Raw genomic sequence first — 115343 nt, forward strand, 5'->3', positions numbered from 1 at the left:
CCCCCCCCCCCCCGACCCACACCCCACCCGCAAGCGCTACGCACGCCCCCACCGAACCCGCACAGGCGCCGCAGGCATCAGCGCGAACCCCCACCGAACCGCCCGGCCGCCCTACTCCTGCAACACCGACAGGTCCTCGTCCGCCTCAGGCACAGCCACCATCCCCCGGTCATCCGGCAGCGTCTGCACGGTGAACCCAGGCACTCCCCCCGCCGCCACCGCCAGCATCCGAGCCGCGTACACCGGCCCGCCCGACACCGACTCCACCGTCAGCGCGTACGTGCCCTTCAGACCGCTCGGCACCGGCACCTCCACATCCCGCGTGGTCCCGGACTTGATCGTGTACGTCTTGGAGGAAGCCGTACCGCCACCCCCGCTCCCGGCCGACGCCGTCACCTTGACCTCCGCCGACCCGAAGGGCGCAGCCACGGACAGCGTCGTGCCCTTGGTCCGGTTGTCCACCACCGTCGCGCGCGTGCCCACGGCCCGGCTGGCCGGAATGAACCCGGTCTCCTGCTTGGCACCCTCGCCCCGAACGACCCGCAGCGCGGCCACCACCGGCACGGACCGCTCCGTGGGCGTCAGCACCAGCGACCCCGCCTCCCCCCGCATCACGTCACCGAGGTCCACCGCACTGGTCATCCCAGCTTTGACGTGCAGCGTCTCGTGCCCCGCCGGAGTGATCGCGCCGGAAGGCGACGCGAGCCGCACCTTCAGGTCCGCGTCCGAGTCCCCCGGCGTGAAGGCGACCAGCCGCACGGCCTTGGCGTCCTTCGGTATGCCCGGCATCACCAGGCTCCCCGCGGGATCGGCGGACGCCGCCAGCCAGTCCCCGCCGAGCTTGTCGTCCAGCGCCTGCACCGAGGCCCCCACGCGACCGCTGCGCACACTCACATGCACGGTCATGTTGTCCTGCTTCTCACTGGTCAGCGTGGACAGCAGGATCGGCTCACCGGAGCGCGGCTGCACCGTGATCCCCTCCCCCACCGTGGTCTCGAGGGCACCGTCCTTGCCGTACAGCTCGATGTCGACGACGGCGGCGGAGCCGTCGGGGTTGGTCAGGTGCACGTAGTCCGTGCGGTCGGCAGCCGTGCTGGCGCCGGGGAACCAGAACTCGGTGTCCGGCGCGGTGCAGTTGACGCCCTGGAGGCCCCGCCCGGCTCCCACCGAGACCTCCGTGGTCTCCTGCACGGTCCAACCCGGCGCGAACTTCCCGTCCGCGGTCCCGACGAGCGGCGGCGAATCGGCCCCGGAAGCCTCCTCGGTGACCGGCGCCCCCGGCTCCTTGGCCGCGAGGACAGGCTTGTCGGCCTTGCTCCCCTTGCCCGCCTTGTCACCGGCCTCGCCGGCCTTCTCACCCTTGCCGTCCTTGCCCCCCGCCCCGGCCCCCGACTCCTGCGCCGCGGACCGCAGTTCGGCCTTCCCGTCGCTCCCCGTCCCCTTCGTGACGGGCGTGAACGACGTGTACGTCGTCTCGGCGAGGTCGGAGTCGCTGGGCGCCGGGCACACCAGGCTGGTGCGCTCCACGGGCAGCTCGGCGGCAGCCTTGGCGGTGTCCGTGCCGGAGGTGTCCGGCGTGGTGAGCGCGGCGAACCCGGTGACGGCGGCGAGGGCTGAGGCACCGGCGATCAGGGACAGGGTCGTGCGGTTCACTGCTGGCTCCCGTCGGAACGCTCACTGCCGTGCTGGTGCTGCTGCGCAGGGTCGTACGGGGCGTCGTAACCCTGCTGGTACGCCTGGTCGTACGACCCCTCGTACGACGCGTCGTACACACCCCCGGCGGTCTGCCCGCCGTAGGCGTACGGGTCGTACTGACCACCCTGATACGGATCCGCCTGGTACGTCTGGTCGTAGGCCCCGCCCGCGGGGTACTGCCGCTCGCCGCTGTCGTACCGCTCGCCGCTGCCGTAGGCGCTGTACTCCCCGCCCGCGTAACTGGGCGCGTCGGACACCCCTGCGCCATAGGACTGCTGCTGCGGAATCGCCGGGGACGGCGAGGCCGGCGGCTGCGCAGGAGGAGCGGGGAACTCGCCGCCCGGGCCACCCTGCCCGGCCCCCTCGGCCTCGGCTTCGGCTTCGGCCTGGGCGCGCAGCCGGCGGGCCCGTCGGCCCTCGCCCGCCACGGCCTCGGCGGGAACGGCCGGCTCCTCGGGCAGGTCGTCGTCGACGTCACGGCGGCGTCCGGGAAGGGCCATGATGACGAGCACCACGGCAAGGAACCCCTGTACCCACAGCCAGGCGGTGTGGCCGATCGGGTCGTCGTAGGTGACGTCCAGCCTGCCGCCGGCCGCGGGCAGTTCGAAGCCCTGGGCCCAGCCGTCGACCGTGGTCGGGGTGAGCGGCTTGCCGTCCAGCGTGGCCGTCCAGCCGTCGTCGGCGCTGTCGGCCAGGCGCAGGACCCGCCCCTCGGAGCCGCTCGGGATCGTGCTGTGGATCTCGACGGGTCCGGCGGCGACGGCCTGCGGCTCACCGGAACCGGAACCGGCCCCCGCCTCGGTGTCGGAGCCGGGCACGATCGCCGCGCGCGACACCTGCCGGTCGACCCGCCACAGCGCGCTGCCGTGCTGCTCGCTCAGCCGAGACAGCCCTGGCGTGGCGTCCAGCACGCGCGCGACCTCGCGCGGCGCGCCCTTGTGGACGAGGACGTAGCGCACCGCGAACGCGCCCAGCTGGTCGGCCTGGTCGGCGCCGGAGCCGGCGACGAGGTTGGCGACGATCTTGTCGAGCTTGGTGTTCTCCCCGTCGGCGGCGGCGAGTTCCGCGTCGCCGAGGCGGGCGCCGGAGCCGCGGACGAGCATGTAGCCGACGTGGGCCGCGGAGTCGCTGTCGAGGACGAGGGTGCGGGCCTGGTCGCGGGTGCCGCTCTCCTCGGCGACGAACGCGGGCACCTGCACGGGGTCGCGCCGCTCCAGGGGGCTGTCGGCGCCGCGGATCATCCAGCCGGCGGCGACGAGCAGCGGGCCCGCGGCGGCGGCGAAGGCGATCAGCGCGGCGACCGGCTGGCGCCAGCCGAAGCTCTGCTCGGCGACACGCGAGCGTGCCCCGTCGGCGCCGAGCAGGGCGGCGGCCAGCAGCGCGATGCCGTAGACGAGGGTGGCCGGCCCGGCCCAGGTGGAGGTGTTGGACAGGACGGCGAAGACGAGACCCACCAGGGCGACCGCCCAGGCCGTCCGGATTCCCAACTGACGCTCGGAGCGCAGCAGGGCGGCCAGCGCGGCCAGCACGACCCCGATGAGCATGAGCCCGCTGACGGTGCCGGGCCCGCCGGGGCCGGCACCGAGCAGGTCCACGGCGGACGCGGTCGAGGCGCCGTACTCCAGGCCGGCTTCCCGGAAGAACCCGAACGGCAGCAGCGACAGCGACCAGGGGGCGAGGACCAGCAGGGGCACGCCGAGCTGGGCGAGGAAGCGCAGAGCGTAGGCGGTGATGTCGGTGCGTCGCACGGCCAGGAGCCCGAGCCCGAGGAGCAGCGCGATGGGCCACACGATCGGTGTGAAGGCCGTGGTGATCGTCAGCAGCAGCGCGTACGCCCATGTCGCGCGCCAACTGCCGCGCACCCCGGCGCCATGGGTGAGGCCGCTCGCCGCGATGCCCGCGCGCGCGATGAGCGGCAGCAGGACGGCGAGTACGGCGGTGCCGATGCGTCCGCCGGCGAGGGCTCCGGTCACGGCGGGCAGGAAGGCGTAGCCGATGGCCGCCCACGCGCGCAGCAGGCGGGACTCGACGAGCGAGCGGGAGGCGAAGTAGGCGGTGAAGCCGGCCAGTGGCACCGAGCAGACCAGCAGGACGGTGACCGCGAGGCCGGTGGAGCCCAGCAGCGTGGAGGCGAGCATCGCCACGAGCGCGAGGTACGGCGGTGCGGACGGGGTGCCGCCGGCGCCCACCGGGTGCCAGGCGTCCAGGTACCGGGACCACAGTTCGCCGGAGTCGGCCGGGGCGGGCAGCAGGGCGCCGCCCGCGAGGGCACCGCCGCCCAGGAGGCCGCGGCATGCGATCAGCGAGGCGAGCAGCAGCACCAGGAACAGCACCGGACCGGGCTTGCGGGCGATGCGCTTGACGCGGGCGAACTGCTCTATCTCGAGGAAGTCGGCGTCGTCGCCGCCGGGTCCGGACTCGATGGCGCTGCCGTGCCGTCCCGCGCCGGCGGAGACCTCGGGGTCGGAGCTGCCGACGAGGCTGCCGGCGGCCTGTTCGACGGTGGCCCGCACGGTCGCGCCGGGCGGCGGGAACAGGGCCCGCAGCTCACCCTTGTCGATCACGGGGGCGCCGCGCCTGCGCCGCCCGGCGATGATCCGCTCGGGGCGCAGCAGGGTGCCCACGAGGCCACGGATCTCGTCGAGGGCCTGTCCGGGCACCTTGCCGACGAGGTAGGCCAGGGTCCGCAGGATCGTGCCGAGCACCAGGCGCAGCAGGACCCAGGGCAGCACGGCCGTACGGGTGTTGACGAGCAGGGTGTAGGCGGCGCCCGCCTTGTCGACCTTGTGCGGGGATGCCGACGTACGGCCCACGCAGTCGACGGCGCGGCGCTCCCGGGAGGCCGCCTCGGCGTGTCGGACGACTGCTTCGGGGGCGACGAGGACGCGGTGTCCGGCAGCCGTGGCGCGCCAGCACAGGTCGACGTCGTCGCGCATCAGCGGCAGCCGCCGGTCGAAGCCGCCGAGTTGTTCGAAGATGTCGCGCCGGATCAGCATGCCGGCGGTGGACACGGACAGTACGGACCGCACGTGGTCGTGCTGGCCCTGGTCCTGTTCTCGGCGGTCCAGGCCGGTCCAGCGGCGGCCGGAGTTGGCGATGGTGACGCCGACCTCGAGGAGCTGCCGGCGGTCGTACCAGCCGCGCAGTTTGGGGCCGACGACGGCGACGTCGGTACGGCCGAGCTCGTATTCGTTCTCCACGACGCGCAGCAGCTGGGCCAGGGCGTCGGGTTCGGGGGCGCAGTCGTCGTGCAGGAGCCAGAGCCACTGCACCGGCTCTCCGTGGGGGAGTTCGGGCAGGTCGTAGGCGTCGTCGCGCCAGGTGCGCGTGACGGGGTCCCAGCCGCTCGGCCGTTTCAGATACGTCAGCTCGTCCGGGGTGAGGACGGGGGCGGAGCGGTTGGCCTCCTCGACGGCCTGACCGAATCCGGTGCGCCGGGCGAGGTGCAGGACGCGGTCGGCCCCGAGGGCGTCGGTGACCAGCTGCGCGGAGTGGTCCGCGCTGCCGGTGTCGGCCGCCACGGCGAACTGGACGGGGCGCTCCTGACCGAGCAGCCCGGCGAGCGCGTCGGGCAGCCAGCGGGCGCCGTCGTGGGAGACGAGCACCGCCGTCACCACATGACGCGGAAACTCTGGTGTGGCAGCGGCGTCGGGCAGGGCTGCCGGGTGGCTGTGCACGGACATCGAGGTACGGGCCCCGGTTCGATGGACTGCGGTGGACGCCTGTGCCCGTGGGGGACAGCGGGGCGTCTCGGACGAGCGACCACACTATCGGCTGGGCATGACGGCGGCCCGCCGCCTGTGGATAACCCACCTGCGACGGGCCGTACGTGACGTATGTACGTGCGGATGTGAGCCGTTTCGTCAGACGGCGGCCTTCTTCAGCCGCCGACGCTCGCGTTCGGACAGGCCGCCCCAGATGCCGAACCGTTCGTCGTTGGCGAGGGCGTACTCGAGGCACTCGGAGCGGACTTCACAGGCGAGGCAGACCTTTTTGGCCTCGCGGGTCGAGCCGCCCTTCTCGGGGAAGAAGGACTCGGGGTCGGTCTGGGCGCACAGCGCGCGCTCCTGCCAGCCGAGTTCCTCGTCCGCGTCGTCGACCAGCAGTTGCTGCACCAGCTCGGTCATGTGCGCCCCTCGTCTGTCTTTCGCGTCCCCGTGATGTTGCCGTTACCGATTTCGGCTGAACGACACGAGTGAAATTACAAGTGTGCTGCTCCGGGCGAGTCAAGCCGAGATCTGCTATTGAGCCCCTTATTCACTCTGCGGAACCAAGGCCTAGCGGAAAGTGTTCAAATCGGCCTAAACCTTGACAAGCAGACAGAGCCTCGAGGGCGTCCGACCCCTACACAGAGCCTGTACGGAAAAAGACGCCCAGAAGTTCGATCGCGTTGCACGCGCGTACAGAAGCGAACCGGATCACAGTCGGATCACAGGATCGCAACGACGCCCATGCGCTCCCGGTTGTGCGCCATGTGTCCCGGCAACCCCGTGCACAAACCTTTCATCACCCAGATGGACCGGATGAGGTGAAACATGTGCCACATCACTGGGCGTCGAGTTGACACCGAAGGCACGAACCGATGTCCTTATGGGCATGCTCGCGAACTTGGCACTCACCTCGACCCGCACCGCCGGGTCCCACGGTGCTGCCCGCGCTCGCTGTAGCTGTTGCTGTCCCAGCTGTTGAGCCACACCTGCTCCAGCTGTAGGCCGAGCCACCCTTTCCTCGGCTCTCGTTCCCTCTGACCTTTCTTTCACTGAGGAACCACCGCACCCCATGAACAGCGACAGCGACCTCCAGATCGCCGGCGACATCCTCGAAGTCCCGCACCTCCTCCAGACCCCGCGCGAGCACCCGGCCACCGTCGCCGAGTTCGTCGGCCTCGCCCGCTCCATCGCCGCCGAGCGGTCCCAGTGGGAGCACCTCGTCCAGTACGACGCCACCACGCGCTGGTACCACCGGCTGCGCACGGGCCCCGGCTACGAGGTGTGGCTGCTGTCCTGGGTCCCCGGCCAGGGCAGCGGACTGCACGACCACGGCCGTTCCTCCGGCGTCCTGACCGTGCTGGACGGCACGCTGACCGAGCGCACCGAGCGCGACACACGCGTACTTGCGGCGGGTGCGCAGCGCGTGTTCGCCCCCGGGTATCTGCACGAGGTGGTCAACGACGCGCTGGAGCCGGCGGTGAGCCTGCACGTGTACTACCCGGGCCTGACCGAGATGCCGATGCACACGCCCCGGGCCTGCGAGGCCCACGGCGAGCCGCGTCCGGTGACTGCCTGACGCGTTGTCGTACCCGCCTGCAAGACTTACGTCCATGCGCATTGTGGTTCTGGCAGGCGGCATCGGCGGTGCCCGGTTCCTGCGTGGTCTGAAGCGTGCCGTGCCGGACGCGGACATCACGGTCGTCGGCAACACCGGGGACGACATCCATCTCTTCGGCCTGAAGGTCTGCCCGGACCTCGACACGGTGATGTACACGCTCGGCGGCGGCATCAACGAGGAGCAGGGCTGGGGCCGGGCCGACGAGACCTTCCACCTCAAGGAGGAGCTCGCGGCCTACGGCGTGGGTCCGGAGTGGTTCGGGCTCGGCGACCGGGACTTCGCCACGCACATCGTGCGGACCCAGATGATCGGCGCCGGATATCCGCTGAGCGCGGTGACCGAGGCGCTGTGCGACCGCTGGAAGCCCGGCGTCCGGCTCATCCCCATGACCGACGACCGGGTCGAGACGCATGTCGCGGTCGAGGTGGACGGCGAGCGCAAGGCCGTCCACTTCCAGGAGTACTGGGTACGGCTGCGGGCCTCGGTGCCCGCCGAGGCGATCGTGCCCGTGGGCGCCGAGCAGGCCAAGCCGGCGCCGGGTGTCCTGGAGGCGATCGCCGAGGCCGACGTCATCCTCTTCCCACCGTCGAACCCGGTCGTCTCGGTCGGCACGATCCTCGCCGTGCCCGGCATCCGCGAGGCGATCGCCGACGCGGGCGTGCCGGTCGTGGGCCTCTCCCCGATCGTCGGTGACGCGCCCGTGCGCGGTATGGCCGACAAGGTGCTCGCGGCGGTCGGCGTGGAGTCGACGGCCGCGGCGGTCGCCGAGCACTACGGCTCGGGGCTGCTGGACGGCTGGCTCGTGGACACCGTGGACGCGGGATCCGTCGAGCGGGTGGAGGAGGCCGGGATCCGCTGCCGGGCCGTGCCGCTGATGATGACCGACGTCGACACGACCGCGCAGATGGCCCGTGAGGCGCTGACGCTGGCGGAGGAGGTGCGGGGCGCTTGAACGATGTGTCCAGCGACGTGTCCGGCGACGGGTCGCCGCAGGCCGGTGAGTCGCCGCAGGCCGGTGAGGTTTCCGCCGAGGTGCCGGGCGACGGCTACCGGGTCTGGGCCGTCTCCGGCATCCCCGAGGTCCAGCCGGGCGACGACCTCGCGAAACTGATCGCCGCTGCCGAGCCCGGCCTCGCCGACGGGGACGTGCTCCTGGTCACCTCGAAGATCGTCTCCAAGGCCGAGGGGCGGATCGTCGAGGCGGACGACCGGGAGGCGGCGATCGACGCGGAGACGGTACGGGTCGTGGCGCGCCGCGGCCCCGTCCGCATCGTCGAGAACCGGCAGGGCCTCGTGATGGCCGCCGCCGGGGTCGACGCCTCCAACACCCCTGCCGGAACCGTCCTGTTGCTGCCCGAGGACCCCGACGCCTCCGCGCGGGCCATCCGCGACGGCCTGCGGGACGCCCTCGGCGTCGACGTCGGGATCGTCGTCACCGACACCTTCGGCCGGCCCTGGCGCTCCGGTCTCACGGACGTGGCGATCGGTGCCGCCGGCGTGCGGGTCCTCGACGATCTGCGCGGGGACACGGACGCGTACGGCAATCCGCTCAGCGCGACCGTCGTGGCGACGGCGGACGAACTCGCCGCCGCCGGTGACCTGGTGAAGGGCAAGGCCGCCGGCCTGCCCGTCGCCGTGGTGCGCGGCCTCGCGCACGTGGTGGCCGAGGAGCAGGGGGAGGGGGCGCGTGCCCTGGTGCGCGCCGCCCGTGACGACATGTTCCGGCTCGGGACGTCGGAGGCGATCAGGGAGGCGGTCACCCAGCGCCGTACCGTACGGGCGTTCACCGACGAGCCCGTCGACCCCGGGGCCGTACGAAGAGCCGTCGCGGCGGCGGTGACGGCACCGGCGCCGCATCACACGACGCCCTGGCGCTTCGTACTGCTGGAATCGCAGGAGTCGCGGACCCGGCTGCTGGACGCGATGCGGGACGCGTGGATCGCCGATCTGCGACGGGACGGCAAGAGCGAGGACTCCATCGCCAAGCGGGTGCGCCGCGGGGACGTCCTGCGCAACGCGCCGTATCTGGTGATCCCCTGCCTGGTCATGGACGGTTCGCACACCTATGGCGACCCGCGGCGGGACGGGGCCGAGCGGGAGATGTTCGTCGTCGCCACCGGCGCCGGGGTGCAGAACCTCCTGGTCGCCCTGGCCGGGGAGCGGCTGGGTTCGGCCTGGGTGTCGTCGACGATGTTCTGCCGCGATGTGGTGCGCAGGGTGCTCGGGCTGCCGGAGGACTGGGACCCGATGGGCGCGGTTGCGGTCGGCCATCCTGCGGAGGAGCCACGGCCGCGTCCGGAGCGGGGGGCGGAGGCGTTCATCGAGGTGCGGTGACGGTGGGGCGGGTGGCCGGGATCAGCGCCAGGACGAGGGGCAGGGCAAGCGCATAGGCTCGTGTTCTCGTAGGTCGTGGTTGTCGTAGGTCGTAGTTGTCGTAGGTCGTAGTTCTTGTCGGTATCCGATTGCTCCCCGGGGTTCCTCGTGGCGGGACGCTTCACTCCTCGGCCCACGCGTACGACGGTGCGCGGTGGGCATGTCGGTGTGCCCGCGGGGATACCGCGACAGGCTCCGGCGCCCGCGCGAGTGCGGACCTGGGTGCCGGACGAACCGGTCGACCTCGGGCTGGTGCTGGGGCCGCTGCGGCGGGGGCCGGGGGATCCGACGTTCCGGGCGATGCCGGACGGGGCCGTGTGGCGGACCACCCTCACCCCCGTCGGGCCGGGCACCTTGCGGATCACCGCGCGCGGTGGCGGGGTCCGGGGTGAGGCGTGGGGGCCGGGGGCCGAGTGGCTGCTGGAGCAGCTGCCCGAGCTGCTCGGGGCCGCCGACGATCCGTCCGTCTTCGTGCCGCGGCACCGGCTGGTGGCACTCGCTCGGCACCGGCGGCCGGGGTTGCGGCTGACGCGGACCGGGCTGGTGCTGGAGTCGTTGATTCCGTCGGTTCTGGAGCAGAAGGTCACAACCGATGAGGCGTACCGGGCGTGGCGGTTGCTGGTACGGAAGTTCGGGGAGCCGGCGCCCGGTCCCGCGCCCGAGCGGATGTGTGTGATGCCGGACGCGCAGACCTGGCGGATGATCCCGTCCTGGGAGTGGCATCGGGCCGGGGTCGACAACAAGCGGGCGTCCACGATTCTGCGGGCCGTACGGGTTGCCGCGCGGCTCGAGGAAGCGGTGCGGATGCCTCCGGCCGAGGCGCAGGCTCGGTTGGAGATCGTGCCGGGGATCGGGCCGTGGACGTCGGCGGAGGTCGTGCAGCGAAGTCATGGGGCGCCGGATTCCGTGACCGTGGGGGATCTGCATCTGCCCGGGATCGTGGGGTGGGCGCTTGCCGGGGATCGGGATGCGGATGACTCGGTGATGCTGGAGTTGCTGGAGCCGTATGCGGGGCAGCGGCATCGGGCGGCTCGGTTGATTCTGTTGAGCGGGCGGGTGCCGGGGCGGCGGGCGCCGAAGATGCCGCGGGTGGATATCGGGCAGTGGTGACGGGTGCGGCGCGGGGCTTGTCGCCGTGTGGTTTCGCCCCCGCCGCCCCTACCGGTCCCGTCCTCCAGGGGCTGCTGCCCCTTCGACCCCGGCTCCTGGGGGCCTGCGGCCCGCCAGACCCCCGCTTTCGGCCCTGGACGGACCTCGTCCTCAAACGCCGGACGGGCTGAAATGCCTGGACCGGCGCCAACATGACGGGCCGCCGCACCACCCCTAAAGATCGGGCGAGAACCGCACCGCCCCCGCCGGTATCCGGGCGTCGCACCACACTCGGGCGCCGTCCTTCAGTTCGTTGTCGGCGCCGATGATCGCGCCGTCGCCGATGACCGTGCCGGTGAGGACGGAGCGCCTGCCTACTCGGGCGCGGGTGCCGATGAGGGAGTCGGTGATGACGGCGCCGGGTTCGATGACGGCGCCGGGGAGGATCGTGCTGCCGAAGACGCGGGCGCCCTCGGCCACGAAGGCGCCCTCGCCCACCACCGTGCCGCCGGTCAGCTTGGCGTCGGGGGCCACCGTGGCCGTGGGGAGGATCAGGCGGTCGCCGCAGCGGCCGGGGACCGCGGGGGAAGGGGCGCGGCCGAGGACGAGGTCGGCCGAACCGCGGACGAATGCCGCGGGGGTGCCCAGGTCCAGCCAGTACGTCGAGTCGACCATGCCCTGGAGGTGTGCTCCGGCGGCGAGGAGGTCGGGGAACGTCTCGCGTTCCACCGACACCGGCCGGCCCGTCGGGATCGTGTCGATGAGGGAGCGGCGGAAGACGTACGCCCCCGCGTTGATCTGGTCGGTGACGATCTCCTCGGGTGTCTGGGGCTTCTCCAGGAATGCCGTGACCCGGCCCGTGTCGTCCGTGGGGACCAGGCCGTACGCCCTCGGGTCCGTCACCTTCGTCAGGTGCAGGGAGACGTCCGCGCCCGAGGTCTCGTGCGTGCGGACCAGCGCGCCGATGTCCAGCCCGGTCAGGATGTCGCCGTTGAAGATCAGGACGGGCTCGTCCGGCCCGGAGTGCAGTCGCGAGGCCACGTTGCGGATCGCGCCGCCCGTGCCGAGGGGCTCCTCCTCCGTCACGTACTCCAGGTGGAGGCCGAGCGCCGAGCCGTCGCCGAAGTAGGGCTCGAAGACCTCGGCCAGATACGACGTGGCGAGGACGATGTGCTCGACCCCCGCCGCTCTCGCTCTCGCCAACTGGTGGGTGAGGAACGGGACGCCGGCCGCCGGCACCATGGGCTTCGGCGTGTGCACGGTGAGCGGACGCAGCCGTGTGCCCTTGCCGCCGACCAGGAGGATCGCTTCTGTCACCTGTCGTCTCTGCTTCCTGCCGGGACCGGCCGAACTGTCTTTCGGCCGGCCAGTGTATGCAGACCGTTGTACGGCGCCTTCGACGGCAGTGCGGTGCGGCAGTGCGGTCCTCCCGCGCCCCCCTTGTTCCCCCGACGGCGATGAATGCGCCCCAGCCCCCACCCCAGCCCCCCCCCCCCCCCCCCCGGGGGCGAACTCGGCTCCCTCAGCGCCCCTGGTAGCGGGCCGCGGTGGTGCGGGCCGTACCGAGCTTGAGGTAGAGCTGCCATCCGGGGCACTCCGTGGAGTAGCCGTCCCGATGGCCGGAAATCGCATTCAGTCGTACGTTCGTTCCCTTTCGGTAGAGATTGCCACCACCGGACTTCAGGTAAGTCTTTCCTCGCGGATTGACGCCGAAGAGTCCCAGTTTCCATGCGGTGAGCCGGGCGACGGCCTTCACCGCGGCACCGGACGGCTTGGTGGTGCCGTAGCTGCCGAGGACGGCGATGCCCATGCTGTTGGAGTTGAAACCGAGGGTGTGGGCGCCCAGAACCGGCTTCACCACTCCCCCGGCGCGACCCTCGTAGATGTTTCCGCACTTGTCGACGAGGAAGTTGTAGCCGATGTCACGCCAGCCCATGCTCTTGACGTGGTAGCGGTAGATACCGCGAATGAGCGAGGGCGCCTGCGAGCACCGGTACCCGCTCCCGGTCGCCGTGTGGTGCACGAAGGCTGCCTTCACCTTCCTCGTGTAGGCGAACTGCCGCTCCCGCAGCCCCTCGTTCGCACCCCATCCGCGCCGCGTCACGATGCGCGGCCGGGGCCCGATGTACGGCTTCGCCCGCTGTTCCTTCGTCAACTCGCTGCCACGCAGGGCGAGCAGCTCCCGTTCCGTCTCCGCCCGGTCGAGCGCGGGGATCTCGGCGGCGCCCAGGGGCGCGAGTCCGACGTTGGCCGCGGAGGCGGCGGCGTCGACGGCGGAGGACGCGCCGAGGGTCTCTGCGGTCTCGCCGGTCTCGGCCGTGAGGGATCCGGGGCGGGGGGCGCCCGCGGGGTCACCCGGCGCGGGGGCGGCCTCGCCGGGATCGACGAGTTCGAGGCGGAGGCCGGCGGGCAGCGGGGAGGCGACCTCGGAGCCGCCGCTCGCGCCGGCAGTGGGGTCGGCACTCGGGGTCGGGCTCGGCCCCTGGCCGTCCGTCCCCGTATCGGCCGCCCGTACCGGTACGACTTCCGCGGTCACCCGCACCTCCACGCCGTCCGACTCCCCGACCCACAGCGGTGCCGTGGAGCCGCGCACCCGGCCCGAGGTGCGTTCGGCGCTGCCCGGGTCGGCCGCGTGGTCGGCGTTGTGCGTCTCGACGTCCTGCCAGCCGGACCAGGCACCGGTGGCGACGGCGCGGGTACGGACCTGGACCCGGCCGTGCAGCTCGATGTCCGGGTCGTCCCAGATGACGCCGACGAGGGAGAAGTGCGGTACGTCCTGGCGGGTCAGCCCCTGTCCGGCGGGGCCACCGGCGACGCGGTCACTGTCGCTGGGGACGAGTGGCAGTGACTGAGTGCTGCCCGGGACGGCGGGCTCGGCGCCCCTCTGGCGGGTCACGGGCCCGGACGTACGGCGCTGCACACCGGCGTCGAGGCTCGCCGCGGCCACCGTCGCCCCGCGCGTGACCGCTTCAGCGCCGGAGGCCGGGCTCGCGGTCGCCGCGAGGGCTGGTGGGGTGAGCGGGAGAGCCAGAGCCGCCGCACACGTGACACCGATCGAAGAAGCAAGAAATCCACGCATGTTCACGATATTGGACATAGCCAGACAAACCTGTCCATCGGTGAATTGACGAGGCGTCGGCCCACCCTTCGCCCGAACCGGTGGCCGGAGGGTGCCCCCAACCGGGGGTCGGCACCCCCGCGTCGGCGTACTCTTGCGCGCGTGAACGCCACCGATCGCACCCCTGCCGACCTGCTGCGTTCCGCGCTCGCCGCGGATCCCGGACGCCCCCTGGTGACTTTCTACGACGACGCCACCGGAGAACGCGTCGAATTGTCCGTCGCCACCTTCGCCAATTGGGTGGCCAAGACCGCGAATCTGCTCCAGGGCGATCTCGGGGCGGGCCCCGGGGACCGGGTCACCCTGCTGCTGCCCGCGCACTGGCAGACGGCGGTCTGGCTGCTGGCCTGCTCGTCGGTGGGCGCGATCGCGGACGTGGGCGGCGATCCGGCGACGGCCGACGTGGTCGTGAGCGGACCGGACACCCTGGAGGCCGCGCGGGCTTGCCGGGGGGAGCGCGTCGCCCTGGCGCTGCGACCGCTGGGTGGCCGCTTCCCCCAGCCGCCGGCCGGTTTCGCCGACTACGCGGTGGAGGTACCGAGCCAGGGGGACCGTTTCGTCCCCTACGCGCCGGTCGACCCGGAGGATCCCGCGCTGATCGTGGCCGGGCGGGAGTTCAGCGGCGCCGAGGTCGTCGAACGCGCCCGCGCGGAGGCGACGGGGCTGGGCCTGACGGGCCCGGGCTCCCGCATCCTCTCGGCGCTGCCGTACGACACCTGGGAGGGTCTGGACGCCGGCTTGTACGCGGCGCTGGCCACCGACGGCTCGGTCGTCCTGTGCCGCCACCTCGACAGGCTGGACGAGGAGGCCCTGGCCAAGCGCATCGAGAGCGAGCGGGTGACGGCGACGGCGAGGTGACGTCGAGGTGACGTCTACGCCGAGCCCGTGTGCGGACGGGGGGGCGACTGCGGGGCCGTAGGGACTGGTCGCGCAGTTCCCCCCGCTCCTGGGGTGTTGCCCCCTCCCGGCACCCCCATCCCCACCCCCCATCCCCGTCCCCGCCGTCACCCGTTCGGCCCACCACCACCCGCCCCCGGCCCCCGACCCGAGCCATCGTCGTAACAGCAGCCCACACCACGCGCAGTACGCCCTGAGGAGTGGAGCCCGACGTGACCGGCACCGTACGACCGCGCCCCGAAGGCTCCGGTGGACTCGGCAGCGGTCCGTCGGGGCGGCGGGAGCGGCGGTGGCGGTGGGTCCGGCGGGGCGCCCTCGGCGTGGGACTCGTCGTCCTGGCCGCCGGCGGGGCCGGATGGGCCATCTACGCCAAGCTCGACAGCAACATCACCCCCGACGAGGCAGCGGCGGCCGAGCTGGCCCGGTACGACAAGGAACGCCCCACCTCGCTCGTGAACGGCGCCCAGAACATCCTGCTCATCGGCTCGGACTCCAGAGCCGGCAGCGGAAACCGCCGCTATGGCCGGGACTCCGGCACGGAACGCTCCGACACCACGATCCTGCTGCACCTGTCGGCAGAACGCCGCAGCGCCACCGCCGTATCGATACCCCGCGACCTCATGGTCGACGTCCCCGGCTGCCGCCGCCGCGACGGCACCCGCAGCGCCCCCATGTTCGCGATGTTCAACTACGCCTTCCAGGTCGGCGGTTCGGCCTGCACCATCCGCACCGTGGAACGGCTCACCAACATCCGCATGGACCACCATGTGGTCGTCGACTTCCAGGGCTTCAAGAAGATGGTCGACGCCCTCGACGGCGTCGAGATCTGCCTCACCGAACCCATCGACGACAAAGCCGCCAAGCTCAGACTCCCCGCCGGCAAGGTGACCCTCGACGGCGAACAGGCCCTCGGCTACGTCCGCGCCCGCAAGTCCCTCGGCAACGGCAGCGACACCGACCGCATGGACCGCCAGCAGCGTTTCCTCGCCGCGCTGACCCACAAGGTGCAGAGCAACGACGTACTGCTGAACCCGGTGCGGCTCTATCCCGTCCTCGACGCGGCCACGTCCTCCCTCACCACCGACCCCGCCCTGGCCAGCTTGCGCGGTTTGTACGAACTCGTGCGCGGCGTGCGCGACATCCCCACTGAACGCGTGCAATTCCTCACCGTTCCTCGGGAGTCGTACATCCACAACGCCAATCGCGACCAACTCGTGGAGCCCGAGGCCAAGCGCCTCTTCGAGCGGCTGCGCACCGACACGCCGGTGAAAGTTGTGGATTCGCCCGGTTTGCGCGGCCCCGAAGACCCCGCCGTCCCCACTCCCCCGCCTCCCACCTTCCGCGGCAACACCGCCGCCGAGAACCCTTGCGGGTAAAGCGCTCACCAAGCCGACGAACACCGATTCAAAGAAATGGGGCGGATTGCCCAGTTGTAGGGACGTGGAATTTGTCACCGTCGTGGCTCCACGCTGAACTGGGCGGATAGTGTGAGCGATCCGGTGCGCCCGGCCGTAGTTAGGCTTACGCACTGTTTGACCGAGACCCGAGCGCCTTGGAGGGGTAGGCGCCGCGTGGCCCCGACGGAGGATTCAGACAACCGTGGACGCGCAAGGCCGTGGGCGGGCGGACGACATCGATCCCGCAGACCAGTGGGTGCTCAATCCGAACACCGGCGAATACGAACTGCGACTGACTCCTTCCGCTGCGCAGTCATCTGTCCCCGGACCCCGTAGATCCGCCTCCCGAGCCGGCGCCGCCCGCGCCGCCGGTTCGAGGTCCGCCGGTGCGAACGCCGCCGCCGCTCCCGGCACCAAGAGCCAGACCGGGCCGGGCGGACCCGGCGGACCCGGTGGCCAGGCGCGCAGCCGCACGGCGGCGCCGGCACAGGGTCGCGATGCCCGGCCGGTGCCGGGCCGTGAGGTCCCGTCGCAGCGCAGGCGCCGCAGCGCGCCCGAGGAGCCGTTGCCGGGGCGCCGCGGTCGCCGGCCGGTGAAGCAGAAGAGCAAGGCGAAGAAGGCCCTGCTGTGGACCGGCGGTGTGATGGCGTTCGTGCTGGTCGCCGCCGCGACCGGCGCCTACCTCTACATCGAGCACCTCAACGACAACATCCAGTCCCTCTCGGACGACGGCGCGAGCACCGGTGGCTTCCAGAAGGACAAGGCCATCAACATCCTGCTCATCGGCACGGACAAGCGCACGGGCGCGGGCAACGGCAGCTACGGCGACAAGGGCAGCGCCGGACACGCCGACACCACGATCCTGCTCCACGTCTCCAAGGACCGCTCGAACGCGACCGCGCTCAGCATCCCGCGCGACCTGATCGTCGACATCCCCGACTGCCAGACCACACAGGAGGACGGCAGCAGCAAGGTCATCCCGGGCTCCGCGGACGTCCGCTTCAACACCAGCCTCGGCCAGGAGGGACGTACGCCGTCCTGCACGATGCGCACGGTCACCGAGCTGACCGGGATCAAGCCGGACAACTTCATGGTGGCGGACTTCAACGCGGTCAAGACGCTCACGTCGGCCGTCGGCGGTGTCGAGGTGTGCCTCGCCAAGGACATCAAGGACCCCGACTCCCATCTCGACCTCCCCAAGGGCGAGCATGTGATCGAGGGTGAGCAGGCGCTGGCCTTCGTCCGCACCCGGCACGCCGTCGGCACCGGCGGCGACCTGAGCCGGATCGGCCTCCAGCAGCAGTTCCTCAGCGCGCTGATGCGCAAGCTGAAGTCGAACGACACGCTCACCGACCCATCGAAGATGATCAAGCTGGCCGAGGCGGGTACGAAGGCGCTGACCGTCGACTCCAACCTGGACAGCATCGGCAAGCTCAAGGACCTCGGTCTGGAACTGGGCAAGCTCAACACCAAGAATCTGACCTTCACCACCGTGCCGGTGATCGACAACCCGACGGAGAAGGTCAGGGCGACGGTCGTCCCCGACCCGTCCAAGGCTCCCGAGGTCTTCCAGGCGATCCAGAACGACGTCTCCTTCACCGCGGTCAAGCAGCAGAAGAAGAAAGAGGCCGCCGCCGTCGCCGCCCGGCTGAAGGGCGCCAAGGCCGATGCCTCCGAGGTGCGGGTGCAGGTGCTCAACGGCGGCGCAGCCGCGGGAAGCGCCTCGCAGACGCTCACCTGGCTGCAGACCGAGGAGGGCGTGACCAAGTCCGAGAACGCGGGCAACGCCCCGGCGTCGCTGGCCAGGACGACGCTGGAATACGCCCCGGACCAGGCCGACCAGGCACGCCGGCTCGCCGCGATCATGGGCCTCTCGGGGGCCGCGATGAAGCCCGGCAAGAGCGTGACCAACACGCAGGGCCTGCCCACGATGACGCTGACGCTGGGCAAGGACTTCAAGGGCGCCGGAGTGCCGCTCACGACTCCGACCAAGGCGCCCGACGTGGAGAAGTCGACGGCCGACAAGGTCGAGTGCGCCAAGTAGTGGCCCAACGGGCCCGCTCGGACCGCGACTTGCGGCGGGGGCGGGCCCGGCCTCGGCGGCCCCCGGCAGGTTCCGGCAGGCCCCGGCGTGAAAACTCCGGCCGGGAACGCAACTGTGCCGGGCGTTCGTTTGTCTGACACAGGACATGGGTGTGTCAGGCGCCATCGCCCCGACACACCACACGGCCGTGCCAAGGCTGGATTTTGCCGACACGTGGCCAACCGGGTTCGGACTCACGGGGGTCTGACAGGTTGCGAACCGGTGTCGGACAGGCTGGCCCGACATGGTTCGCTCCGTACCGGACAGGGAGGTCCGGCGCGGAGCGAAGCCGTGCCGGGCAAAGGGTGGGGAAGGGCAGAGAGTTGGCGCAGAGCAGTGTGCGAGGGACGGCCCCCGCGGTGGAGGACACCATGTCCCTCACCCCGCAGGCCGACCAGGACACGCCGGCCGACCTGGGCGGCCGGCACGGTGGCGGGGGACGCGGGGGCGGCTCGGGGACAGGCGGCGGCAGACCCCGCAAACGGCGGGTGCTGCGCTGGTCGGCGACCGTTCTGGCGGTGGTGATACTGGGCACCGCGGGTGCCGGCTATCTCTACTACCAGCACCTGAACGGCAATCTGAAGAAGGACGACCTCAACATCGGCGACGCCAAGGACCGCGCCGCCAGGACCGAGGCGAACGCGGCCGGCCAGACGCCGCTGAACATCCTGCTGATCGGCTCGGACGCGCGCGACAGCAAGGAGAACCAGAAGCTGGGCGGCGCCAAGGAGACGTTCGGCGGCACCCCGCTCGCCGACGTCCAGATGCTGCTGCACGTCTCCGCGGACCGCACCAACATGTCGGTCGTGAGCATGCCCCGCGACACCCTGGTCGACATCCCCAAGTGCACGGACCCCGACAGCGGGGACGTATACCCGGCCCTCCGGCGCGCCATGACGAACCGTTCGCTCGGCCGCGGCGGCCCGGGGTGCTCGGTGGCGACGTGGGAGAAGCTGACCGACATCCACATCGACCACTTCATGATGATCGACTTCTCGGGCGTGGTGTCGATGGCGGACGCGATCGGCGGCGTCCCGGTCTGCGTGAACGCCAACATCCACTCCAAGGACAGCGAGGGCCACGGCTCCGGGCTGAAGCTGGAGAAGGGCACCACGTACATCAAGGGCGAGCAGGCCCTTCAGTGGCTGCGCACCCGGTACGGCTTCGAGGACGGCAGCGACCTGGCCCGCGCCAAGGCGCAGCACATGTACATGAACTCGATGGTCCGCGAACTGCGCAAGAACGCGAAGCTCAGCAACCCGGGCAAGCTGCGCGCCCTCGCCGAGGCGGCCACCGAGGCGCTCACCGTGGACCCGGGCCTGGGCACGGTGGCCAAGCTCTACGACCTGGCGGGCGAGCTCAAGAAGGTGCCGACGTCACGCATCACGATGACGACGATGCCCAACGAGTACGACACGATCCAGACCGGCCGGGTGGTGCCCACCGAGGACGCGACCCAGTTGTTCCGGCTGGTGCGTGAGGACATCTCCCTCGACGGCAAGGGCAAGAAGAAGCCCGCGAAGGAGAAGACGTCCTCCGACCCGGCCGCGGCGGACGACGAGATCGCCGTCCAGGTGCGCAACGGCACCGGAACGGACACCCTCGCCCCGGTCCGCGGTCGCGCGACCACCGTCGCCGGGCTGCTGGCCGACAAGGGGTTCACGCAGTCCGTGGCGGACGCGTCGGGCACGGCGGCCGAGAAGACGACGGTCGTCCGCTATCCCAGCGCCGACCTGGAGGGCGATGCCCAGCGGGTCGCCAAGGCCCTCGGCATCCCCCTGAGCGCGGTGAAGAAGTCCACGGACGTCTCAGGTGTCACCCTCGTCGTCGGCGCCGACTGGCGGGACGACGCGGCGTACAAGGCACCGAAGCAGAACGACAGGACGCCGGACACGGCGGAGGCGCTGAACGGCTCGGACACCAAGGCGTGCATGAAGGTCGACCCGGACTTCACCTGGTGACCGGCTGACGGGCTCCCCTGCCCGGCGGGCTCAGTCGACGCTGAGCACGGCCGGGCGGCGGGAGGCGATGACCTTCCGCGCCAGCGAGCGCGGGCTGGTCAGGAAGCCGTAGCCCCAGGACATGTGCATGGTGGCGAGGGCGACCGGGATCTGGAGACGGGCCTTCAGCGGGAGGCCCTTGCCGGCCGGGACGGAACCGGCGGTGATGGCCGCGAGATAGCCGCCGGGGACCAGGAAGCCCCAGGGGGTCAGGGCGGCGCCGACCACGATGCCTGCCGCCATCGCGCACACCGCCGTGGGCGGGGCGAGGTAACGCAGGTTGATGGAGCCGGAGTGGTAGCGGGCGACGACGTGCCGCCAGCGGCCGTAGTCCTTGTACTGCTTGGCCAGCGCCTTCACGCTCGGCCTCGGGCGGTACGAGACCTTCAGCTCGGGCGAGAACCAGATCAGCCCGCCCGCTTCCCGGATACGGAAGTTGAGCTCCCAGTCCTGGGCGCGGATGAACTCCTCGTTGTAGCCGCCCTGTTGTTCCAGGGCCTCGCGCCGGAAGACTCCGAGGTAGACGGTCTCGGCCGCCTGCGCGTCGCCGCCGGTGTGGAAGGCGGCGTTGCCGACCCCGATCTTCGAGGTCATCGCGGCGGCGACGGCGTGCTCCCAGTCGTTCTCGCCCTCGGCGTGCATGATGCCGCCGACGTTCTGCGCGCCGGTCTCCTCCAGGAGCCGCACCGCGGTGGCGATGTAGTTCGGCGACAGGATGCCGTGGCCGTCGACGCGGACGACGATCGGGTGGCGGGAAGCCTTGATCGCGGCGTTGAGGGCGGCCGGTGTGCGGCCCGTCGGGTTCGGGACGGTGTGGACGCGAAGGTCTTCGGCCACGAGCTCGGCGGCGATCTCGTCCGTGCGGTCCGTGGACGGACCGAGGGCGATCACGACCTCCATCTCGCCGGCGTACTCCTGCGCGAGGATCGCTTGGACGGCTCCGCGCAGATGCCGCTCCTCGTTGAGGACGGGCATGATGACGGACACGGCGGGGAGCTGCACGTCGGGCTTGGCGTTCATAGGGGGCTCACGTTACCGCGAACGGGGGACAGCGGTGCGCGCCGCGGGGGCCGCTGCACCGGGCAGCAGATCGTATGGGCCTACGGTGCTAACGGATCCAGTACGGCCCCCAGGGCAAGCCCCAGCGGAGGTATCTCCCCCATGCCCACGCCGCCCCGCCAGTCTCCCCGTCCTGCGCAGCGCCGCACGCAGCCGTCCCGCCGCGGGGCGCGGCCGGTCGCGCCCGTACGGCGCAAGAGGCCGCGCTGGGCCATGCGGGCGGTGACCACGCTGTCCGTCGTGGTCCTCGCCTCCGCGGGGATCGGGCACGCGGTGGTCACCAGCCTGGACGCGAAGATCGCGCGCGTGGATCCCTTCAAGGACATGAAGAACCGGCCGCAGGCCGGGCACGGGATGAACGTGCTGCTCGTCGGCACCGACGGGCGCGACCGCATCAGCGCCGAGCAGCGCCGCAAGTACCGCCTGGGCGGGGCGCCCTGTCACTGCACCGACACGATGATGATCGTGCACATCTCGGCGGACCGGGAGCGGGCGAGCGTGGTGAGCCTGCCGCGCGACTCCTACGCCGAGGTGCCCGAGGGCGACGGCCACAAGGCACATCCCATCAAGATCAACGCGGCGTACGCGGAGGGCGGCCCGAACCTCACCGTGCGCACGGTCGAGCACATGACCCGTGTGAAGATCGACCACTATCTGGAGGTGGACTTCACCAGCTTCATGAAGACGGTGGATGTGCTCGGCGGCGTGGAGATCTGCACCGCCGCGCCGCTGAAGGACTCCTACACCGGGCTCGATCTGCCGGCCGGCACCCACCGGCTGATGGGCGGCGAGGCCCTTCAGTTCGTCCGCGCCCGGCACATCGACACCGACTCCGACCTGGGCCGGATGCAGCGCCAGCAGCGGTTCATGGCGGCGCTGATCGACCGGGCGACGTCGTCGGGGATCCTGCTGAACCCGATGCGCTTCAGGGATGTGACGCGGGCGGTGCTGGGCTCGGTGCGGGCCGACAAGGGGTTCGGGACGGGTGAGCTGCTCGACCTCGGGCGGGCGATGCGGAACTTCTCGCCGTCGTCGTCGGAGTTCACGACCGTGCCGATCGGGCAGATGGGATACGCCGTGAAGGGCGTCGGTTCCACCGTGAAGTGGGACACCGCGAAGGCGGAGCGCCTCTTCAGGGCCCTGCGTGAGGACAGGCCGCTGGCCGCGCACCGGCCCGAGCGCAAGGCGGTCCGGGTGGAGGTGGCCCCACAGGAGATCCGCGTCCAGGTGGAGAACGGCACGAAGACGGAGGGCCTCGGCAAGCGCGTCGACACGGCGCTGGCCGCCACCGGATTCCGTACGTCGGGCAAGCTGGCGGTCGCGGCGGACCGCGCCACGAAGCGGACGGTCGTCGCCCACGACCCCGGCTGGGACCGCTCGGCCAAGTCCCTGGCCGCCGCGCTGCCCGGGAGCGAACTGCGGCCGGTGAAGGGGCTGGGGCCGACCCTGAAGGTGATCGTCGGGGAGGACTTCAAGCAGGTCAGGAAGGTGAAGGCGGAGGATCCGACGCAGGGTGAGGCCGTGGTGCTGCGGGGGGACGAGGCAGGGTGCTCGTAGCGCCCGTCGCGTCCGCCACGCTCGGTCACGTACGTTCCCCATCGGTGGCAGTGCGTAACTCCAATGGAGCTGTGGGGTGGCCTTCCGTACGGTGTCGGGCGCCTTGCACCGTGCGGCATTCGGTGGGAAATGTCGCGTCCCCCCGATGGCGCAGCGCGGTGGGCGGGCGTAGGACGGAAGGGCACGGGGCCCGCCCCGGGCTCCCGCACCCCCAGGAGGAGCCATGACCCAGCCCGGAATGATGAGCGCCATGAGCCCGGAGATGCAGGCCTGCGTCGACGCGTGCATGTCCTGCCACGCCATGTGCGAGGAGACGATGAGCTCCTGCATGCAGGCGGGCGGTCAGCCGCAGATGCAGATCATGCGGGCGCTCATGGACTGCGCCGAGACCACTCGTATGTGCGCGGACATGATGATGCGCCGCTCGCCCATGTCGGCCGAGATGTGCGCGATGTGCGCCAAGGCCTGTGAGATGTGCGCCGAGGCGTGTATGTCCATGCCGGACGATCCCCAGATGATGCGCTGTGCCGAGGCGTGTCGCCGCTGCGCCGAGAGCTGCCGCACGATGGCCGGCGCCACCATGTGACGACCGCCGGACGCCCGCGAGGGCACCCCGTCGGGGTGCCCTCGGTGTGTGCGGGCCGGTACCGGCGGCGCTCACTTGCCGGAGACGGTCACCTTCTCGTCGTTCTTCAACTGCTCCACCAGCGTCTTCACCTTCGCGGTGTCCCACTGGAGGTTGCCGTTGGCGGCGTTGCCCGAGATCGGCATGTTCATGGACTTGCCCTCGCCGCCGCTGACGCTCTTCATCGCCCAGAACATGGACGCCAGGTCCCACAGGCTCATGTCCTTGTCGACGATCAGGGAGTCCAGACCGGCGCCCATGGTCGGGTACAGCTTGAACGGGTTCAGCACGGTGCCCGGGGTCGCCACCTGGTTGGCCAGCGCCGAGAGGAACTTCTGCTGGTTCTTCGTGCGGTCCAGGTCGGAGCCGGCCAGGGCGTACCGGGTGCGGACGAAGGCGAGCGACTCCTCGCCGTTCAGGGTCTGCTTGCCCTTCTTGAAGTCCGCGCCGGACTTGGAGTCCTTGATGTCCTGCGGGATGTCGATCTCGACGCCGCCGACGGAGTCCACGATGTTGGCGAAGCCCGCGAAGCCGATCTCGACATAGTGGTCGATGCGCAGGTTCGTGTTGGCCTCGACGGTACGGACCAGCAGTTCGGGGCCGTCCTCGGAGTACGCCGCGTTCAGCTTGGTCTGGCGGCCGGTGCCCTCGTAGAACTTGCCGGAGTCCGAGCCCTTGTAGGACGGGATCGTGACGTTCGAGTCGCGCGGCAGCGAGATCAGCGTGTCGCCGTTGCTGCCGACGTGCAGGATCATCATCGAGTCCGTGCGCTTGCCCTCGGCGGAGCCGGTGCGCAGCCTCTTCTTCTCCTCGGCCGACATGCCCGCACGGCTGTCGGAGCCGACGATCAGGTAGTTCGTGCCCTCGCCCGCCTCGGGCCGCTCGATGACCTTGGACAGGTCCACCTCGCGGTTGAGCTTGGAGTCGGCCCAGAAGTAGGTGGCGACGCTCGTCACGAGCAGCAGCGTCACAAGGGTGATGGCGGTCACCTTGATACGGCGCCGCCAGTTCGGCGCGGGCCGCGGCTCACGCATCCCGCCCCGGTCACGGCCGCCCCCGCCGCCGCCGTAGACCTGGCCGGTGTTGTAGCCGCTGTCGTACCCGTCGTCGTAGCCGCTGTCCTGGTAACCGCCGTGGCCCTGGCCGTCGACGTACGACTGCTGGCGCGGCACCCCGCCGTATCCCTGGCCGGGCGGCGCCGCCTGGCCGCGGCGGACCTGCCGCATCACGCGCGCGCCCTCGGGCTGTGCGCTCGCGCTGCCGCGTCCGTAGCGGTTGCCGCGGTTGTCGTCGGACCATGCCTGGGGCCAGTCATTCATGCGCCCCAGTGTGCAGGGCACGGCCAGGTGACTTACAAGGTTCGGCGGAAAATAGGGTCACTGCTGTTGCGAACCCAACACAAAGTCCGCGAATGTCGACGCGGCATAAGGTGGAGGCCATGACAGACCAGGTCACCGCCCCGGAGTCGGGCACACCGGAGATCCCGGGCAAGCCGACGTCGGCCTCCCGCACCACGCTCAGCCACATCATGACCCACAACGACACCAACCTTCTGGGCACGGTGCACGGCGGTGTGATCATGAAACTCGTCGACGACGCGGCGGGCGCCGTGGCCGGACGGCACAGCGGCGGCCCCGCCGTCACCGCGTCCATGGACGAGATGGCCTTCCTGGAGCCGGTGCGCGTCGGCGACCTCGTCCATGTGAAGGCGCAGGTCAACTGGACCGGGCGGACCTCGATGGAGGTCGGCGTACGCGTCCTGGCCGAGCGTTGGAACGAGTCGGCGCCGCCCACCCAGGTCGGCTCGGCGTATCTGGTGTTCGCGGCGGTGGACGCGGACGGCAAGCCGCGCCGGGTGCCGCAGGTGATACCGGAGACCGAGCGCGACAAGCGGCGCTGCCAGGAGGCACAGATCCGCCGCACCCACCGGCTGGCCCGCCGCCGCGCGATCAAGGAACTGCGGGAGCGGCGGCTGGCGGAGGGGTTCGAGGACTGAGGCCGCCCGCCGCCCGGGCGGAGCACGGAACGACTGAGGGGCGCCGGTGTTCCGGCGCCCCTCAGCTATGCACTGGCTGTTACGGAAGGTTCCTGGCCATGACGATGCGCTGGACCTGGTTCGTGCCCTCGTATATCTGCGTGATCTTGGCGTCGCGCATCATGCGCTCCACCGGGTAGTCACGGGTGTAGCCGTACCCGCCGAGGAGCTGGACGGCGTCCGTGGTGGCCTCCATGGCTATGTCGGAGGCGAAGCACTTGGCGGCGGCGCCGAGGTAGGTCAGGTCGGCGTCGCCCCGCTCGGAGGCGGCGGCGGCCTGGTAGGTCAGGGCGCGGGCGGCCGAGATCTTCATCGCCATGTCGGCGAGCATGAACTGGATGCCCTGGAAGTCGGCGATCGGCTTGCCGAACTGCTTGCGCTCCTGGACATAGCCCTTGGCGTAGTCGAGGGCGCCCTGCGCGATGCCGAGGGCCTGGGCGGCGATGGTGATGCGGGTGTGGTCCAGCGTCTTCATCGCGGTGGCGAAGCCGGTGCCCTCCTCGCCGATCATGCGGTCCGCAGGGATGCGCACGTTGTCGAGGTAGACCTCGCGGGTCGGGGAGCCCTTGATGCCGAGCTTCTTCTCCGGGGCGCCGAAGGAGACGCCCTCGTCGGACTTCTCGACGACGAAGGCGCTGATGCCCTTGGAGCGCTTCGTCGGGTCGGTGACCGCCATCACCGTGTAGTACTCGGAGACGCCGGCGTTGGTGATCCAGCGCTTGACGCCGTTGAGGATCCAGTGGTCTCCGTCGCGGACGGCCTTGGTCTTCATGCCGGCCGCGTCCGAACCGGCGTCGGGCTCGGAGAGGCAGTACGAGAACATGCCCTCGCCCTTGGCGAGCGGGGTCATGTACTTCTTCTTGAGGTCCTCGGAGCCGGAGAGGATCACCGGGAGCGAGCCCAGCTTGTTCACGGCCGGGATGAGGGAGGAGGACGCGCAGACGCGGGCCACCTCCTCGATCACGATCACCGTGGCGAGCGCGTCGGCGCCCGCGCCGCCGAACTCCTCGGGGACGTGCACCGCGTGCAGGTCGCCGGCGACCAGGGCGTCCAGCGCCTCCTGCGGGAAGCGGGCCTCCTCGTCGACCGCGGCGGCGTGCGGCGCGATCTTCGCCTCGGCCAGCGAGCGGATCGCGTCACGGAGCATGTCGTGCTCCTCGGACGGGCGGTACAGGTCGAAGTCAGCCGATCCGGCCAAGGTCTCTCACGCTCCAAGGACGCTGTGTGTCTAAGTGCGATGCTGGCGCTAATTACCGTTAAGTAACTCAAATTTTAAGGGTCGGCCCACCGGACGGGTACGTGAGCTTGGCGACAGCTGGGAAGTTGCCCGTCAGGGGCTCCGACTATGCTCGGCTCCGCATCGACGCCGTCCCTGTCTGGAGTACCCCATGCCCCTCAAGATCACCGTGATCGGCGCCGGCGGCTACCTGGGCACCACACACGCCGCCGCCATGGCCGAGCTCGGCTTCGAGGTCCTGGGCATCGATGTCGTACCCGAGAAGATCAAGGGGCTCGAAGAGGGCCGGGCCCCGATGTTCGAGCCGGGTCTTGACGAACTGCTGAGCAGGCATGTCGCCGGGATCGAGGGTTCCACCGGCCGGCTTCGCTTCACCATGGACTGGGAAGAGATCGCCGACTTCGGCGATGTCCATTTCATCTGCGTCAACACACCCCAGCGCCACGGCGAGTACGCCTGCGACATGTCTTACGTGGACAACGCGGTGAGCTGGCTCGCCCCGCACCTGAAGCGGCCCGCGCTCGTCGTCGGCAAGTCGACGGTGCCCGTGGGGTCGGCGGAGCGGCTGGCCAAGGTGCTGGCCGAGCTGGCACCCGTCGGTGCGGAGGCAGAGCTCGCCTGGAACCCGGAGTTCCTGCGCGAGGGCTTCGCCGTCCAGGACACGCTGCACCCGGACCGGATCGTGGTCGGCGTGCGCAGCGAGCGGGCCGAGAAGCTGCTGCGCGAGGTGTACGCGACGCCGATCGCGGACGGCTCCCCCTTCGTCGTCACCGACTTCCCCACCTCCGAGCTGGTGAAGACCTCCGCCAACTCCTTCCTGGCCACCAAGATCTCGTTCATCAACGCGATGGCGGAGGTGTGCGAGGCCGCCGGCGGCGATGTCGCCAAGCTGGCGGAGGCCATCGGGTACGACGACCGGATCGGGAAGAAGTTCCTGCGGGCCGGGATCGGGTTCGGGGGCGGCTGTCTGCCCAAGGACATCCGCGCGTTCATGGCGCGGGCCGGTGAGCTGGGCGCCGACCAGGCGCTGACCTTCCTGCGCGAGATCGACTCGATCAACATGCGTCAGCGCGGGCAGATGGTGGAGCTCACGCGGGAGGCGCTGGGTGGTGGTCCCTTCCTGGGCAAGCGGGTCGCCGTGCTCGGCGCCACCTTCAAGCCGGACTCGGACGACGTACGGGACTCGCCCGCGCTGAACGTCGCCGGGCAGATCCACCTCCAGGGCGGCCAGGTCACGGTCTACGACCCGAAGGGCATGGCGAACGCCCGCCGTATCTTCCCCACCCTCGGCTATGCCGACACCGCGCTGGAGGCGGTGCGGGGCGCCGATGTCGTACTGCATCTGACGGAATGGCGGGAGTTCCGCGAGCTGGACCCGGCGGAGCTGGGTGCGGTCGTCGCGGCCAGGGTCTTGCTGGACGGGCGCAATGCGCTCGATCCCCAGGTGTGGCGTGACGCGGGCTGGAACTACCGGGCGATGGGCCGGCCGACGGCCTAGCCGATGCGGGTGCGGTCGTGACGGCTCCGTGTCCATGAGCGCCGGGCCGTGCAGATCATGACGTTCTGAGCGGGCCGGTGCGTCGCCGTGCCCGGCCGCCGGCTCGGGGCGGACGGGTGACGCCGTTTCGGCCGAGGCTCAGTCGGCCGAAACGGCGTCTTGTGGCATTCTGCCCCACAACGGCCGTGGAGCGCCGAGTGAATCTTCAACAACCTTGCGAAAAGGCTCACTTGGCTCGGTAGCGCCGCATCTTCGCACGCGCCCCGCACACCTGCATCGAGCACCAGCGGCCACGGCCGGCGGGGCTGCGGTCGTAGTACGCCCACAGACAGTCGGCCGCCTCGCAGGCCTTCAGCCGGGTCCAGGTGTCCTCGACGAGGGCCCGGGCGATCGCCGCCGCGACCCGGGAGGGCAGCGGGGCCTCGTCGGCCGCGCCCAGGGTGGCCGAGCCGTCACCGGCGTCGACCCTGACGAGCAGCGGGGCCGCCGACAGCAGCTCGCCCAGCGGGGTCACCGGGCGGTGCGGCGGATGGCCCGCGTGGGCGAGCAGAGCCACGCGCAGGGACTCCCGCAGCTCCCGTGCCCCCGGCAGATCCTCCTCGGCCAGCCCGAAGCGCGCCCGCCCCTGCGCCGTGTCCAGCGCGTCGGCACCCGTCTCCACATCCAGTGTGTTGACCAGGGACTGGATGAGTTCCAGGCCCCCGGGCGCGGGCGATCTCTCACTCATGGCTGCACGCTACCTCCCGCATTTCCCCTTGCGATGTTACTGCCGATGCGGGAGCATGCGGTAACGGCGTTACCTGTTGAAGGCCGATGCAGGTAACGGTATCGATGCAGGCGACCACGCCTCACCAACGCTTTCAGGAGGAAGTCATGGCCATCGCCGGACTGGGCGCCGTCGTCCTGGACTGTCCCGACCCCAACGCCCTCGCGGACTTCTACGCGCGCGTGCTCGGCGGCACCGTCGTGGAGGAGGAGGACTGGGTCGACCTGAAGCTGCCCGGCGGGCAGACGCTGGCGTTCCAGGCCGCCCCCGGATACGTACCGCCGAAGTGGCCGTCGCCCGAGCACTCGCAGCAGTTCCACCTGGACCTGACCGTCGAGGATCTGGACGCCGCCGAGAAGGAGGTGCTGGCCCTCGGCGCGAAGCCACTGGAGACCGAGGACCGGGCGCGGACCTTCAGGGTTTACGCCGACCCGGCCGGGCACCCGTTCTGTCTGTGCGCCTGCTGATCACGCGAGCCCGCTGATCCGCCCCGACCCCGGGAGGAACCGATGGCCCCCGTCGCACCCTTGCGTTCCGTCGTCATCGACTGCCCCGACCCGCGTGCCCTGGCCCGCTTCTACGCCGGCGTCGGCGGCGGTACGCCCGAGGACGACGACCCCGGCTGGGTGGTGCTCCGGCTGCCGGGCGGGCCACGGCTCGCCTTCCAGCCGGCGCCCGGCTTCACCCCGCCGGAGTGGCCGCGGGCCGACCGCAAATCCCAGCAGTTCCACCTGGACTTCGACGCCGGGTCCACCTGGGAGGAGGTCGAGGCGGCCCAGGAGAAGGTGCTGGCGCTGGGTGCGCGGCTGCTGCACGCCGAGGACAAGGACGACTTCCGGGTGTACGCCGATCCGGCGGGGCATCCGTTCTGCCTCTGCCGGATCGAGCACGAGTGATCAGCCGTCGAACTCCGCGATCTTCGCCGTCGACGGCTCCCGGCGGCGCTGTGCCTCCCGGGCCGTGAAGTCGGCCTCACGCAGGACGCGCTGGACGTTACCCCAGGTCAGCAGCGCGATATCGGCATCCGACCAGTCCCGCCGCAGCAGCTCCGCGATGAGGTGCGGGTAGCGGGAGGCATCGGCGAGGTCCTGGGGATGGGCGGCGCCGGCGTCGTAGGTGCCGGAGAGGCCGACGCACTCCGGGCCGGCGACCTTGCGCACATGGTCGAGGTGGTCGGCGACGTCCCGGACCGAGGGGCCGGTCTGCTCGGCGGTGAGCGGCACCATGCACAGGCCCTTGACCGCGCCGAGCCGGGCGAGGAGCTCGTCGCTGAGGTTGGCCGGGTGGGGGCGCAGGGCGAGGGCGGCGGAGCGCGCGCACATGACCGGCGCCTTGGAGACGGCGCACGCGCGGCGCACCGTGTCGGCGGAGGCGCCGGAGAGGTCGGCCAGCACGCCGAGGCGGTTCATCTCGCGCAGCACCTCCTCACCGAACCGGGTCAGCCCCGCCTCGCTCGCCCAGGACGTGCCGCACAGGGTGAGGACCCGCAGTCCGAGGCCGTGCAGCGAGCGCAGGATGCCGAGGGAGTCGCCGAGGGCCGCGGCTCCCGCGGGACCGGGCAGGACGGCGACCCGGCCGCAGTGCTGGACATCGGTGATCGGGCCGGGGGTGTCGGCGAGGCGCAGCCCCTCGGGATGGGCCCGCACGACGGTCTTCACCAGGTCCAGCTGTTCCAGCGTGGCACCGACGGCCCGGTCTCCGCCCAGCCCCTCGGGCAGGTGCAACGCCCAGAACAGCGCGCCGACATGGCCTTCGCGCATCCGCGGCACATCGGTGTCCACAGCGCTCTCGCCGAGTTCCAGATCGAACCAGGGCAGGTGGCGCAGGGCCCATGGCAGCCCGCTGTATCCGTCGGCCACGGGGTGCGTGACGAGCAGGGCATGGGCCCGGTCGAGGAGACCGGCGTCGGTGCCCTCACCGGGGCCGGTGACCGGTTCGGACGGTTCCCCGGGGAGCCGGTCGGGCAGGTCGTCGAGCGCGCCGACCTCGGAGCTGGTGTCCAGTTCGTCCTTGAGGTCTGCCATGGCGGTCTCCGTACGTGATCGGTGTCCTGATCAGCAGTACGGTTCACCGTCGCACGGACCCGCGGCGGCTTCCTGGTGGGCGGGGCGTTCGAGGGTACGGCCCCGCGTCGAGCGTCGAGCGTCGAGCATCAAGCGTCGAGCGCGGTGCGGGGGCGGGGGCCGGTCGCGCGCCGGCCCCCGCCCCCAGGGGTTGTCAGCCGTCCAGCTGCTCGATGGTCGCGTTGGACGGACCCCGGCCGGCTCGCAGGTCGCGGGCCACGTCCTCGGCCGCGCCCAGCACTCGTACCGCGTTCTGCCAGGTCAGCTTGGCCAGGTCGGTCCTCGACCAGCCGCGGTCCAGCAGTTCGGCGATCAGGTTGGGGTAGCCGGAGACGTCGTTCAGGCCGTCCGGGGTGAAGGCGGTGCCGTCGTAGTCGCCGCCGATGCCGAGGTGGTCGATGCCGGCGGCCTCGCGCATGTGGTCCAGGTGGTCGGCGACCGTGGACACCGTGGCGACCGGGCGCGGGGTGTTCTCCTCGAAGGCGCGATGGACCTTCATCGCCTCTGCGGTGGTGTCGAGGTGATGGAAGCCGTGGGCGCGCATGTTCTCGTCGGCCGCGGCCGTCCAGTCGACGGCGGCCTGGAGGACGAACTTCGGCACGAACGTCACCATCGCGACACCGCCGTTGCCGGGGAGGCGTTCCAGGACGTCGTCCGGGATGTTGCGCGGGTGGTCGCAGACCGCGCGGGCCGAGGAGTGGGAGAAGATCACCGGGGCGACCGAGACGTCGAGCGCGTCGCGCATCGTCGTCGCCGCCACGTGCGAGAGGTCGACGAGCATGCCCTCGCGGTTCATCTCCCGGACCACCTCGCGGCCGAACGCCGACAGGCCGCCCACCCCGGGCTCGTCCGTCGCGGAGTCGGCCCACGCGATGTTGTCGTTGTGGGTGAGGGTCATGTACCGGACGCCGAGGGCGTACAACGCGCGTAGCGTCGCGAGCGAGTCGGCGATGGAGTGGCCGCCCTCGGCGCCGATGAGGGAGGCGATACGGCCCTCGGCGCGGGCCGCCTCCATGTCCGCCGCCGTCGCCGCCGGGCGCAGGGCGTCCGGGTGACGCTCGATCAACTGCCGTACGCAGTCGATCTGTTCGAGGGTGGCGCTGACCGCGGTGTCCCCCGCGAAGTCCGACCGCACGTACACCGACCAGAACTGCGCGCCGACGCCGCCCGCGCGCAGCCGGGGGATGTCGGTGTGCAGATGGGCTCGCTGGTCGCCGGCGATGTCCCGGGCGTCGAGGTCGTAGCGGACCTGCTGGCGCAGGGCCCACGGCAGGTCGTTGTGGCCGTCGACGACCGGGAACTCGCGCAGCAGTTCCCGCGCTGTCTCCAGTGCGGTCATCGCCGTCACTTCCCCGGGCCGAAGCCGAAGCCCGCCGCGCCCTCCACCTTGGCGCGCAGCCGCTTGCCCTTCTCGGTGGCCTGGTCGTTCAGGTCCTGCTGGAAGTCACGCATCTTCTGCATCAGGTCCTCGTCGTGGGCGGCGAGGATGCGGGTGGCCAGCAGACCGGCGTTGCGGGCGCCCGCGACCGAGACGGTGGCCACCGGGACGCCGGCCGGCATCTGCACGATCGACAGCAGCGAGTCCATGCCGTCGAGGTACTTCAGCGGGACGGGGACGCCGATGACCGGCAGCGGGGTGACCGAGGCGAGCATGCCCGGCAGGTGGGCGGCGCCGCCGGCACCGGCGATGATCACCTTCAGTCCGCGCTCGGCTGCCTGCTCGCCGTAGGTGATCATCTCGCCGGGCATGCGGTGCGCGGAGACGACGTCGACCTCGTACTCGATCTCGAACTCGTCGAGGGCCTTGGCGGCGGCCTCCATGACGGGCCAGTCGGAGTCCGACCCCATGACGATGCCAACAACAGGGCTCATTCGGTGATCGTGCCTCTCAGATAACCGGCAGCGTGACGCGCGCGCTCGAGAACGTCGTCCAGGTCGTCGCCGTAGGTGTTGACGTGGCCGACCTTGCGGCCGGGCTTCACATCCTTGCCGTACATGTGGATCTTGAGCTGCGGGTCGCGGGCCATGCAGTGCAGGTACGCGGAGTACATGTCGGGGTAGTCGCCGCCGAGGACGTTGACCATGACCGTCCACCTGGCGCGTGGGCGCGGGTCGCCGAGGGGGAGGTCGAGGACCGCGCGGACATGGTTGGCGAACTGGGAGGTGACCGCGCCGTCCTGGGTCCAGTGGCCCGAGTTGTGCGGGCGCATCGCCAGTTCGTTGACGAGGATGCGGCCGTCGCGGGTCTGGAACAGCTCGACGGCGAGGTGGCCGACGACGCCGAGTTCCTTGGCGATGGTCAGGGCCATCTCCTCGGCCTTGAGCGCGAGGGCCTCGTCGAGGTCGGGGGCGGGCGCGATGACCGTGTCGCAGACGCCGTTCACCTGCTGGGACTCGACCACCGGGTAGGCGACGGCCTGGCCGTGCGGGGAGCGTACGACGTTCGCGGCAAGCTCACGGACGTAGTCGACCTTCTCCTCGGCGAGGACCGGAACGCCGGCGCGGAAGGGGTCCGCGGCCTCCTCGGCGGACTCGACGACCCAGACGCCCTTGCCGTCGTAGCCGCCGCGGACGGTCTTGAGGACGACCGGGAAGCCGTCGCCCTCGGCCGCGAACGCGACCACGTCCAGCGGATCGGTCACGATGCGGTGCCGTGGGCAGGGCACACCGATCGCATCGAGCCTCGCGCGCATCACGCCCTTGTCCTGGGCGTGCACGAGCGCGTCCGGGCCGGGCCGGACGGGGATGCCGTCCGCCTCCAGGGCCCTGAGGTGCTCGGTGGGTACATGTTCGTGATCGAAGGTGATCACATCGCAGCCCCTCGCGAACTCGCGCAGCGTGTCGAGGTCGCGATAGTCGCCGATGACGACATCGCCTACGACCTGCGCCGCGGAATCCTGAGGGGTGTCACTGAGGAGCTTGAACCTGATGCCCAGCGGGATGCCTGACTCGTGTGTCATACGAGCGAGCTGGCCCCCGCCGACCATGCCGACTACCGGGAACGTCACGCCCCTAGGGTATCGGCCGCGCCGGGGCGACCCTCTTACCGGACTTTTCCCGGGCCGCATCCCGGCGTATGAGCCCGCCCACAGGCAATCGTGGAAGGGGGTGGTTAGCATGGCTGGGTTGACGAAACCGACCGATAAATCGACCGACAGGAGCCTTCACGACCATGGGACGTGGTTCCTCGGGGCTTCATACGGCGCCTCCGGCACCTCGCAGTGCCGTCCGGCAGCGCGTCGACCGGCTGGTGCGTGAGGTGGCCAAATTCGGCGCGGTGGGTGGAGCGGGGCTGCTGGTCAATCTCCTCGTGTTCAACCTGGTACGTCATGTGACCGACCTCCAGGTGGTGCGGGCGAGTGTCATCGCCACCGTCGTCGCGATCATCTTCAACTACCTCGGGTTCCGCTACTTCACGTACCGGGACCGCGACAAGAGTCGTCGTACGAAGGAACTGGGTCTGTTCCTGCTGTTCAGCGTGGTCGGTCTGGTGATCGAGAACGGTGTGCTGTACACGGCGACGTACGGATTCGGGTGGGACAGCCCGCTCCAGAGCAACATCTTCAAGTTCCTCGGCATCGGTGTCGCGACGCTGTTCCGGTTCTGGTCCTACCGGACGTGGGTGTTCCGCGCTCTGCCGGTGCAGGAGCCGGTGTCCGACGGCGCCGAATCGTTCCTGGAGAAGCGGGGACGGTCGGAGAAGCCGCGGGTACGGCAGCGGGTCGGCTGACGCCGCCGACTGCCGCGCATCACCCCCTGACCCCGACGGCCCCCCGCCGTCACCCCCACGTCACCTGACCGTCGCGCCCGAGTCGGCCGGCTTCTTCGGTGGCGGGGTGCGCGACAGGAACAGGGCCAGGACCGGCGGATTCGCCTGGAGCATTTCCAGGCGGCCCCCGTCGGCCTCGGCGAGATCCCGGGCCACCGCCAGGCCGATGCCCGTGGAGTTGCGTCCGCTGATGGCCCGCTCGAAGATGCGGGCGCCCAGGTCGGGCGGGATGCCGGGGCCCTCGTCCGTGACCTCGATGACCGACTGGTTGCCGGTGACGCGGGTGCGCAGCGCCACCGTGCCGCCGCCGTGCATGAGGGAGTTCTCGATCAGCGCGGCGAGGACCTGCGCGACCGCGCCCGGGGTGCCGACCGCCTCCAGGTGCCGCTTGCCCGAGGTCACGATCGCCCGCCCCGCGCTGCGGTACGCCGGACGCCACTCGGCCAGCTGCTGCTGGATGACCTCGTCGAGGTCGAAGGTGACGGCGGAGCCGCTGCGTGGATCGCGGGAGTTGGTCAGGAGGCGTTCGACCACGTCCGTGAGGCGCTCCACCTGCGCCAGGGCGATGGTCGCCTCGTCCTTCACCGTCTCGGGATCGTCGGTGAGGGTGATCTCCTCCAGGCGCATCGAGAGCGCGGTGAGCGGGGTGCGCAGCTGGTGGGAGGCGTCCGCGGCCAGCCGGCGCTCCGCGGTCAGCATGCGGGCGATGCGCTCCGCGGAGGAGTCCAGCACGTCCGCCACCCGGTCCAGCTCGGGGACGCCGTACCGCTTGTGCCGGGGGCGGGGGTCGCCCGAGCCGAGGCGTTCGGCCGTCTCGGCCAGGTCGGTGAGCGGCGAGGCCAGCCGGTTCGCCTGGCGCACCGCCAGCAGCACCGCCGCGATCACCGCCAGCAGCGCCACCGCCCCGATGATCAGCAAGGTACGGCCGACCTCCCGGGTCACCGAGGAGCGCGGCTCCTGCACGGTGACCGTCTCGCCCTCCTCACCCGTCTCGGTGGCGGCGATGACGTCACCCGTGGGCTTGCTGCCCACCTCGATGAGGGACTGGCCGGGGATGCGGATCTCGGCGTACCGGTCCCCCTGGATCTGGTCCCGCAGCACCGAGGCGTTCACGGTCTCGTCCCCGAGGAGCCGGCTGTCCACGATGCTGGCCAGCCGGACGGCCTCGGTGTCCACGCGCTCCTGCGCGGTACTGGTGATCGTCCGCGTCTCGACGATCACGAGCGACACGCCGAAGACGGCGATGACGACGAGAACGACGGCGAGCGTGGACTGGATCAGTCGACGACGCATGTCCTGCTACTTGTCGGTCTAGTGGTTCGTACGGCTCGTGCGGCGCGTAGGGCCTTGCGGCTCAGCTCTTCTCGAAGCGGAAGCCCACGCCCCGCACCGTTGCGATGTAGCGGGGGTTGGCCGCGTCGTCGCCCAGCTTCTTGCGCAACCAGGAGATGTGCATGTCGAGCGTCTTGGTCGACGACCACCAGGTCGTGTCCCAGACCTCGCGCATCAGCTGGTCCCGGGTGACCACCCGGCCGGCGTCCCGCACCAGCACCCGCAGCAGGTCGAACTCCTTCGCGGTGAGCTGGAGCTCCTCGTCGCCCATCCACGCCCGGTGCGACTCGACGTCGATCCGCACTCCGTGCGTGGCCGGCGGCTGCTGCGGCTCCGCCGACCCGCGGCGCAGCAGGGCCCGGACCCGGGCGAGCAGCTCGGCGAGCCGGAACGGCTTGGTGACGTAGTCGTCGGCGCCCGCGTCCAGGCCGACCACGGTGTCCACCTCGTCGGCGCGCGCGGTCAGGATGAGGATCGGCACCGTGTGGCCCTCGGCGCGCAGCCGGCGGGCCACCTCGAGGCCGTCCATGCCGGGCAGGCCCAGATCCAGCACGACCAGGTCGACTCCGCCCTGCATTCCCGCGTCGAGCGCGGCGGGGCCGTCCTCCCGCACCTCGACCTCGTACCCTTCCCGGCGCAGGGCACGGGCCAGCGGCTCCGAAATGGACGCGTCGTCCTCGGCGAGCAGTACACGGGTCATGAGCTGATGGTAGTCCGCCCATGACAAGAGCCGGGGGGTGATCGCAGGTCTTGATTCTTACTCGTTCTTGGCACGGCTCTTACCTTCGGGCCCCAGTGGTACAGACCATGCCTATGGGGTGCGATCCTGTGAAGGACCTTGGAAACGGCGCCTGCGGTTCCTTGAACACCTGTGATCCGTGTCTCAAGTCCTTCCATATCCGGCAGTGTCCTGACGTATGGTGACTCCACGCCTGTAGCACTGCGGGACCTTCGGCGCATTTGACGCCGAGGGTCTCTTTTGTGTGCGGACTGAAAAAGGAAAGACCTGTGGCCGGGCCCCCGAAGGCGGGGGCGTGGATCCCGGCGGTCGCCGTCTTCCGCTTCGCGATCCGGAGCGGGAATCCCTCTGGGCGTGGGGCGGCGGCCCGTGACCACCGGTGTCGGCCTCCCCCCACCGGGCGCGTGGGCGTTCTGCGTCAGTGCGCGTCCCGACCAGCAAGGATCGACCATGGCGTCCAGCCTGACGAAGGACTCGGCCTCCCCGGGCACCCCCGGCTCCGAGAAGACCTTCTTCGGCCACCCCCGCGGTATGGCCACGCTCTTCATGACGGAGATGTGGGAGCGCTTCTCCTGGTACGGGATGCGCGGCATCCTCGTCCTCTATCTGATCGCGGGCGTCCTCGACGGCCCCCTGGCTGGCCGGGAGGCCCTGGCCGCCTCGATCTACGGCGTGTACAACGCGGTCGTGTACATGGCCGCCATGCCCGGAGGCTGGGTCGCCGACCGCCTCTGGGGCGCCCGCAAGGCCGTGCTCGTCGGCGGCATCGTCATCGCCGCCGGCCACTTCACGCTGGCGATCCCCTCGGACGTCGCCTTCTTCTGCGGTCTCGGCCTGATCGCGATCGGCACCGGCCTGCTGAAGCCGAACATCTCCGCGATGGTCGGCGGCCTCTACGAGGGCCAGCCCAGCGCCCGCCGCGACGCCGGTTTCACGCTCTTCTACATGGCGATCAACATCGGCGCCCTGGCCGCTCCGCTGGTCGTCGGCTACCTCGGTGAGAACGTCAACTGGCACCTCGGCTTCGGCGTCGCCGGTGTGGGTATGACCCTCGCCGTCATCCAGTACGTCCTCGGCGGCCGGCACCTCGGTGACATCGGCAAGCGGCCGGGCACCCCGGCCTCCCCGGCGGAGAAGCGCGCCGCGCTGCGCAAGGTCTCGCTGTGGGGCGGCATCGCGGTCGCCGCGCTGGTCCTGGACATCCTGCTGGGCACCTACGACATCGAGCACATCGTCAACGTGCTCGCCGTCCTCGGCATCGTCGTCCCGATCGTCTACTTCGTGTCGATGTACCGGAACCCGGCTCTGGCCAAGGAGGACAAGCCGAAGATCCAGGCCTTCGCCTGGTTCTTCGCCACCGCCGTGCTGTTCTGGATGATCTACGACCAGTCCGGCTCGCTGCTGACGATCTTCGCCGACGGCAAGACCGACCGCATGATCGGCGGCTGGGAGTTCCCGGCGTCCTGGTTCCAGTCGGTGAACCCGGCCATGGTCATCGTGCTCGCCCCGCTCTTCGCCGCCCTGTGGGTGAAGCTGGCCAAGCGCGACCGTGAGCCCAGCACACCCATGAAGTTCGCACTGGCGATGCTCCTCATCGGCGGCTCGTTCGGCATCATGGGCCTGGCCGGTGCCGCCGCCGCGAACAGCGACACGGGCAAGGTCACCGTCTTCTGGCTGCTGAGCGTCTACCTGGCGCAGACCCTCGGCGAGATGTGCCTGTCGCCGGTGGGCCTGTCCCTGTCGACGAAGCTCGCGCCGAAGCAGTTCGTCGGCCAGATCATGGGCCTGTGGTTCCTGGCCACCGCGACGGGCAACGCCCTCAACGGCTGGACCACCAAGCTGAACGCTCCGCTGGGTGACGCGGTGTACTACTCGATGTGGGCCGTCATCGCGGTCGCGGCCGGGCTGGCCTTCATGATGGCCGGGCGCAAGATCCGCGCGCTGATGGGCAACGTGCGCTAGCGCGCTGCCTGAGCCGTAGGGGCCGTTGGAATCCACGTGGGTTTCAGCGGCCCCGTCCTCTTGTGTGACTGTGCGCGGTTCCTCGCGCCCCTGCGGGGCGTTACCTGGTCCTCCTTCCAGGCAGGAACGTGAACACCGCGCCTCCGAGCAGCAGTGCCGTCCCCGCCACCAGGCCCAGTGCCTTCAGGGAGCCGTGGTCCTCCGCGCCCGTGGCCGCCAGGCCGCCGTCCGTCGACGAGCCGCCCGCGGAACCGCCCGCCGAGCCTTCGGTCGAGCCGCCGCCCGAAGCGCCGCTCGCCTGCTCGGTCGTGTCGAGGGTCAGGGAGACCTCCGTCTTCGTCGGCGTGCAGGTGGTCGTCGTGCCCAGGGCCTGCACCGTCAGCACGCCCGGAGAGAGGGTCGACTCCCCGCTCGCGCCCGGCTTGTAGGTGCCCGTGAGGTCCGGGATCTCGATCGGGTCGCCCGCCTTGATCGGCTCGGCGTTGGTCGGGCCCTCGACATGGACCGTGCCCTTGTCGGAGCCGCCGAGGACGACCTCCATCGACGGCTTGACCGAGTCCTTCGGGATCTCGGCGGGGCTGTCCATCACCGACTTCTCGAACCGGACCGTCAGGTCGAAGCTCCCGCCGTTCTTCCTGGCGTCGATCCGGACCGGGGAGGTCGCGTTCTTGTCGCCGATGGGCGTCTTGCACTCGTAGGGGACCTTCACCTCCTTGCCGGTGAAGTCGGTCTGGCCGCCGCCTCCGCCGCCTGACGTACTCGTACCGCCGCTGTCCCCGCCGGTCTCGCTCTCGCTCGGCGTCGGTTCGGCCGGCCCCGTCGGTTCGCTCGTCGGCTCGGTCGGGACGTCCGTCGGCTGCCCGCCCGTCGTACCGCCCGAACCCCCGCCGCCGTCGGTCACCTTGATGGTCGCCGCCGCCTTCACCGTCTCCTTCGGCGAACACTTGGTGTCCGTGGAGATCGGCTTGTTGACGTTGATGTCGTACGCGTCCGGCGTCAGCGTCACCTCGCCCGGCGCCGTCAGCTTCAGCTTGCCCTTCATGTCGGACAGCTTCATGTCGCCGCCCTTGGGGATCGGCGGGTTCTGCCGCGGCCCTTCCATGGCGACGGCCGCCGTCTGCGCGCCGGCCGCCTTCAGGGTCCCCGTCGGCCGGACGGTGTTCTCACCGAGGTCGAGGATGTCGGGGTTCTTGGACGCCGCCTGTGTGAACTTCCAGACGATCTCCACCTCGTCGCCGACCTTCGCCTCGGCGGGCGCGGTGATCTCCACCTTCGTGGTGCCCTGGACCGGCGGCAGCCCGGAGATGGCGGGCGGGATGCACTCGGTCGCGTACGACACCTCGGCGGCCTGTGCGGGCGCGGCGGCCACGCCGAGCAGCACGCCCGCGCCGCCGAGCATCAGGGCGGCGCCCGCCGCGGTCGCTCTGCGGGGGCGTGCCGGGGTGACTCTCCTTGGCTTGCTCACGGGGGTCCCTTCCTGGTCGGAGCCGTAGGACTCGTCGGGCTGTCGTCGTGCGGTGCGGAGAGCCGACCGGCCGTGCCCGGGTCGTTGTCCGGGGTGAACCACGGCAGGGCCGAGGACGAACGCTGGGAGTGCCGCGCCTCTTGGCGGGGTCTCAACCCCGGCAGGCGCAGGGCCAGTTCGGGCATGCGGACCCTTGGGCGGCGGGCGGCCTGCCGCGGCCGTACGCGGTCCACCACGGCCATTCCGGCACGGAACAGGGCCGCCGGCACGACCAGGCAGACCAGGACCCAGAACAGCGTCACACCCCAGGGCCGGCCCACGCCCCAGGGCTGTTCGGCCATGACCTTGCCGCCGTACTTCAGGGAGACCGTGTAGTCGCCGTGCGCCCCGGCGGCGAGCTCCACGGGCAGTTCGATCCGTGCCTTCTCTCCCGGCCGGATCGTGCCGCGCCACTGCTGTTCCTCCCACCGCGGGGCGAACACTCCGTGGGAGGTGCCCACTTGGAAGACCGGGTTCTTCACGGCGGAGGTGCCGACGTTGCCGACGGTGAAGACGAGCGTGCGGGCCGGCCGTGCGCCGAACCAGGTGAGCAGTCCGCCGGAGCCGTCCAGCCGGGTGTCGGTGAGGACCGACAGACGGCCACCGGAGGGCTCCGCCGGCAGCGGCTCCACGGCGTGCCCCGCCACCTGGAAGATCGCGTCGGCCTCGGCCTTCGCCCCGGTCGCCGTCGCCACATGCACCACGCACGGGCACGGCACGGGCGGCTCGGCGACCGGCAGCTTCTTGCTGAAGCGTCCCTCGGCGTCCGTGGTCACGGCCCGGCCGTCGGCGTTGGCGCAGGAGTTGGTGCCGCCGCGCACCCCGGTCGACGGCACGGACTGGCCGCAGATCAGGATCATCAGCAGGGCACGGGGCCGCCAGCCGCTGCCGGTCACGGTGACCGAGCCGCCCGTGCCCGCCTGGGACTCGGAGAGCTTCACGACCGGCGGCCCGTCGTCCACCACCGCGGCCGCCGTCGGCGCCAGCAACGCCAGCACGGCCAGCAACACCGCGATCCGCACCCTGGCCGTCACGTCCGCGCTCCCGTCGACTCAGCCTGTTCCAGCAGCGGTTCGGCCGCGGCCCCCGACTCGCGGCCGTGCGCCCCACGGCGCCCTCGCCGCCGTACGGCGAGCCAGGCGCCCACCGCCGCCGCGGCGCCCGCGACCCCGGCCACCACACCCCACGGCACGAACCGCGCCGACGTCCGCGCCGTGTCGCGCGCGCCGCCCGGCGCCGTCACCGTCAGCCGTACGTCGACCGCGTCGAGCGCGGGCCGGTCGGGCCACGGCTCGGTGAGCTTCGTACGGCTGCCCGGCGGCAGGGCGGCGGGCAGCGGGCGCGGGGGGCGGTCGAGGAGGCGCCCGAAGACACCGTCGACACGCACCGCGAGGCTCGCGGCGAGGGCGGTCGTGCCACGGTTGACCAGCTCGTACGCGATGCCGTCGGGGCCGATCGCGAGGTGTTCGACGGTCAGCGCGGACAGTTCGGGGCCCGTGACGCGCAGCCGGAGCCCGACCGTCTGCGCGCGGCCCCCGGTGTCGCGGGCGACGACCTCGCCGGAGCGGTCGCCCGGGGGCGTGCCCGTCGGGACGGTCACCGTGAACGGGACCTCGGCGCGGGTGCGGCCCGGTATCCGCACCGACCTCTCGGCGAAGGCGATGGGCACGCCGGTGCCGTGCAGCCGTACGGTGACCGGCTGCTCGCCCCGGTTCGTCACGGACACCGTGTCCTGCTGGACCGTCCCCGGCTCACCCTCGGTGTAGAAGGACGGGCGCCCGCCGCCCGAGGGCGCGACGGACCAGGTCCCGGCGGCGGTCGCCGAGGGGGCCGCCGCCAGCAGGAGCGGCAGCAGCAGGGGCAGGCACAGGACACGGGCGGCTGACGACATCGGCGGCTCCGGCGGCTCGGTACGTAAGGGTCAGCGGCGTGCCGTCTGCCGCCTGCGCGTCAGCCACAGCGCGCCCGCCGCGCCCGCGAGCAGCACCGTGCCGCCGAGGGTGCCGAGCGCGATCGCCGAGTCCTCGGGGCCGGTCTGCGGGAGTTCGGTGCCGGAGTCGGAGCCGCCCTGGCCCGCACCGCCCCCGCCGCCCCCGCCTCCACCGCCGGATGCCGCCGTCACGTCGAGGGTGAGCGAGGGTCCGGGGCTGTTGGTGGGCGTGCAAGTGGTCGTCGTGCCGAGGGCCTTGATGGTGAGCACACCCGCCGTGAAGGTGACCTTGCCGGTCTTCTTAGGGGTGTACGTGCCCGTCAAGTCGTTGATCTTGATGGGGGTGTTGGCGGGAATCGCCTCCTGGTTGGCCGGGCCGGTCACCGCCAGGGTGCCGCTGTCGGCGCCGCCCAGCTTGATGGTGGCGCTCGGGTTCATCGCACCCTTGCCCAGCTCGACCGGGCTGGACGAGACGCCCTTCTGCCACGACATGGTGACCTTGTAGCCGCCGCCGCTCTTGACGCCCTTGATGTCGATAGGCGAGACGGCGCTCTTGTCGCCGATCGGCGTCTTGCAGGCGTAGTTGACGTCGACGACCTCGGCCCGGGCCGTGGGGGCGGCCATCAGGACCACCGAGCCGGCCAGGGCCGCGGCGGTCGCGAGCGCGGCGGTTCGCTTCTGCTTCGACACGGTCCCCTCATTCCTGACGGCATATCAGATCGGCCGTCAAGGTACGCCCGGGGCCTTGAGGAAGGAAGAGACGGTGCACGCCGGAGTTGTGGCGATCCGGCGTGCACCGAGTGGAGGGGGTGACCCCGGGTGCGTCAGCGGCGGGCCGGGCCCAGCACCTCGGGCAGCCCCCACCGCCGCAGGACCTCGGGCACGACAACGGTCCCGTCCGCCCGCTGGAACTGCTCCAGGATCGCGGGCAGCAGCCGGCTGGTGGCCAGGCCCGAGGCGTTGAGGGTGTGGACGTACGCCGACCTGCCGCCGCCGGCCGGGCGGTACCGGATGCCGCCGCGCCGGGCCTGGTAGGCGCGGGCGTTCGACACCGAGCTGACCTCGGCGTACCCGCCCAGGCTGGGGATCCAGACCTCCACGTCGTAGGTCTTGGCCTGGGCGGGGCTGGTGTCCCCCGCGGCGAGTTTCGTGACCCGGTGGTGCAGGCCGAGGCCCGCGACCAACTCCTCGGCACGGGCGAGCAGTTCCTGGTGGGCGGCGTCCGAGTCCTCGGGCCGGGCGAACTGGAACAGCTCCACCTTGTTGAACTGGTGGCCCCGCAGCGTCCCGCGGTCCGCGGTGCGGTGGCTGCCGCTCTCCCTGCGGTAGCAGGGCGTGTAGGCGACGTAGCGGCGCGGCAGGTCCCGTTCGTCGAGGGTCTCGCCGCGGTGCAGGTTGACCAGGGCGGTCTCGGCGGTGGGCAGCAGGAACCGTTCGGGCCGGCCGTCCTCGCCCTCCTCCACCACGAAGACGTCCTCGGCGAACTTCGGGAACTGGCCCGCCGTGTAGCCGGCTTCGTAGGTGAGCAGATGCGGCGGCAGCACGAACTCGTAGCCCGCGCGGCGGTGGGCGTCCAGGAAGTGGTTGAGCAGCGCCCACTCCAGGGCGGCGCCCTCACCCCGGTAGACCCAGTGGCCGTTGCCGGCGAGGTCGGTGCCGCGCCTGTGGTCGACGAGGCCGAGGTCCTCAGCGAGCCGGACGTGGTCCCGGGCGGGGAAGTCGAAGGCGGGCGGGGCGCCTGTGGTCCGGACGACCTCGTTGTTCTCCTTGCCGCCCGCGACGACGTCGTCGTCCGGGAGGTTGGGCAGGCCGTCCAGGAACTCCTGGTGCCGTGCGGCGAGTCGGGCGAGGTGCGTCTCCGCCCCGGCGAGCCGGTCGGTCAGGGCCTTGGCGTCGGCCCGCAGTTCGTCCGCGGCGGCGTCCGCGCGGCGGCGTGCGGCGATCTCGGCCGAGATCCGCCGACGCTCGCCGCGCAGCCGCTCCACGGCGGCACGGGCCTCGCGGAACCCGGCGTCGAGGGCGAGGAAGGCCGGGACGTCGGCGTCCGAGCCGCGCTTGCGCAGCCCTTGGCGGACCTGGTCGGGGTGCTGTCGGATGAGGGTGACGTCGAGCATGGTGCGCTCCGTCCGGTCGGCCGGGACGCACGATCCGCCCCGGGGTGGTCCCTCGGGGCGTGGGCGAGAGGGTGCTCGCGGTGCCACCACGCCTTCACCGTCGTACATCACCCGTGTGGCCGTACGACGGACTCGTTCGGGCCCGATGACGGGGGCCGGCCGGCGGGGCATTTCCTCCCCGCACTCGGGAGTGGATTCGCCCGGTGCGCGAGGCCGCCTTCGCAGCGAACGGCGGCTCTCTCGGCTCGCGGCCCCGGGGTACTGGTCTCCGTCAGCGCGTTGCGGCGAGGGTAGGACAGCACGTCAGCGGGGCGGTACCGGTTTTCGGCCGGGCCGCCTGTGCCGGTGCGCCCTCGCCGGTGCGCCCGCCCCGTGTGCGGCGGCGCTGCGGGCCGGTGCGGGGAAGCGCTCCACGGCGGCGCGCAGGAGCTCGCCACGCCGGTGCGCAGGAGCTCTCTACGCCGGTGCGCCCAGCTCCGCCCACACCGTCTTGCCCGAGACTCCCGGGGCCCGTACGACGCCCCAGTCCAGGCACAGCCGCTGCACGATGAACATGCCGTGACCGCCGGGGCGACCCGCGCGGTGCGGGGTGCGGGGGGCCGGCTGGCCCGTGCCCTTGTCGGCGACCTCGACACGGATCACCTTGTTGTCGCAGGCGATCAGCATCTCGTCCGGCCCCTCGGCATGCAGGCAGGCGTTGGTGACCAGCTCGGAGACGACGAGCAGGACGTCCTCGGCCGCGGCCCGCCGGTCGGCGGTGGCGGCGGGGAGCCAGCCCCACGCGTACAGCGCCTGGCGGGCGAAGTCACGGGCGAGCGGAACGACCCCGCTCTGGCCCTCGAAGTCCAGCCGACGGGCCTGTGGCCCCACCGACGGCTCGGCGGACGACTCGGTCCCCCCGGACGCCCCGGAAGCGCCGCTGGGCTCAGGGCCGCGGTCGCCCGGCGAGAAAGGCCGGGTGGTGCTCATCAGCGCTTCACCTCACCGATTCACCAGTTCAACGTTCACATCATTCAGAGATCAGTACGCAGAGTCAGTACGTCTGTACATAGTCCTTGCCCGATTCGTCGGTCACAGCCCCCACCCCCGGTGGCCGACATCACAGCCGACACGTTCAGGATGTCTCCTGCCCGACCGCGCCGAGGGAACACCCCCGGATTCGGCACGAATGATGTGACGTCCGATGCACCGTCGGGCGGGAGGGGTCAACCCGAGCCGTCGGACTTGTCGGCCAGGGCGGCGTCGAGCGAGTCGTGGACCGTGAAGACCGCTTCGGCCCCCGTGATCTCGAACACACGCGCAACGGCGGGCAGCATGCCCGCGAGATGCACCCCGCCACCGGCGGCCTCCGCCTTCAAACGCGCCCCGAGCAGCACGTTCAGCCCTGTGGAGTCACAGAACTCGAGCCGCGAGCAGTCGACGACCAGTCGACTGAAGCCCTTGTCGAGGCAGTCCTCGAGTGGCTCACGCAACAAATCGGCGGTGTGGTGGTCCAACTCACCCGCCGGAGTCACGACTGCGCTGGAGCCCTCTTCCCGCACCTCGACCAGAAGTCGGCCAGACTGTGCGCTGCCGACCGTGCCGCGGTCCATGCCGTCTCTCACTCCCGACGTCGTGGCTGCTGACTGACGCTGTCGAACACTACGCCCTCCCTCCGCCCTTCAACACCCGAACATCCACCCAGAAACGGACATTTCGGAACAGAGCGCACTTGCGGTGGGCTGCTGAAAGCGGGTAGGGCTAGTACAGACACGTAACCGACTCGGCCGGCTTTGGAGGCGCCGCACACCGCAGTGCACGTACAGGCTTCGGCAGCCATATGCCGAGAACGATGGAGGACATCATGTCACCCCGGCTCGACGCATCGCATACCCAGAGCGCGACGTCGGCATCCCGACCGGAACATCTGGATCCCATCGAGCAGAGCAGCGACGTACATTCCGAACACGACCTCGGTCAGGATTTCGGTCAGGACGACGTTCTCGCCGGGCTTCCGGAGATCCCCCCGTACGACGAGGTGGGACCGGTAGACGCGCGGGCCCTGTCGAAGACCCTCTTCGAGCGGCTGGAGTCGCTGGAGGAAGGGACCCACGAATACTCGTACGTTCGCAACACGCTCGTCGAACTCAACCTCGCCCTGGTCAAGTTCGCCGCCTCCCGCTTCCGCTCGCGCAGCGAGCCGATGGAGGACATCATCCAGGTCGGCACGATCGGCCTGATCAAGGCGATCGACCGCTTCGAGCTCAGCCGTGGCGTGGAGTTCCCGACGTTCGCGATGCCGACCATCGTCGGCGAGATCAAGCGCTTCTTCCGTGACACGTCATGGTCGGTGCGGGTCCCGCGTCGGCTCCAGGAACTCCGGCTCGACCTGGCCAAGGCCGGTGACGAGCTGGCCCAGAAGCTCGACCGCGCCCCGACGGTCGCGGAACTGGCCGAACGTCTCGGCCTGACCAAGGACGAGGTCGTCGAGGGCATGGCGGCGTCGAACGCGTACACCGCCTCGTCGCTGGACGCCCAGCCCGAGGAGGACGACGCCGAGGGCGCGCTGGCCGACCGGATCGGCTACGAGGACCATGGCATCGAAGGCATCGAGTACGTCGAGTCCTTGAAGCCGCTCATCGCCGAACTGCCGCCCCGGGACCGGAAGATCCTCTCCCTGAGATTCGTCGCGGGCATGACCCAGTCGGAGATCGGCGAGGAACTCGGCATCTCCCAGATGCATGTGTCGCGGCTGCTGTCGCGAACCCTGGTCCGGCTCCGCAAGGGGCTGACGGTCGAGGAATGACGACCGGTCACGGAGGAACCCTCTCCGGCTGACCTGCGCTGTGCCCGGTACCCCGCCGAATCCGTCGGCCGGGTACCGGGCACAGCGCTTTCGGCATGCCGGGCAGCTCTGTCCGTGCGCCGGGCGGCTCTTTCCGCGTACGGGGCAGCTCGTGGACGGGTTACCCACAGAAACCCTTTCCCCAGAGCTTCCCTTCCTCCACTATGAGCCGTCATACCCGCCGGTAAGTCACCACTCCGAGCGGGCGGCACGGCTGCAAGGAGGCAGGCGGATGGCTCGGGCCGACGACGGCGGGGACCGTGGCCCCGGGGCGCACACGAGTGCGTCCGACGCACGGCTGACCGAACTGCTCCGCGCCGACACGGCCACCGCCTACCAGGCACTGCACGAACTGCGCGCCCGCCATCACGCCGCCGTCCTCGCCTACGCCCGCCAGTGCACGCCGAACCACTCCATGGCCCGGCAGCTGGCGGCCCAGGCGTTCACGCTCGCGGCCCGGCAGACCGCGCGCGGCGTCGACCCGGGACTGCCCTGGCGGCACCGGCTCCTGCTGCTGACCGCCCGGTCGGCCGGGGCCTGGGCCATGGACGAACGGGCCGCGGGCCTCGACGCGGGCCTGCTGCTGATCCTGAACACCGCCGGCCCCTCCGGCCCGGTCCCGCCCATGCTGACCGCCTTCCAGACCCTGCCGGGCCGCGCACAGGGCCTGATCTGGTACGGGGTCGTGGAGCGGGAGCCGGCGGAACGGACCGCCGGACTGCTCGGCCTCACCCGCGAGGACGTGACGTACGGCATCGCACCGGCGCTCCAGCAGCTGGCCCGGGCCTGTCTGCGCACCCGGCTCGCCGGTTCCGACGACCCCGACTGCCCCGACTTCGGCCGCCTCATCGAGGAGTCGGTACGACCGGACGGCCCCCGTGACAGCGCCGACCTGCACGCCCACATGACGCGCTGCCCGCACTGCACCACGGCGTACGAGGAGCTGACGGCGCTGCGGGACGCTCCGCGCGAGGCCCTCCTGGAAGGGCTGCTGCCGTGGGGCGGGACGGCATACGGGGCGACGGGCGCGGGTGACGACGTCGACCCCTCGGCGGCGGTGAGCGCGCCGGAGCGGGGGCGGCCGGCGGACCGGCGGCGGGTCGTGCTGGTGTCGGCCGCGCTCGGGGTGGCGTTGCTGCCGCTGGCGGCCTTCCTGGTCGCGCAGGGCGGGGCGTCGTCGCAGGAGCCGGTGGCGGCCGCGGTGAGCCCGCCGGTGAGCGTGCCGCCGGTCGCGGTGACGGTGACGACCACGGTGTCGGCGAGCCCGTCGCCCTCGCCGTCCACCAAGTCGCCCTCCCCCACCCCCACGAAGCGTCCGGTCCCGTCGAAGACGGCACGCCCGAAGCCGCCGCCGTCCTCCCCCGAGCCGCCTGAGACGCATCCACCGGACGGCTCGTACGCCCAAGTCGTGAACGTCGGCTCGGGGCTGTGCCTGGACGTGGCCGGCGGCTTCTTCGACGGCGCCGACGTGGTCACGTCTCCCTGTGGTTCGTCCCGGAGCCAGCGCTGGCGGGTCGACTCCGGGCGCGATGTGCTCCAGTCGGCCGCCGACCCCGACTACTGCCTGGACAGCCGGGGTTCGACGGACCGGGGGGTCGGGATCTGGACGTGCGACTCCGTCCATGGACGCAACGGGCACAACCTCAGGTTCCTGGTGGACGGCGCCGGAGCGATCCGCCCCGCCATCGCCGTGGAGACGGCGGTGACGCCCGCGGGCGGGGCCGGTGACGGGCTGTCACTCGAGCGGGCGGACGGCAACGCGCGCCAGCGGTGGCGGGCGGGCGCCTCCTGATCAGGCCACGCGGACGCCCCGCCACCAGACCTCACGGACCAGCGGCACCCCCGGCCGGTACGCCAGATGCACATGGCTCGGGGCGTCGAGCAGGAGCAGGTCGGCGCGGGCGCCCGGGGTGAGGCGGCCGATGTCGTCGCGGCGCAGGGCCGCCGCGCCGCCCGCCGTGGCCGACCAGATCGCCTCGTCCGGGGTCATCCCCATGTCCCGTACCGCGAGCGCGATGCAGAACGGGACGGACGAGGTGAAGGACGAGCCCGGGTTGCAGTCGGTGGACAGGGCGACGGTCGCGCCCGCGTCGAGCAGGCGGCGGGCGTCCGGCCACTCGGCGCGGGTGGAGAACTCGGCGCCGGGCAGGAGGGTGGCGACGGTGGCGCTGTTCGCGAGCGCGTCCACGTCTTCGTCCGTCAGGTGGGTGCAGTGGTCGGCGGAGGCGGCGTCGAGTTCGACGGCGAGCTGGACGCCGGGACCGTAGGTCAGCTGGTTGGCGTGGACGCGCGGGTGCAGGCCCTTCGCCTTGCCCGCCGTCAGGATCGCGCGGGCCTGGTCGCCGTCGAAGGCGCCCTTCTCGCAGAAGACGTCGATCCAACGGGCGTACGGGGCGCAGGCGTCGAGCATCTCGCCGGTGACGAGAGAGACGTAGGCCGCCGGGTCCTCGGCGAAGTCCGGCGACACGATGTGGGCGCCGAGGTAGGTGACCTCGTCGGTGTGGGCGGCGGCGATGCGCAGGGCCCGGGCCTCGTCCTCGACGGTCAGGCCGTAGCCGGACTTGGTCTCGAAGGTGGTGGTGCCCTGGCGCAGCGCCTCGGCGAGGTAGTGGGTGAGGTTGCGCTCCAGGTCCTCGTCGCTCGCGGCGCGCGTGGCGGCGACGGTCGTGCGGATGCCGCCCGCGCTGTACGGCCGCCCCGACATACGGGCGTTGAACTCCTGGGTGCGGTCGCCGGCGAAGACGAGGTGGGAGTGGGAGTCCACGAAGCCGGGGACGACCGCCCGGCCGCCGGCGTCGATCCGATTGTCAGTGGCGGGTGCTTTGCTTTGATCACCGGTCCACGCGACGCGGTCGCCTTCGATGACGACGGCCGCGTCCTGGATCAGTCCGAGGGGGGAATGTCCCTCACTGTCGAATTTGCTCGAGCGGGGGGACCCCCATCCGAGGGAGGGGTCGTTGGTGACCAGGCTGGCGATGTTGGTGATGAGCGTGCTTGCGGTGCTCGCGGAGTGGGCGGGGCTGACGGTCGTCGCGTTGCTCATGGCGTCCTTGGTTGCCTGGTCGGCGGTGGGGTCGGGTTCGGGGGCCGGGGCGGGCCGCGCGGGTGGGCGGTCCGGGGTCATCCGCGCAGGGCTGCGACGGCGTCCGCGAGGGCCTTCGGCACATCCGGCACGAGGGTGTGCACCCCGTCCCGCACGATGTGCCGACCTGCCACGACCGTATGCGACACGTCTGCTGCCGACGCGGCGAATACGGCCGTCTCGGCCCCGAGCCGCGCAAGCGGCCCTGCCGTCCTGACCGAGTCGAGCGCGATCGTCGTGAAGTCGGCGAGCGCGCCGGGTTCCAGGGTGCCCGCGCCGTCCCAGCCGAGGGCGGCGTGGCCGTCGGCCGAGGCCGCCCGCAGCAGGGCCGCCGCCGTCCAGTGACCGCGGGTGCGGGTGCGCAGCCGCTCGTTCAGCTCCATCGCGCGCGCCTCTTCGAGCAGGTCGATCACGGCGTGGCTGTCGGAGCCGAGGGAGAGCGGGGAGCCCTCGTTCTGGAGGGCGACGGCGGGTCCGATGCCGTCGGCCAGGTCCCGCTCGGTCGTCGGGCACATGCAGGTGCCGGTGCCGCTCGAGCCGATCAGGGAGATGTCCTCGGCGGTGAGGTGGGTGTTGTGGACGCCGGTCGTGCGCGGCCCGAGCACGCCGTGCAGGGCGAGCAGCTGGGTCGGGGTGCAGCCGTGCACCTCGTGGCAGGCGTCGTTCTCGGCGGTCTGCTCGGACAGATGCACATGGAGCGGGGCGCCCCGCTCCTCGGCCCAGCGGGCCACGGTCGCCAACTGGTCGGCGGGCACGGCCCGTACGGAGTGGATGGCCGCCCCGATCCGTGCGTGATCCCGTTCCTTGAGAACTGAACAGCGTTCGGCCCAGGACTCCGCGTCGCCGTCGGAGAAGCGGAGCTGATGGGTGGTGGGCGGCTGTCCGAAGCCGGAGGACAGGTAGGCGGTGTCGAGGAGGGTGATCCGGACACCGACCTCGGCGGCTGCCGTGACGAGGGCCTCGCCCATGGCGTTCGGGTCGGCGTACGGGACGCCGCCCGGCCCGTGGTGGACGTAGTGGAACTCGCCGACGGCGGTGACACCGGCGAGCGCCATCTCGGCGTACACGGCCCGGGCGAGGGCGTGGTAGGTCTCCGGGGTCAGCCGGTCGGCGACGGAGTACATGACCTCGCGCCAGGTCCAGAAGGTGCCGGAGCCGACCTGGACGGTGCCGCGCAGGGCGCGGTGGAAGGCGTGGCTGTGGGCGTTCGCCAGGCCGGGGAGGGTCAGTCCGCGCAGGATCTCGGCGCCGGGCGGCGGGGCGAGGACCTCCGCCCGGAGGGCGGTGATGCGGCCGTCCCGCACCTCGAGGGCCACACCGGGCTCGACGTGGGTGTCGAGCCAGGCGTGCTCCAGCCAGTACGTACGGGTCTGCTCAGCGGGCGTCACGTGCAGGCCAGTCCTTCCAGTACGTCGGCGAGGGCGAGCACTCCGGCCACGCAGTCGTCCTCGGCGGCGAACTCGGCCGGGGAGTGCGAGACGCCCGTGGGGTTGCGCACGAACAGCATGGCGGTCGGGATGCTCCCGGAGAGGATTCCGGCGTCGTGTCCCGCGCCCGTACCCAGCACGGGCACGGTGAGGTCGGTGTGCTTGCCGAGGATGCGGGCGAGTTCGTCGCGCAGGGCGTGGTCGAACTCGACGACGGGCGTGAAGGACTCACGGACGACGTCCAGGTCGATGCCGTGGGCGGTCGCGTACTCTCGGGCGGCCCGTTCGACACCGCCGACCACTCGGTCCAGGGCGGCCTGGTCCTCGGCACGGGAGTCGAGCCAGCCGCGCACGAGGGACGGGATGGCGTTGACGCCGTTCGGCTCGACGGTGATCTTGCCGAAGGTGGCGACGGCCCCGGCGAGTTCGGCCTCGCGGCGGGCTGCGAGCACCGTCTCGGCGTACGACAGCATGGGGTCGCGCCGGTCCATGAGACGGGTGGTCCCGGCGTGGTTGGCCTCGCCCCGGAAGTCGAACCGCCACCGGCCGTGCGGCCAGATGGCGCTGGCGATGCCGACCCGGTCGCCGGACAGGTCCAGCGCGCGGCCCTGTTCGACGTGCAGCTCGACGAAGGCGCCGATGCGGGCGAGCCGCTGCGGGTCGGCGCCGATGGCGCCGGGGTCGTATCCGGCGGCCTCCATGGCCCGCGGCAGGCTGATCCCGTCCCCGTCGGTCAGCTTGTGGGCGTCGGCCACGGTGAGCTGCCCGGCGGTGAGCCGGGACCCGACGCAGGCGAGCCCGAAGCGGGCGCCCTCCTCGTCACCGAAGTTGACCAGGGCGAGGGGCTTGGTGAACTCGGCGCCCCGGCCGCGCAGTTCGTCGAGCGCTGCGAAGGAGGACACGACGCCGAGGGGCCCGTCGAAGGCGCCTCCGTCCGGCACGGAGTCGAGGTGGGACCCCGTGACAACCGCGTCCCCGGCGGCGGGGTCGCCGAGCCAGGCCCACTGGTTGCCGTTGCGGTCCACCTCGTAGGTGAGCCCGCGCGCCTCGGCCTGGTCCTTGAACCAGGCCCGGCAGTCGGAGTCGGCTCCGGTCCAGGCGAAGCGCCGGTAGCCGTGGGAGTCGGGGTGCCGGCCGATGGGGAGGAGCTCGCGCCACATGGAGTGGAAGGAGTTGCCGCCGCCGGGCCGTGGGCGGTCGTTCCGCGGGGCGGAACCGGTCTGCCCACTGTCGTTCTGCGTCACGCCTGGTCACCCTCGCGCATCGGGACACGCACCTCGCGCTCGTCGGCGACCGACTCCGCGATGTCGTATCCGGCGTCCACATGCCGGATCACGCCCATGCCCGGGTCGTTGGTGAGGACCCGCCGGATCTTCTCGCCGCCCAGCTTGGTGCCGTCGGCCACCGTCACCTGCCCGGCGTGGATGGACCGCCCCATGCCGACGCCGCCGCCGTGGTGGAGGGACACCCAGGAGGCTCCCGAAGCCACGTTCACCATGGCGTTCAGCAGCGGCCAGTCGGCGATCGCGTCCGAGCCGTCGAGCATGGCCTCGGTCTCGCGGTAGGGGGAGGCCACCGAACCGCAGTCCAGGTGGTCCCGCCCGATCGCCAGCGGCGCGGCGAGCTCTCCGCTCGCCACCATGTCGTTGAAGCGCTCGCCCGCCTTGTCCCGCTCGCCGTAGCCGAGCCAGCAGATGCGCGCGGGCAGGCCCTGGAAGTGCACCCGCTCACCGGCCATCTTGATCCAGCGGGCGAGGGACTCGTTCTGCGGGAACAGGTCCAGGATCGCCTTGTCGGTCTTGGCGATGTCGGCCGGGTCCCCCGAGAGGGCCGCCCAGCGGAAGGGGCCCTTGCCCTCGCAGAACAGGGGGCGGATGTAGGCCGGCACGAAGCCGGGGAAGGCGAACGCCCGGTCGTATCCGGCGAGCTGGGCCTCGCCACGGATGGAGTTGCCGTAGTCGAAGACCTCGGCGCCGGCGTCCATGAAGCCGACCATGGCCTCGACGTGCTTGGCCATCGCCTCGCGGGCCCGGACGGTGAAGCCCGCCGGGTCCTTGGCGGCGGCGTCGGCCATGTCCTCGAAGGCGATGCCCAGCGGCAGATACGCCAGCGGGTCGTGCGCCGAGGTCTGGTCGGTGACGATGTCGATGGGGGCGCCCATGGCGAGGAGCTGCGGGACCAGCTCGGCGGCGTTGCCGAGGACACCGATGGAGAGGGGGCGGCGGGCGTCCCGGGCCTCGGTGGCCAGCTGGAGGGCGTGGTCGAGCGAGTCGGCCTTCACATCCAGGTAGCGGTGCTCGATGCGGCGCTCGATGGCACGCGGGGCGCAGTCGATGCAGAGGGCGACGCCGTCGTTCATGGTCACGGCGAGCGGCTGGGCGCCGCCCATGCCGCCGAGACCGGCGGTGAGGGTGATCGTCCCGGCGAGGGTGCCGCCGAACTTCTTCGCGGCGACGGCGGCGAAGGTCTCGTAGGTGCCCTGGAGGATGCCCTGGGTGCCGATGTAGATCCAGGAACCGGCGGTCATCTGGCCGTACATGGTGAGGCCGAGGGCCTCCAGGCGGCGGAACTCCTCCCAGTTGGCCCAGTCGCCGACGAGGTTGGAGTTGGCGATCAGGACGCGCGGGGCCCACTCATGGGTCTGCATGACGCCGACGGGGCGGCCGGACTGGACGAGCATGGTCTCGTCCTGCTTCAGCGTCCGCAGCGTGCGGACCATGGCGTCGAAGGAGCGCCAGTCGCGGGCCGCCTTGCCGGTGCCGCCGTAGACGACGAGCTTGTCGGGGTGCTCGGCGACCTCGGGGTCGAGGTTGTTCTGGAGCATTCGCAGGGCGGCTTCCTGCTGCCATCCCAGGGCGCTCAGTTCCGTACCGCGCGGGGCTCGTACGGGGCGGGGTCCTGACATGGTGTGCCTCCCAGCGGACTGTGACTGCGAACTGTTGAGGTTGATATTCACATCCTGGCTTGATGAATAGAACTAGTCAATACGTTCACGCGCCAGCGCGGGCGCGTCACGGATGTTTGGCTGGATGCATGGGCTCGGACTACGGCAGGACGGGGGATGTGGTGGGCAGCGGAATCGAGACCGCGGCGCTCGACGCCGAGCGGGTGGCACGGCGGGACGAGGCGGTGCGGGCCGCCGTGGAGCAGGGGCTGCTCGGACCCGGCTCCCCCATCGTCGGCCTGCTCGACGTCACCGGTATCCGGGACTCGGCGGCGGCGCTGCGGGCGGCCTTCGAGGCGGTGGTGGCACCGGGCACACCCGTGCTGCACGCCTTCGCGGTGAAGGCGACCCCGCTGGTCCCGGTGCTGCGACTGCTGCACGAGGCGGGTATCGGCGCGGAGGTGGCGAGCCCGGGCGAGCTGTCGCTGGCGCGGGCGGCGGGAGTGCGCCCGGAGCTGACGGTGCTGGACTCGCCCGCCAAGACGCCGGCCGAGCTGCGCGAGGCGCTGGCGCTGGGCATCGCCGTCAACGCGGACAATCCGCAGGAGCTGGCGCGCATCGACGGCCTGATGAGGTCCGCGGCCAGTCGCTCGCCCCTCGGACTGCGGGTGAATCCGCAGGTCGGCGGGGGTGCGATCGAGGCGACGTCCACCGCCACGGCGACCTCGAAGTTCGGTGTGGCGCTGCGCGACGAGGGGGCGCGGGAGTGGGTCGTGCGGGCGTACCAGGACCGCCCGTGGCTGACCCGGCTGCACGCGCACACCGGATCCCAGGGGATTCCGCTGTCGCTCATGACCCAGGGGGTCGCGGCGGCGTATGCGCTCGCCGAGGAGATCAACCGGCGGATCGGGCGCCGGCAGATCGACACGCTCGACATCGGCGGCGGGCTGCCGGTGAACTTCGCGTCGGACGCCACCACGCCCACGTACGCGCAGTACGCGCGGCTGCTGAGCGAGGCGGTGCCCGGGCTGTTCGGCGGGCGCTACGGACTGGTGACCGAGTTCGGGCGGTCGCTGCTGGCCAAGCACGGGACGGTCGTGGCGCGCGTCGAGTACGCCAAGAGCGCGGGAGGCCGGCCGGTGGCGGTCACGCACGCGGGCGTGCAGGTGGCGACGCGGACGGTATACGCGCCGGGGAGCTGGCCGCTGCGGATCGCGGCGTACGACAGCAAGGGGCGCCCGAAGGAGGGCCCGGCGGTGGTGCAGGACGTGGCCGGTCCGGCCTGCTTCTCGGGCGACCTGCTGGCCGAGGGGTGCGCGCTGCCGCTGCTGGAGCAGGGGGACCACGCGGCGGCACTGGACACGGGGGCGTACTACTTCGCGCATCACTACGCGTACAACTCCCTGGCCCGGCCCGGCATCTACGGCTTCGCCCCGGACGGGTCCGGTGGCATGGCGTTCGCGACCGTGCGCGAGCCGCAGTCACTGGACGAGATCGTGGCCGAATCCGGCGGAGCGCACGCGGCCTCGCTCACCACCTTGCCCGCGCCGAAGCGCCGTTGACGCACCCGCACGACACGCGCAGGGCAGCCGTGGTCAACTCCGCGGTAAACAGGGCCAGTCGACCCACCCTAGTCACTTCTCGCATGTTCCACTGGAAAATGCCCGAACGCTCACTCGGCGCACACACGTTGCGTAGTTTGGCGGTCACTCAGCCGGACCCCAGGCGGGAGGGGAGCGACGGTGCCCGGAATCGACGAGTGCTTGCTGGAGACGATGCGACTGCCCGGTGCGAGGGGCGCCGCGCTGGTCGACTGGACCAGCGGGCTGGCCCTGGGCACCGTGGGTGATCCTCCCGGCGGCGACCATGAGGTGGCTGCGGCGGAGACGGCGGAACTGGCCCGACTGGCCGCCGAGCAGCAGGCGTTCGGGCCCGGCGGCCACGCCGACGACATGGATCCGCCCGTCGAGGACGTGATCCTCAGCAACCGGGACAGCTATCACGTGCTGCGGTTCGTGCCGACCACGTTCGACAGCAGCGTGGTGCTGTATCTGTGGCTGGCCCGCTCGGACGGCAACCTCGCCCTGGCCCGCATCCGGCTGGGCGAGATGGCCGAACGGCTGGTGCTGGCATGACCGTCGTCGACACCACCCCGCCGCCCCCGCTGCCGGTGCGGGACAGCACGGCGGCCCACGAGCGGGTCCGGGGCGTGCTGTCCCCGATGCTGACCCGGCTCGCGGACGAGCGGGCCACCGGAGTCCTGGTCCGCGAGCACGGCACGCTCCATCTCGCCGAGGGCCGGGTGGTGCACGCCGAAAGCCCCCTCGCCCCCGGCCTCGGCGCGCTCCTGACGGCCCACGGCGCCCTGGACGCCAGGACCTGGCACGACGCCGAGCACAGCGCCGACGAGACCCGGCTGCTGGGCCACGGCGTGACCGCGGGCGCGCTGGAGCTGGCCCAGGTGAGCACGCTGTTCGACGCCGCGTACTTCGCGCTCGCCCCGAGCAGCACACCCGGCCGCTTCCGCTACGGCACCGCGCACTGGCTGGCCTCCGTGCACCCCGTGCCGGTCGCCGACCTGGAGCGCGAGACGCTGCGCCGGCGTGCGCTGCTGCGCCGCATCTGGCCCGACCCGGCGACGGACGCCGCACCCCTGATCCGTGCCGACCCGGTCGCCGCCCCGGCGGTCCCGCCCCGGCAGGCCGCCGTGCTGGCCCGGGTGGACGGCGTGAGGCGGGCCGCGGACATCGCACGGGAGCTGGGCAGACCGGCGTTCCACACGCTGGTGCACATAAGGCGGCTGGCAGCGGCGGGGCTCGTCTCCCCGCAGCCCCCGCCCGACGAGGACCGACCACCACCCGACGCCGCCGATCCCTACATCGCGCTGCTGAAGAGGGTCAGGGATGCGCTGGAGGCCCTTTGACCGCAAGACCTTCGAGGGCCGCGAGACGGCGGGGCTGCCTCGTCCGCCCCAGCGGTCCCGCGCCGAGAGGAGAAAACTGATGGCGGCCGAGGCCCCGCTGCTCGACGAGTTCCGCCGGCTCAGAGCCCGAGTGCCCCAGTTGACCGGGGCACTGGCGGCGGGCCGGGACGGCCTCGTCCTCGCCCACGACACCCCGGGCGTGGAGCCGGACGGCCTGGCCGCCCTCACCGCCGCGGCGCTCGGCGTCGCGGTGCGGATGACGGACGCGACCGGCCGAGGCGACTTCCGCGAACTGCTCATGCGCGGCGCCGACGGCTATGTGGCGACGTACGCCGCGGGACGCACCGCCGTGCTGACGCTGCTCGCCCAGGACGGCGTCAACGTCGGCCGGCTCCATCTGGAGGGCCGCCGCGCCGGTGCCCGCATCGGCGAGCTCGTCGACGCCGAGGCGGTGCTTGTGCAGCCAAGCCCCGCCAAGAGCGCCGACAAGGAGCCCGCCAAACCCCTGACCACCCGCCCGAGGACCGCGCGCGCCTCACGCACGACTGCCACCAACGCCGGTAATGCCGGCACCGCGCGTACCACTACGGACAGTTGAGGAGACACGACGTCATGGCCAACACCGAGACCACGCTGAAGGAATGCCTCGCCTCCATCGAGGGCGCGACCGGAGTCGCCCTGGTGGACTACACCAGCGGGATGGCGCTGGGCACCATGGGCGGCAGCAAGACCTTCGACCTCAATGTCGCCGCCGCCGGCAACACCGATGTCGTCCGCGCCAAGATGCGCACGATGGAGCACCTCGGCCTCAAGAGCGGCATCGAGGACATCCTCATCACCCTGACCGACCAGTACCACCTGATCCGGCTGCTCACCGGGCGCGGCGGCAACGGCCTCTTCCTCTATCTGGCGCTCGACGCCAAGCGTGCCAACCTGGCCATGGCCCGGCACCAGTTGAAGAAGATCGAGGAGGACCTGGAGATCTGATCCGCGCCCGTCGCGAGATCCGACCCCACCCGGCTACACCAGCGCCGCGGTGCGACGGCGAGCCCCGCCCGGGGCCGCGTCGCCCGCGGCGATGCCCGTACTGCGGTACGCCTTGACGGCGCTGCCCGCCGGGCGCCCGCCCCGGCCGTCGAGCCAGTCGACCCGCACCCACAGCAGGGCGTTCTCCGCCAGCTCCCGCCGGCCGAGCCACGCGGCCTTGAGCCGCAGCCCCGCCCCGCACCCCGCGAGCAGCATCCCGGCCGCCGCGGGCACGGCGAACGCGCTGCCCAGCGCGGCGACGAACGCGAGCACCAGCCACCACCGGTGCCCCCGGCGCCAGTTGCGGACGGACACCGCGCGGTCCTGGAGCACATCGTGCTTGCCGGCGCGGACGGCCGAGCGGATCAGGGCGGTGTACCGCTTGCGGCGCAGCCCGGCGACGACGGCCGTCCCGATGATGAACAGCGCCGCCCCGGCCAGTACGCCGATCCGGCGCCCCGTCAGCCCCGGCACCAGCGTCCCGACGCCCGCCGCGAACACCCCGAGCCACCACAATGGCGTCGCCCCGGCCCGTACGACGACGGCCACCCGAGCCAGTCCCTGCCCACCTTGGCGTGCCACGTCCCGCCTCCCGTCCCATGTCTGTCCGACTGCTGTGCACGCACGCTAGCCAGGCAACGTGAGACGAGCCTTAAGAACCCGCCCGGAGCTCACTCGACGAACAGGCCCCGGGTCGCCGCCCGAGCGTCGAACTCCTCCAGGCGCGCCTGCGCGTCCGGCAGGTCGTCGCACATGGCCTCCAGCAGGACCCGGCCCAGCAGCATCGGCGCACAGGCCGTGTCGAAAGCGAGGCCCGTGCCGACGGCGGCGGGCAGCAGCAGGTCGGAGACCTTGGCGACGGGCGCGAACGCCGAGTCCGCCACGGTCACCACGGTCAGCCCGGCCTCCTTGGCGTAGGCCAGGCTGTCGACCACCTCGCGCGGATGCCGGGGCAGTGCGAAGCAGAGGAGGGCGCTCGCGCCGGCCCGGACGGCGGCGTCGATCCGGTCGTGGACCATCGTGCCGCCCTCGTCCAGCAGCCGTACGTCGGGGTGGACCTTGGCGGCGAAGTAGGAGAAGCCGTACGCCTGGGAGGCCGCGGCACGCAGGCCGAGCACCGGCAACGGGCGGGAGGCGGCGAGCACACGTCCGGCCCGCTGCACCGGGGACGGGTCGGCGAGCAGCTCGGCCAGATGCCGCAGATTCTCGATCTCCGCCTCGACGGCTTGCTGGTACTCGTTGTACGAACCCGTGTCCGGGGCCTGCTCGACGGGCGCGACCTCCCTCAGGTGCTTGCGCAGCGCCGGGTAGCCGTCGAAGCCGAGGGCCACGGCGAAGCGGGTCACGGAGGGCTGGCTGACCCCGGCCAGCTCGGCCAGCTCCACGCTGGACAGAAAGGGCACGTCGGCGGCCCGGCGCACCATGCTGTGCGCGATGCGCCGCTGGGTCGGGGTGAGCCGGTGCCCCTCGAAGAGCGCCTGGAGCCGCGCGGCGGGACCGTCCGTCCCGCTCGTGTTCCTGTCCGCGCTCATGCCGCGCTCCCCCTCCAGATCTCCGTGAACCGGTCCAGCAGTGCTGCCGCCGCCGTCACCTCATCGCTGCGCGGACGGTCGGCCGGGTCGTCGTCGAGCACCGACTCGGCCGCCGCGAGCGCCCGGCCCACCAAAAGCTCAGGGTCGGGCCTCGGGTCGCGCCGGTGCAACGCCCGTACGGCGGCGACGAGTTCGCAGCCGCCGACGAGACGGTACGCGCCGCACGCGCGCGGTGTCCGCCGCGCGGCGAGCGAGGCGAGGCCGGCCTGCGCCGCCACGCCCCGGGAGAGTACAGCGTGGCCGAGCGAGGCGGGTGCGCAGAAGCCCCGCAGGCCGGTGAGGGCGGCCCCGGCGGCGTAGGCATGCGGGGAGCAGGGTGCGTCCATGGTCCGAGCCGACATGAGCCCACACACCCCTCACTCCGGACAGCCGGGCTATTCACTCATCAAGAACTCTGCATGACGTTATACAGCCGGGCAAGGGAGGCCCGGACCACGACCCGTCCGGCGTCCCCGCGGGCCCCCGCACGAACAGGGGGGCTAACCCCAGTGCGCCCTTCGCCCCCGCTGCCTACCGTGGGTGACATGACGGGAATGGACGCGCGGGACACCGAGCTCAAGAAGGAACTCAACGCCACCCTGCAAGCCCGCAGGGAGCTGGGCGAGGAGTACGAGTCCGCGCTGGTCGACTCGTTCATGGAGAAGGTCGACCAGCGCATCGACGGGGCGGTCGAGCGGCGGCTGCGCCGGCAGCTGGCCGAACAGCAGATGGAGGCGGCCCGGGGGGCCCGGTCGGCGAGGCCGACGGACTCCTTCGGCGAGCGCTTCGGCTTCGGCATCATCTCCCTGGTCATGGCGATCCCGCTGTCCGGCATCGGCGGCGGTGTGGCGGGCCTGCGCGGTCTGCTCGTCGCCTGGATCGGCATCGTCGGCATCAACGTCGTCCAGGCGGCCCGCACCCACCCCGATCTGTTCCGCAGGCGCAACAGGCCCGCCAAGGACGGCGACCGCTGGGAGGACTGACCCCGGCACCGCACGTCGATGGTTCCCGCGCGTGAGTGCGCGGGGTGAGTGCGCAGTGCGCGGGGTGAGTAGGTAGTGCGCGGGGACCGCCGCTCCCCCGTTGTCGGGGGGCGGGACGACGGCGGTCCCCGCGTGGGACGCGGGCCTGGTCAGGGCCGGGCTTGCGCGTCCTTGGCGTCCATGGAGGTCCGGGAGCCGCTCCGGAGGTCCTGGGCGCCGTTCGGGCGCCGGCCTGGGCGGGGAGCCGCTCCCGCCCGTGCCGACACCCCCTAATGTGCCGGACCCGTGTTAAGCCGGTGCTGCGTGAACGTGACACGCTCGTACCGGTTGCGCGACGGTCCGAGCGGCCCCGGTCATCCCAAGTTCGCCCCGTCCAGCGCCCGTTCACCACCGGTTCGGCGCGGGTTCGGCACCGGTTGGGCGCGGGTTCGGCACCGATTTGGGCGGGGGTTCGGCACCGGTTTTGGGCGCGCTTTCGGCGCTACTTCCCGCCCTTGGCGAGGAAGGCCAGCAGGTCCTGCCGGCTGATGACCCCGGTCGGCTTGCCCTCGACCAGGACGATCGCCGCGTCGGCCGCGCCCAGCACGGACATCAGGTCCGCGACCGGCTCACCCGAGCCGACCTGCGGCAGCGGGGCCGACATGTGCTTCTCCAGCGGGTCCTCGAGCGAGGCCTTCTTGGTGAACAGCGCGTCGAGCAGCTCCCGTTCGACGACGGACCCGACGACCTCCGCGGCCATGACGTCCGGGTGTCCGGCGCCCGGCTTCACGATCGGCATCTGCGAGACACCGTACTCGCGCAGCACCTCGATGGCCTGACCCACCGTCTCGTCCGGGTGCATGTGGACGAGGGACGGGATGGCGCCGTGCTCCTTGTCGTTGAGGACGTCACCGACGCGGGCGCTGGGGCCCTCGTCCTCGAGGAAGCCGTAGTCGGCCATCCACTCGTCGTTGAAGATCTTGCTGAGATAGCCACGGCCGCTGTCCGGCAGCAGCACCACCACGACGTCGTCGGGGCCGAGCCGCTCGGCGACCTCCAGCGCCGCCACGACGGCCATGCCGCAGGAGCCGCCGACCAGCAGGCCCTCCTCCTTGGCGAGGCGCCGGGTCATCTGGAAGGAGTCCTTGTCGGACACGGCCACGATCTCGTCGGCGACGGTCCGGTCGTAGGCGGTCGGCCAGAAGTCCTCACCGACGCCCTCGACGAGGTACGGCCGCCCGGAGCCCCCCGAGTACACCGAGCCCTCGGGGTCCGCGCCGATCACCTGTACCTTGCCGTCGCTGGCGTCCTTCAGATAGCGGCCGGTGCCGGAGATGGTGCCGCCCGTGCCCACGCCCGCCACGAAGTGGGTGATCTTCCCCTCGGTCTGCTCCCACAGCTCGGGGCCGGTGGAGTGGTAGTGGGAGAGCGGGTTGTTGGGGTTGGAGTACTGGTCCGGCTTCCAGGCGCCCGGCGTCTCACGCACCAGCCGGTCGGAGACGTTGTAGTAGGAGTCCGGGTGCTCCGGGTCGACGGCGGTCGGGCAGACCACCACTTCGGCCCCGTACGCCCGCAGCACATTGATCTTGTCCGTGCTCACCTTGTCGGGGCACACGAAGATGCACTTGTACCCCTTCTGCTGAGCCACGATCGCGAGCCCGACGCCGGTGTTGCCGCTGGTCGGCTCGACGATGGTGCCGCCGGGCTTGAGCGCACCGCTCTCCTCCGCGGCCTCGATCATGCGCAGAGCGATGCGGTCCTTCACGGATCCGCCCGGGTTGAAGTACTCCACCTTGGCCAGGACGGTCGCCCGGATGCCCTTGGTCACGTTGTTGAGCCTCACCAGCGGGGTGTTGCCGACGAGGCTGATCATCGAGTCGTGGAAATGCACCGTTGTCTCCGGATGCTGCAAAAGAAATGGTCGTAGTGTTCCGCCAGCCTATGGCCTGCACGGGGCCCATGACGGTCGTTCACTCCTCGTCGGGATTGGGCCACGGTCCGTGCGGGGCAAGCAGTTGATGTACGGCTATGAGGAGGTGGCGGCGACGCATGACGAGCATGTCGAGGGCGCGGGTGGCCCGGCGGATCGCGGCGGGCGCCGCGTACGGCGGGGGCGGGATCGGGCTGGTCGGTGCGGCGGCCGTCGGTCTGCTCCTCGCCGAGGTGCGACTGGCCAGGCGCCATGTGGGCAACGGGACGACCAACCACGTGCCGAACGCGGACGGCCGCTACGGCCATCTGTACGGCACCGCCTCAGAGGCACCGCTGCGGCTGACGCTGCTCGGTGACTCCACGGCCGCCGGGCAGGGCGTGCACCGGGCGGGGCAGACGCCGGGGGCGCTGCTGGCGTCCGGGCTGGCGGCGGTGGCGGAGCGGCCGGTGCTGCTGCGCAATGTGGCCCTCCCGGGCGCCCGCTCCGACGACCTGGACCGCCAGGTGGCCCTCCTGCTCGCGGACCCCGCGCTGACGCCCGACATCTGCGTGATCATGGTGGGCGCGAACGACGTGACGAACCGGATGCCGCCGACCCGCTCGGTCCGTCACCTGTCCTCGGCGGTCCGGCGGCTGCGCACGGCAGGCGCGGAGGTGGTGGTCGGCACGTGTCCCGACCTGGGCACGATCGAGCCGGTGCAGCAGCCGCTGCGCTGGCTGGCTCGGCGGGCGTCGCGTCAGCTGGCGGCGGCCCAGACGATCGGCGTCGTCGAGCAGGGCGGGCGCACGGTGTCGCTGGGCGATCTGCTCGGTCCGGAGTTCGCGGCGAACCCACGCGAGCTGTTCGGCCCGGACAACTACCACCCCTCGGCCGAGGGCTACGCCACCGCGGCGATGGCGGTCCTGCCGACGGTCTGCGCTGCGCTGGGGCTGTGGCCGGCCGAGGAGGAGCGTCCCGACGTCACCCGTCGCGAGGGCTTCCTGCCGGTCGCCCGGGCGGCTGCGGAGGCCGCGTCGGAGGCGGGCACGGAGGTCACGGCGGCGATGCCGACGGGTCCGAAGGGTCCATGGGCGTTGCTCAAGCGCCGGCGCAGGCGGAGGCTGGGAGAGAGCGAGCCGTCACCCACCAGCCCGTCCGGCGTATGAGGGTGGGGTCCTTCCCCACCCTCATACGCCGGAGGACCGGGCGCCGCACGGCACCGCCCGACGGAGGACCAGGCAACCGCGCGACCAAGCAAGCGCTTAGAAAACTGCGGCCAGGGTCACACCGCCACACCAGTGACCCGGTCAATACGTACGGGTAACTTCCCTCACAGCCCTGCACCCTTTGACTGGAGCCGTGATGCCCGAAGCCGTGATCGTCTCGACCGCCCGCTCCCCCATAGGCCGTGCCTTCAAGGGCTCCCTGAAGGACCTGCGCCCGGACGACCTCACCGCCACGATCATCCAGGCCGCCCTCGCCAAGGTCCCCGAGCTGGACCCGCGCGACATCGACGACCTGATGCTCGGCTGCGGCCTCCCCGGCGGCGAGCAGGGGAACAACCTCGGCCGTATCGTCGCCGTCCAGATGGGCATGGACCACCTCCCGGGCTGCACCATCACCCGGTACTGCTCCTCGTCCCTGCAGACCTCCCGCATGGCCCTGCACGCCATCAAGGCCGGCGAGGGCGACGTCTTCATCTCGGCCGGCGTCGAGATGGTCTCCCGCTTCGCCAAGGGCAACTCCGACAGCCTGCCGGACACCCACAACCCGTTCTTCGCGGAAGCCGAGGCCCGCACCGCGGCTGTCGCCCAGCAGGAGGGCACGACCTGGCACGACCCGCGCGAGGACGGCCTCGTGCCGGACGCCTACATCGCGATGGGCCAGACCGCCGAGAACCTCGCCCGCTCCAAGGGCGTCACCCGCCAGGACATGGACGAGTTCGGCGTCCGCTCCCAGAACCTCGCCGAGGAAGCCATCAAGAACGGCTTCTGGGAGCGCGAGATCACCCCGGTGACCCTCCCCGACGGCACGGTCGTCGCCAAGGACGACGGCCCCCGCGCGGGCGTCACCCTGGAGGGCGTCGCCGGCCTGAAGCCGGTCTTCCGCCCCGACGGCCTCGTCACCGCCGGCAACTGCTGCCCGCTGAACGACGGCGCCGCCGCGGTCGTGATCATGTCCGACACCAAGGCCCGCGAGCTCGGCCTCACCCCGCTCGCCCGCATCGTCTCCACCGGCGTCTCGGGCCTGTCCCCCGAGATCATGGGCCTCGGCCCGGTCGAGGCCAGCAAGCAGGCCCTGAGCCGCGCCGGCCTCACCATCGACGACATCGACCTGGTCGAGATCAACGAGGCGTTCGCCGCCCAGGTGATCCCCTCCTACCGCGACCTCGGCATCGACCTGGACAAGCTGAACGTCAACGGCGGCGCCATCGCCGTCGGCCACCCCTTCGGCATGACCGGCGCCCGCATCACCGGCACGCTCATCAACTCCCTCCAGTTCCACGACAAGCAGTTCGGCCTGGAGACGATGTGCGTCGGCGGTGGCCAGGGCATGGCCATGGTCATCGAGCGCCTGAGCTGAAGCACCGAATCAACCCCCTGAGTAGCCGACTCACGACCCTGCGTGAGGCTACGGCCCAGAACCCGGGAAACCCCTTGGTTCTGGGCCGTTTTGTGATCCAATCTCCCCCAGGATGTGACCTATCTCCCTCCGCGGAGGGATTCAAGCAGCTCAGAGCCGTTGCACGACCGAACCCCAGGCCCAAAGACCTGTCCGGTTCGTGACGTTACGCACTGACAGCTGGATAGTCCGCCCTTCAAGCTGATGTAGGAAGTCGGGGGTCGACTTTGAACCGGGAGTACGTCAGTGAGCGCCATGCCGATCGCCCTGCTGGTCATCACGGCCGCCACCGGCGCCGTGGGCGTCGCCGTCCTGCGCACCCTCATGGTGCTGCGTCGACAGGTCGCGGCTCTGCACACCGAGCTGGCACAGAGCAACGCGACCGCGACCCGCGGTCTCGTCCCGCCTGCCCGCACCTCCGCCGACGCCGATGAGATACGCGCCGCGGTGGCGGAGGCGCTGGCCGAGGAACGCGAGCGGGAGCTCGCCGAGGCCCGCGCCTTCTGGGCCGCCCAGGAGACCCGTGACGCCTCCGACGCGCCCACCCTGCTGGGTCTGTCCGACAGCGAGCTGTTCCTGCCCCGGCAGGCCGATCTCGTGGGTCTGGAGCACCTGGAGCCGGTGGCGGAGCCGAGCGCGGACGCCGAGGAGTTCTCCACCAAGGACTTCGTCCAGGGCGGCACCCCCAGCGAGTCCCCCGAGCTGGCCGCGGCCCGTCGGCGCCACCCCTCCCACCCGGACTTCGTCCCGGTCTCCTCACCGGCCGTGAACGATCACGAGCGTACGGTGGCCACCCTCGAGGAGCTGGCCGCGTCCGCCACCGAACTGACCGACGTCCGCCCGGGCCCGCTCGGCACGCTCGACGTCTACGTCTTCGCCGACGGCACCACGCTGTGCATGACGCCGGGCCACCGCGAGACCGCGGAACGTCTGGCGGCGGCCCTGCGCGCGGGCGAGACGCCGGTGCTGCTGGGCGGCTCGGGAATCTCCGGCGCCTACACGCTGACCTTCGCCTGCGGCGGGGAGAACGTCTACATCCTGGCCGACCGGGTCATAGCGTCCCTCTAGGGCCCGTCGTTCGGATCAGACCCTGGGGCGCCCGGGGTTCAGACCCCGGCCCGCTTCTGCGCCTCCTCCACCAGCCGCACCGCGTCCAGAACCTCGGCGTCGGTCTCGATCACCGTCGCCAAGTCGTGCACGGCGACCGTGACTTGGTCCGCCGCGGCGAACATCCCGGCATCGGGCATCACCCGGGGCTCGACTCCGGGCGCCTCCAGCTCCTGGGCCCTGCGCGCCAACTCTCTGGCCAGTCCCAGCGCCTCCGAAGCCGCACTTCTTTGCAGCCGGCTCTGCGGTGCGGCCCGCAAACGATCAGCGAAATGATCAACGGCACGAGTCAGAGGCGTCGTATCAACCACGCCGTGAGCGTACGCGACTGTTGCCAACCGGCGGGCGCTCAGGCACGGTGACCTGAAGGACCGGCTTACATCCCCTTTGCGTCCGGAGGCGCCGATGTCCCACGTCCTCTCCGAGGAGACCCACCGCAACATGCTCGCCCGCATCCCCCACTGCACCGGTCGTGAAGTCTCCGACTGGCTGCGCACCGTGGAAGAAGGACCGGCTCTCTTCCGCTTCGAGGAGAAGGTCAGCTGGCTTCGCCACGAATACGACCTCGCGTACGGCCACGCGAAGGCGATCGTCCATGAGTACGACCTGAGGAGGGCGGCGCGCAAATTCCTCTAGTCCAGGCGCGCGCAGACGACGAAGGGCCCCGGGACGAACCCGGGGCCCTTTCGCGTGGCCGTCGACGGCTGGTCGCGGCCGACTAGTCGTTGCTGTTGAGGATCGCGATGATCCTCAGGAACTCCATGTAGATCCAGACCAGCGTCATCGTGAGACCGAAGGCCGCCAGCCAGGACTCCTCGCGCGGAGCGCCGTAGGCGATGCCGTCCTCGACCTGCTTGAAGTCCAGGGCGAGGAAGCAGGCGCCGAGCAGGATGCCGATGACACCGAAGACGATGCCGAGCGGGCCGCTGCGGAAGCCGAGACCGTCACCGCCGCCGAAGACCGCGAACAGCAGGTTGATCGCCATCAGGACGATGAAGCCGAGGGCGGCTGCCATCACGAAGCCGACGAACCGGCGGTTGACGCGGATCCAGCCCGCCTTGTACGCCACCAGCACCGCGGCGAATACCGCCATCGTGCCGAGCACCGCCTGCATGGCCGCACCGCTGGCGATGCGGTTGTCGACGACGCTGGAGACCACGCCGAGGAACACGCCCTCGAACGCGGCGTACGCCAGGATCAGCGCGGGCGAGGCCTTGCGCTTGAAGGACTGGACGAGCGCCAGGACCATGCCGATCAGACCGGCGCCGATCGCGATGCCGTAGGACCGGCTGATGTTGGCGTCGTCGACCGGCAGGGTCGCCCAGGCGAGGGCGGCCGTGACGATCAGGACGCCCAGCGTGGTGCCGGTGCGCATGAGGACGTCGTCCATCGTCATGCGGCCGGCGGTGACCGGGGCCTGCGGCGGCGCGCCGTACTGCTGGTCCTGCTGGGCGTAAGGGTTCTGCGCGTACGGGTTCTGCGCGTACGGGTTGCCGGCCTGCGGCTGGGCGTAGGGGTTGCCCTGCGTGCCGACAGCGGCTCCCCCGGCCTGCGGCGCGGCGTTGAAGCCCGCGTAGCCGTTGTCGCGGCTGAACCCCCGTCGCGAGAAGACCGGGTTGCTGCTCCTCATTTCACTCCTCCATGGCCACCGTGCGTGGCCTTGGCTCAAGAGTAATAGGTAGGCAAAGGATTGACCCTAGTGCTTGAGGAGGATCTTTCCCTTGTCGTGCTGCGCAACACGCTACGTGGCTCGGTGATTCCCGGCCACGGAGGGGATCATTCATGACCAACCTGCGACATGGCCGGAATCGATCGGAGATCACTCCCCCGAACCACACGCCCTGTCACCCGAACGGAAGCCCCGTGTACGCCTCGGCGAGGTCCGTCTCGGCCGCCCGCGACTGTGTGAGCCGCTCCAGCCGCGCCACCTGGAGCCGGTCCTCGAAGGGCGTGGCGTCGGGGGCACGGTGGAGCAGTGTCGTCAAGTCGCAGGAGAACCGCTCGGCCTGCCAGACGCGGCGCAGACAGGTCCCGGAGTAGGCGTCGAGGAGCTCCGCCGAACCCGTCTGCCGCCGGTGGATCAACGCCCGCGCGAAGGTGACGACGTCCCCGACAGCGAGATTCAGTCCCTTGGCGCCGGTCGGCGGCACGATGTGGGCTGCGTCACCCGCCAGAAAGAGGCGGCCGTGGCGCATGGGCTCGTGGACGTAGGAGCGCATGGGCGTGACCGACTTCTGGGTGACGGGGCCGCGTTCGAGCCGCCATCCGTCGCCCGTCTCGAAGCGGCGCTCCAACTCCGTCCAGACGCGGTCGTCGGCCCACTCCTCGGCTCGGGTGCCTTCGGGCACCTGGAGGTAGAGCCGGGAGACGGAGCGGGAGCGCATGGACAGCAGGGCGAAGCCGCGGTCGTGGCGGGCGTAGACCAACTCGTCGTGCGAGGGGGCGACGTCGGCGAGGATCCCGAGCCAGGCGAAGGGGTACGTCCGCTCGAAGACGCGGGTCAGCTCGGCGGGGATCGCCTGGCGGGAGACGCCCCGGAAGCCGTCGCAGCCGACGACGTAGTCGCACTCGAGGGCGTCCTCGACGCCCTGGTGCCGAAAGCGCACCCGCGGGCGGCTCGTGTCCGCGCCTTCCACCGCCAGCGCCTCCGCCTCGAACAACAGCGGGCCGCCCTCCTCGAGCTGCAGGGCGATGAGGTCCTTGCAGACCTCGGTCTGGGCGTAGACCATCACGGACCGGCCGCCGGTGCGGGCGGGGAAGTCGACGCGGTGGCGCTTGCTTGCGAAACGCAGCTCGATGCCGTCGTGCCGGAGCCCCTCGTGGTCCATCCGCTCCCCGGCGCCGGCCGCGCGCAGCACGTCCACCGTGCCCTGCTCCAGGATTCCGGCGCGCTGGCGTTGCTCGACGTAGGCACGGTCCCGGCTCTCCAGGACGACCGAGTCGATACCGGCGCCGTGGAGCAGCCGCGCGAGAAGGAGGCCGGCGGGGCCCGCTCCGATGATGCCGACCGTGGTGCGCATCGGTCGTTCCCTTCTGCCGTACACCGTCGTTCGCGAAGTGAAGTTTTATTCACCATCTTCTGACGCGAGTCTCCGGCCGCACCTGCCCGCTGTCAACGGTCGCGTGTGAACTCTTGAAGGGTCGATGCACCCTTGTCGGGCGAGGAGGTGGCGTGGGAAGTGCCCAGAGCCGGACTTGAACCGGCACGCCCGCGAAGGGGCAGCGAGGTTTAAGCTCGCCGTGTCTGCATTCCACCATCTGGGCAGGCCATTGGGCTCCGCATCGAGGTTCCGAGCCTATCGGGAGACATCCCTCGAACAGCGGACGGCCGGACCGATGTTGTCTTATTTTATTGACGTCTGAGGGTGCATCAGCCCCCGGAACACGCCATCCGCACTTGCCACCAGCCTTACGTGAGGCGCTCATCGGCGCGTACGGAATGACGGAATTTCACCGTCCGAACAAGGACGCTCCACCTGTTCCCGACGGGCTCGTCTCTCAGGGGACCCGTCATCCTCAGGTATGACATGACCGTGTCCGGTCCATCCGCAGTCTGCCTTCGGAACCGGAACAGCGACTGACTACATGGCGGCTTCGAGCCAGGACGATGGATGAGTCCTTCGAACACACCGTCACCCCGTCAGGAGCGTTTCTCTCGTGACCACCACACCCATCGCCGGCCGGACCACCGCCGTGGCCGCGCGTGCCACGGATCTGTCGAAGATCTACGGACAGGGCGAGACCCAGGTGGTCGCCCTGGACCGGGTCACCGTCGAGTTCCGGCAGGCCGAGTTCACCGCGATCATGGGCCCCTCCGGCTCCGGCAAGTCCACGCTGATGCACTGCGTGGCCGGCCTGGACACCTTCTCCTCCGGTTCGGTGCGCATCGGCGACACCGAGCTCGGCTCCCTGAAGGACAAGCAGCTCACCAAGTTGCGCCGGGACAAGATCGGCTTCATCTTCCAGGCGTTCAACCTGCTCCCCACGTTGACCGCCCTGGAGAACATCACCCTTCCGATGGACATCGCGGGCCGCAAGCCGGACAAGCAGTGGGTGGACTCGGTGATCCGCATGGTCGGCCTCGCCGACCGGCTGAGCCACCGCCCCGCTCAGCTCTCCGGCGGTCAGCAGCAGCGCGTGGCCGTGGCCCGCGCACTGGCCTCCAAGCCCGAGATCATCTTCGGTGACGAGCCGACCGGAAACCTCGACTCGCGCTCCGGCGCCGAGGTGCTCGGCTTCCTGCGCAACTCTGTTCGGGAGTTGGGGCAGACCGTGGTGATGGTGACGCACGACCCGGTGGCCGCGGCGTACGCGGACCGCGTGGTGTTCCTCGCGGACGGACGGATCGTCGACGAGATGTACCGGCCGACCGCGGACAACGTGCTCGACTTCATGAAGCAGTTCGACGCGAAGGGCCGCACCAGCTGATGTTCCGCACCGCCCTGCGCAACGTACTCGCGCACAAGGCCCGGCTCCTGATGACCGTGCTCGCCGTCATGCTCGGCGTCGCGTTCGTCTCCGGCACCCTGGTCTTCGCCGACACCCTCTCCAACGCCTTCCGCAACCAGTCGGCGAAGAGCTACGACGACGTCGCCGTCTCCGTCACCTCGCACGCCGACCCCGACGACGCCAAGGAAGAGCCCGGCCTCTCCCGCAAGACCCTCGACAAGATCGCCGCGGTGGACGGCGTCGCCGGCGCGTACGGCCGCGTCGACGGCTTCGCCGGGGTGGCCGACCCCGACGGGAAGCTGATCGGCGTCGGCTGGTCCAACAAGGGCGCCAACTTCGCCCCGGGCAAGGACGGCAAGGACCCCGCCTACACGTTCACCGACGGCTCCGGCCCGGTGAAGGACGATCAGATCGCCCTGGACAAGGACTCCGCGGCCAAGGGCGAGTACCAGGTCGGCGACCGGGTCCGGGTCGCCACCAACGGGCCGGTGAAGGAGTACACCCTCAGCGGTGTCTTCACCACCGAGGACGGCGCCGTGAACGCCGGCGGCAGCCTCGTCCTCTTCGACACCGCCGTCGCCCAGAAGCAGTACCTCAAGCCGGGCTACTTCGCGAGCGCCACCGTCACCGCCGAACCCGGCGCCAACGACGCGAAGATCCTGGACGCGGTCGAGCCGCTGCTGCCGGACAGCGCCGCGGCCCAGACCGGCCAGGCCCTCGCGGACGAGCAGGCACGGCAGATCGAAGAAGGGATGGGCTCGCTCAAGCAGGTCCTGCTCGGCTTCGCGGGCATCGCGCTGTTCGTCGGGATCTTCCTGATCTCCAACACCTTCACGATGCTGGTCGCCCAGCGCACCAAGGAGATCGCCCTGATGCGCGCCGTCGGCGCGTCGCGCAAGCAGATCACCCGCTCGGTGCTCGCCGAGGCCGCGGTGGTGGGCCTGGTCGCCTCGGTGATCGGCTTCGTCCTCGGCATCGGGCTCGCGGTCGGTCTGCGGTCCGGGATGGCCGCGTTCGAGATGAAGATTCCGGGCGGCCCGCTCATCGTGTCCGCCACGCCGGTGATCGCCGCGATCAGCGTCGGTGTGCTGATCACCATGCTCGCCGCCTGGCTGCCCGGCCGCCGGGCCGCGAAGATCCCGCCGGTCGCGGCCATGAACAGCGTCCACGCGGCGGCCACCACCAAGTCGCTGGTGCTGCGCAACTCCATCGGCGCGGCCATCACCGCCCTCGGCGCCATCGGGATCGTGCTGGGTGCCTCGACCGGCGGCGAAGACGGCCGGATGTACATCGGGGCGGGCGCGTTCTTCGCGCTGATCGGTGTGATCATCCTGATCCCGCTGCTGTCGCGGCCCGTGATCGCGCTCGTCCGTCCGCTGCTCGTCGGCCCGTTCGGGGTGTCCGGCAAGCTGGCCGGCCAGAACGCGGTCCGCAACCCGCGCCGTACCGGTGCCACCGCCTCGGCACTGGCGATCGGTCTGACCCTGGTGACCGGCCTGTCGGTGCTCGGTATCACGGTCGGCACGGCCATCGACAAGATGACCACGGACAACATCAAGGCCGACTACATGGTCTCGATGGCGAACGGCGGGGACCTCGACCGGTCGGCCCTCACGGCGCTGGAGAAAGCCAAGGGCGTCTCCGCGGTCTCGCCGCAGCAGAGCGTCTACTTCCAGGCCGGTGACGAGGACTACGTGTCCGCCTCGGCGGTCACCCCGGGCGACATCCAGCAGGTCCTGAACGTCGACGTCGTCAGCGGCAACATCGACTCGCTCGCCCAGGGCAAGATCGCGGTCGCCGAGAAGACGGCCAAGAGCAAGGGCTGGAAGCCCGGCGACAGCGTCCCCATCACGTTCAACGACGAGAAGAAGGGCACGCTCGAGGTCGGAGCCGTCTTCAAGGACAGCGAGTTCCTCTCGCCCGTCCTCGTCGACACGAAGGTCGTGAACCCGCACGAGGTGCAGCCGTACATCCAGCAGATCTTCGTGAAGGTGGACGGCGGCCAGTCCGCGGCGAACGAGAAGGTCCTCATCGACGCGCTGGGCGACAACCCCGCGATCACGGTCATGGACCGGCAGGACATCCGCAACGAGTTCGGCGGCGCCATCAACACCCTGCTGAACATCATGTACGGCCTGCTCGCGATGGCCCTGATCATCGCCGTGCTCGGAGTCGTCAACACCCTCGCGATGTCGGTCTTCGAACGGCAGCAGGAGATCGGCATGCTCCGCGCGATCGGTCTCGACCGGCGCCGGGTGAAGCGGATGGTCCGTCTGGAGGCCGTGGTCATCTCGGTGTTCGGCGCGGTGGTCGGCATCGGCCTCGGCTCGTTCCTCGGCTGGGCGATCGGCGAGACCTTCGCGGACCAGATCCCGGGCTACGCGCTGGTCCTGCCCTGGGACCGGATCGGGATCTTCCTGGTGCTGGCCGGACTGGTGGGCGTCCTGGCCGCGCTGTGGCCGGCCCGCAACGCCGCCCGGCTGAACATGCTGAACGCGATCAAGGCCGAGTGATCACGTCCCGCCCCATGTGAAGGGCCGGGCTTCCCCGCGACAGGGGGAGCCCGGCCCTTTTTCCCTCGTGCCGGTCAACCGCGCTCGGGCGTGGTCCACTTGCGGGAGCGCAACGGCAGCCCGGAGTCACCGCTCTCGGGCGTGCTGACGGCCAGGACCTGGTTGACGCCGATGCGGTTGCGCTCGAAGGCGAGCGCACAGGCGGCCATGTACAGCCGCCAGACGCGGGCCCGGCCGGGGCTGGTGAGGTCCACCGCCCGGTCCCAGCCGGCCTCCAGGTTCTCCACCCAGCGGCGCAGGGTCAGCGCGTAGTGCTCGCGGATCGACTCCACGTCCCGCACCTCGAAGCCGGCCCGCTCCAGCTGGGCGACGGTGACGCCGACGGGCTGGAGCTCGCCGTCCGGGAAGACGTAGGCGTCGATGAACTCGTCGACGTGGTACGCGGCTTCGTCCCGCTGCGGCCGCCGCCCGATCTGATGGTTCAGCAGCCGCCCCCCGGGCTTCACGAGCCCGTACAGCACATCGGCGTACTCCAGATACCGCTCGGCGCCGACGTGTTCGGCCATGCCGATGGAGGAGATGGCGTCGTACGGCCCGTCAGCGACGTCCCGGTAGTCCTGTACGCGGATCTCCACCTTGTCGGTGAGTCCCTCGTCGGCGACGCGCTTGCGGGCGTAGGCCGCCTGTTCCTGGGAGAGCGTGATGCCGACGACGCTCACGCCGTACTCGCCGGCCGCGTGCATGGCCATGGAGCCCCAGCCGCAGCCGACGTCGAGCAGGCGCATGCCGGGTCGGAGGTCGAGCTTGCGGCAGACCAGGTCGAGCTTGTCGCGCTGGGCGGCCTCCAGAGTGCCCAGCGGGGGCGGGGCCGGCCAGTAGGCGCACGAGTACACCATGGACGGGCCGAGGACGATCTCGTAGAAGTCGTTGCCGACGTCGTAGTGATGGCTGATGGCGCGCTTGTCGCTGCGCTTGGTGTGCAGATGGCCGCGTCGGCGCACCTCCTCGGGCGGCGGTGCGGGCGGCAGCGGCATTCCGCCGAGCTGCACCAGCCCGCGTACGGCGGCGCGTGCCTCGGGATCGCGCAGGAGCTCCATCGGACCGCGGGCGTCCTCCCCCCGCTCCCACACCAGCCCCGAGAGCAGGTCGAGGGCGGTGTACAGGTCCCCTTCGATGTCCAGGTCGCCGGCCACCCAGGCGCGGGCCAGGCCCAGCTCGCCCGGCTTGAACAGCAGTCGGCGCACGGCGCGGCGGTTGCGTACGACGAGTGTCGGCGCGCCCGGCGGCCCCGCCTGCGATCCGTCCCAGGCGCGGATGCGCACCGGGAGGGGTGTTCCCAGCAGTTGTTCGAGAAGGACCTGTAGCCGCAGCGCGACGTCAGCCATGGCGCACACCTCCGATGGGGGTCCCCCGGCTCGCGCGAAGTCGAGAACCGGGGTGCGGAATCCCGGAATGTCCAACCCCACGTAAACACCTGCGGGGGCCGGGCGCAGTCCCCCACGCGCGTCATGGCTGGGCAAACAACCGTTACGGAGGCGCCGAAGCCGAAGGACCTCCCGCACCACGGATGGCGGGAGGTCCTTCGGTTTCGTTCAGCGACCGGACGAGGTCAGGAGGCCTTGGCCTTCTCCTCGGTCTTCTCCGGCTTGACCGCGGCGGCGACCGGCGCCGGCTTGGCGGCCTCGTAGAACTCCTCGCGCGGGGACTCCAGCGCGCCGAGCGCCACGACCTCGCGCTTGAGGAACATGCCGAGGGTCCAGTCGGCGAAGACGCGGATCTTGCGGTTGAAGGTCGGCATCGCCATGCCGTGGTAGCCACGGTGCATGTACCAGGCGAGGCGGCCCTTGAGCTTGATCTTCATCTTGCCCATGACGATCATCGCCACGCCCTTGTGCAGGCCGAGACCGGCGACCGCACCCTTGTTGGCGTGCTCGTAGTCCTTCTGCGGGAAGCCCCGCATACCGGAGATCACGTTGTCGCCGAGCACCTTGGCCTGGCGCAGCGCGTGCTGGGCGTTCGGCGGGCACCAGGCGTTGTCGTTGCCCGCCTTGCGTCCGACGAGGTCCGGGACCTGGGCGTTGTCGCCCGCGGCCCAGATGTAGTCGGTGCCCTTGACCTGGAGGGTCGTCTCGCAGTCCACGTGACCGCGGGGGCCGAGGGGCAGGCCGAAGCGGGCCAGGGCCGGGTTCGGCTTGACGCCGGCGGTCCAGACGATCGTGTTGGAGTCGACCTCGAGGCCGTTCTTCAGAACGACGTGGCCGTCGACGCAGGAGTCCATCGACGTGGAGAGGTAGACCTCGACGCCGCGGGCCTCCAGGTGCTCCTTGCCGTACTGGCCGAGCTTGGGGCCGACCTCGGGGAGGATCTTGTCGGCGGCGTCGACGAGGACGAACCGCATGTCCTCGCGGGACACGCTGGTGTAGTACTTGGCCGCGTCGCGGGCCATGTCCTCGACCTCACCGATGGTCTCCGCGCCCGCGAAGCCGCCGCCGATGAAGACGAAGGTGAGCGCCTTGCGGCGGATCTCCTCGTCGGTGGTGGAGTCGGCCTTGTCGAGCTGCTCGAGGACGTGGTTGCGCAGGCCGATGGCCTCCTCGATGCCCTTCATGCCGATGCCCTGCTCGGCGAGGCCGGGGATCGGGAAGGTGCGGGAGACCGCGCCCATCGCGATGACCAGGTAGTCGAAGGGCAGCTCGTACGCCTCGCCGACCAGCGGGGCGATCGTGGCGACCTTGCGGTCCTGATCGATGGTGGTGACCCGGCCGGTGAGAACCTCCGCCTTGGGCAGCACGCGTCGCAGCGGGACGACGACGTGGCGCGGGGAGATGCTGCCGGCGGCGGTTTCGGGGAGGAAGGGCTGGTAGGTCATGTACGACCGGGGGTCGACGACCGTGACGGTCGCCTCTCCGTAGCGCATCTTCTTGAGAATGCGCCGAGCTGCGTACAGGCCTACGTACCCACCGCCTACTACGAGGATCCTGGGACGCTCCGTGGTGCTCATGCCATCGAGTATCCACCCGCCTCAGGGGGGTCGCTCGTGCGCCCCTTCACAAGCTCTTCCAGGGGCTGTGCTACACTCCCCGGCCCGCGTGACCCAGGTCATGCCTCCGAACGGGAACCGGCGTACCTGACGACCCGTTGTCAATGCCGCGTGAGCTGCCTCTCTGGTCCGACGGGCCCCCTGTGAGCGGTCGGAAACACCGCTCGGCGACGGAGTCCTCGACCCGTCCTACACCGTCCATCTGAACATGTTCAAGGGCCTGTTCACCCCTCGGAAGGGTCAACGGACCCCCATCCGTGCTTCGACTGGGCCGAATTCCTTGTGAAGAACTTCACGAACTTTCTCGAGCGGGCCCTCGGAAGAGGCCGCAAAGGGCCCCACGAGACCCCCTCAGGGGCGCTCACACGCTAGCCGACCTGCTCAGCGGAAGGCTACCGACCAGTAGCAAAGGAGACCGGGACCACCCCGCTCACCCGGTCGGCACGCTCGACGAGCAGACCTCGCACAACGGTGCATAACGTTCAACCATGATCACTACACACCAGGCCCTCAAGCGGGCCACCTCGCGAATAGTCACTGTCGGCGCCGCCCTGGGCATCGCCCTTGCACTGGGGGCAGCGTCGGCCGCCTCCGCCGCGGCCGCACCCGCTCACGTCGCCACCAAGGCCACGGCTGCCAAGGCAAGTCCAAGCCACGGGGACGACGGGGGGTGCAGCGGCCTCATCGTCCTCCTGTGCAACTGACGGCCCCCGGCCGAACCGGACGGCCCCGGCTCCTCGCCCGAGGAACCGGGGCCGTCTCACATCCGCGCGGCGCACACGGCAACGGGCTCAGCCACCGAGCCCGGCACTCTCCGCGCCCTCGGCCACCTTGAAGGCGATGCCGTCGAGCATTGCGCCGACCGCGACTCCCGACGCATGGCTGGTGTACACGTGCGCGCGTACACTGACCTCATGACTGAGAACAGCGTGACCGTACGGGAAGCTCGCGCGCACCTCGCCGACCACATCAACCGGGCTGAGGAAGGCGTCGCGACCGTCATCACGCGAAATGGCGCCCCGGTGGCCGCCGTGGTGCCGATCTCGGACTTCGAAGCACTGGAGGAAGCGGCCGACGTGCTGTTGGCGCGCGAGGCCGAAGAGGTGCTGGCCGAGGGCGGCCCCACTGTGACCATGGCGGAACTGCTGGCAGACCTGTTCAGCGAGCATGACCGCGAGTCGGCGTGAAGTACGCCTTCCGGTTCACCACAGCGGCACAGCGTCAACTCCGGGACATCAGCCGACCCGACGCCATGCGCATCCTGACCGCGCTGACCGCACTCGGTGACGACCCGTACCGCCAGGACGCCGACGTCAAGAAGCTGACCGGCCCGTCGGGCCTCTACCGGCTCCGGGTCGGAAGCTACCGGGTCGCCTACCAGATCAACGAAGGTGAACTCGTCGTCCTCGTCGTCAAGGTGGGCGACCGGCGGGACGTCTACCGCAACCTGTGACGATCCGCCGGGCACCGGCCGTGGGGCAGCGCCCTCAACGCGCCTCGGCCACCTTGAAGGCGATGCCGTCGAGGATGTCGTGCTCGCTGACGACGACCTCCTGCGCGCCGATCCGCTCCATGATCGCGAGCAGCACCAGCGCGCCCGCCGCGATGACGTCGACGCGCCCCGGGTGCATGGACGGTACGGCCGCGCGCTCCGCATGGGTGGAGCGCACCAGCCAGTCGGTGATCTCGCGGACCCGGTCGTGGGAGATCCGGGAGTGGTGGATACGGGCCGAGTCGTACTCGGGGAGGTCCTGGGCGATCGCCGACACCGTGGTGACCGAGCCGGCCAGTCCCACCAGCGTGCGCGCCTCGCGCAGGGGCACCGTCTCCTCGGCGAGGTCGAGGGCCGCCTCGATGTCGGCCCTTATCGCCGCGATCTGCTCCGCGGAGGGCGGGTCGCTGACGACGCCGTCGCGCACCAGGTGCCGCTCGGTCATCCGCACACAGCCGACGTCCACGGACCGTGCCGCGCGGACGTGCTCCTCGCCGACCACGAACTCGGTCGACCCGCCGCCGATGTCCACGACCAGGTAGGGCCGGTGCAGGTCGTCCCGCCCAGCCAGTTCCTTCGTCGCGCCGGTGAAGGAGAACTCCGCCTCCTGGTCCCCGGTGATCACCTCGGGCTCGACTCCCAGGATGTCCAGGACTCCACGCACGAACTCGTCGCGGTTCTCGGCGTCCCGCGAGGCGGAGGTCGCCACGAAACGCAGCCGTTCGGCGCCGTGCTCCTTGATGATCGCCGCGTACTCCCGGCACGCGGCGAAGGTCCGCTCCAGCGCCTCCGGAGCGAGCCGGCCCGTACGGTCGACCCCCTGGCCGAGCCGGACGATCGTCATACGGCGGTCCAGGTCGACCAGTTGCCCGGTGGCGGGATCGACGTCGGCGACGAGGAGCCGGATGGAGTTGGTACCGCAGTCGATGGCGGCGACACGACTCACTGGTCGTCCCCCTCGGACTTCTCCGCAAGCGTCACGCAGGCGCCCTTGCGCCACCACTGCGGCAGCATCGCGAGCGCCTCGTCCCCCAGCGGGTTGACTCCGGGCCCGGCGGCCAGGGAGTGCGCCACGAGGACGTGCAGGCACTTCACCCGGTCCGGCATGCCGCCCGCGCTCGGGAAGCCCTTGAGCTCCTCGATCTCGTCCCGGCGCCGGATGTAGTCCTCGTGCGCGGCACGGTAGGCGGCGGCCAGCTCCGGGTCACTCTCCAGCCGCGCGGTCATCTCCTTCATCACGCCGTTCGCCTCCAGCGTGCCGATCGCCGACGACGCCTTGGGGCACGTCAGGTAGTACAGCGTCGGGAAGGGTGTGCCGTCGGGGAGCCGCGGGGCCGTCTCGACCACGTCGGGCTGCCCGCACGGGCACCGGTGCGCGATGGCGCGCAGCCCGCGCGGGGGCCGCCCGAGCTGCTGCTTGAATGCCTCGACGTCGGTGTCGGTGGGCTCGGTGCGCGGAGTGGGCGGCGGGGGCGTTTCCATGCCTGTCTTTCTATCGGTCACTCGGTCTCGCTGGTCTCAGTGGTCGGCGGCGTCGGCCTTGTCGACCCCGTCCCAGATGTTCGTGTACCAGGGGCGGTCGGCCGCGCCCAGGTCGGTGCGCGACTGCTTGGCCGCGTCCGGGTCGATCACGATGAACCCGGTCTCCCCGGGCATCACATAGTGCAGCCGCTCCCGGATCCGCTGCTCGGCGTAGGCGTCGTCCTGCCAGCGCGCCTTGGTGTCGCGCAGCTGCTCGACCCGCTCGGCGGCCTCCTGCTTCTGCCGTTGCAGATCGGCGATCTCGGCGCGCTGGGAGACGTACTGCCTTATCGGGTAGGCGAGCGCCACGACCATGGAGCAGACGACCAGCGCGAGCAGTGCGGCGCGTCCGGTGAGCCGGGAGCGCCGGGCCTGCCGCTTGGTCTGGGAGCGGTAGACGCGGGCAGCCGTCTGCTCGCCGAGCAACCGGATCCTGGTCGCGGTGGAGAACCGGTCCCGGTCCTTGACGGCCATGTCCCGCCTCCCGTTTCACACGCGTACGTCCCCGCACACGGTACGGGACCGGTACGGGGACGTACGTACGACTGGCTAAGGATTGACCCTTTACGGCTCAGCCCTTGCGGCGTTCACGGCGCAGTCGTCGCGGCTCAGCCCTTGAAGCGCGGGAAGGCGCTGCGGCCGGCGTACACCGCGGCGTCGTCGAGGATCTCCTCGATGCGCAGCAGCTGGTTGTACTTGGCGACGCGGTCCGAGCGGGCCGGGGCGCCGGTCTTGATCTGGCCGCAGTTCACCGCGACGGCGAGGTCGGCGATGGTGACGTCCTCGGTCTCGCCGGAGCGGTGGGACATCATGCACTTGAAGCCGTTGCGCTGGGCGAGCTCGACGGCGTCCAGGGTCTCGGTGAGCGAGCCGATCTGGTTGACCTTCACCAGCAGGGCGTTGGCGGCGCCCTCGTCGATGCCACGGGCCAGACGCTCGGGGTTGGTGACGAACAGGTCGTCGCCGACGAGCTGGACCTTGTCGCCGAGGCGCTCGGTGATGGTCTTCCAGCCGTCCCAGTCGTCCTCGAACAGCGGGTCCTCGATGGAGACGAGCGGGTACGCGTCGACGAGCTGCGCGTAGTAGTCCGTCATCTCGGCGGCCGAGCGCTTCTTGCCCTCGAAGACATAGACGCCGTCCTTGTAGAACTCGGACGCGGCGACGTCGAGCGCCAGGGCGATCTGCTCGCCGGGGGTGTAGCCGGCCTCCTTGACGGCCTCGAGGATGAGGTCGAGGGCGGCGCGGTTGGAGTCCAGGTTCGGGGCGAAGCCGCCCTCGTCGCCGAGGCCGGTGTTCAGGCCCTTGCGCTTCAGCACCTTCTTGAGGGTGTGGTAGACCTCGGCGCCCCAGCGCAGCGCCTCGGAGAAGGACTCCGCGCCGATGGGGGCGATCATGAACTCCTGGATGTCCACGTTGGTGTCGGCGTGCGAGCCGCCGTTCAGGATGTTCATCATCGGCACCGGCAGCAGGTGCGCGTTCGGGCCGCCCAGGTAGCGGAAGAGCGGGAGGTCGCTGGCCTCGGAGGCGGCGTGGGCGACGGCGAGCGAGACGCCGAGGATGGCGTTGGCGCCGAGGGAGCCCTTGTTGTCGGTGGCGTCCAGGTCGAACATGGCCTGGTCGATCAGGCGCTGCTCGGTGGCGTCGTAGCCGACCAGCTCCGGGCCGATCTGCTCGATGACGGCGAGGACGGCCTTCTCGACGCCCTTGCCGAGGTAGCGGTTCGGGTCACCGTCGCGGAGCTCGATGGCCTCGAAGGCGCCGGTGGAGGCGCCGGACGGGACGGCGGCACGACCCGTGCTGCCGTCGTCGAGGCCGACCTCGACCTCGACCGTGGGATTGCCTCGGGAGTCCAGGATTTCCCGGGCTACGACGACGTCGATGGACGGCACGAGCATCTCCTTCTTGGATGTGAAGCCTGTACGCAGACCGCGGTGCGTGCTGCGGGACGAGCCTAACCGGCTCCGGGGGATCGGCCAGCGGTCGACCGCCCCGTGGACAGAACCGAGAGCGAATTGTTTCCGAACGGAACAAAAACACCCCACAAAAGAACCCCGCCCCGGTGCGTACGGGGGAAGACGCACCGGAGCGGGGAGTCCATGGGGACGCGTATGCGGCGGGTGTGCGGCCTTACTTCAGGTGCAGCTGCTGACCCGGGTAGATCAGGTCCGCGTCCTCGACGATGTCCTTGTTCAGCTGGAACAGCTTCTCCCAGCCGCCCTTGACGTCCTCGTCCGCGGCGATCGAGCTGAGGGTGTCGCCCTTGGCGACCTTGTACTCGCCATCACCCTTCTTGACCTTCTTGCCGGTCGGGGTGGTGACGGTCTTGGTGCTCTTCTTCTCCGCGGCCGGGCGCTCGGCGGAGCGGGAGGCCGGCTGCTCCTCGGTGGCACGCGGGGCCTCGGTGCTCTGCGAGGAGTCGCTCGACGAGGAGCCGTTGTAGGCGGCGCTCGACAGGCCGGTGCCGCAGTGCGGCCAGGCACCCTTGCCCTGCCCGGCGAGGACCTTCTCGGCGATCTCGATCTGCTGGGTCTTGCTGGCCTGGTCGGCGGTGGCGGCGTACTGGGTGCCGCCGTACGCGGCCCAGGTGGAGGCGGAGAACTGCAGACCGCCGTAGTAGCCGTTGCCGGTGTTGATCGACCAGTTGCCGCCGGACTCGCACTGGGCGACGGCGTCCCACTCGGAAGCGGTGGCGGCCGAGGCGCTGCCGGCGGCCATCAGCGGCGCGGCGACGGCGGCGGCACCGGTGACGCCGACTACGGCGACGGCGCGAGCGGCCTTGGACGGACGACGGTGCTTGCCCTTGCTGGAAAACAGCATGGAAGGATCCCCTCACCGACGCCTACGAGGTGAGCTGTCGGGTTCGGGCCGGTTGAGTTGCCCGGCCGCGCACCGCTGACGCTGGTGCGCGACTTCACCCCGAGCCGGTTCCGGCCGTGTGGCCCCGAAGGACCTCAACTGCCGGACCCGGCGCAAACCTTGGGTCCCCCGCTCCTGCCTACGGCGCTTGACGCGACGACTGTTCCCGTACGGCCGCCGGCAGGATTCGGCGTGACGGCCATCGGGGCTCGCACTGGTGGCGAGCGGTCATGACCGTAGTCACGCGATTCGCGGAATTTCAAAGACGATCAGGGCTTCTGAGATCTATCTCTCACTGCTTTTAAAACGGACATTCAGGTGCGAAATATGACGCGAACTCCCGCAGTTTTTCGCCCTGTTCAGCCCTTATTCGGCCGGGACGTCCAGGGTCTGACCGGGGAAGATGTCATTGGCGTCGGCACCGATGGCGCCCTTGTTCGCGTCGTAGAGCGCGCGCCACCCGCCGTCGAGGTCAAGGGAGTCGGCGATGGACGCGAGAGTGTCGCCGGGACGGACGCTGTACGAGGCGTGGCGGCCGGAGGACTTGGCGGCACCCTCGACCCCCTCGCTCTCGTCGGCGCTGGCGCCGCGGTGACGCCCGGAGCCTGTCGCGCCGACATCGACGGACCCGGCGTCCACCGAGCTGGTGTCGACGAGACTCCAGGAGCCCGGCTCCTGCTGCCACTTGTCCTGTTTGTCGCTTTCAGTCGATTCGCCGGGTGAGTCGTCAGGCGACTTCGTGGGCTTCGCGTCGGCTGACTTGTCGGGCTTGACGGAACTGTCCGTCTTGCCCGACGGAGACGACGAAGAGGACGAAGGCGATGAAGAAGAAGAGGAAGAGGAGGAGGAGGAACTGTCGGAATCCTGAGCGGATTCGGACGAAGCCCCCGAAGAGCCACTCGGCGAATCGGACACCGAGGAGTCGCTGGATGAATCCGAATAATCGGGCGAACTGGATGATTCACCATCATTCGACGACCCCGTCGAGTCATCCGAGTTCGACTGCCCGGGCGAATCGAGCAATCCGGAAGAGCCGGACACTTCGGACGGGGAGTCCTCCGCGACACCTGTGTCGAGGTCGATCGCACCGGACTTCTGAGTGAGCCCGTTGAGCACGGCGCAGGTGCCCCAGGCGCTGGTCCCCTGATCCTGGAGGATGTTCTGCGCCACGGCGATCTGCTGAGAACGGCTCGCCAGGTCGGGGCTCTCGGCATAGTCGAGGCCGCCGTACCGGTCCCAGTCGTCCTGGGTCAGCTGGAGTCCGCCGTAGTGGCCGTTGCCGGTGTCCGCGCTCCAGGAGCCGCCGCTCTCGCACTCGGCCACCTTGTCCCAGACCGTGCCGTCGGCCGCGCTCGCGCCCGTGGCGCCGAGGAGCGGAATGGCGATGGCGGAGCCGGTCACGCCGGCCGCGACGAGGAGTGCCGGAGCCTGACGGGGGCGACGGTGACGACCGTTCCCGGTGAGCATGCGGGGACCTTTCGCGAGACAGCAGTGACCGCGGCGCGTAAAACCTGGGCGCCGTCGTTGATCCGTGAACGTATAGGCAGACGATCACTTGTCACAAGTTAATGCCGCGTAGATCACGTGAAGATCACAGACATGAGCGCGTGTCGCGTTTGCCGACGTGGACGGACCTACTCAACTGGGGTGAATTCCACCGGAAGCGTGCGCAGGCCTCGCATGATGAGACCGCCCCGCCACCGCAAGTCGGCAGGGTCGACGGCGAGTTGCAGATCGGGGAGGCGGGTGAGCAGGGTCGCGAGCGCGGTCTGGCCCTCCAGGCGGGCGAGCGGGGCGCCGAGACAGTAGTGGATGCCGTGGCCGTAACCGAGGTGCTGGTTGTCGCGCCGGGCGAGGTCGAGGACATCGGGGTCGGCGAACCGCTCCGGGTCCCGGTCGGCGGCGGCCAGGACGACGAGGACGGGGTCGCCGGCCGCGATGCGCTGCCCGCCGATGGTGAGCGGTTCGGTGGCGAAGCGCCAGGTGGCGAGCTCGACGGGGCCGTCGTAGCGCAGGAGTTCCTCGACGCCGGTCTCCAGCAGGGCGGTGTCGTGGGCGGCCAGCGAGCGCTGAAGACGGGCGCGCTGCTCGGGGTGGGTGAGCAGCGCGAAGGTGCCGTTGCCGATGAGGTTCACGGTCGTCTCGAAACCGGCGAACAGAAGGATGAACGCCATGGCCGCGGCCTCGTTCTCGGTGAGGTGCTCACCGTGATCCGAGGCGCGGATCAGGCCGGAGATCAGGTCCTCTCCGGGGGTCGGGGCATCGGGGAGCGCCTCGCGCTTGCGGTGGATGAGGTCGGCGAGATAGCCGCGCATCTTCTTCACCGACCGCGCGACGCCACCCCTCGGGCCACCCTGGTGACGGATCATCATGCCCGCCCAGTCCCGGAAGTCGTCCTGGTCCTCACGAGGGACGCCCAGCAGGTCGCAGATGGCGTAGATGGGCAGCGGGAAGGCGAACTCATGGATGAGGTCGGCCTCCCCCTTCCCCGCGAACCCGTCGATGAGCTGGTCCGTGAGCTCCTGCACCCGGGGCGCGAACTCGGCGACGCGGCGCGGGGTGAACGCCTTGCTGACCAGCCGGCGCAGCCTGGTGTGGTCCGGCGGGTCGATGTTGAGCAGATGCGTCATGAGCTCGGCCTTGCGCTCACCGGGGATGCCCGTCTTGCCCTTGGCGTGGGCCGGCTCGTCGTGGTGGGCCGGGTTCTTGGAGAGCCGGTTGTCGGCGAGCGTCTGCTTGGCATCGGCGTACCGCGTGACCAGCCATGCCTCCACCCCACTGGGCAGCCGCGTCCGATGAACGGGGGCGTGCTCACGCAGCCATGCGTAGGCGGGGTAGGGGTCGCTCGCGAACTCCCAGGTGAAGAGATCCGGGGGGTCGGGGGTGGGGCCGGCGGGGGTGGGGGACGCGGGGGGCGTGGTCGCGGGGGTGGACGCGGAGGGCGGGGTCGCGGGGGACGTGGACGCGGGGGTGGTGGGGGTGGGCTGGTCGGTCACTCCTTGACGGTATCGGGGACGGTATCGGTCGGGTCGGGGCGTCTCGGGGGCCGGGGCGTAATGGGGGCCGGGGCTGTGGCCCGTGATGGGGGCCGGGGCGGGATGGAGGCCGGGGGCTGCGGAGGGCGGGCCCCCGGCTGCCCTGCTACTCCCCCTGTCCCTCGGCGGCTCGCTGTCCCTCGGCGGCTCGCACCGCGTCCCGGTAGGCCCGGGCCGCGACTCGCAGGGCCGCCTCGGGGTCGACCCCGGACGCCTCCGCGCGGGTCGCCATCGCGAGGAGCTCGTAGCCGATGCCCTCACCCTTCGGCAGGGGGACGTCCAGGCCCGCCGTGCGCACCCGGGAGGCCAGCTTCGCCGCGAGGGCGAGGCCCGGCTGGCCCAGGGGTATGCCCTCCGTCACGGACTCGCGCTGCTTCTCGACCGCCTTGGTGCGCCGCCAGTGCTCCTTGACCTCCTCGGGCGTCGTCGCCAACTCGTCACCGAAGACATGGGGGTGGCGGTGGATGAGCTTGGCGACGATGCCGCCCGCGACGTCGTCGATGGAGAAGGGAGCCTCCGTGTCCTCCTCGGCTATGCGGGCGTGGAAGACGACCTGGAGCAGGACGTCCCCCAGCTCCTCGCGGAGCTCGTCGCGGTCGCCTTCCTCGATCGCCTCGACGAGTTCGTAGATTTCCTCGATGCCGTACTTCGCCAGGCCCTTGTGGGTCTGCTGGGAGGACCAAGGGCACTCGGCGCGGATGCTGTCCATGACCTGGACGAGGTCGAGGAGGCGGGCGCCGGGCAGGTCGTAGGAGGCGGGCAGCAGTTCCAGCTCCGGCATGGTGGCGCGCCCGGAGCCGGCGAGACGGGCCAGGCCGTCGGTGAGGGCCGGCTCGCCCTCGCCCGTGGCCACGACGACGACCGTGCGGCCACCGGCGCATGCGGCGATCAGTTCCTCGGCGGTCGGCGCGGTCTCGTCGACCTTTGTCCCGGCCTCGCGCAGATACGGCAGCTGCGGATGCGCGCCGTCCGCGCACAGCACACGGTCGGCGCCGTGCAGCGCCTGCCAGGCGGGCCAGGACAGCAGGCCGGGGGCGACCCGGTGGCTGGTGGTGAGCAGGACGATACGGCCGGGGGAGACGGCTTCGGGGCTGGTTGCGTTCACGATCCGAACGTAACCCACGAGGCCGACGGCCCCTCGAGTTGTCCACAGGCAACCGTCGGGCCTTGTCCACAGGCGGGCCCGCGGGCCTTGTCCACGGGCGGGCGGGCGCGCCTGTTGACCAGCAGGCGGGCGCGCCGTGCCCTGCCCTGCCGCTACGCCGTCTGCCCCGCCCCCGTCGCCGTCACCTCGCGTACCCACGGCGTCTTCGCGTCGGCACGGCTGCTCTTCTGGACATCCCAGGTGCCGTAACGCGGGTTGAGGTCGATGTCGAGCTTCTTGGACGCCTCGGCCAGCGCGTTCCAGAAGGCGGGCTTGCCGGTGTCGGTGCCGAGCTTCGTGGCGAGCTTCTCGGCCTCGAGCTGGAGGCGGAGATTCTCGTCGAGGCGCTGCGGCGGGATGCCGTACTGCTGGAGCCAGGCCGTCTCGAGCGCCTTGGCGCCGCCGACCTGCTCCTCCAGGTCGCCCCGCATCTGCTGGAGCTCCTTGCGGGTCACGGTCACACCCGCGTCCCTCGCGGCCCGGTGCAGCACCTCGTCCAGGACCATGGTGTGCAGGACGTCCCTGGGGAGGGTGCCGGACTTGGCGATGACCTGCGCGTACTGGGCGTCGTCCGGCACGGCCTCGCGCTGGGCCGCGCGGACCTCGCTCACCCTGTTCTCCAGCTGCGCGACGGTGATCCGCTGGCCGCCGACGACGGCTGCCGCGCCGGGATGCGCATCGTTTCCGCAGGCGGTGAGCAAGGGTGCCGCGGCGATCGCGGCGGAGAGGAGGAGCGCGGTGCGACGGCGGTGCAAGGAGACCTCCCGAGGAGAGCTTGTGCGGCAGTGCACAAAGTCTTGCGGTGATCGATGGTAGGCAGTGGGCAAGCTCTGGCCAACCCATTCGACCAACGATTCATCAGGACTTCCGGCACCGCCGTGCCACCCGCACGGCCCTCAGCGTGCGCGATCGGCGGCGCCGGCCGGTCGTAGCCGAGTCCTAGCCGCGCACCTGTCCCAGCCACTGAAGCGTCCGGCGCACCTCGGCCGCGAGCGGGTGAACCGGGCCGTGCAGGCGTTCCACGTCGAGCAGCAGCCGGGCCAGCGTGTCGTGGGCGGCGGGACGGTCGCCCAGGGCGAGCAGAAGGTGGCCGATGCGGCGGCGGACGTCGTGGGCGAGTCCGTGGTCGTTGCCGGAGACGTACTGGTTCTCGTAGTACGGCAGCAGCGAGCGGTACTCGGCGAGGGCCGCCGCCGGCTCCCCGAGCTGCTCCAGGCACTGGGCGGCGTCGTAGCGGAAGCGCAGGGACTGCGGGTCGGCCTGGCCGGCCTCGGCCGCGCGTTCGTCGGCGAGGCGGCGCAGTTCGGGCAGCGCGCGCCGGTACTGGCCGTCGTCCATGAGCGTGGCCGCGTACTGCTTGCGCAGGGTGCGCACGACCGGGGAGTGCTCGCCGTGCTGTTCGGCGGCGGCGGGCAGGATCGCGCCGAGGATGTCGACGGCCTGGGTGATGCGTCCCTCGCCGAGGAGGCGCTTGACCTCGTCGACGGCTCGCGCGACGTCCGGCTTCTCGTCGGCGGGTGTGACGGGGGTGGCGGGGGTGGGCTGGGGCGCGGGGGTGCGGGCCCGGTCCGGCCAGGGAGCGTGCGGGCGCAGGAAGGGGCGCGTGGGGTCGAGGGGCGCACCGCTGGGTGTCCCGCGTGGGGGCAGGAGCGGCGCCAGCGCCTCGTAGACCTCCTGCGCGGAGGCGGGGCGGTGCTGCGGGTCCTTCGCGAGCAGGCGCAGGACCAGGGCTTCCAGTGCCTCGGGGACCTCGGGGCGGATCCGGCGCACGGGCAGCGGCGGCTCGTACAGGTGCCGGTGCAGCACGCCGAGCGCCGTCGAGCCGGAGAACGGCACGTCGCCGCTGAGCAGTTCGTGCAGCACGACGCCCAGGGCGTACAGATCGGTGTACGGGCCGACCGCGCCGCCCATCGCCTGCTCGGGCGCCATGTAGGCGGGCGAGCCGATGGGGGTGCCGGTGTGGGTGAGGCGGGTGGTGTCGGCGTCCATGACGGAGGCGACCCCGAGGTCGAGCACGGTGATCGTGCCGTCCTGCTTCACCATCACGTTGCGCGGCTTGAGGTCGCGGTGGACGATCGGCACCGCGTGCACCGCGCTGAGTACGGCGCACAGCTGCGCCGCGACCGACACGGCCCACTGCCACGGGTACGGGTTGTGCTCGGCCAGATGGTCGGAGAGGTCGGCGCCGTCGACGTACTGCATGACGAGGAACAGCTCCTCGCCCGCGGTTCCCGCGTCGTGCACCGTGACGAGCCCGGGGTGGTCGACCTGGGCGGTCACCCGGCACTCGCGGTCGAACCGGCGGCGCAGCTCGTCCGCCTCCTGTCCGGCGACCTTGTCGGGACGCAGCAGCTTCACGGCCACGCGTCGGTCGAGTCGCTGGTCGTACGCCGTCCAGACCTGCCCCATGCCGCCCTGCCCGATGAGCGTGGACAGTTCATAGCGGCCGGCGACGACACGTCCTGCCGTCACGGTCACCTTCCGCCCTCGTGGGTGTCGTCCTGCCGCCCGTCGTGCTGGCGCAGGTAGTCACTGAGCTCGTCGAGTTCGGCGCGCACCTGGTCGATGCGGGCGGGCGCGGGGCGCTGCGGGGGCGGCGGCACCGGCGTCCCGGAGATCGGCGGCTGCGGCACGGGGGTCTGCTGCATCGGAGGCCGGGGTATCGGCGTCTGGGGTATCGGCGTCTGCGGTGCCGGGCCCTGGGACAGCGGCGGTCCCTGCGGCACGGTCGTGGCGGTGTACGGCGACTGGCCCTGCGGGTAGCCGTAGGCCGGGGGCGTCTGGGGGCCGTGTCCGGAGAGGCGGAGCTGCTGGAAGTGGCGGATGTCCGCGGCGAGGTAGTACGCGATCGCCGCGACCATGCCGCCGAGGAGGAGGATCAGGCCCGTCCAGCCGCGCGCGCTGTGGATCTCGTCACCGGGTTCCGTGCCCAGCAGGTAGAGGCCGAGGAACTCCACCACGATCGACGCCGCGAACAGACACCAGTCGCGCGGTCGTCGGGTGACGATGGCCAGGCGCAGCATCATCACCCACAGCAGCATGCCGCAGCTCATCACCGAGACCACGACGAAGGCCACGCGCACGAAGACCAGCCACCCCGTCGTCGGCGGCTGCTTCACCGGCTGCGTGTAGCCGTGGCCTTGCATGGCTGCTCCTGTTGCCTGAAGTGGACGTGCAGGGTCGGCCCCCGGCCCGGTGTGGACAACCTCGTTCGTGCGATTGTCGCTTCGAGCGTATAGGTCGACACCGACATACGGTCACCGGTTGTACCGAACCGTTGTCGTGCTGATCACTTCGCTTGACGTCGCAGGTCGCGGAGGCTCGGCTTCCGGCTCAGAGCGAGTGCCGCATCCACACGTTGGGCTCGACGTACACGGCACAGTCCCGCTCCGGCTCGCACCGCACCGGCGCCAGCGCGCCGGGCACCTCGACGTCGCCCGCGGTGTCGAAGGGCAGCCCGGTCCAGCCGCGCCACTGCTCCAGCGAGCCGGCGACGGTCATGGAGGCCGGGGCGATGGAGTCGATGGTGGCGCCGGCCCGGGCGTGGACGCGCAGCCAAGGGTCGTGGGGCAGGCCGTCGGGGCGTACGCGACGGGCGTACTCCTCGATGGGGGTGTGCGGTTCGAGGTGCTTGGCGTTGGGCCGGACCGGGGCGACCACCTCGCGAAAGCCGAGGGCCCAGGCGTTGTCACGCATCGCGGAGAGCATCCGCGCGGACAGGCCGGTGCCCTGGGCGTGCGGGGCGATGACGACCGAGATGGCGCTGACCGTGTCGGGGCGGGTGCCGTCGCGCAGGTCGGCGAAGGCCCACACCAGCACCTCGTCCCAGCCTCGGGCGGGCAGCTTGCCGCGGCCCTCGGCGGCGAGGGCGAACGGCACGCTGTAGGCGTGGGCGACGACCTCGCCCCGCTCGTCCTCGGCGAACTGCACGTACTCCGGGAGTTCGAGGGGGATCCGGCCGTACAGGGCGTTGCCCACCGGGTCCTGGGTCGCGAACTCGGGCCAGGTGTCCGCCATCTCCAGGACCCCGCCCAGCATCTCGGGCCGTTCGGCGAGGCTCTGCACCTTCAGCTCCATGCCCATCACCGTAGAGCCGGTGACACCACGCCGACCAACCTATTTCCGCCCACCGACCGGCACTTCGTCGCCGGCCCTCGTCACACATCCGGTGGCCTCAGCCTCCGCACTGGCGCAGCATCATCTCCTTGTCGGCGGTGGTCACCGGCAGTTCGTACTTCAGCGACACCTGGGCGAAGCGCACCGCGTAGGAGCAGCGGATCCGCTTGTTCGGGGGCAGCCAGGACGCGGGCCCCGAGTCGCCCTTGGAACTGTTGGTCGGGCCGTCGACCGGCATGAGGTTGAGGGGGTCGTTGGCGATGTCCTGGCGTTTGCCCTCCGGCCAGCGGGAGGCACCCATCTGCCAGTCGTACGACAACGGCATCACGTGGTCGATCTGTACGGCCGTGGCACGGGACTTGGCCCACTCGATGGTCCTGCCCGTGTAAGGGTCGTGCAGCGTCATGGACATCACGACGCAGTCCGAGCCGGAGCGGAAGCGGACGGCGTCACCGTCGCGCCTCAGCAGGTCGTTACGGGTGTCACAGCCGTTGCGCGCGAATGGGACGCCACCCGGGGCCGAGTCCATCCAGGCATAGCCGAACTCGTCCCGGTCGTAGCCCGTCCTTGGACCGCGCCCCTTGGTGGCCACCTTCTCGATGAGGGCCCGCGCCTCGCTGCGGTCGGCGTCCGAGGTGAGGGGCGCGAGCCCCGGCTTCGTGCCGTCGGGGTTGTCCAACGGGTTCGCGGCGCGGCCGGCCCCCGGAGCGGGGGCAGCGGAGTCGGAGGCTGCGCCGTCCACGGGCAGGTCGACGTCCTCGCAGCCCGTCAGGGCCAGCACCATGCCGAGCATCGCCGCGGCGCTCGCCGCCCCGCCCCTCAGACGCATCACGACGCGTCCCTCCCCTTGCTGCCCGTCCGCCCGCACAGGCGGCTTTCCCTGGTACGCCCTCGTCCACACGGTAGCGACCCGGCGCACGGCGGCGTTCAGGAGGTCCAGACCATTCGGGATTCAATCGCGCATACCTCATAATCCGGGCGTATCGTCGTTGGTGAATCACCTCCGGAAGGAGTTCCGCATGGGCATCTTCGACAGGTTCAAGAACCGCCAGGGTCAGGACAAGGCCAGGGACATGTCCGACACCGCGGAACGGAAGGCCAACGAGAAGACGGGCAACAAGTACGAGAGCCAGGTCGACGACGCGCAGCAGCGCATGGAGCGCGAGCTCGGCATGGACCGCGACAGGCCCGACCAGCCGTAGACCGAGGACGCGAGGACGCCTTCAGCGAACCACTTGCGATCAGGGACCGTCCGCGGGGAGAAATCGTCTGCGGGCGGCCTCTTCGCGCTGTGCCGTCAGCGTCGCGCTGTCCGCCTCGCGCCGTTCGCGTCACGCCGATCGCGGCGCCCCGTTCGCGGCGCCCGTTCACACCGTCGCGTTCACACCGTCGCGTTCACGCCGTCGCGTTCGCCGCCGCGTTCACGCCGCCCGTTTCCAACGAGTCCATGTACGCCTGCCCGCGTACACCTTCTCGTTGACACCTTCTCGTTGACACCTCTCATCGAACCCTCGCGTTCACACCTTCCCGATTCCCAGCGTCGTCTCCGAAGGCAGCAGGCCGCTGGACAGCACCGCCACCCAGAACTCGCCGAGCAGCTCCACGAGCCGGTCGATCTCCTGCGCCGTCAGCGCCCGCCAAGGCGCGACGGCCAGCCGGTCGGTGTCGTCCTCCACCGCGCGCCGCAGCTCCCGACCCGCATCCGTGGCCGTACCTTCGGCGTCGACCAGGCCCCGGGCCGCCAGGCGGGCACGTGCGGCTGCCCATTCCTGGGGGCTCCAGCCTCGGCTCTCGAAGCGCTGCACGGACGCGGCGCCGATCGCGGCGAAGGACACCAGCGATTCGACGGGGTCGAGGCCGGCGACCAGCAGGGCGGCTATGTGGCCGTCGCCGCGATGCTCGCGCAGCAGCGTCGCGGCGTGCCAGAGCTGAAGGTGCGGGGCCTCGGGCCAGTCCAGGGCGGCAGTGGCGGCAGCGAGCGGGCGGCCCGCGGTGTCGGCGGCCTCGGCGGCGCGGCGGGCGAGGGCCGCGGCCTCCGCGAGTTCCGAACTGTCCGCCCTGGCGCCGAATATCGCGCGGTAGGACCGGTCGATCCCCCGCGCTCTCGCCCGCAGCAGCGCTGCGGGATCGGCGATCTTCCAGGCGTGGTCGATGTGTTCGGCGACCATGCGAGGGCTGAAGCTGTAGAAGGCCGAGGCGACGCTCTCCGCGCCGACCGCGCCCAACGGCGCCGCCCGGTACGGGAAGTAGCTCGGCCAGCGCTCCTCGACGGGATAGCCGAGTGCGGCAGCCTCCTCGAAGACCTCCGGCGCGTAGTACAGCACCGCGTGCAACGGCTCCAGCAGGTGCCAGAGCTGACGTACGCGACCCGGTTCCGGACCGCTGCCTTGATTCACCATGACGCGACTCCCCCTCGCTCGATCACCGCGGGCTTCTCCGAACCCACAACTTGACACTGACAAGATTGCCCGAAGCCTCACGAACTTGTCAATGCCTAGATTGCGCGTACGCTGCTGACCATGACCCCCGCGCCGAAGCCGCCCGCCTCCGCGAAACAAACCGCCGAGCAGTCCCGCCAGGCCGAGCAAGCCCCCCAAGCCGCCCAGGCTCCCCAGCCCGCCCAAGCCACTCAGGCGACCCCGAAGAAACCGTCCCCTCGCCGCACCTACCACCACGGCGACCTCCGGCGGGCCATCCTCACCGCCGCCCTGGACGTCATCGCCTCCGACGGCCCCTCCGCGCTGAGCCTGCGTGACCTCGCCCGTCGCGCCGGTGTCTCGCACGCCGCGCCGGCCCATCACTTCAGGGACCGCACCGGCCTGCTGACCTCGATCGCCGCCGAGGGATTCGGGCTGCTCGCGGACACACTCACCGAGGCCGACGACCTCAAGGACGCCGGCGTGCACTACGTCCGCTTCGCACGCGAGCACCCCGCGCACTTCCAGGTGATGTTCACTCCCGAACTGCTACGCACCGACGACCTGGAACTGACCGCGGCCCGCACACTCGCCGGTGACGCGCTGCGCGGCGCCGTCTCCGCCGTACGTCCCGAGACCCTCGGCATCGACTCCCGCCTGGCCGGCGTCGCCGCCTGGTCCCTGGCTCACGGCTTCGCGGCGCTGCTCCTCGGCCACAACCTGGACGGGCCGGTGGGCGACAAGGATCCCGAGGAGGTGTTCCGGACGCTGGCGGCGACGCTGTTCCGGAGCGGTACTTGACCTCGAGTCCGCTTGAGGTCACGGAGTCATCCGGCCCGCCCGGCCGCCACCCAGCCGGCCCCTTCCGCCACCCGGCCAGCACCCTGCCGAGCCCCGCCGCCCCCGGTCAGGACCCCAGAATCGACGTCAGGAACTCGCCGACCCAGCCGAGCAACTCCCGTCCGACGAGTGGCTTGCCGCCCACCTTCGCGGTCTTCGGGCGCGGTACCAGCACCTGGTGCACCGCCGGCTTGATCACGGAGCCCGGGTACAGGCGCTTGACCCGCAGTTCCTGGGACTCGCGCAACTCCACAGGCGCGAAGCGGATGTTGTTGCCCTGGAGGACGATCTCGCCGACGCCGCACGCGCGTGCCAGCATGCGCAGGCCCGCCACCAGCAGAAGGTTCTCGACCGGCTCCGGCAACTTGCCGTAGCGGTCGACGAGTTCCTCCCGTACGGCCTTGATGTCCTCCTCCGTGTTGGCGGAGGCGATGGCACGGTAGGCCTGGAGACGGAGCCGCTCGCCCGGCGCGTAGTCGTGCGGGACGTGCGCGTCGACCGGGAGCTCGATCTTGACCTCCAGGGGCGGCTCCTCCTCCACGCCGCCCTCCAGGGAGGCCCGGTAGTCCGCGACCGCCTCGCCGACCATGCGCACGTACAGGTCGAAGCCGACGCCCGCGATGTGGCCGGACTGCTCGCCGCCCAGCAGGTTGCCTGCGCCCCGGATCTCCAGGTCCTTCATCGCCACGTACATGCCCGCGCCCATCTCCGTGTGCTGGGCGATGGTCGCCAGGCGCTCGTGGGCGGTCTCCGTCAGGGGCTTCTCCGGGGGGTACAGGAAGTAGGCGTAGCCCCGCTCGCGGCCACGGCCCACCCGGCCGCGCAGCTGGTGCAGCTGGGACAGGCCGAAGTTGTCGCCGCGCTCCACGATCAGGGTGTTGGCATTGGAGATGTCGATGCCGGACTCGACGATCGTGGTCGACACCAGTACGTCGAACTTCTTCTCCCAGAAGTCGACGACCACCTGCTCCAGCGCCTGCTCGGACATCTGGCCGTGGGCCGTGGCGATCCGTGCCTCGGGGACGATCTCGCGCAGGCGGGCGGCGGCGCGGTCGATCGACTCGACCCTGTTGTGGATGTAGAAGACCTGGCCCTCGCGCAGCAGTTCGCGGCGGATCGCGGCGCCGATCTGCTTCTCCTCGTACGGGCCGACGAAGGTCAGGACCGGGTGGCGCTCCTCGGGGGGCGTGGTGATCGTGGACATCTCGCGGATGCCCGTGACCGCCATCTCCAGGGTTCTGGGGATCGGGGTGGCCGACATCGTCAGTACGTCGACGTTCGCGCGCAGCTTCTTCAGCTGCTCCTTGTGTTCGACACCGAAGCGCTGCTCCTCGTCGACGATGACCAGGCCCAGGTCCTTGAACTTGGTCTCCGACGAGAACAGCCGGTGCGTGCCGATGACGATGTCCACCGAGCCCTCGCGCAGGCCCTCCAGGACCGCCTTGGCCTCGCTGTCGGTCTGGAAGCGGGACAGGGCCCGGGTGTTCACCGGGAACTGCGAGTAGCGCTCGGAGAACGTCCCGAAGTGCTGCTGGACGAGGAGGGTCGTCGGCACCAGTACCGCCACCTGCTTGCCGTCCTGCACCGCCTTGAAGGCGGCCCGCACCGCGATCTCCGTCTTGCCGTAACCGACGTCGCCGCAGATCAGACGGTCCATCGGGACCGACTTCTCCATGTCCTCCTTGACCTCGGCGATGGTCGTCAGCTGGTCCGGGGTCTCTGCGTACGGGAAGGCGTCCTCCAGCTCGCGCTGCCAGGGGGTGTCCGAGCCGAACGCATGGCCGGGCGCCGCCATGCGCGCGCTGTAGAGCTTGATCAGGTCGGCGGCGATCTCCTTGACGGCCTTCTTGGCGCGCGCCTTGGTCTTCGTCCAGTCGGCGCCGCCCAGGCGGTGCAGCGTCGGGGCCTCGCCTCCGACGTACTTGGTGATCTGCTCCAGCTGGTCCGTCGGGATGTACAGCCGGTCGCCGGGCTGGCCGCGCTTGGCGGGGGCGTACTCGACGACGAGGTACTCGCGTGTGGCGCCCTGGACGGTGCGCTGCACCATCTCGATGTAGCGGCCTACGCCGTGCTGCTCGTGGACGATGTAGTCGCCCGTCTCCAGGGTGAGCGGGTCGATGGTCTTGCGGCGGCGCGCGGGCATCCGGGCGCCGTCCTTGCCGGCCGCCTTCTGCCCGGACAGGTCGGTCTCGGTCAGGACGGCCAGCTTCAGGGCCGGGTCCACGAAGCCGTAGTCGATCGAGCCGCAGGCGACATGGACGAGCGACGGGGAGATCTCCCCCAGGTCGGCCTCCAGGCGCGCCGCCACGCCCTCGCCGCCGAGCACCTCGACCGTGCGGGCCGCCGGGCCGTGGCCCTCGGTCACGAAGACCGTGCGCCAGCCGTCGGCGAGCCAGCCCTTGGTGTCGGCGAGGGCCTTCGCGGTGTCACCGCGGTAGCTCTCCGGGGCGTGCATGCCGAGCTTGAGGGTGTCCGCGTCGAGTTCTTCGTCGGCCGCGAAGGGGGAGACCGACCACCACATCATCTCCAGCTCGCGCGCGCGGTCGCGTACGTCGGCGATGGACCACAGGGAGGCCGCGCCGACGTCGATGGGCGCCTCGCCACCGCCGGCCGTGGCGGCCCAGGACGCCTGGAGGAACTCCTGCGAGGTGGCCACGAGGTCGGCGGCACGCGTGCGTACCCGTTCCGGGTCGCATACGACGGCCATGGCGCCCTTGGGCAGGACGTCGAGCAGCAGCTCCATGTCGTCGACCAGGACGGGGGCGAGGGACTCCATGCCTTCGACGGCGATGCCTTCGGCGATCTTGCCGAGCAGTTCGCCGAGCTCCGGGTGCTGCTCGGCGAGGGCACGCGCGCGTGCGCGTACGTCGTCGGTGAGCAGCAGCTCGCGGCAGGGCGGGGCCCACAGGCCGTGCTCGGCGACTTCGAGGGAGCGCTGGTCGGCGACCTTGAAGTAGCGGATCTCCTCGACGTCGTCGCCCCAGAACTCGACGCGCAGGGGGTGTTCCTCGGTGGGCGGGAAGACGTCAAGGATGCCGCCTCGTACGGCGAACTCGCCGCGCTTCTCCACGAGCTCCACGCGCGCGTAGGCGGCGGCTGCGAGGGCGTCCACGATGGCGTTGAGGTCGGCGGTCTGCCCGGTCCTCAGTGCCACCGGTTCCAGCTCGCCGAGGCCCTTGACCTGGGGCTGGAGGACCGAGCGGACCGGCGCCACGACGACGGAGACCGGGCCGGTCCCGGGGTCGTCGGCGCTGGGGTGGGCGAGGCGGCGCAGGACGGCGAGGCGGCGGCCCACGGTGTCACTGCGGGGGCTGAGTCTCTCGTGCGGGAGGGTCTCCCAGGACGGGTACTCCACGATGCCCTGCGCGGGGAGGAGGGAGCGCAGCGCTGCCGCCAGGTCCTCGGCCTCCCGGCCGGTCGCCGTCACCGCGAGAACGGGGCGGTCGCTTTCCCGGGCGAGGGCTGCGATGGCGAACGGGCGGGCCGCCGGGGGGCCCACCAGGTCGACGTGCATGCGGTTGCCGTCCGCGGCTGCCCTGGTCGCTTCCGCGAGGGCGGTGTCCTTGACTACGGCGTCGAGCAGACCGTGCAGACTCATTCGGGGCGCTTTCCGTCCGGGGTGGCAACACGAAGGGCCCGACACGTCGTACGGGCCGGGGGTTCCAGCGTACGTCGCCGCGCGGGCGGGCGCGGGGGCTGTGGATAACGTCCGTTCTCCCGCGCTCGGTGTGTGTCCGGAGGGCGTCCGCCGGGCGCTCGGAGTGCGTCCCGTGGACAGTCCGGTGGGCGTTCGCCGCCGCTTGGTCCCGTCGAGTCCCGTCGAAGCCGTCGGAGCCGTGGCGGCCACAGCCGGCCACAGGCTGCCGCAGGGCAAGGACGGCCATGGTTCCGGACACACTCCCCCGGCAAGTCAAGGCCATGCATGTACACCGCGTAAGGTCCCCTCATGCCCACGCCCGCTCCCTCCGCGACGCCGAACACGTCCTCCGAGCCCCACATACCGGCGGCCGACGCGCCCTCGGCGGGGCAGAAGCGGTCCGATCCCGGGCGGTGGGACCCCTGGCTGCTCTCCGCCGTCATGTTCGTCGGCTACGCGATCGTGTCCGTCGGGCGCTACCGGCACCTGGGGCAGCGCTCCTGGGATCTCGGGATCTTCGAGCAGGTCATCCGCTCCTATGCGCATCTCCAGGCGCCGATCGCCGATCTCAAGGGCCCCGGGTTCAACATTCTCGGCGATCACTTCAGCCCGGTGACCGCCCTCCTCGCGCCGCTGTACCGGGTCTTCCCTTCGCCGGTCACCCTGCTCGTCGCCCAGGCGGCGCTCTTCGCCCTCTCCGCCGTGCCCGTCACCCGCGCCGCGGCCCGGCTGCTCGGGCGGCCTCGCGGGCTCGCGATCGGCGTGGCGTACGGGCTGTCCTGGGGGATGCAGCAGGCCGTCGACTTCGATTTCCACGAGATCTGCTTCGCCGTACCGATCATCGCCTTCAGCCTGGAGGCGCTGCTCGCCCGGCGCTGGCGCGCCGCCCTTGTGTGGGCGCTCACGCTCGTCCTCGTGAAGGAGGACCTGGGGGTGACGCTCGCCGCCATCGCCCTGGTCGTCGCTCTGCGGGCCCGGCGCGATTCCCCGCTCGCGGCCCGGTACGCGCTCGGCGTCGCCGTCTTCGGCGTCGTGGCCGTCGCGGTCACCCTCCTGCTGGTCATACCGAGCTTCAACACCGCCGGCACCTACGACTACTGGAACAAGGTGAACGAGTCGGGCGGCGGCGGCCCCTTCGACGGCCTCGACACCAAGCTCCGCACCCTCGGCTGGCTGCTCATCCCGACCAGTGGACTGCTCGCCCTGCGGTCCCCGCTCCTGTTCATCGCCCTGCCCACCCTCGGGTGGCGCTTCGTGTCGTCCTATCCGCAGTACTGGGGGACGGACTGGCACTACAACGCCGTACTGATGCCCGTCGTCACCCTCGCCCTCGTCGACGCGCTCGACCACGCCCGCCGGAGCCCTCGCGCCCGGCTGCGGGCGTACGGGAACCATCTGCCGGCCGCCGTCGCCGCCGCGGCTCTCGCCTTGACGACCGCGCAGCCCCTCGCCGCGCTGACCGAGAGCGAGATCTACCGCAAGCCCGCGCGCGTGAGCGCTGTCGAGCGGCTGCTGGAGCGCGTCCCGGACGGGGCCTCGGTCGAGGCGAACATCGCTCCGATCAGCCGCCTCACCTCGCGCTGCCGGGTCTTCTGGGTCAGCAACGCCCGCGGTGTCGAGCCCGACTACATCGCCCTGGACAACTCCCGCAAGCGCTACCGGGACGTCGAGGCCTACGCCCGGACCCTGCACCCCGACGCCCGGTACGCCGTCACGGGCACCGCCTACGGAGTCGTACTCCTGAAACGGCAGACCTGACGCGCACGCAGGTCGCCGGACACGCGGGCCCGGGCGGAGTGTGGAACTCCGCCCGGGCCCTTCCCCGTTTCCCCGTTGCCCCGTTGTTTTCGAGTGTCGTTGCCTCCTGCCTCCCGTGCGCCCCCCGCGGTGGCCACCGCGACCCCCGTCCGCGGCGGCCACCGGGCCTGTCCCTGCCCGCGGTCGCTACTCCGTCGCGATCGCGTTCAGTACGTTCATCCGGCCCGCCCTGAACGCCGGCACCAGGGCCGCGAACAGGCCCACGAAGGCCGAGCCGATGAAGACGCCGATGATCGTCGGCCAGGGGATGTCGAGGACGTTCAGGCCCTCCAGGGCGAGCAGTTGCTGTGCCGTCGCGCCCCAGCCCATCCCGAGCCCGAGGCCCAGCAGGGCGCCGAAGAGGGCGATGACCACCGACTCCATGCGGATCATGCGGCGCAGTTGGCGGCGGGAGAGGCCGATGGCCCGCATCAGGCCGATCTCCCGGGTGCGCTCCACCACGGACAGGGCCAGGGTGTTCACCACGCCCAGCACCGCGACGATGATCGCCAGGGCCAGCAGTCCGTAGACCATGTTCAGGAGCTGTCCGACCTGGTCCTTCAGCTCCTCCTTGTAGTCGGTCTGGTCGCGGACCTGGTACTGCGGATAGTCGTCGAGCGACTTCTTCAGGGCCGCGTACGCCGCCTCCTCCTGGCCTTCCTTCGCCTTGCCGAACATGATCACGTTCTGCGGGATCCGGTCGGCGGGCAGGTACTTCTGGAGCGTCGCGATGCTCATGTAGCGAGCGCCCTGGTCGATGGAGGTCTCGTCGTCCGTGATGGCCGCGACCTTCAGCTTCGCCGTCTCGCCGCCCTCGAAGGCGACGGTGATGGTGTCACCGACGTGCACGCCGTGCTCCTTGGCGTAGTCGGAGCCGACCGACATGGCGTCCTCGCCGTACGCGGCGGACAGCGTGCCTTCCGTGGTCGTCCGGCGCAGGTCCTCGGCGTACGTCGGGTCGGCGGCCGTGAGCCCGGAGTCGTCCTTCTTACCGTCCGGCGAGGTCAGGGTGGCGTTGATCTCCTTGTAGCGGGTGACGTGGGCGAGACCGGGCGTCTGCTGCATGGCCTTCTCGGCCTGCGCCACGATCCGCTGCTGCTGGGCCATGACGATGTAGTCCGCGCCCACCGACTTGTCCAGCTCGCTCGTGGCCGAGGCGACCATCGAGGAGCCGACCACCGACAGACAGGCCACCAGTGCGAGGCCGATCATCAGCGCGGCGCCGGTCGCGCCGGTCCGGCGCGGGTTGCGCAAGGCGTTGCGCTCGGCCATGCGGCCCACGGGTCCGAACGCCCGCAGCAGCACCGCGCTGAGCACCCGGACCACGGCGCCCGCGAGGAGCGGACCGATGACGACGAAGCCGATCAGGGACAGCACCACTCCGCCGCCGAGCATCAACGCGCCGTCGCTCGCCTTGTCGGCGGTGGCCGCGGCGTAGAGGGCGAAGACGCCCGCGCCGGTCAGCACCAGACCGATCAGGCCGCGTATCCAGCCGGCCTTGCCGTCGGCCGGCGTACCGGCGTCGCGCAAGGCGGCCATCGGGGAGACCTTGCCGGCGCGGCGGGCCGGCAGGTAGGCGGCCAGCACCGTCACCACGACGCCCAGGATCAGGCCGACGACCGGGGTGGTCACCTTCACCGTGAGGTCTTCGGTGGAGAGGGTCATACCGGCCATCGACATGAGCTTCATCAGGCCGACCGCGATACCGACACCGGCGCCCACGCCCAGCACGGAGCCGACGAAGCCGAGCAGCAGCGCCTCGACCAGCACGGAACGGTTGACCTGCCGGCGCGAGGAGCCGATGGCCCGCATGAGGCCGATCTCGCGGGTGCGCTGGGCGACCAGCATCGAGAAGGTGTTGATGATCAGGAAGATGCCCACCAGGAACGCGATCCCGGCGAAGCCGAGCATGGCGTACTTGATGATGTCCATGAACTCGCCGACGTCCTTGCGGTTCTCGTCGGCGGCCTCCTCGGCCGTCTGGATCTTGTACGAACCGTCCAGGGACTGGGCGACGGCCTGCTTGAGCTTCGCGTCGCTCACGCCGTCCGCCGCGGTGACGGAGACCTGGGTGAAGCGGCCGGTGGCGCCGAGCAGGGTGCGCTGGGCGGTCTCGGTGTCGAAGTAGACGACGGCGGCGCCCGGGTTGGTCACCTTCCAGGAGGCGATGCCGACGATCCGCGCGCGGATGTCGCCGGTGGCGGCGATGGTGCGCAGTTCGTCACCGAGCTTCAGGTCGTGCTTGTCGGCGGTGTCCGAGTCGACCATGACCTCGGTGGGCCCGCGCGGGGCGTGACCCGAGGTGATCTCCATGGACTTCAGGTCGTTCTTGGTCCAGTTGCCGGCGATGGTGGGGGCGCCGGTGGTGGAACCCATGTTCTTGTTCTCGGAGTTGACGACGGTCACGTTCATCGAACCGACCGAGCCCTCCGCCGCCTCGACCCCGTCGACGGCCGCGACCTTCTCGACCGTCGAGGCCGGCAGCGAGGCCGGCCGCCCGGTGCCCGCGCCGTCGTCCTCGTCACCGGACTCCTTCGGGCTGACCGTGACGTCGGAGGAGGTGACCGCGAAGAGCTTGTCGAAGGTGGTGTTCATCGTGTCGGTGAACACGAGCGTCCCGGACACGAAGGCCACGGACAGCAGCACCGCCACGGCCGACAGGGCCATACGCCCCTTGTGCGCGAAGAAGTTGCGCAGGGAGGTCTTCACGACGGTCATGACGTGCGCCCCCGGGCGTCGAAGTCCTTCATGCGGTCCAGGACGGCGTCGGCCGTCGGCTTGTACATCTCGTCGACGATGCGCCCGTCGGCGAGGTACAGCACCCGGTCCGCGTACGAGGCGGCGACGGGGTCGTGGGTGACCATCACGATGGTCTGCCCGAGTTCGTCGACGGACCGGCGCAGGAAGCCGAGGACTTCGGCGCCGGCACGGGAGTCGAGGTTTCCGGTGGGCTCGTCACCGAAGATGATCTCCGGCCGGGCGGCGAGGGCGCGGGCGACCGCGACGCGCTGCTGCTGGCCGCCGGAGAGCTGGGTGGGCCGGTGCTTGAGCCGGTCGGACAGGCCCACGGTGTCGACGACCCGCGCGAGCCACGTCTTGTCGGGCTTGCGGCCGGCGATGTCCATCGGCAGCGTGATGTTCTCCAGCGCGTTGAGCGTCGGAAGCAGGTTGAACGCCTGGAAGATGAAGCCGATCCGGTCCCGGCGCAGCTGGGTGAGCTTCTTGTCCTTGAGCCCGGTGATCTCGGTCTCGTCGAGATGGATCTGGCCACTGGTGACGGTGTCGAGTCCGGCGAGGCAGTGCATCAGGGTGGACTTGCCGGACCCGGAGGGGCCCATGATCGCGGTGAACTGGCCCCGCGCGATGTCCACATCCACATGGTCGAGGGCGACGACCCGGGTCTCCCCCGACCCGTATGCCTTGACGACCTGCCGCGCCCGCGCGGCAACGGCCGTACGCCCTCCAGTACCCCCGTGCCTGGGAATGGTCACAGCCGATGTCACGGTATGTCTCCTATGGCGGTCATCAAATGAGTCACGAGATCTGGTTACGACGATCAGTCTCGCGTCGGGAGGAGGTGCTGCGCGCTGGTGCACAGCCCCCTCTTGTGCGGGGGAAAACCCCACCCCCACGGGTTTGGTCAGCCCGCCCCCCAGCGGCGTGAAGCCAGATTAAGGACGGCCCCCGTGCCGTCTCGTCCTCCGGCGGTACCAACCCTCCCCGAGACGTAGTACGGAGGTCCCCCTAAGGGCTGTCCACCCTCCGGCGGAGCGCGTCTCGGGGTCACCTCCACCCTGAGACCCATCAAGGCTCCACCCTCCCGCAACGTCAGGGTCAAGTGGGAAGCTGATGCGCGGCAGATAGGTGCAAGGGGAAAGCAAAAAAGGAGAGAGAACCGGTGGGCAGTACGAGTCCCGCGCTACCTGACACCGCACAGCGCACCGGAACCGACAGGCGGACGGCCGTGGTAGCGGCCCTGATGCTCGCGATGGCGCTGGCCGCGCTCGACTCCACCATCGTCTCCACGGCCGTACCGCAGATCGTCGGCGACCTCGGCGGCTTCTCCGTCTTCTCCTGGCTGTTCTCCGGCTATCTGCTGGCCGTGACGGTGACCCTGCCGGTCTACGGCAAGCTCTCCGACACCTTCGGCCGCAAGCCGGTGCTGATCGCGGGTGCGGCGGTGTTCCTGCTGGGCTCGCTGCTGTGCGCACTGGCCTGGAACATGGGGGCGCTGATCGCGTTCCGGATCGTGCAGGGGCTGGGCGGCGGGGCCCTTCAGGGGACGGTGCAGACACTCGCCGCCGACCTCTACCCACTCCGGGAACGCCCGAAGATACAGGCCAAGTTGTCCACGGTGTGGGCCGTGTCCGCGGTGGCCGGGCCGGGGTTGGGCGGGGTCCTGGCGGCGTACGCGGACTGGCGCTGGATCTTCCTGATCAACCTGCCGATCGGGGCGGTGGCGCTGTGGCTGATCGTGCGCCACCTGCACGAGCCGCAGCGCGCCCCCGGCCCGGACGGGGCGTCCACGCGCGCGCGGATCGACTGGGCGGGCGCGCTGGCGGTGTTCGCGTGCGGAGGTGTCCTGCTGACCGCGCTGGTGCAGGGCGGGGTGGCCTGGCCGTGGCTGTCGAGACCGTCGATCGCCCTGTTCGGCGCGGGTCTCGCGCTGGCGGCCGTCGTGGTGCTCGTGGAGCGCCGCGCGGCCGAGCCGATCATCCCGGGCTGGGTGTGGCGCCGCCGGACGATCGCCGCGGTCAATCTGGCGCTCGGCGCGCTGGGGCTGCTGATGGTGGCGCCGACGGTGTTCCTGCCGACGTACGCCCAGTCGGTCCTCGGACTCGCCCCGGTGGCGGCCGGATTCGTGCTGTCCGTCTGGACGTTGAGCTGGCCGGTGTCGGCGGCGTTCAGCCAGCACGTGTACCGCAGGATCGGGTTCCGCAACACGGCGATGCTGGGGATCGGGGCGGCGTCACTGATCCTGCTGGCGTTCCCGTTCCTGCCGTATCCCGGGGCGGCCTGGCAGCCCACACTGCTGATGCTGCTGCTGGGGGCCGCGCTGGGGCTGTTCCAACTGCCGCTGATCGTGGGCGTGCAGTCGACCGTCGGCTGGTCGGAGCGGGGCACGACGACGGCCTCGGTGCTTTTTTGCCGGCAGACGGGCCAGACGGTGGGCGCGGCGGTGTTCGGCGCGGTGGCCAACGGTGTACTGGCCGCACGGCTGGGCGGCGCGAGCGACCTGGACTCGGTGACGCGCGCGCTGGATTCGGGCGGCACGGCACCGGAGGCCACGAGACGGGCCATCGCGGACGCCGTGCACGCCGTGTACTTCGGGGCGGCGGGCGCGGCGGCGCTCGCCTTCCTGGTGCTGTTGCTGCTGGCGCCGAGGCGGTTCCCGGTGCTGAAGGAGGACGCCGCCGGGGAACAGCCGGGGACCAAGGGGGCCTGACAGGCGGTGACCACTCGGGCTGCCGGCACGAAGACGAGCGAGCTCGATTCCGCCGCGCCGGTTGCCTCACCCCACCCTGACGCGCGCGGCGACCGGCAGATGGTCGCTTCCGGTGGCGGCCAGGGCACGGATGTGACAGACGCGCGCCGAACGGGCCATGACCTGGTCGATCCTGGCCAGCGGCAGGGCAGCGGGGAAACTGAACGCGAAACCCCGCTCCGCCACGTTCATCCGTGAGGTGAGCGGGGCCAGCCCGCGGTCGTCGACCGTGCCGTTGAGGTCGCCCAGCAGAATCACCCTTCTCGACTCCTCCCCGGCCACCGCCCGGCCCAGCAGCCCGGCGCTCTCGTCACGCCATGCGGACGCGAGGCCGCCCGCCCGCACCCGGACCGAGGGCAGGTGCGCGACAAAGGCCACGAGGTCGCCGTACGGCGTCCGGACCGCGGCCCGCAGCCCACGCCGCCAGTCCCCCGTGATCCCCCGGGGTTTGATGTCCACCGCGCGGACACCGGTGAGCGGATGCTTCGACCAGAGGCCGACGGTCCCCCGCACGGCGTGGTACGGAAACTCCCGGCCGAGCGCCTTCTCGAACGCCGGCAGCGTCCGCGGCACGAGCTCCTCCAGCGCGATGAGATCGGGCCGGACCGCGGCCAGGGCACGGGCCGTGCCCGCCGGATCGTCGTTCTCGTCGCTGACGTTGTGCTGCACGACGACCAGCTCCCCCGCACCCGGCTCCGGCGGCGCGGGCAGCAGCAGCCCGCCGAAGAGGTACGTCCAGGCCGCCACCGGCAGCAGCAGCGCGAGGAGCGCGACGGCCGAACGACGCAGCAGGGCGAGGCCGAAGAGCACGACGACGACCGCGCCGAGCCAGGGCAGGAACGCCTCCAGCAGACTGCCCGCCCGCCCCACGGAGTTGGGCACGGCCCGATGGAACGCCAGCAATCCGGCGGTCAGCACGGCGAGCGCGGCGAGCACGCGCCCCCGCGTCGCCCACCGCATCGCTGCCGCTGCCGCCTTCGACGTCACACCGACCAAGACGATCTACGGGTAAAAACAGTTTCCGCCCGCCCCAGGGCTGTCCTTATCCTGCGCCCATGGTGAAGCTGGAGCGGCTACGACCCGATCACGCGGACGCCCTGCTGGCCTTCGAGCGGGAGAACCGGGAGTACTTCGCCCGCTCGATTCCGGACCGCGGGGACGCCTACTTCACCGAATTCGCCGCCCGGCACAAGGCGTTGCTGACCGAGCAGGAGGCCGGCGTCTGCCACTTCCACCTGGTGCTGGACGATGAGGGACGCCTGGTCGGCCGGGTGAACCTGATCGACGTGGCCGACGGGTCGGCCGAGCTGGGCTACCGGATCGGGCAACGCGCGGCGGGCAAGGGCGTCGCCACGGCGGCGGTCGCGGAGGTGTGCCGGGTAGCCGGGACGGCGTACGCGCTGACGTCCCTGGTCGCCGTCACCACCTCGGACAACGCCGCCTCCCGGACCGTCCTGGAACGGAACGCCTTCACGCTCGCGTCGGAGACGGTCGTGGGCGGGCGGCCCGGAGTGCGCTACCGCCGCTCACATCTGGGGCATTGACAGGGTGGAAAGCGGCCCGCGAGGTCGAAGGGGGTCTCCTTCCGGGAGGGCTGGTACGTCACTGTGGGTCCCCATGTCCGGCCGCTGTCGCGTGAGACGCGGAGGGTGAGGGAAGGGCCGGGCAGCCCTTCGTACGGGTCTTTCTGCTGGTCCACGTGTTCCACACCGTCTCCCTTTCACTTTCCGTACTGACTCATACACACAGTGACGTCACTCTGGGTACGCTCGGAAGGTGCCTCAGCGTGACAACGGCGTCTGCACGGAGGGGAGTTGCACGGGTGGCGATCGAGGACAATCCGCGTTCGCGGGAGCAGTACGGGGCTGAGCTGAAGCGGAGGCGGGAGGCTGCGGGGCTGACACAGGAGCAGTTGAGTCAGCGGGCTGTGATGTCTCGGACGCATATTGCGCATATCGAGGCAGGGAGGCGGAGGCCGGATCCAGATGACGCGAGCCGGCTCGATCACGTGCTGGGAGCGGATGGATTCTTCGTGCGGTTCCTGCCGACGCTGGACGGCAAAAAGGTCGCCGAACACTTCGCGGAGGCAGCGGAGCTGGAGCGACAGGCAATCGCCATCAAGCAGTACGCAGTAACTTTGGTGCCCGGCTTCCTCCAGACGCCCGAATACGCGCGCGAGGTGCTCGGTTCGGGGCATCCCGCCAAGAGCGACGAGAAGAGGGACAGCCTCCTCGCCACGCGCCTCGAGCGGGCTCGCGTGCTGGAGACCTTCGACTCTCCCGAGGTGACCCTGCTGTTGGGTGAGGCGGTTCTGCGTCAAGTCATCGGCGGTGCGCAGGTCATGTGCGAACAGCTGCGTCACATTCTGGAGTTGGGTGAAGTGCGGCGCATCAGGGTGCATGTCCTCCCCTTTGCTGTAGGCGCCCATGCCCTCCTCGAAGGCCCGCTCAAGCTCATGCGCCTCGCGGAACTACCGCCCGTCGCCTATGTCGAAGGCTTGAAATCCGGCCGAATCTGGGAGCTCCAGTCCACTGTGCGCCAGTTGGAAGACGTCTACGATCACGCATTGGGCGACGCCTTGTCGCACCGTGAGTCCCTGGCACTGATCAGGTCGATCGCGGAGGATTACGACTATGAAGCGCAGCGAGACCAGCGTTCCTGACGCATCGGTACAGACGGGCTGGCGCAAGTCGAGCTATAGCGGGGAGAGCGGCGGCGACTGCCTGGAGGTCCACGACTCCCCCCGCCCCGCCCGCATCCCCGTCCGGGACAGCAAGAACCCCACCGGCCCGGTGATCGTCTTCGCGGCCTCCGCCTGGTCGGCCTTCGTCGCCGCGGTTCGTTAGTTCGCGCCCTCCTCGAAGGCGTTGTGCAGGTCGTCGAAGAGGCGAGGATCGCAAGGCGCCAGTCGTGTCGTCTTCGCTACGTGCACGATCCGCTCGGCGAGTTGTCGGACCACCCGGTCGAACCGGTCTGTCTTGTTCGACTCCATCAGACCCAGCAGTCCCCTGTCGACGTACAGGGGGCCGAGTTCGGAGTCGGTGTACTGGAGCCCCCAGCTGACCGACGGCAGATGCCTGGGCGCTGTGGGCATCCAGAGCACGGGCACGATCGCCGAGCCCGTGTGCCGACGGATTTGCCGGTCCCGCTGCTGGCGCCGGTCGAAGGCGTCCCATTCCATGCCGCACCATTCGCTTCGGAAGTAGCGTGGCGAGTACAGGGGGACGAACACCTGCGCTCGGGCCAGCGCCTGCTTCATCTCCCTTTCCCAGTCTGCGCCCGGCAGCACCGCACCAAAGAAGCCGAGCCCCTCCTGCGGGGTGTCGGTCAGCTCCGCGAGGTGCCGGGTCAGCTCTGTGTAGAGGCGGTGCACGTAGTAGTCGGGACCGGAGCGGAGCGCAGGCGTGTGGGCGTAGCTCAGATAGAAGAGCGGGCCGTTGCTCGGCTTTCGGTCATGAGCCCGGGCCGCACGCGGACGTACCTGCGCGAGGAACCGGTCGACGAGTGCCGGCGTGATGGTCAGCTTCGTCGTGTGATCGCCGCGTTGCACGAACATGGAGCACAGCTGTCCGTCCACATCGATCAGTACCGTACCGGCTGTCCTCCGATACACCGGCGAGGAGGCGAGGTCCACCGCGGCCGACGGTTTCGAGCGGCGCTCGGGCTCGTGCCACATGACGACCAACTCTCGCTCTCCCGCTGGAGCGACCGGCACCGCCTGTAGCGCAGGCTCGTCGGTCCGCACCATGACCAGTCCCGGAGCTTCACTGCGCATCGCCATGTGTCGCACACGAAACGTCCGACCATCCCGGCAGTGGACCTCGACCCCCTGGACCGTGCCGGTGCCGTAGTCGCAGTCGCTGATGAGCACGGCGTCGGGCTGTACGGCGACACCGGTGCCGGCGAACTTGCCGTCGTGGGTGACCCAGACGAGTGACCGCAGAACCCGATCCAGCCCCGGACCGCCCATCAGTCTCTCCAGCGCGAGACTGCCGACGGGCCGCCCTCGCGCCGCGACAACCGAGGCCCAGTCCGCCAGGGCCCACATCTGGGGGCCCCCGATGTCGACGAGATCGGCCAGCTCCTCGGTCCGCTTCCATGTCTTGCCGCGCTGGGCCTCGATCATCTCGGCGAGGTACCGCACGGCCGACTCACGGTCGGGGTGTTCGAGGCGTAGCCCGTACGCCCTCACCGGCCATCGTGCCTCCGGAGTGAGGGTCACCAGCAGACTGCCGCTTCCCTCAGGCGGTCGGCACAGCTTTCCCCATTCGGCCGGATCGTCGGGGTGCGGAGCGAAGGTTTGCGGGGTGACGTCGTCGTAGATCAGCAGCCAGCGGGGATGGGCGATGAGGTAGTCACGCAGCCTGGTCAGGCGTCGGGCGGGGAAGGCTCCGGGCTCCTCTTCGGCAGGGGGGATTCCGAGGTCGTCGGCGAGCGCAATGAGGTCGTTCAGCAACGTTTCGCGGCTGCGCGCGCGGATCCATCGAACCAGGCTGAACTCCGAGGCCATTTCCTGGGCGCAGTCGGCCACAAGTGCGGTCTTGCCGACGGCCGGGGGTCCCTTGACCACCCATGTGCGCGGCGTCCTGTCAGGGTGCGGCTCGCTGAGGGCACGGAGCAGTTCCCGTGCCTCACCACGGCGGACGTAGAACGGCGGTAGTTCGGGCACCCGGCTCGGCACGCGCGCCCCGGGCCGCCTCGACGCCACATCACCGTCGCCCCCCACCGTCGTGCGCAACGGCTTCGCGAGGAAGGCCGGCCCGTCGTGCTGGTCCCTCCCCCAGGACCACGAGAACCGCAGACGCCTCCGCTCCCGCCGCCGTCTCATCTCTTCCTCGGGACCCCTCGGAGCCCCTTCTCCCGTCCCGTCCGCCCCCACCCGCCCCCGCGTCAGCTTCGCCGCCACATCCCGGTAGTCCCCGCCGACCCTCTCGATGACGGCCACCGCGACATCCGCGAACGCCCGGCTTCCTTCCGGCAGTTCCAGGCCGTCCAGCGTGCCGTCCCCCGCGGCGGCGATCAGCGCGCCGAAGTCGGTCACCCCGCCGAACGTCGCCGCCACCCGTTCGCTCACGCCGTCGACGACCCGCTCCAGCACGCGCAGCGACTCCGTGCGGGTCATCCGGTCCAGCAACGCGTCGCGCACGCCGGCGCGGAAGTCGTACAGCACGCCGTCGGGGTCCTCACCGGGCTTGGCGGGAGTGCGGCGGACCAGGAGGCCGGACAGGAGGATCTCGGCGAGGTGCATCGGGGTGGAGGCGGGGAGCATGGTGCGCTGGACCAGCCGCATCACGGGCAGGCTGAGCGGGGCCGCGGCCAGCAGCCGCAGCAGCGCGAACGCCTCCGGCGAGTAGCCCTCCTCGAAGCGTCCGACCAACGCCCCGGCGGTGCCCGACTCATCCACCGAGACCGCCGGGCCCGGCCGTTCCACGACCGTCAGCGGTACGGCACTCAGCGGCACCCAGTCCGTCGTACGACCGGAGACCAGCCGTGCCCACGGCGCCAGCCAGCCCTCGGAGAGCTCCAGGGCCGGCAGCCAGCGGATCCGCGCCCGGTCCGGCGCTCCTGCTCGCCCCCGCGCGATACCCGGCAGTGGCCGCGACGACCGCACGTCGAGCGCGGCCCGTTCGGTCTCCGTGCCCCGCGCCCGCACGGGTACGGCACACAGCGCCGTGCGGTGCCACAGCCGGCCGGGCAGCACCTGGAGCGCGGCGACGGGGCGTTGCGCGGACCAGTCGGCGAGGGCGTCGGGCAGCGCCTCGCCGTACCAGGCCGGACCCACCCCGTCGGTCAGGACCAGTACCGCGCGGCGCCCGGCGGGGTCGGCGAGGGACTGCTTCCAGTGCCGGGTGGGCGAGGCCGCCTGTGCGCCCCGCCGGAACGGCGCGAGCGTCGGCTCCGCCTCGTCCGTGTTCAGCGCCCATGCGCGGACGTCGGCGAAGGCGCCGTGCCGGGCGAGCAGGGTGCGCAGTTCGTCGGCCAGGCGGTGCCAGACGGTCATCGTCGTGCCGGTATCGATCAACAGGTCGACGGAGAAACGGCGTTCGCGGGCCGGGCGCAGGATCGGCAGGAGCAGACGGGTGTCGCCGGAGGCTGCTGCGGTGGCGTCCACGTCCAGGGTGCGGATGCGGGTGGACGGCACCGTCTGGCGCAGCGGGCGCAGCGCCCGGGTCAGGGCCAGTGAGTCGGTGAGGGCCCGGGGCTGGGCGACGCGGATGGGGTGCGCGGCGCCGGGCCGGGCGGCGGCGTCGGGGCTGCCGGGGAGGTGGAGGCGGGCCGAGGGCGGCTCGGGGTCGGGCCCGGCGGCGGGCGGTTCGTCCGGCGTGGCAGCGGGCGGCGGGGGTTCGTCGGGGGGTGGGGGCGCGGTGGGGTCGGTGCCGTTGCCGAGGAGGGACCAGTCGACGGGGTCGAGGCCGCTGAGCCGGGCGATCCACAGCACGTCGAGTGCGTCACCGGCGTCCGGGCCGCCCCCGGCGCCGAGCAGCCTCGCGAGCTCCTCGCGCAGTACGTCGCCGGGCGCCGTGGGCCCGGCTCCCGCCACCCCGGCCGCGTGCTCGCGGGCACCCGCGCCCACCACCCCGGCCGCCTCCCCACGGGCACCCTCGCCCGCCGGTCCGGCTTCTCCGGCCCCCGGCACGCCGGCCTAGCCTCGATCCAGCGGGCGCAGCAGGTCGTCGCCGAGCAGGGACCGCCCCTCTTCGGTGTCCCACAGCCCGCGTTCCGCCATGAGCAGCGCGTTGAGCAACTGGTCGTTGGCCAGGGTGCCCACCTCCCGCTGCTTGGCCAGGAACTGGGCGATGATCTTGGCCCGTACCTCGGCGGACCCGCTGTTGCCCCCGACGCCCGGCGCACCGAGATGTGCCGCGACCATGCCGGTGAGCTGGTCCTTGTCCGCCGGTCCGATCTCCAGCCGGATGCAGCGGCGCAGGAACGCCATCGGGAACTCGCGCTCCTCGTTGCTGGTCAGCACCACGAACGGGAACTGGGCGCAGGCCACTTCGCCGTCGAAGACGTCCGCCTCCGTACGGTCCGCGGTCGTCACCGTCTGTCTGCCCCTGCCCAGCCGGGCCAGTTCGGGGATGACGAACTCGCCCTCCTCGAAGACGTTCAGCAGATCGTTGGGGAAGTCCATGTCGCTCTTGTCGATCTCGTCGATCAGCAGCACCCTGGGCCGTCTCCACGGCAGCAGTGCCGTCCCGAGCGGCCCCAGGGACAGGTACCTGCCGATGTCCGGCGGCGGGACCGGATCGGCGCCGGGATCGCGGGCGGCGCCTTCCTTGGCCAGCCCGGCGTCGTAGAGGCGGCCGACGGCGTCGTACTCGTACAGCCCGTCCTTCAGCGTCGACCGGCTGGTGATCGCCCAGCGCAGGACGGGGCCCAGCTTCAGCTCGTGGGCGACGGCGTAGGCGAGCGTGGACTTGCCGGTGCCGGGCTTGCCGGTCAGCAGCAGTGGCCGACGCAGGTGCAGGGCGAGGTTGACCAGGTGCTTCTCCCGCAGGCCGACCTGGTAGGCCATGCCCTGGCCCCGGCGGCCGAGGTGGCGGCGGTGGGCGTCGCCGTCGGGGGCCCGCGGGGGTTCCGTCGGCCGTCCGCCGCCGCCGTGCCGGAACGCCCGCCACGGGGGTGCCGCCGGCAGACGGTCGATGCCGTTGTGCGGAGTGCCGGTGCCCTGGTAGACCCACCACGCCTGTGTCTGCGTCATGCTGCTCCTTCGCCGGCGCCGCGGGTGCCGGGCATCTGCTCGTCCTGGCCGGTGGAGACGCAGGTCGGGTCGTCCCACAGCAAGGTGATCTGGTGGTGCACGCTGCCCAGGTCGTCGCGTGGAGCGCGTTTGCGCGCCTCGTGCACGCTGTGCGGAAGCTGGGCCAGCAGAGCGGGCGGCGCGCCGTCGCGCAGCACGTCCAGGAGTGTGCCCGGGTCGCCCGCGTCGCGCCGCCAGACCATCACCGGAACGCCGTCCCACAGCAGCGCGTCCCGTACGGCGTCCCTGATCAGGGCGTCGTCGTGGTCGTACGGTGTGCCGAGGCCCAGGCAGGAGAGGTCGGCATGGTCACGCAGCCAGTCCGCGACCTGAGCGGCTCTGGTCAGCCGGAGGGACGGATATCTGCTGCCCGGGCAGACCCACGGCTTCGTCCCGTCGGTGCCCTCGCCCGTCGTGTCCGGGCCCATCCAGCCGATGCGTCGCAGCGCGTCACCGGGGTGGCAGCCACGGTCGAGCGCTTGCCAGCGGCGCAGCCATTCGTCGTAGACCGTGCTGTCCTTGTACCGGGTCAGCGACCGTACGACGACCTGGCAGGTGTGTCCGAGCCGCACGTCGGCGGAGCCGGTCCACGCCTCGGTGGGATGGCCGAGCAGCGAGTGCGGCAGCAGGAACTCGACACGCTTGCTGACGCCGCGGCCCGCCTGGGCCCACTCCTGCCAGTCCGCGAGGAAGGCGGGCCCGTACAGGTCGATCTCGGCGCCGCTGAACAGCCCCGGCAGGGCCCTGGAACCCCGGTACACCAGCCGGCCACGGCCGTGGCGTTCGTAGTAGAAGCCGCGCAGGGAGTACATACGCCGGGTGTACGGCAGGTCGCTCGGCGGGCCCTCCTCCTCCACCCGTACCTGCACGATGACCTGTCGCTCCGCGCTGGTCTCCGCCGGCGGCGGGGTCAGGGCCTCCGGTTGTGTCACGCAGGACAGCGTCTTCAGGAGTTTCGGCCCGGCCTCCGGATCCTGGGTCAGCAGGCCGAGAAACCGCAGGAGTTGTACGCGGCGGTCGTCAGGGCGGGCCGCCGGCCGCGGGGCGTCGTACAGCTGGAGCAGAACGCGCGCGACGGTTCCGTTCTCCAGCGGAAGGCCGGCGTCCTGGCGTTCGGCGAGGTAACGGAACACGGCGCCGCGGCCGAACCCCTGCGGGCGCTCGCGCAGTTCACCCACGAGCCCGGTCAGGTAGCGAGCCGGCAACGGGCCGCTCGGTGCGGTCACCACCGTGACCAGAAGGTCGAACCACTCGGTACCGATGTCGTCCGGCTCCGCGATCAGCAGGGCGTCTCTCAGTGACTCGAGTGTGTTCGTGCGCCGTGCGGTGCGGACGATGGCGCGCAGATGGTCCCGGGTGACGCGGTGCTCGCCGACGGCATCCCGTAACCGGGGGTCGGTCTCCTGGAGGAGGGCGAGCCGGTCGTCGGCGCTTCGCAGGCGCGGGATGTCGGCCAGTGTCTCCACGAGCAACCGTTCCACGCGCCGGTCCACACGCCGGTCCGCGCCGCCCGGCAGGGTCGGGTCGGTGGCTCGTCGGGCGGGCAGCGCGCTACGCAGCAGACGGCCGAACACTCACTTCTCCGGAAGCACGAGCCCGCAGCGAACGAGGAGGGCGCGCACCTTTTCGACGCCGGTATCGTCCGGCACGATCTCGTCGAGAGCCACATACATCGCCGTGCACGCCGCGTCGGCCAGGTGTGTCGTGCGTCTGATACGGCTGTCCAGCGCGCGCAGATGGGTCCGGGCGTCGTCGGACTCCGGCACCTCGAAGCGGCGGGGAAGGCCCAGGGACTGGCCCATGACCTCCAGCAGTTCGTGCCTCGTGCCGCTGCGGTGCAGTGCCGGGACGTCGAGGAGGGCGCCGACCAGTTCCTTTCGGTCGGGCATGACGAAGGCCGCGGCCGGCGAAACGCGGGGCGCCGCCGGCTTCGGCCTCCCCTTCAGCAGACCGAGCAGACCGAGCAGCTCATCTGCTCCGTCCTCGGTGAACTTGTCGACGGACACCACGGTGTCGGTGTAGGGGCTCAGCCACAGCGGCAGTTCACCGGCCGAGCGACCCGGCAGGACGACCGGCACGATCCGTTCCAGGGCGGCCTCGGCGTCCGCGTAGACGAGGTTCCTCAGCAGCCGGGCCTCCCACTGCACACCCAGCCCCTCACCGGGCCGGGCGTCGCCCTCCGCCCGCCTCTTGTACTCGGGCGAGGCGACGACGATCACGTGCCGGCTGTCCCGGATACCGCGCAGCATCCACAGCGCCCAGTCCTGACGGCGCTCACTGGCAGGCACGTCCAGGTCGGCGGCGACCCCGCGGCCGACCAGGAACTCATGGAACTGCCCGACCTGGGCGATGTGCCTCTCGTCGTCATGGGCGTAGGAGATGAACACCCGCCCCGCTGCCCGCATCCCACCCATGTGGTCTCCCCCTTGCTTCCCGCGCACCACGACGAGTGGATCCATGATGGCTCAACAGGGGCGTGCGGGGGATGTGTTCGTGGAGGTCGACCAGCCGCGTTTCGTGACGGTCGACCAGCCGCGTTCGTGAAGCTCGACCAGACGTGTTCGTGAAGCTCGACCAGACGTGTTCGTGGAGGTCGTCCCTCAGCCCAGCCGTCCGGCCCCGAAGCCCGCGCCCGATCCCCTAGGGCGAGCCCTCAGCGGGACATCCGGGACCGAGCATCCCCGAGCAGGACGCCCCGCACCCCTTCCCGCCGGTCTGCTGGTCTCATGGACCTCGACAGGCGTCTCGAC

The 115343-nt window shown here is 71.0% G+C and carries 97 protein-coding genes, 1 tRNA gene, 1 pseudogene and 1 riboswitch (1 of these 100 running past the window's edge); of the genes and pseudogenes, 41 read left to right on the forward strand and 58 right to left on the reverse strand.

The window, feature by feature from the left end; all coding sequences use genetic code 11:
• Window positions 1–111 precede the first annotated feature (111 nt).
• The 3 genes from ACHBTE_RS21790 to ACHBTE_RS21800 form a co-directional block, all read right to left on the reverse strand.
• Window positions 112–1653, reverse strand: a complete 1542-nt coding sequence (locus tag ACHBTE_RS21790) for a DUF5719 family protein (RefSeq protein WP_394725678.1) — start codon at window positions 1651–1653, stop codon at window positions 112–114.
• Window positions 1650–5378 (reverse strand): glycosyltransferase family 2 protein, encoded by a 3729-nt coding sequence (locus ACHBTE_RS21795; RefSeq protein ID WP_394725679.1) that lies wholly within the window; start codon window positions 5376–5378, stop codon window positions 1650–1652. The genes ACHBTE_RS21790 and ACHBTE_RS21795 overlap by 4 nt, the downstream gene beginning before the upstream one ends.
• Before the next feature lie 180 nt (window positions 5379–5558).
• Window positions 5559–5822 (reverse strand): WhiB family transcriptional regulator, encoded by a 264-nt coding sequence (locus ACHBTE_RS21800; protein ID WP_003975777.1) that lies wholly within the window; start codon window positions 5820–5822, stop codon window positions 5559–5561.
• Between the two features lie 652 nt (window positions 5823–6474).
• Between ACHBTE_RS21800 and ACHBTE_RS21805 the strand changes: the two genes are divergently transcribed.
• The 4 genes from ACHBTE_RS21805 to ACHBTE_RS21820 all read left to right on the forward strand — a co-directional run bounded on the left by ACHBTE_RS21805 (window position 6475) and on the right by ACHBTE_RS21820 (window position 10506).
• Window positions 6475–6981 (forward strand): cysteine dioxygenase, encoded by a 507-nt coding sequence (locus tag ACHBTE_RS21805; RefSeq protein WP_394725680.1) that lies wholly within the window; start codon window positions 6475–6477, stop codon window positions 6979–6981.
• Window positions 6982–7015: 34 nt separating this feature from the next.
• The gene (gene cofD, locus ACHBTE_RS21810; protein WP_394725681.1) at window positions 7016–7975 is read left to right on the forward strand and encodes a 2-phospho-L-lactate transferase; all 960 of its coding nucleotides are present in this window, start codon (window positions 7016–7018) and stop codon (window positions 7973–7975) included.
• Window positions 7976–8055: 80 nt separating this feature from the next.
• Window positions 8056–9357, forward strand: coding sequence for a coenzyme F420-0:L-glutamate ligase (locus ACHBTE_RS21815; protein WP_394725808.1), 1302 nt, complete (start codon window positions 8056–8058; stop codon window positions 9355–9357).
• A gap of 147 nt (window positions 9358–9504) precedes the next feature.
• Window positions 9505–10506 (forward strand): DNA-3-methyladenine glycosylase family protein, encoded by a 1002-nt coding sequence (locus ACHBTE_RS21820; RefSeq protein WP_394725809.1) that lies wholly within the window; start codon window positions 9505–9507, stop codon window positions 10504–10506.
• A gap of 213 nt (window positions 10507–10719) precedes the next feature.
• Here the strand turns inward: ACHBTE_RS21820 and ACHBTE_RS21825 are convergent, their stop codons facing one another.
• Together ACHBTE_RS21825 and ACHBTE_RS21830 are read right to left on the reverse strand one after the other, a co-directional pair.
• Window positions 10720–11802 (reverse strand): sugar phosphate nucleotidyltransferase, encoded by a 1083-nt coding sequence (locus ACHBTE_RS21825; protein ID WP_394725682.1) that lies wholly within the window; start codon window positions 11800–11802, stop codon window positions 10720–10722.
• A gap of 205 nt (window positions 11803–12007) precedes the next feature.
• On the reverse strand, window positions 12008–13564 hold the full coding sequence (locus ACHBTE_RS21830) for an N-acetylmuramoyl-L-alanine amidase (protein ID WP_394725683.1): 1557 nt from the start codon (window positions 13562–13564) through the stop codon (window positions 12008–12010).
• Between the two features lie 141 nt (window positions 13565–13705).
• Here ACHBTE_RS21830 and ACHBTE_RS21835 point away from each other — a divergent pair, with 141 nt between their 5' ends.
• From ACHBTE_RS21835 to ACHBTE_RS21850, 4 genes are all read left to right on the forward strand, one after another.
• Window positions 13706–14461, forward strand: coding sequence for a TIGR03089 family protein (locus ACHBTE_RS21835; protein WP_394725684.1), 756 nt, complete (start codon window positions 13706–13708; stop codon window positions 14459–14461).
• Window positions 14462–14712: 251 nt separating this feature from the next.
• The gene (locus ACHBTE_RS21840; RefSeq protein ID WP_394725685.1) at window positions 14713–15876 is read left to right on the forward strand and encodes an LCP family protein; all 1164 of its coding nucleotides are present in this window, start codon (window positions 14713–14715) and stop codon (window positions 15874–15876) included.
• A gap of 223 nt (window positions 15877–16099) precedes the next feature.
• Complete coding sequence (locus tag ACHBTE_RS21845; RefSeq protein WP_394725686.1) at window positions 16100–17941, forward strand: LCP family protein; 1842 nt, start codon at window positions 16100–16102, stop codon at window positions 17939–17941.
• A gap of 410 nt (window positions 17942–18351) precedes the next feature.
• Window positions 18352–19941 (forward strand): LCP family protein, encoded by a 1590-nt coding sequence (locus tag ACHBTE_RS21850; protein ID WP_394725687.1) that lies wholly within the window; start codon window positions 18352–18354, stop codon window positions 19939–19941.
• 30 nt (window positions 19942–19971) lie between these two features.
• Here the strand turns inward: ACHBTE_RS21850 and ACHBTE_RS21855 are convergent, their stop codons facing one another.
• The gene (locus ACHBTE_RS21855; protein ID WP_394725688.1) at window positions 19972–21000 is read right to left on the reverse strand and encodes a glycosyltransferase family 2 protein; all 1029 of its coding nucleotides are present in this window, start codon (window positions 20998–21000) and stop codon (window positions 19972–19974) included.
• A 141-nt stretch (window positions 21001–21141) separates the two neighbouring features.
• On the opposite strand from ACHBTE_RS21855, the gene ACHBTE_RS21860 reads away from it, so the two are divergent.
• The gene (locus tag ACHBTE_RS21860) at window positions 21142–22596 is read left to right on the forward strand and encodes an LCP family protein (RefSeq protein ID WP_394725689.1); all 1455 of its coding nucleotides are present in this window, start codon (window positions 21142–21144) and stop codon (window positions 22594–22596) included.
• A 223-nt stretch (window positions 22597–22819) separates the two neighbouring features.
• Window positions 22820–23182: a four-helix bundle copper-binding protein gene (locus ACHBTE_RS21865; RefSeq protein WP_394725690.1), complete on the forward strand. Its 363-nt coding sequence runs from the start codon at window positions 22820–22822 to the stop codon at window positions 23180–23182.
• Between the two features lie 71 nt (window positions 23183–23253).
• On the opposite strand, the gene ACHBTE_RS21870 is transcribed toward ACHBTE_RS21865, so the two are convergent.
• Window positions 23254–24540, reverse strand: a complete 1287-nt coding sequence (locus tag ACHBTE_RS21870) for an LCP family protein (RefSeq protein ID WP_394725691.1) — start codon at window positions 24538–24540, stop codon at window positions 23254–23256.
• Between the two features lie 119 nt (window positions 24541–24659).
• On the opposite strand from ACHBTE_RS21870, the gene ACHBTE_RS21875 reads away from it, so the two are divergent.
• A complete protein-coding gene (locus ACHBTE_RS21875) occupies window positions 24660–25217 on the forward strand; it encodes an acyl-CoA thioesterase (RefSeq protein ID WP_394725692.1) in 558 nt (185 codons plus the stop codon).
• A gap of 79 nt (window positions 25218–25296) precedes the next feature.
• On the opposite strand, the gene ACHBTE_RS21880 is transcribed toward ACHBTE_RS21875, so the two are convergent.
• Window positions 25297–26454, reverse strand: a complete 1158-nt coding sequence (locus ACHBTE_RS21880) for an acyl-CoA dehydrogenase family protein (RefSeq protein ID WP_394725693.1) — start codon at window positions 26452–26454, stop codon at window positions 25297–25299.
• Between the two features lie 190 nt (window positions 26455–26644).
• Between ACHBTE_RS21880 and ACHBTE_RS21885 the strand changes: the two genes are divergently transcribed.
• Window positions 26645–27991 (forward strand): UDP-glucose dehydrogenase family protein, encoded by a 1347-nt coding sequence (locus ACHBTE_RS21885; protein ID WP_394725694.1) that lies wholly within the window; start codon window positions 26645–26647, stop codon window positions 27989–27991.
• A gap of 226 nt (window positions 27992–28217) precedes the next feature.
• Here ACHBTE_RS21885 and ACHBTE_RS21890 read toward each other — a convergent pair whose 3' ends face one another.
• Complete coding sequence (locus ACHBTE_RS21890) at window positions 28218–28718, reverse strand: CGNR zinc finger domain-containing protein (protein ID WP_394725695.1); 501 nt, start codon at window positions 28716–28718, stop codon at window positions 28218–28220.
• A gap of 146 nt (window positions 28719–28864) precedes the next feature.
• Here ACHBTE_RS21890 and ACHBTE_RS21895 point away from each other — a divergent pair, with 146 nt between their 5' ends.
• A complete protein-coding gene (locus ACHBTE_RS21895; protein ID WP_394725697.1) occupies window positions 28865–29224 on the forward strand; it encodes a VOC family protein in 360 nt (119 codons plus the stop codon).
• A 42-nt stretch (window positions 29225–29266) separates the two neighbouring features.
• Window positions 29267–29653, forward strand: a complete 387-nt coding sequence (locus tag ACHBTE_RS21900) for a VOC family protein (RefSeq protein ID WP_394725698.1) — start codon at window positions 29267–29269, stop codon at window positions 29651–29653.
• Here ACHBTE_RS21900 and ACHBTE_RS21905 read toward each other — a convergent pair whose 3' ends face one another.
• The 4 genes from ACHBTE_RS21905 to ACHBTE_RS21920 form a co-directional block, all read right to left on the reverse strand.
• Complete coding sequence (locus ACHBTE_RS21905) at window positions 29654–30781, reverse strand: dipeptidase (protein WP_394725699.1); 1128 nt, start codon at window positions 30779–30781, stop codon at window positions 29654–29656.
• 193 nt (window positions 30782–30974) lie between these two features.
• Window positions 30975–32159, reverse strand: a complete 1185-nt coding sequence (locus ACHBTE_RS21910) for a dipeptidase (protein ID WP_394725700.1) — start codon at window positions 32157–32159, stop codon at window positions 30975–30977.
• 5 nt (window positions 32160–32164) lie between these two features.
• Complete coding sequence (gene purE / locus ACHBTE_RS21915) at window positions 32165–32692, reverse strand: 5-(carboxyamino)imidazole ribonucleotide mutase (RefSeq protein ID WP_394725701.1); 528 nt, start codon at window positions 32690–32692, stop codon at window positions 32165–32167.
• A complete protein-coding gene (locus ACHBTE_RS21920; RefSeq protein WP_394725702.1) occupies window positions 32689–33828 on the reverse strand; it encodes a 5-(carboxyamino)imidazole ribonucleotide synthase in 1140 nt (379 codons plus the stop codon). The genes purE and ACHBTE_RS21920 overlap by 4 nt, the downstream gene beginning before the upstream one ends.
• A gap of 164 nt (window positions 33829–33992) precedes the next feature.
• Here ACHBTE_RS21920 and ACHBTE_RS21925 point away from each other — a divergent pair, with 164 nt between their 5' ends.
• Window positions 33993–34550 carry a GtrA family protein gene (locus tag ACHBTE_RS21925; RefSeq protein WP_394725703.1) on the forward strand — a complete coding sequence of 186 codons (558 nt, stop codon included), beginning with the start codon at window positions 33993–33995 and terminating at the stop codon, window positions 34548–34550.
• A gap of 60 nt (window positions 34551–34610) precedes the next feature.
• Here ACHBTE_RS21925 and ACHBTE_RS21930 read toward each other — a convergent pair whose 3' ends face one another.
• Both ACHBTE_RS21930 and ACHBTE_RS21935 read right to left on the reverse strand, forming a co-directional pair.
• Window positions 34611–35882, reverse strand: a complete 1272-nt coding sequence (locus ACHBTE_RS21930) for an ATP-binding protein (RefSeq protein WP_394725704.1) — start codon at window positions 35880–35882, stop codon at window positions 34611–34613.
• Window positions 35883–35943: 61 nt separating this feature from the next.
• Window positions 35944–36621, reverse strand: coding sequence for a response regulator transcription factor (locus tag ACHBTE_RS21935; RefSeq protein WP_351350888.1), 678 nt, complete (start codon window positions 36619–36621; stop codon window positions 35944–35946).
• A 489-nt stretch (window positions 36622–37110) separates the two neighbouring features.
• Here ACHBTE_RS21935 and ACHBTE_RS21940 point away from each other — a divergent pair, with 489 nt between their 5' ends.
• Window positions 37111–38622: a peptide MFS transporter gene (locus ACHBTE_RS21940; protein WP_394725705.1), complete on the forward strand. Its 1512-nt coding sequence runs from the start codon at window positions 37111–37113 to the stop codon at window positions 38620–38622.
• Between the two features lie 100 nt (window positions 38623–38722).
• Here ACHBTE_RS21940 and ACHBTE_RS21945 read toward each other — a convergent pair whose 3' ends face one another.
• The 7 genes from ACHBTE_RS21945 to ACHBTE_RS21975 all read right to left on the reverse strand — a co-directional run bounded on the left by ACHBTE_RS21945 (window position 38723) and on the right by ACHBTE_RS21975 (window position 45762).
• Complete coding sequence (locus tag ACHBTE_RS21945; protein ID WP_394725810.1) at window positions 38723–40021, reverse strand: hypothetical protein; 1299 nt, start codon at window positions 40019–40021, stop codon at window positions 38723–38725.
• Window positions 40022–40083: 62 nt separating this feature from the next.
• Window positions 40084–41160 carry a hypothetical protein gene (locus ACHBTE_RS21950; protein WP_394725706.1) on the reverse strand — a complete coding sequence of 359 codons (1077 nt, stop codon included), beginning with the start codon at window positions 41158–41160 and terminating at the stop codon, window positions 40084–40086.
• Complete coding sequence (locus tag ACHBTE_RS21955; protein WP_394725707.1) at window positions 41157–42017, reverse strand: hypothetical protein; 861 nt, start codon at window positions 42015–42017, stop codon at window positions 41157–41159. The genes ACHBTE_RS21950 and ACHBTE_RS21955 overlap by 4 nt, the downstream gene beginning before the upstream one ends.
• Window positions 42018–42047: 30 nt before the next feature.
• Complete coding sequence (locus ACHBTE_RS21960) at window positions 42048–42746, reverse strand: LPXTG cell wall anchor domain-containing protein (protein ID WP_394725709.1); 699 nt, start codon at window positions 42744–42746, stop codon at window positions 42048–42050.
• A 134-nt stretch (window positions 42747–42880) separates the two neighbouring features.
• Complete coding sequence (gene serS / locus ACHBTE_RS21965; protein ID WP_394725710.1) at window positions 42881–44170, reverse strand: serine--tRNA ligase; 1290 nt, start codon at window positions 44168–44170, stop codon at window positions 42881–42883.
• Between the two features lie 456 nt (window positions 44171–44626).
• Window positions 44627–45139 carry an ATP-binding protein gene (locus ACHBTE_RS21970; protein WP_394725711.1) on the reverse strand — a complete coding sequence of 171 codons (513 nt, stop codon included), beginning with the start codon at window positions 45137–45139 and terminating at the stop codon, window positions 44627–44629.
• Window positions 45140–45375: 236 nt separating this feature from the next.
• Entirely contained in the window at window positions 45376–45762 is a 387-nt protein-coding gene (locus tag ACHBTE_RS21975; protein WP_394725712.1) for an STAS domain-containing protein, read from the reverse strand.
• 239 nt (window positions 45763–46001) lie between these two features.
• Between ACHBTE_RS21975 and ACHBTE_RS21980 the strand changes: the two genes are divergently transcribed.
• Window positions 46002–46955 (forward strand): RNA polymerase sigma factor SigF, encoded by a 954-nt coding sequence (locus ACHBTE_RS21980; protein WP_394725713.1) that lies wholly within the window; start codon window positions 46002–46004, stop codon window positions 46953–46955.
• Between the two features lie 271 nt (window positions 46956–47226).
• Window positions 47227–48786, forward strand: a complete 1560-nt coding sequence (locus ACHBTE_RS21985; RefSeq protein WP_394725714.1) for a ricin-type beta-trefoil lectin domain protein — start codon at window positions 47227–47229, stop codon at window positions 48784–48786.
• Here the strand turns inward: ACHBTE_RS21985 and hutI are convergent, their stop codons facing one another.
• The 4 genes from hutI to hutU form a co-directional block, all read right to left on the reverse strand.
• Entirely contained in the window at window positions 48787–50118 is a 1332-nt protein-coding gene (gene hutI, locus ACHBTE_RS21990; protein ID WP_394725715.1) for an imidazolonepropionase, read from the reverse strand.
• Window positions 50115–51470, reverse strand: coding sequence for a formimidoylglutamate deiminase (locus tag ACHBTE_RS21995; RefSeq protein ID WP_394725811.1), 1356 nt, complete (start codon window positions 51468–51470; stop codon window positions 50115–50117). The genes hutI and ACHBTE_RS21995 overlap by 4 nt, the downstream gene beginning before the upstream one ends.
• The gene (locus ACHBTE_RS22000) at window positions 51461–52663 is read right to left on the reverse strand and encodes an allantoate amidohydrolase (RefSeq protein WP_394725812.1); all 1203 of its coding nucleotides are present in this window, start codon (window positions 52661–52663) and stop codon (window positions 51461–51463) included. Before ACHBTE_RS22000 ends, ACHBTE_RS21995 begins: the two co-directional genes overlap by 10 nt.
• Window positions 52664–52743: 80 nt before the next feature.
• Complete coding sequence (hutU, locus tag ACHBTE_RS22005) at window positions 52744–54408, reverse strand: urocanate hydratase (RefSeq protein WP_394725716.1); 1665 nt, start codon at window positions 54406–54408, stop codon at window positions 52744–52746.
• A gap of 128 nt (window positions 54409–54536) precedes the next feature.
• Between hutU and ACHBTE_RS22010 the strand changes: the two genes are divergently transcribed.
• The 5 genes from ACHBTE_RS22010 (at window position 54537) to ACHBTE_RS22030 (ending at window position 58297) form a co-directional block, all read left to right on the forward strand.
• Window positions 54537–55949 carry a diaminopimelate decarboxylase gene (locus tag ACHBTE_RS22010; RefSeq protein WP_394725717.1) on the forward strand — a complete coding sequence of 471 codons (1413 nt, stop codon included), beginning with the start codon at window positions 54537–54539 and terminating at the stop codon, window positions 55947–55949.
• Window positions 55950–56129: 180 nt separating this feature from the next.
• Window positions 56130–56522: a hypothetical protein gene (locus ACHBTE_RS22015; RefSeq protein ID WP_394725718.1), complete on the forward strand. Its 393-nt coding sequence runs from the start codon at window positions 56130–56132 to the stop codon at window positions 56520–56522.
• Window positions 56519–57310 (forward strand): transcriptional regulator, encoded by a 792-nt coding sequence (locus ACHBTE_RS22020; protein ID WP_394725719.1) that lies wholly within the window; start codon window positions 56519–56521, stop codon window positions 57308–57310. Before ACHBTE_RS22015 ends, ACHBTE_RS22020 begins: the two co-directional genes overlap by 4 nt.
• Window positions 57311–57389: 79 nt before the next feature.
• A complete protein-coding gene (locus tag ACHBTE_RS22025) occupies window positions 57390–57908 on the forward strand; it encodes a roadblock/LC7 domain-containing protein (RefSeq protein WP_394725720.1) in 519 nt (172 codons plus the stop codon).
• Window positions 57909–57922: 14 nt separating this feature from the next.
• On the forward strand, window positions 57923–58297 hold the full coding sequence (locus ACHBTE_RS22030) for a hypothetical protein (RefSeq protein WP_394725721.1): 375 nt from the start codon (window positions 57923–57925) through the stop codon (window positions 58295–58297).
• 33 nt (window positions 58298–58330) lie between these two features.
• Here ACHBTE_RS22030 and ACHBTE_RS22035 read toward each other — a convergent pair whose 3' ends face one another.
• The 3 genes and pseudogenes from ACHBTE_RS22035 to ACHBTE_RS22045 all read right to left on the reverse strand — a co-directional run.
• Window positions 58331–58918 carry a hypothetical protein gene (locus ACHBTE_RS22035; RefSeq protein ID WP_394725722.1) on the reverse strand — a complete coding sequence of 196 codons (588 nt, stop codon included), beginning with the start codon at window positions 58916–58918 and terminating at the stop codon, window positions 58331–58333.
• Between the two features lie 89 nt (window positions 58919–59007).
• Window positions 59008–59868, reverse strand: coding sequence for a MurR/RpiR family transcriptional regulator (locus ACHBTE_RS22040; protein ID WP_394725723.1), 861 nt, complete (start codon window positions 59866–59868; stop codon window positions 59008–59010).
• Window positions 59865–60227 (reverse strand): annotated as a pseudogene (locus tag ACHBTE_RS22045) (histidine ammonia-lyase); the annotation flags it as partial. The gene ACHBTE_RS22040 and the pseudogene ACHBTE_RS22045, both read right to left, overlap by 4 nt.
• Window positions 60228–60452: 225 nt before the next feature.
• On the opposite strand from ACHBTE_RS22045, the gene ACHBTE_RS22050 reads away from it, so the two are divergent.
• Window positions 60453–60890: a hypothetical protein gene (locus ACHBTE_RS22050; RefSeq protein ID WP_394725724.1), complete on the forward strand. Its 438-nt coding sequence runs from the start codon at window positions 60453–60455 to the stop codon at window positions 60888–60890.
• Between the two features lie 481 nt (window positions 60891–61371).
• Here ACHBTE_RS22050 and ACHBTE_RS22055 read toward each other — a convergent pair whose 3' ends face one another.
• Window positions 61372–62760, reverse strand: a complete 1389-nt coding sequence (locus tag ACHBTE_RS22055; protein WP_394725725.1) for a cystathionine beta-synthase — start codon at window positions 62758–62760, stop codon at window positions 61372–61374.
• Window positions 62761–62918: 158 nt separating this feature from the next.
• Between ACHBTE_RS22055 and ACHBTE_RS22060 the strand changes: the two genes are divergently transcribed.
• The 3 genes from ACHBTE_RS22060 to ACHBTE_RS22070 all read left to right on the forward strand — a co-directional run bounded on the left by ACHBTE_RS22060 (window position 62919) and on the right by ACHBTE_RS22070 (window position 66471).
• The gene (locus ACHBTE_RS22060) at window positions 62919–63947 is read left to right on the forward strand and encodes an SGNH/GDSL hydrolase family protein (RefSeq protein ID WP_394725726.1); all 1029 of its coding nucleotides are present in this window, start codon (window positions 62919–62921) and stop codon (window positions 63945–63947) included.
• 196 nt (window positions 63948–64143) lie between these two features.
• Window positions 64144–65364, forward strand: a complete 1221-nt coding sequence (locus ACHBTE_RS22065) for an acetyl-CoA C-acetyltransferase (protein ID WP_394725727.1) — start codon at window positions 64144–64146, stop codon at window positions 65362–65364.
• A 294-nt stretch (window positions 65365–65658) separates the two neighbouring features.
• Window positions 65659–66471, forward strand: a complete 813-nt coding sequence (locus ACHBTE_RS22070; RefSeq protein ID WP_394725813.1) for a hypothetical protein — start codon at window positions 65659–65661, stop codon at window positions 66469–66471.
• Between the two features lie 38 nt (window positions 66472–66509).
• Here ACHBTE_RS22070 and ACHBTE_RS22075 read toward each other — a convergent pair whose 3' ends face one another.
• A complete protein-coding gene (locus ACHBTE_RS22075; protein ID WP_394725728.1) occupies window positions 66510–66821 on the reverse strand; it encodes a hypothetical protein in 312 nt (103 codons plus the stop codon).
• 94 nt (window positions 66822–66915) lie between these two features.
• Between ACHBTE_RS22075 and ACHBTE_RS22080 the strand changes: the two genes are divergently transcribed.
• On the forward strand, window positions 66916–67146 hold the full coding sequence (locus ACHBTE_RS22080) for a DUF4287 domain-containing protein (RefSeq protein ID WP_095753563.1): 231 nt from the start codon (window positions 66916–66918) through the stop codon (window positions 67144–67146).
• Window positions 67147–67228: 82 nt separating this feature from the next.
• On the opposite strand, the gene ACHBTE_RS22085 is transcribed toward ACHBTE_RS22080, so the two are convergent.
• From ACHBTE_RS22085 to ACHBTE_RS22095, 3 genes are all read right to left on the reverse strand, one after another.
• Window positions 67229–68140 (reverse strand): Bax inhibitor-1/YccA family protein, encoded by a 912-nt coding sequence (locus ACHBTE_RS22085; protein ID WP_394725729.1) that lies wholly within the window; start codon window positions 68138–68140, stop codon window positions 67229–67231.
• Window positions 68141–68354: 214 nt separating this feature from the next.
• Complete coding sequence (locus ACHBTE_RS22090; RefSeq protein WP_394725730.1) at window positions 68355–69530, reverse strand: 4-hydroxybenzoate 3-monooxygenase; 1176 nt, start codon at window positions 69528–69530, stop codon at window positions 68355–68357.
• A 160-nt stretch (window positions 69531–69690) separates the two neighbouring features.
• Window positions 69691–69774 (reverse strand) — tRNA-Leu (locus tag ACHBTE_RS22095).
• Between the two features lie 393 nt (window positions 69775–70167).
• Here ACHBTE_RS22095 and ACHBTE_RS22100 point away from each other — a divergent pair.
• Both ACHBTE_RS22100 and ACHBTE_RS22105 read left to right on the forward strand, forming a co-directional pair.
• On the forward strand, window positions 70168–70938 hold the full coding sequence (locus ACHBTE_RS22100) for an ABC transporter ATP-binding protein (RefSeq protein WP_394725731.1): 771 nt from the start codon (window positions 70168–70170) through the stop codon (window positions 70936–70938).
• Window positions 70938–73472: an ABC transporter permease gene (locus tag ACHBTE_RS22105; RefSeq protein WP_394725732.1), complete on the forward strand. Its 2535-nt coding sequence runs from the start codon at window positions 70938–70940 to the stop codon at window positions 73470–73472. Before ACHBTE_RS22100 ends, ACHBTE_RS22105 begins: the two co-directional genes overlap by 1 nt.
• 74 nt (window positions 73473–73546) lie before the next feature.
• Here ACHBTE_RS22105 and ACHBTE_RS22110 read toward each other — a convergent pair whose 3' ends face one another.
• Both ACHBTE_RS22110 and ACHBTE_RS22115 read right to left on the reverse strand, forming a co-directional pair.
• Window positions 73547–74857, reverse strand: a complete 1311-nt coding sequence (locus ACHBTE_RS22110) for a class I SAM-dependent methyltransferase (protein ID WP_394725733.1) — start codon at window positions 74855–74857, stop codon at window positions 73547–73549.
• A gap of 224 nt (window positions 74858–75081) precedes the next feature.
• Window positions 75082–76473 (reverse strand): NAD(P)/FAD-dependent oxidoreductase, encoded by a 1392-nt coding sequence (locus ACHBTE_RS22115; protein WP_394725734.1) that lies wholly within the window; start codon window positions 76471–76473, stop codon window positions 75082–75084.
• 527 nt (window positions 76474–77000) lie between these two features.
• Here ACHBTE_RS22115 and ACHBTE_RS22120 point away from each other — a divergent pair.
• The 3 genes from ACHBTE_RS22120 (at window position 77001) to ACHBTE_RS22130 (ending at window position 77965) form a co-directional block, all read left to right on the forward strand.
• Window positions 77001–77216, forward strand: a complete 216-nt coding sequence (locus ACHBTE_RS22120) for a hypothetical protein (RefSeq protein WP_394725735.1) — start codon at window positions 77001–77003, stop codon at window positions 77214–77216.
• 210 nt (window positions 77217–77426) lie between these two features.
• Complete coding sequence (locus tag ACHBTE_RS22125) at window positions 77427–77699, forward strand: type II toxin-antitoxin system Phd/YefM family antitoxin (RefSeq protein ID WP_394725736.1); 273 nt, start codon at window positions 77427–77429, stop codon at window positions 77697–77699.
• Window positions 77696–77965 carry a type II toxin-antitoxin system RelE/ParE family toxin gene (locus ACHBTE_RS22130; RefSeq protein WP_394725737.1) on the forward strand — a complete coding sequence of 90 codons (270 nt, stop codon included), beginning with the start codon at window positions 77696–77698 and terminating at the stop codon, window positions 77963–77965. Before ACHBTE_RS22125 ends, ACHBTE_RS22130 begins: the two co-directional genes overlap by 4 nt.
• Before the next feature lie 34 nt (window positions 77966–77999).
• Here ACHBTE_RS22130 and ACHBTE_RS22135 read toward each other — a convergent pair whose 3' ends face one another.
• The 13 genes from ACHBTE_RS22135 to ACHBTE_RS22195 form a co-directional block, all read right to left on the reverse strand.
• Window positions 78000–78950: an exopolyphosphatase gene (locus ACHBTE_RS22135; protein WP_394725738.1), complete on the reverse strand. Its 951-nt coding sequence runs from the start codon at window positions 78948–78950 to the stop codon at window positions 78000–78002.
• On the reverse strand, window positions 78947–79486 hold the full coding sequence (locus ACHBTE_RS22140; RefSeq protein WP_394725739.1) for a DUF501 domain-containing protein: 540 nt from the start codon (window positions 79484–79486) through the stop codon (window positions 78947–78949). Before ACHBTE_RS22140 ends, ACHBTE_RS22135 begins: the two co-directional genes overlap by 4 nt.
• Window positions 79487–79522: 36 nt before the next feature.
• A complete protein-coding gene (locus tag ACHBTE_RS22145) occupies window positions 79523–79999 on the reverse strand; it encodes a septum formation initiator family protein (RefSeq protein ID WP_394725740.1) in 477 nt (158 codons plus the stop codon).
• Between the two features lie 134 nt (window positions 80000–80133).
• Window positions 80134–81414 carry a phosphopyruvate hydratase gene (gene eno / locus ACHBTE_RS22150; protein WP_394725741.1) on the reverse strand — a complete coding sequence of 427 codons (1281 nt, stop codon included), beginning with the start codon at window positions 81412–81414 and terminating at the stop codon, window positions 80134–80136.
• Between the two features lie 238 nt (window positions 81415–81652).
• Entirely contained in the window at window positions 81653–82342 is a 690-nt protein-coding gene (locus ACHBTE_RS22155; RefSeq protein WP_394725742.1) for a transglycosylase family protein, read from the reverse strand.
• 4 nt (window positions 82343–82346) lie between these two features.
• Window positions 82347–82538, reverse strand: a riboswitch (cyclic di-AMP (ydaO/yuaA leader).
• A 209-nt stretch (window positions 82539–82747) separates the two neighbouring features.
• Entirely contained in the window at window positions 82748–83848 is a 1101-nt protein-coding gene (locus ACHBTE_RS22160) for a transglycosylase family protein (RefSeq protein ID WP_394725743.1), read from the reverse strand.
• 167 nt (window positions 83849–84015) lie between these two features.
• Window positions 84016–85377 carry a cytochrome P450 gene (locus tag ACHBTE_RS22165; RefSeq protein WP_394725744.1) on the reverse strand — a complete coding sequence of 454 codons (1362 nt, stop codon included), beginning with the start codon at window positions 85375–85377 and terminating at the stop codon, window positions 84016–84018.
• Window positions 85378–85522: 145 nt separating this feature from the next.
• Window positions 85523–86521: a nucleoside triphosphate pyrophosphohydrolase gene (locus tag ACHBTE_RS22170; protein WP_394725745.1), complete on the reverse strand. Its 999-nt coding sequence runs from the start codon at window positions 86519–86521 to the stop codon at window positions 85523–85525.
• Window positions 86522–86673: 152 nt separating this feature from the next.
• Window positions 86674–87315: a SurA N-terminal domain-containing protein gene (locus ACHBTE_RS22175; protein WP_394725746.1), complete on the reverse strand. Its 642-nt coding sequence runs from the start codon at window positions 87313–87315 to the stop codon at window positions 86674–86676.
• Between the two features lie 184 nt (window positions 87316–87499).
• A complete protein-coding gene (locus ACHBTE_RS22180) occupies window positions 87500–88996 on the reverse strand; it encodes a protein kinase (RefSeq protein ID WP_394725814.1) in 1497 nt (498 codons plus the stop codon).
• Window positions 88997–89034: 38 nt separating this feature from the next.
• Window positions 89035–89706 carry a hypothetical protein gene (locus tag ACHBTE_RS22185; protein ID WP_394725747.1) on the reverse strand — a complete coding sequence of 224 codons (672 nt, stop codon included), beginning with the start codon at window positions 89704–89706 and terminating at the stop codon, window positions 89035–89037.
• 187 nt (window positions 89707–89893) lie between these two features.
• A complete protein-coding gene (locus ACHBTE_RS22190; protein ID WP_394725748.1) occupies window positions 89894–90637 on the reverse strand; it encodes an N-acetyltransferase in 744 nt (247 codons plus the stop codon).
• Between the two features lie 97 nt (window positions 90638–90734).
• Complete coding sequence (locus ACHBTE_RS22195; protein ID WP_394725815.1) at window positions 90735–91505, reverse strand: HNH endonuclease family protein; 771 nt, start codon at window positions 91503–91505, stop codon at window positions 90735–90737.
• Window positions 91506–91695: 190 nt separating this feature from the next.
• On the opposite strand from ACHBTE_RS22195, the gene ACHBTE_RS22200 reads away from it, so the two are divergent.
• Window positions 91696–91878 (forward strand): Rv0909 family putative TA system antitoxin, encoded by a 183-nt coding sequence (locus ACHBTE_RS22200; RefSeq protein WP_394725749.1) that lies wholly within the window; start codon window positions 91696–91698, stop codon window positions 91876–91878.
• Between the two features lie 315 nt (window positions 91879–92193).
• Here ACHBTE_RS22200 and ACHBTE_RS22205 read toward each other — a convergent pair whose 3' ends face one another.
• Window positions 92194–93075: a hypothetical protein gene (locus ACHBTE_RS22205; RefSeq protein WP_394725750.1), complete on the reverse strand. Its 882-nt coding sequence runs from the start codon at window positions 93073–93075 to the stop codon at window positions 92194–92196.
• Window positions 93076–93195: 120 nt separating this feature from the next.
• On the opposite strand from ACHBTE_RS22205, the gene ACHBTE_RS22210 reads away from it, so the two are divergent.
• A complete protein-coding gene (locus ACHBTE_RS22210; RefSeq protein ID WP_394725751.1) occupies window positions 93196–93894 on the forward strand; it encodes a TetR/AcrR family transcriptional regulator in 699 nt (232 codons plus the stop codon).
• A 106-nt stretch (window positions 93895–94000) separates the two neighbouring features.
• On the opposite strand, the gene mfd is transcribed toward ACHBTE_RS22210, so the two are convergent.
• Window positions 94001–97531 carry a transcription-repair coupling factor gene (gene mfd / locus ACHBTE_RS22215; RefSeq protein ID WP_394725752.1) on the reverse strand — a complete coding sequence of 1177 codons (3531 nt, stop codon included), beginning with the start codon at window positions 97529–97531 and terminating at the stop codon, window positions 94001–94003.
• Window positions 97532–97879: 348 nt separating this feature from the next.
• On the opposite strand from mfd, the gene ACHBTE_RS22220 reads away from it, so the two are divergent.
• Entirely contained in the window at window positions 97880–99328 is a 1449-nt protein-coding gene (locus ACHBTE_RS22220) for a DUF2079 domain-containing protein (RefSeq protein WP_394725753.1), read from the forward strand.
• A 186-nt stretch (window positions 99329–99514) separates the two neighbouring features.
• Here ACHBTE_RS22220 and ACHBTE_RS22225 read toward each other — a convergent pair whose 3' ends face one another.
• Together ACHBTE_RS22225 and ACHBTE_RS22230 are read right to left on the reverse strand one after the other, a co-directional pair.
• A complete protein-coding gene (locus ACHBTE_RS22225) occupies window positions 99515–102085 on the reverse strand; it encodes an ABC transporter permease (protein WP_394725754.1) in 2571 nt (856 codons plus the stop codon).
• The gene (locus tag ACHBTE_RS22230) at window positions 102082–102870 is read right to left on the reverse strand and encodes an ABC transporter ATP-binding protein (RefSeq protein ID WP_394725755.1); all 789 of its coding nucleotides are present in this window, start codon (window positions 102868–102870) and stop codon (window positions 102082–102084) included. Before ACHBTE_RS22230 ends, ACHBTE_RS22225 begins: the two co-directional genes overlap by 4 nt.
• 395 nt (window positions 102871–103265) lie before the next feature.
• Between ACHBTE_RS22230 and ACHBTE_RS22235 the strand changes: the two genes are divergently transcribed.
• On the forward strand, window positions 103266–104813 hold the full coding sequence (locus ACHBTE_RS22235) for an MFS transporter (protein WP_394725756.1): 1548 nt from the start codon (window positions 103266–103268) through the stop codon (window positions 104811–104813).
• A gap of 66 nt (window positions 104814–104879) precedes the next feature.
• On the opposite strand, the gene ACHBTE_RS22240 is transcribed toward ACHBTE_RS22235, so the two are convergent.
• On the reverse strand, window positions 104880–105812 hold the full coding sequence (locus ACHBTE_RS22240) for an endonuclease/exonuclease/phosphatase family protein (RefSeq protein ID WP_394725816.1): 933 nt from the start codon (window positions 105810–105812) through the stop codon (window positions 104880–104882).
• A 95-nt stretch (window positions 105813–105907) separates the two neighbouring features.
• Between ACHBTE_RS22240 and ACHBTE_RS22245 the strand changes: the two genes are divergently transcribed.
• The 3 genes from ACHBTE_RS22245 (at window position 105908) to ACHBTE_RS22255 (ending at window position 107698) form a co-directional block, all read left to right on the forward strand.
• The gene (locus tag ACHBTE_RS22245; RefSeq protein ID WP_394725757.1) at window positions 105908–106396 is read left to right on the forward strand and encodes a GNAT family N-acetyltransferase; all 489 of its coding nucleotides are present in this window, start codon (window positions 105908–105910) and stop codon (window positions 106394–106396) included.
• A gap of 278 nt (window positions 106397–106674) precedes the next feature.
• On the forward strand, window positions 106675–107514 hold the full coding sequence (locus ACHBTE_RS22250; RefSeq protein WP_394725758.1) for a Scr1 family TA system antitoxin-like transcriptional regulator: 840 nt from the start codon (window positions 106675–106677) through the stop codon (window positions 107512–107514).
• The gene (locus ACHBTE_RS22255) at window positions 107486–107698 is read left to right on the forward strand and encodes a DUF397 domain-containing protein (protein WP_394725759.1); all 213 of its coding nucleotides are present in this window, start codon (window positions 107486–107488) and stop codon (window positions 107696–107698) included. Before ACHBTE_RS22250 ends, ACHBTE_RS22255 begins: the two co-directional genes overlap by 29 nt.
• Here the strand turns inward: ACHBTE_RS22255 and ACHBTE_RS22260 are convergent.
• From ACHBTE_RS22260 to ACHBTE_RS22275, 4 genes are read right to left on the reverse strand one after another with little or no spacing between them, the layout of a single operon-like run.
• On the reverse strand, window positions 107695–111489 hold the full coding sequence (locus tag ACHBTE_RS22260) for a TIR-like protein FxsC (RefSeq protein ID WP_394725760.1): 3795 nt from the start codon (window positions 111487–111489) through the stop codon (window positions 107695–107697). The genes ACHBTE_RS22255 and ACHBTE_RS22260 overlap by 4 nt on opposite strands.
• Window positions 111490–111495: 6 nt before the next feature.
• Window positions 111496–112554, reverse strand: a complete 1059-nt coding sequence (locus ACHBTE_RS22265; protein WP_394725761.1) for an AAA family ATPase — start codon at window positions 112552–112554, stop codon at window positions 111496–111498.
• A complete protein-coding gene (locus tag ACHBTE_RS22270; protein WP_394725762.1) occupies window positions 112551–114167 on the reverse strand; it encodes a hypothetical protein in 1617 nt (538 codons plus the stop codon). The genes ACHBTE_RS22265 and ACHBTE_RS22270 overlap by 4 nt, the downstream gene beginning before the upstream one ends.
• Window positions 114168–115052 (reverse strand): TIR domain-containing protein, encoded by an 885-nt coding sequence (locus ACHBTE_RS22275; protein ID WP_394725763.1) that lies wholly within the window; start codon window positions 115050–115052, stop codon window positions 114168–114170.
• Between the two features lie 267 nt (window positions 115053–115319).
• On the opposite strand from ACHBTE_RS22275, the gene ACHBTE_RS22280 reads away from it, so the two are divergent.
• Window positions 115320–115343, forward strand: partial view of a hypothetical protein gene (locus ACHBTE_RS22280; protein ID WP_394725764.1) — the 5' end (the start) only. 1752 nt of this gene lie beyond the right edge of the window; only the first 24 of its 1776 coding nucleotides appear in the window; its start codon is at window positions 115320–115322; its stop codon lies off the right edge, out of view.

Source organism: Streptomyces sp. M41, assembly GCF_043673425.1.
Taxonomy (GTDB): domain Bacteria; phylum Actinomycetota; class Actinomycetes; order Streptomycetales; family Streptomycetaceae; genus Streptomyces.

Coding starts and splice junctions, on each gene's coding strand:
- ACHBTE_RS22240 (WP_394725816.1), bottom strand. CDS start 105,812: ATGCGGTGGGCGACGCGGGGGCGCGTGCTCGCCGCGCTCGCCGTGCTG.
- ACHBTE_RS21855 (WP_394725688.1), bottom strand. CDS start 21,000: ATGAACGCCAAGCCCGACGTGCAGCTCCCCGCCGTGTCCGTCATCATG.
- ACHBTE_RS21910 (WP_394725700.1), bottom strand. CDS start 32,159: ATGACCGCACTGGAGACAGCGCGGGAACTGCTGCGCGAGTTCCCGGTC.
- ACHBTE_RS22010 (WP_394725717.1), top strand. CDS start 54,537: ATGGGCTCGGACTACGGCAGGACGGGGGATGTGGTGGGCAGCGGAATC.
- ACHBTE_RS21850 (WP_394725687.1), top strand. CDS start 18,352: ATGTCCCTCACCCCGCAGGCCGACCAGGACACGCCGGCCGACCTGGGC.
- ACHBTE_RS21805 (WP_394725680.1), top strand. CDS start 6,475: ATGAACAGCGACAGCGACCTCCAGATCGCCGGCGACATCCTCGAAGTC.
- ACHBTE_RS22225 (WP_394725754.1), bottom strand. CDS start 102,085: ATGACCGTCGTGAAGACCTCCCTGCGCAACTTCTTCGCGCACAAGGGG.
- serS (WP_394725710.1), bottom strand. CDS start 44,170: ATGCTCGACGTCACCCTCATCCGACAGCACCCCGACCAGGTCCGCCAA.
- ACHBTE_RS22025 (WP_394725720.1), top strand. CDS start 57,390: ATGGCGGCCGAGGCCCCGCTGCTCGACGAGTTCCGCCGGCTCAGAGCC.
- ACHBTE_RS21870 (WP_394725691.1), bottom strand. CDS start 24,540: ATGAATGACTGGCCCCAGGCATGGTCCGACGACAACCGCGGCAACCGC.
- ACHBTE_RS22160 (WP_394725743.1), bottom strand. CDS start 83,848: ATGCTCACCGGGAACGGTCGTCACCGTCGCCCCCGTCAGGCTCCGGCA.
- ACHBTE_RS21945 (WP_394725810.1), bottom strand. CDS start 40,021: ATGCTCGGCGGCGCGGGCGTGCTGCTCGGCGTGGCCGCCGCGCCCGCA.
- ACHBTE_RS22110 (WP_394725733.1), bottom strand. CDS start 74,857: ATGGCTGACGTCGCGCTGCGGCTACAGGTCCTTCTCGAACAACTGCTG.
- ACHBTE_RS22265 (WP_394725761.1), bottom strand. CDS start 112,554: ATGACGCAGACACAGGCGTGGTGGGTCTACCAGGGCACCGGCACTCCG.
- cofD (WP_394725681.1), top strand. CDS start 7,016: ATGCGCATTGTGGTTCTGGCAGGCGGCATCGGCGGTGCCCGGTTCCTG.
- ACHBTE_RS22205 (WP_394725750.1), bottom strand. CDS start 93,075: ATGGTGAATCAAGGCAGCGGTCCGGAACCGGGTCGCGTACGTCAGCTC.
- mfd (WP_394725752.1), bottom strand. CDS start 97,531: ATGAGTCTGCACGGTCTGCTCGACGCCGTAGTCAAGGACACCGCCCTC.
- ACHBTE_RS21875 (WP_394725692.1), top strand. CDS start 24,660: ATGACAGACCAGGTCACCGCCCCGGAGTCGGGCACACCGGAGATCCCG.
- ACHBTE_RS21885 (WP_394725694.1), top strand. CDS start 26,645: ATGCCCCTCAAGATCACCGTGATCGGCGCCGGCGGCTACCTGGGCACC.
- ACHBTE_RS22145 (WP_394725740.1), bottom strand. CDS start 79,999: ATGGCCGTCAAGGACCGGGACCGGTTCTCCACCGCGACCAGGATCCGG.
- ACHBTE_RS21930 (WP_394725704.1), bottom strand. CDS start 35,882: ATGCGTCGTCGACTGATCCAGTCCACGCTCGCCGTCGTTCTCGTCGTC.
- ACHBTE_RS22040 (WP_394725723.1), bottom strand. CDS start 59,868: ATGAGCGCGGACAGGAACACGAGCGGGACGGACGGTCCCGCCGCGCGG.
- ACHBTE_RS22090 (WP_394725730.1), bottom strand. CDS start 69,530: ATGCGCACCACGGTCGGCATCATCGGAGCGGGCCCCGCCGGCCTCCTT.
- ACHBTE_RS22275 (WP_394725763.1), bottom strand. CDS start 115,052: ATGGATCCACTCGTCGTGGTGCGCGGGAAGCAAGGGGGAGACCACATG.
- ACHBTE_RS22000 (WP_394725812.1), bottom strand. CDS start 52,663: ATGTGGCGCGAGCTCCTCCCCATCGGCCGGCACCCCGACTCCCACGGC.
- ACHBTE_RS22195 (WP_394725815.1), bottom strand. CDS start 91,505: ATGCGTCTGAGGGGCGGGGCGGCGAGCGCCGCGGCGATGCTCGGCATG.
- ACHBTE_RS22125 (WP_394725736.1), top strand. CDS start 77,427: ATGACTGAGAACAGCGTGACCGTACGGGAAGCTCGCGCGCACCTCGCC.
- ACHBTE_RS21975 (WP_394725712.1), bottom strand. CDS start 45,762: ATGGACCGCGGCACGGTCGGCAGCGCACAGTCTGGCCGACTTCTGGTC.
- ACHBTE_RS21940 (WP_394725705.1), top strand. CDS start 37,111: ATGGCGTCCAGCCTGACGAAGGACTCGGCCTCCCCGGGCACCCCCGGC.
- ACHBTE_RS22020 (WP_394725719.1), top strand. CDS start 56,519: ATGACCGTCGTCGACACCACCCCGCCGCCCCCGCTGCCGGTGCGGGAC.
- ACHBTE_RS22060 (WP_394725726.1), top strand. CDS start 62,919: ATGACGAGCATGTCGAGGGCGCGGGTGGCCCGGCGGATCGCGGCGGGC.
- ACHBTE_RS21800 (WP_003975777.1), bottom strand. CDS start 5,822: ATGACCGAGCTGGTGCAGCAACTGCTGGTCGACGACGCGGACGAGGAA.
- ACHBTE_RS21860 (WP_394725689.1), top strand. CDS start 21,142: ATGCCCACGCCGCCCCGCCAGTCTCCCCGTCCTGCGCAGCGCCGCACG.
- hutU (WP_394725716.1), bottom strand. CDS start 54,408: ATGTCAGGACCCCGCCCCGTACGAGCCCCGCGCGGTACGGAACTGAGC.
- ACHBTE_RS22185 (WP_394725747.1), bottom strand. CDS start 89,706: ATGCAAGGCCACGGCTACACGCAGCCGGTGAAGCAGCCGCCGACGACG.
- ACHBTE_RS22070 (WP_394725813.1), top strand. CDS start 65,659: ATGCCGATCGCCCTGCTGGTCATCACGGCCGCCACCGGCGCCGTGGGC.
- ACHBTE_RS21795 (WP_394725679.1), bottom strand. CDS start 5,378: ATGTCCGTGCACAGCCACCCGGCAGCCCTGCCCGACGCCGCTGCCACA.
- ACHBTE_RS21925 (WP_394725703.1), top strand. CDS start 33,993: ATGGGACGTGGTTCCTCGGGGCTTCATACGGCGCCTCCGGCACCTCGC.
- ACHBTE_RS21900 (WP_394725698.1), top strand. CDS start 29,267: ATGGCCCCCGTCGCACCCTTGCGTTCCGTCGTCATCGACTGCCCCGAC.
- ACHBTE_RS22140 (WP_394725739.1), bottom strand. CDS start 79,486: ATGGAAACGCCCCCGCCGCCCACTCCGCGCACCGAGCCCACCGACACC.
- ACHBTE_RS21935 (WP_351350888.1), bottom strand. CDS start 36,621: ATGACCCGTGTACTGCTCGCCGAGGACGACGCGTCCATTTCGGAGCCG.
- ACHBTE_RS21830 (WP_394725683.1), bottom strand. CDS start 13,564: ATGCGTGGATTTCTTGCTTCTTCGATCGGTGTCACGTGTGCGGCGGCT.
- ACHBTE_RS21970 (WP_394725711.1), bottom strand. CDS start 45,139: ATGAGCACCACCCGGCCTTTCTCGCCGGGCGACCGCGGCCCTGAGCCC.
- purE (WP_394725701.1), bottom strand. CDS start 32,692: ATGAGCCCTGTTGTTGGCATCGTCATGGGGTCGGACTCCGACTGGCCC.
- hutI (WP_394725715.1), bottom strand. CDS start 50,118: ATGACCCCGGACCGCCCACCCGCGCGGCCCGCCCCGGCCCCCGAACCC.
- ACHBTE_RS22030 (WP_394725721.1), top strand. CDS start 57,923: ATGGCCAACACCGAGACCACGCTGAAGGAATGCCTCGCCTCCATCGAG.
- ACHBTE_RS21890 (WP_394725695.1), bottom strand. CDS start 28,718: ATGAGTGAGAGATCGCCCGCGCCCGGGGGCCTGGAACTCATCCAGTCC.
- ACHBTE_RS22245 (WP_394725757.1), top strand. CDS start 105,908: ATGGTGAAGCTGGAGCGGCTACGACCCGATCACGCGGACGCCCTGCTG.
- ACHBTE_RS22085 (WP_394725729.1), bottom strand. CDS start 68,140: ATGAGGAGCAGCAACCCGGTCTTCTCGCGACGGGGGTTCAGCCGCGAC.
- ACHBTE_RS22120 (WP_394725735.1), top strand. CDS start 77,001: ATGATCACTACACACCAGGCCCTCAAGCGGGCCACCTCGCGAATAGTC.
- ACHBTE_RS21985 (WP_394725714.1), top strand. CDS start 47,227: ATGGCTCGGGCCGACGACGGCGGGGACCGTGGCCCCGGGGCGCACACG.
- ACHBTE_RS22115 (WP_394725734.1), bottom strand. CDS start 76,473: ATGAGCACCACGGAGCGTCCCAGGATCCTCGTAGTAGGCGGTGGGTAC.
- ACHBTE_RS22200 (WP_394725749.1), top strand. CDS start 91,696: ATGGGCATCTTCGACAGGTTCAAGAACCGCCAGGGTCAGGACAAGGCC.
- ACHBTE_RS21865 (WP_394725690.1), top strand. CDS start 22,820: ATGACCCAGCCCGGAATGATGAGCGCCATGAGCCCGGAGATGCAGGCC.
- ACHBTE_RS22155 (WP_394725742.1), bottom strand. CDS start 82,342: ATGCTGTTTTCCAGCAAGGGCAAGCACCGTCGTCCGTCCAAGGCCGCT.
- ACHBTE_RS22105 (WP_394725732.1), top strand. CDS start 70,938: ATGTTCCGCACCGCCCTGCGCAACGTACTCGCGCACAAGGCCCGGCTC.
- ACHBTE_RS21980 (WP_394725713.1), top strand. CDS start 46,002: ATGGAGGACATCATGTCACCCCGGCTCGACGCATCGCATACCCAGAGC.
- ACHBTE_RS21955 (WP_394725707.1), bottom strand. CDS start 42,017: ATGTCGTCAGCCGCCCGTGTCCTGTGCCTGCCCCTGCTGCTGCCGCTC.
- ACHBTE_RS22255 (WP_394725759.1), top strand. CDS start 107,486: ATGAAGCGCAGCGAGACCAGCGTTCCTGACGCATCGGTACAGACGGGC.
- ACHBTE_RS21895 (WP_394725697.1), top strand. CDS start 28,865: ATGGCCATCGCCGGACTGGGCGCCGTCGTCCTGGACTGTCCCGACCCC.
- ACHBTE_RS22065 (WP_394725727.1), top strand. CDS start 64,144: ATGCCCGAAGCCGTGATCGTCTCGACCGCCCGCTCCCCCATAGGCCGT.
- ACHBTE_RS22210 (WP_394725751.1), top strand. CDS start 93,196: ATGACCCCCGCGCCGAAGCCGCCCGCCTCCGCGAAACAAACCGCCGAG.
- ACHBTE_RS21905 (WP_394725699.1), bottom strand. CDS start 30,781: ATGGCAGACCTCAAGGACGAACTGGACACCAGCTCCGAGGTCGGCGCG.
- ACHBTE_RS22050 (WP_394725724.1), top strand. CDS start 60,453: ATGACGGGAATGGACGCGCGGGACACCGAGCTCAAGAAGGAACTCAAC.
- ACHBTE_RS22080 (WP_095753563.1), top strand. CDS start 66,916: ATGTCCCACGTCCTCTCCGAGGAGACCCACCGCAACATGCTCGCCCGC.
- ACHBTE_RS22190 (WP_394725748.1), bottom strand. CDS start 90,637: ATGGAGCTGAAGGTGCAGAGCCTCGCCGAACGGCCCGAGATGCTGGGC.
- ACHBTE_RS22220 (WP_394725753.1), top strand. CDS start 97,880: ATGCCCACGCCCGCTCCCTCCGCGACGCCGAACACGTCCTCCGAGCCC.